Below are 92814 nucleotides of genomic sequence, written 5' to 3'. Positions count from 1 at the left end.
TAAGTAATAGCATCTTGGAATCCTTCGAGAACAGATTTAGAAACTCGTTTCGGTTGGATAATTTCCATCTCGGCAAGTAAAACTTTAGCAAATCCTGCATCATGCTTAAGTTTGTGGCAGTGCGTATCCATCCAAGCTTTTTGGCTCTCGACGCTACGGGGATGAATTGCTTTAGCGAATTTGTCTAAATATTGCGTTGCATGGTAAAAGTCCAATATCTGCGTTGCGGTTACGCTATTGAGAAATGTCCAGTTTTCTGGAGCACCATCCGCTAAACCTTGATAATGAGCATTTGGATATAATCGCTTGCTCTGCTCAACTTCTCGTCTTAGTCTTGCGAGAAATATTTCTCGTCCATATTCTGGGGACGCAGCTATATAAGTCGTATGCTGCCGTTCTCCTTCGCGATCATACAAGCTGATCGTCCCCACCATTGCTTGCCGAAATCCTTCACCACACATCAACATACAAGTACCATCTAATCCGATGCTCACTGTCGGAATTTCGACCTCTAGTCTTGGGGTTTGATAAGTCCAGTCTTCCTCTTTGATGCTCGCGATGTTACCAACTGCTTCGGCAAGTATTTGCACAAACGCGCGATTTACTTCCCGTCCATGATTTTCTCGTAAGTCTTCGAGTAATCTTACGCTACTCATTTCCGCATATTTGTGACTTATCTGCTTAGCAAATCTTGGGGTCGAGGTGATGATGATCCTTGAATCTACTTCTAATGGGCAGTATGTTTCTCCTCCTGTACTGGTTTGATAAATATGGCGATTAATTTCTATGCTGCCATAGGGCGTTTGATAGGTCTTGGGCTGTTGTCCTTTACTTGTCCATCTTTTGCCGCTTTTCTCAATGGCTAATCCTTCAGTATCGAACTGTTTCAGTGCTTCTCCACTTGCAATCGTTCCCGCTTCGTTTAACACTGATTGTATTCTCGTTTCCGTTTCTAAGAATGAATTACTTAGCGGTATTGTGATTTGTATTGTCACAAATTTCTCATTGCTTTCTATGATTGATGTATTTATTCATTAATCTTTCTGCTTTGTTTTGATTATATCCTGTAAACTTATCACTATTCTTTCGTTACATCAAATTCTAGTCACACTCCTCGAACATACTGATATAGCTCAATTCTATTCAAATTTGATCACTCGTTATGGACATAATCCACGCGCTTGTGATTATGGACGAGCGGAATCTCAACAAATTAAGTTTGAAACATTAGCTCAAGTTATGCCAATTCAAGGGAAACGAATCTTAGATATAGCAATCCGAAATGAGTTATAGCTTAATTGACTTATCTGAAAACGCCCAAGATAATCGTTATCCAGTTACAAATGATTTCGGATTGCTATATTGGATGCGGCTTTGCTGACTTTGTCGACTATTTATATAAATCTTATGGTGTGCTTAGTTATGAAGGGATCGGTATTACACCACAAATGATTGAAGAAGCCAGGCGTTTACGTCCGCATCTTTCCTTAAAAGTGATGGACATTCTAACGGAAAGTCCAGACGGCTCTTATGACCTAGTTACTGCTAATGGCATTTTTTATCTCCTTAATCAAGATGCTGAATTATACATGCAACGTTTAATTGCCAGAATGTATGAGTTAAGCTCTAAAGCAGTAGCTTTCAATTCATTGAGCCTCTGGGATAAAAATCAAGAAGATGGAGAATTTTATGCCGATCCACTCAAAACGGTGCAATTTTGTCGTACTCTCACCCCTTGGGGAGTTCTTCGCCATGACTACCTACTTCATGACTTTACTATTTACATGTATAAGGAGCCTCGCCCATGATTGTTTCTATAAATCAATCAGCTTACTTACCTTGGCTAGGTTATTTTCATCGCATTGCTGAGAGTGATTTACACATTGTGCTAGATCACGTCCAGTTTGAGAAAAAAGCTTTATTAATCGAAATAAAATCAAAACTTCTGATGGTTGGTGTTGGCTTACAGTCCCAGTAAAAACTAAAGGTGATTTCGGTAATTTAGCGATCAAATCACTAGAGATTGATAATAGTAGTAATTGGCAGATTAAGCATTGGAGAACAATTTGTAATTGCTATGGAAAAACTACTTATTTTGAGGATTATGGATCATTCTTTGAATCAATTTATCAAAATGACTGGCGATATCTTACTGATATTTGCCAAGAAATTACTAGTTACTTTTTGAAAGCTTTAAATATTAATACATCTTTATTATTTAGTTCAGAACTGCACCCCACAGGAGTCAAAGATCAACTAATGTTTAACCTATGCAAACAAGTAGGGGCAAATACGTATTTTTCTGGTGCTTTAGGGAGAAATTATCTTAATCACAAATTATTTGAGGAGTCCGATATTCAAGTTGTCTATCAGAATTATCATCACCCAGAATATTACCAACGACAAGGAAAAGTCTTTGAACCTTTAATATGTCCATCATTGATCTTCTTTTTAACTATGGATCTGAAAGCTTAAAAGTTTTAATAAGTAATCAGGATAAGATTCAATTATGAATATTCTGGTAGTTGCTGTTCATCCTGATGATGAAGTGCTTGGTGTTTGGAGATCGCGCCACCACATTGTGGTGGCGCGATCTCCAAACATTTCCAGCAAGGAGATTTAGTTCATATTCTGATATTGGCAGAAGGAGCTACTAGCCGAGAAATAGAACGTAATAGAGAAAAATTTCAAGACGAGTTATCTGCTCTGACAATCGCTGCTAATCAAGCAAGTAAAATGCTAGGAGTAAGCTCTTTACTCTTACATGACTTTCCTGACAATCGTATGGATAGCTGTGATCTTTTAGATATTGTTAAAGTTATCGAACAGCATCAACCACAGATTGTTTATACTCATCACAGTGGCGATGTAAACATCGATCATCGTCGTATTCATGAAGCTGTTATAACTGCATGTCGTCCCTTGCCCAATCATTCAGTCCATACGTTATTTTTTTTTGAAGTTCCATCCAGTACAGAATGGCAAACATCTGGCTCTGATTCGCCATTTATACCTAACTGGTTTTATAGATATTTCAGAGGCCCTAAGTTTAAAACTCAAAGCTTTAGAAGCTTATCAATCAGAGATGCGTCATTACCCTCATCCGCGATCACTGAAGCTATCGAATATTTAGCACGTTGGCGAGGTGCTACCATTGGAGTAAAAGCAGCAGAATCCTTTATGTTAGGCAGGAATATAGTAAAGTGAAGAGTGGAGCTATCTACATTATGAGTTGGGAAATACTGGCTTGAATATGGGCGAATCAGTAAAAAAGCTCCTCTATTTATTTAGTGATCGCGAAAAAATTCAAATAGGCATAATCTTTCTGCTTATGCTTGTAGGCGCGAGTTTAGAAACATTAGGAGTAGGATTAATTCCTCCATTTGTGGCTTTACTAGGAAATTCAGAAATTATTCAGAAACAGCAGATCTTACATTGGCTTTACAGTGTATTGAGAGCAAATTCTAGTCAAGCTTTTCTGTTATGGATCAGCGTTATCATTTTAGTCATTTATTTGTTAAAAAATGCTTACCTTGCTGGGCTAACTTATTTGCAATATTATTTTTTGTACAAAAAGCAGATTTCTCTTTCTAATCGCCTATTGCAGTCATATTTGTATAGTCCATACACATTTCATCTGCAACGTAATTCGGCAGAGCTAGTTCGCAATATTACTTCCGAAATACCACAGATTTTTGCGAATGTACTTGTGCCAGCGCTGACTCTAGCCGCCGAGATTATGGTGATGAGTTGCATTACGCTTTTGCTTGTAATGGTGGAGCCAGTTGCATCAGCGATCGCAGCAATATTTTTGGGGATATCTATATTTTGGTTGAATGGAACGATCCGCAAACAAATGAGTGGACAGGGATTGATTCGCCAAGAGCAAAGCGGACAAATGATTCAATGGGTTAATCAAAGTATAGGTGGCATTAAAGAGACCAAAGTATTAGGTAGAGAAACCTTTTTTATAAATGCATTTACAAAAAGTACGGAAGCCTTTGGTAAAGCAAATTTATTTGTGGGACTTGCCACTCAATTGCCCAATCTATTTATCGATACAGTTTTAATTGCCTCTGTTCTACTAATCGTGATTCTTAGCCTAATTCAAGGAAGAGCAATTCAGTCTATTTTGCCAATGCTGTCTTTATTTGCGATCGCTGCTTTACGCCTCATGCCCTCAGCTAAACGCATTGTCTCTACAATTACTAATATTCGTTATTTCAAATATTCTTTAGATCTTATCTGCCAAGATCTGGCTTCTTTAGAAATAAGATCAATTTCACAACAAGAATCAAATAATTTCTCAGCTCCAGAAATTCAGTTTAAAAAATTAATTGAGCTGCGAAATATTCACTATCTTTATCCCAATGCTGCTCAATCATCACTATCAGGTATATCCATAGAAATTTCTAGGGGACAATTGATCGCATTTATCGGCTCATCGGGAGCAGGAAAAACCACAATTGTTGATATTATTTTAGGATTGCTAACGCCAAGCCAAGGTGAAATCTTAGTTGACGGTAAAAACATTCTGACTAATCTTGCAAGTTGGCAACAACAAATTGGGTATATTCCTCAAAGCATCTATCTTTCAGACGATACAATTCGGAACAATATTGCCTTTGGCTTAGCCAGTCATGAAATTAACGAAGAACAAGTGTGGGCTGCAATCAAAGCATCACAGTTGGAAGAGCTAATTTATGCCTTGCCAGAGCAGCTAGATACTCTAGTTGGAGAGCGTGGTATTCGTCTATCGGGTGGGCAACGTCAGCGCATCGGTATTGCGAGAGCGCTATATCATAATCCAGAAGTAATCATCATGGACGAGGCGACTGCCGCCTTAGACAATACAACTGAACGAGAGTTTATGCAAGCCTTGGAAGCAATGAGTAGACATAAAACGATGATCATGATTGCTCATCGATTAAGTACTGTAAAAAACTGTGATCGTCTCTACTTTATGAAAAATGGTGCGGTGGAAGATGTAGGAACATATAATGAGCTACTCTCAAGAAATATAGAGTTTCAAACAATGGCTCAATGATGAACATTATAGCAATCCTAAATGATTCTTGAGAAACAAAATTCTATAACAAGGGTCTTAAGCCCCTTGTGTTTCTCACAAATGAAATAGGATTGCTATATATCTAATAATATTAGTTGCTTGAAATATAATATGCCTTTCTTTTCTGTTTTAATGCCTACTAGAAATCGCGCTCGATTACTTCAAGAATCTCTAAAAAGTGCTGTCTATCAGAGATTTCAAGATTATGAAATCATAGTTTCTGACAATAATTCACAAGATAATACCAAAGAAATTGTCATGGGCTTTGCTAACTCATGCGACAAAATAAAATATGTTAATCCTGGCATGGATTTGTCAATGCTAGATAACTGGGAATATATTCTTAATCATGCTAATGGAGATTACATTATTTATTTATGTGATGATGATGCTTTGACTGAAATTTCACTTGAATATATTCATTTAATACTAACAAAATTTTCTATTAATATCATGGTATGGCAGAGAGCTTACTATCATCATCCTGACATACCAGACAAAAACTTAAGAGGTGATTTATCTTGTAAATTTGGTAGTGGAAATTTATATGAACTAGAATCCAGAAAAATGTCTGAATTGTTTTGTGATTTTGATTCCCAATCTTATAATTTGTTGCCCAAGATATTAAACTGTGTTGTGTCGAAAAATTTAATTGATAAATGCCGTCAGAAAACGGGTTTGTTTTTTCTTCCGCCCTTTCCTGATTATTCTGCTGCATGTCATCTTTTAGGTATAAGTAGTACGTACCACTTTATAGATCTACCAATATATATATGTGGAATAAGTTATGTAAGTAATGCAGGTGCTCAATATAATCGAAAGCAGAAGGTTGAAAGTTATCTTTCATTATTTGATAGGGATATATTGGAGAATATTCCATATGCAATGAAATATCTGACAGCCACATATCTGCTTGCTACACAGTATAAGTTTCAATCTATTTATGATAATGAGTTGTTTAAAATTAATTTTGATGCTTACTTTAGAGCATTACTAGAAGAGATAAAGTTCTTTAATAATTATGAAGACATATCAGAAGAGCTTGAACTGATAGCTATATATATGCAAAATTACTATAGTTCTAGTGATATATTTGAGGAGATCACAAAAAAAGACGCTCAAAAAGATTCAAAGATAAACTTCAAGCAAAAGCTTATAGCTACAGCTAAACAAGTGTTAAATATTAATCCATTCTTATACAAGCAAACAAAAAAAATATTTATGATTTTGAAAGGCAAAAAAGATAATACAACTTATTTATATCAGAACACTAACTCTATGTTTGCAGCCTCTAAAATACTCGGTGACATTATCTTAACTAAAAAACAAAATATTGAGTCATTAAAACCAATTTATTTAAATTCTATATCTACTATCAAGCAGTTGTTTTTATAAAATATTCAAAGATATCAAGCATCAGAAAAAACAGAAACTTAACATGTATAACAATGTTCTCTAGATTAACTACTCCTGTAGTCTTTTTAATATTTAATCGTCCTGATACAACTTTTAGAGTTTTTGATGCAATTCGTAAAGCAAAGCCGCAAAAACTTTTAATTATTGCGGATGGTTCAAGATTTCCTGAAGAAGAAAATCAATGTAATAAAGCTAGAAGTATTGTTGAAAAAGTTGATTGGGATTGTGAAGTATCAACTAACTTTTCAGACGTAAATCTAGGCTGTAAACTTAGAGTGTCAAGCGGTTTAGATTGGGTATTCTCAGAAGTAGAAGAAGCGATTATATTAGAAGATGATTGCCTGCCTACACAATCTTTTTTTTGGTTTTGCCAAACTTTATTAGAATACTACAGATATGACTCAAGGGTAATGCATATTAGTGGAAATAATTTTCAATTTCGTAACTATGCAACTGATTATAGTTATTCTTTTTCTAAGTATGGAGGTATTTGGGGATGGGCATCTTGGCGGCGAGCATGGCAACATTATGATCGCGATATGAAAACTTGGTCTGATGCTAAACAAAACAATCTAATTGACTATATTTATGACAATTGGGCTGAAAAATTATATTGGACAAATATATTTGATAGAGTTGTAAATGGTATTCCAAATACTTGGGATTATCAGTGGCTTTATGCTCGTTGGATGCAAAAAGAATTGTCGATCGCACCTGCGGTAAATCTAGTATCAAATATTGGTTTTAACTCTAATGCAACTCATACAAATCATGATAATCAGCTTGCAAATATGCAAACAGAAGATATTTGGGAAATACACCACCCTCCATCTATGGCTAGAGATGATTTAGAAGATGCTTATGTATTTGATTATTGCTATGGAGGAAAAAGGATAAAACGTTATGGTCGATGGTTAGCAACAATGGTTCAAAAGCTTATTTCAATCAAAAGAATACTGATTTCATAACATACCTAATAAATACTTATTGTCAAGACTTATAAATATGCAAAAAGTAAAATATTATTTCAAAAAACTCAAATATACAATATTATTATTTCTAAATAGGAATACCCTAACCCTAAATATTCATCCTTCTTCAACTTTTAATATAAATAGGTTGCAGTTAAAAGAAAACTGTGCAATCAATATAGATGAACAAAGTCAAGTGGAAGGAAGCATCTGCTTTGATGGAGATAATGCGACGATAGCCATTGGCAAGCGAGTATTTATGAATGGTTATTTAATCGCTGCCCAAAGCATTGAGATTGGTGATGATGTTTTAATTTCTTGGGGAGTGACTATTGTCGATCATAATTCTCATGCCATATCTTTCTCTGAGCGATCGCAAGATGTAGTCAATTGGCGATTAGGTAAAAAAGACTGGACTAATGTCAAAATAGCGCCGATTAAAATATCTAACAAGGTATGGATTGGATTCAACTCTATTATCCTCAAAGGAGTTACTATCGGGGAAGGTGCAATTGTTGGAGCTGGATCGGTTGTGACTAAAGATGTACCAGCATGGACAATAGTTGCAGGTAATCCAGCGAGAGTAATTAGGGAGATTCTAGAAGATGAGCGATAAGCAATTGACTTGGGAAGAAGCAGTGCAATGGCTTAAATCTCAGAGCGATCGCCAAGATTTAGTAAGGGCTTGTTACTATGATGACTCTATGCTGGAAGCGGCTCAGCGATTTGTAAGTAGCGAGGAATGGCAGGCTGTTTTTGATATTGCCAAAGCTTGGATGAAAGGTGATGTTCTCGATTTAGGTGCAGGTAATGGCATATCTAGTTATGCTTTTGCGATCGCAGGTTGTAAAGTTACAGCTCTAGAGCCGAACCCTAGTGATATTGTTGGAGCGGGAGCGATCACGAAATTAGCCAAGGAATCTAATCTTGACATTAAAGTTATCCAAAGTTTTGGTGAGTCACTTCCATTTGATGACAATAGTTTTGATATTGTATATGGCCGTCAAGTTTTACATCACGCAGATAATCTACCTAAACTTTGTCAGGAAGCGGCAAGAGTATTGCGACCAAAAGGATTATTTATTGCTACTAGAGAACATGTTATTTCGCAAACTCAAGACTTAGAGATCTTTTTGCAAAGCCATCCATTACATCAACTATATGGTGGAGAAAATGCTTTTTTACTTAAACAGTATTATCATGCTATTTCACAGGCAGGATTAACTTTACACGCTAGCTATGGACATTACCAATCTGTAATTAACTATGCACCAATTACGAAATCGCAACATCAAACAAATATTGCCAATAAGTTAAAGAAATATGTAGGTTCGCAACTAGCTAATTGGTTAAGCTCTCAGCCCAATTTTATGAAGTTAGTTAGTAATGTTCATACTTGGCGCGATCGCACCGCTGGTCGTCTTTATTCCTTTGTCGCGACTAAATCATAGAAAGAAAGATCAGGATAGATAGTGAAAACAGTCTTAATTACAGGTGTTACAGGTTTTCTCGGGCGATATATTGCTCGCCAGTTTAGCCAAGCAGGATGGTTAGTAGCAGGTATCGGCACTCGTCCTCCCGAAAATGCACCTCGACAAGACTTATCGCACTATTACCAACTTGTGCTGCCTTTGCCAGATCTAGTAGCGATCGCCGTGCAATTACAGCCAGAGGTTTGTATTCATTGCGCAGGTAGGGCTTCGGTGGAGCTTTCAGTCAGCGATCCCGCTTCCGACTTTCAAGCCAGTGTAGCAGTAACTTTCCATCTTTTAGATACTCTGCGACTATATGCGCCTAACTGTCATCTCATTTATCTTTCTAGTGCGGCAGTTTATGGCAATCCCAGCATCATTCCCATTTCTGAATCTCAAGTCATTGCACCAATCTCTCCATATGGATTTCATAAATTGATGGGAGAACAACTTTGTCTAGAGTTTTTTCGAGTTTATCAATTACCCACGACGATCGCAAGGATCTTTTCAGCCTATGGTGCGGGTTTACGGCGACAAGTTGTTTGGGATATTTGCCAAAAAGTCTTGACCCAAAATAAGATTAAACTATATGGAACGGGACAGGAAAGTCGTGATTTTATCCATGGTATTGATGTGGCTACGGCGATGCTAGTTTTAGCAGAGCGTAGTAGTGGACAAGCAGATATTATCAATCTTTCGACTGGTGTAGAAACTAAGATCGAAGATTTAGTAAGATTAATTGTCGCAAAACTAAATCCTAAAATAGAGATTGAATTTGATGGGAATTTGCCTTCAGGCGTTCCTTGTAATTGGCAAGCAGATATTACCAAAATTAAACAGCTTGGTTTTCAGCCAAAAGTTGATTTAGAAAAGGGTTTAGATTCTTTTATGCAATGGTGTCGAGGAGAAATTATCGGATGGTAAATAAATCACTGAATAAATCGCAAGATAAATTACATATTTGTTTGAATATGGTGCATGACCCGACTTGGTTAGGTGGGGTTTTATATATTCAAAATTTGATTCGGGCGATCGCACAATTACCAACTCAAGAAACTGAACATATCCACTTAAGTTTGGCGTTGTTCAAAAGAAATGAGCAGTTAGCTGAACCCGTAAAAGATTTAATATCTCAAGTTTATGCAGGCGTAGTTGCAGAATATGTGTATTTAAAAGCCTGCAAACTCTTAGCAGAATATGCGTCCTTTGTCCCATTAAAGATACTAAATCCACGATCCTACGACTTTGTATATCCAGATTTATTAGGTGCTAGATCGGCTTATAAATGGGGAGCATGGGTCGCCGATCTTCAGCATTGTCACTTACCGCATTTATTTTCACAAAAGCAACTGGATGCTCGAAATGCCGAGCTAAAAAGGATGGCGGATAATGCTCCTGTAATTGTGGTTAGTAGTGAAATGGCTGGCAATGATTTTTGCGATCACTATCCTTCTGCCCGTGATCGCACAATGGTGATGCATTTTGCTAGTTTCGTTGATCCTCAATGGTATGAGCCAGACCCACAAATTACGCAAGCAAAATATCAACTGCCAGATCGCTTTTTTTTAGTCAGTAATCAGTTTTGGAAACATAAAGATCATGGTATTATTATCGATGCTTTAGCAATTCTTAAACAAAGACATATTGATGTCACCATCATATGTACTGGTACTTTATCTGATTATCGAAATCCTGATTATTTCAACCAATTATTAGCAAAAGTTGAAAGACTAGAACTTAAACAGCAATTTATTGTTTTAGGATCTATTCCTCGCAACGATCAAGTTCAATTGATGCGAAGATGTTTAGCTGTAATTCAACCTTCTTTGTTTGAAGGATGGAGTTCCGTAATCGAAGATGCTCGGAGCCTAGGGAAGCCAGTAATTGCCTCTGATTTTCCTGTGCATTTTGAGCAAAATCCTCCTAATTCTTATTTCTTTGAGCGGAGTAATCCTGAAGAACTTGCTGAATTAATCGCTCAAGCATTATCAAATTTAGAAGCAGGTGTAAATCCCCGATTAGAATCTTTGGCTCGACAAGACAACCAAGAACGAGTTAAAGCCTATGGAAGACGCTTTTTGGAAATAGTTCATCACGTAGTTTAATCATGCAACCCATCTATATTATTATTCCTGTTCATAATCGCAAGGTGCTTACTTTAGCTTGTCTAGAGAATTTAAAAGCTAATGGCGATTTGCAGAAATATCATGTGATTGTTGTTGATGATGGTTCTAGCGATCGCACTGCTGAAGAGGTCAAAGCCAACTATCCTGAAGTTACTGTCCTACAAGGCGATGGTAATTTATGGTGGACAGGTGCGATCGCATTAGGAATGGAATATGCTTATCAACAAGGAGCAACACATTTTATTTGGCTAAACGATGATAGTTTGACTGCTCCTAATACGCTTGACTTATTAGTAGATTTCCTAAAAAAACATCCAGATTCAATTGTTGGAGCTGCTTGCTATGAAGCAGAATCAGGGCAATTAGTGGAAACAGGGGTTAAGGGTAGGAAAAGAGTTAAAGCATTAGAACATGAAGTTGTCGAAGTAGATGGATTGAGTGGTTATTGTGTTGCGATATCAGTATCAGTATTTAATCAAATTGGCGCTCCTGACGCTAATAAATTTCGACAATATGCTGGTGATGGAATGTATACTTTAAAGGCGACTAGAGCAGGTTTTAAAGTATATATTTTAGGTAATGTAAAGGCAGTTTTAGTTGAAGAAAAAGACCCAATTCATAACTTTAATAATTATCTCCAGAAAGTGAAATATCGCAACTTCAAATCAATATTCTGGGATTATAAATCTCCCTATCATTTACCAACTCAGTTTTATTACCATACTTATAAATATGGTTTTTTGCTTGGACTTCCACTATTCATAGTTAAATTATTCTCTTGGTTAGTGCGCTTTTATGTCTAAACCACTTCATATTGTGATGTTTCATAACCGTTATCAATATGTGGGGGGCGAAGATGCTGCGGTGGAGTCGGATGTTGAACTACTGCGCGAATATGGTCATCGGGTTACCTTAATTGAAGTTCACAATGACATCATCAAGACTTATTCCAAATTCGATAAACTCAAACTTTTTGGAGAGACTGCGTGGAATTTTCGAGTGTATCGTCAGAGGCGATCGCAACTTCAAGAATTACGCCCCGATCTTGTGCATGTCCAGAATTTCTTTCCATTGTTTTCGCCTTCCATCCATGCTGCTGCGCGATCGCTAAATATACCGACTGTACAACACCTACATAACTTTCGGTTAGGTTGTCTAAATAGTTATTTATTTAGAGATGGAAAGGTTTGTGAAGCTTGTGTAGGAAGGAATCCTTGGCGCGGTATCGGCTATGGCTGCTATCGAAATTCTCCTATTGCTTCTATAGCAGTTTGGGCAATGATAACATTCAATCGATGGCGACGGACTTGGGAACAAGATGTAGATGCTTTTATTACCCCCAGTCATTTTGCCGCTCAAAAGCTCAAAGAGATTGGAATTCCTAGCGATCGGCTTTATGTGAATCCCAATGTAATTCAACTCCCAGACATTGAAGTTTCGCCATCGTTACAGTCCGAGAATCCTAACTTCTTATTTGTAGGGAGATTATCCGCAGAGAAAGGCATCATTACACTGCTGCAAGCATGGGCTGAATTGAACATGACAGATTGGCAATTAAAGATTATTGGTGATGGTTCTGAAAGATCAAATTTGCAGCGATTTATTGATCAGGTAGGGCTAAAAAATGTTCAGTTTCTAGGATATTTGACTTCATCTCAGGTAGCAAATGCCATGCATTCCGCCACAGCGATCGTGGTTCCTTCACAATGGTATGAAACCTTTGGGCGAGTGGTGGTCGAAGCTTTTGCTTGTGGTAAACCTGTCCTAGCTTCAGCCTTAGGCGCTCTATCTGAACTAATCACTTCAGAACATAATGGATTTTTAATTCCTTGCGATCGCATTAGCGCATGGACAGAAAAGTTATATTGGTGTGGCACAAATCCTGAAGCCATGCAAATTATGGGCAACAAAGCCTATAAAACTTACCAAGAAAGCTACACCCGTTCTGCTAACTATCATCAATTGATGAAAATCTATGATTCTGTCTTATCCATAACTCCCAAATAATAGGCGGCGCTTCACTCCGCCTATTATTTTACTTATTCATCAGCAATACCAAGCGATCGCATTTTCTCTTGTAACGCTTGCAACTTAGCTTCAGCTAACTCAGCTCGATTTAATTGTTGCTCAGCCTTAACCCGTTCTTGCTCAGCCTTAACCCGTTCTTGCTCAGCCTTAACCCGTTCTTGCTCAGCCTTAACCCGTTCTTGCTCAGCCTTAACCCGTTCTTGCTCAGCCTTAACCCGTTCTTGCTCAGCCTTAACCCGCTCTTGCTCAGCCTTAACCTGCTCTTGTTTAGCTTTTTGAATTTCCCTTTGTGCAGTTTCTTGAGGTGTAGGTAATAATGCTCCCTCTAGAGAAAAATAGCGCAGTTGCTTCTCATGAACTCCTAAAAATGCGCCGATTACCTCACTCCACAACCAGCCTTGAGCATTAGGAGTAATCGGTTTATATTGGTTTATATCTAACCTAAATCCAGCAAATTCTAAAGTTTCAGGTGAAAAATAAAAATATTCAGGCGTGTGAAATCTCTCAGCATATAAGTCACGCTTGATTGTGCGATCGACATTTGCCGTAGAGTCAGATAAAAGCTCAATAATTAAATCGGGGTATCGCCCATCTTCTTCCCATACCACCCATGAATTGCGCGGTTCTCTAGTCGTATTTTTGACTAGGAAAAAGTCTGGTCCCCGAAAGTCATGATTTTTTAGTTGTTGGCGGCTAAAATAAATTGTGAGATTAGCGCCAATAAAAAAGTCATTCTGCTCTTGCCAAGCCCATTCGAGACAGGTTACAAGTAATAGTAGCTGCATATAATGCAAAGAACTTTCCATCTCAGGTTCATCACTCAAGAGTTGACTAGCATCGGGCATTTGCATCTCTAGTTCACGGGCGGTAATTGCTGCCATGGGTCTTCCTCCTGATGCGCTTCTACATAATTATCACCCAAAATCGAAAGGGACAAACATGACTTTCACATTAGATCCATCAACCGATCCTGTTACACTTCCTGACCATACGCAACTTCCCGAATCTGATGGTACGTTTGTGAAAAATTTTCAAGAGCATCCGCAAAGTATCTTGCTCACAGATTCGATTGAGCCAATTTTACAAAAATACCATCCCGATGGACAATATGCGATCGGGCAAGATTCGGGAATCTATTGGCGCATGACAGAACCACCAGAGAAAGGTGCAGAAGCTCCTGATTGGTTCTATGTGCCAAATGTACCGCCCAATCTGAACGGTCAGCCACGCCGCTCCTATGTGCTTTGGCAAGAATTTATTGCACCGCTCATCATTTTAGAATTTGTGTCTGGTACTGGTAAAGATGAACGCGATCGCACTCCTTGGACGGGTAAATTTTTTATCTATGAGCAGGTTATTCGTCCTGCTTTTTATGGCATTTATGAGGTGCAGAAATCACGCATCGAGTTATATCGCCATGTCGCAAATCGTTTTGAACTAGTGGCTGCAAATGAAAGAGGGCATTTTCCAATCGAAGAGTTAGGCGTGGAGCTTGGCATTTGGCAAGGCGTTTATCAAAATTCAGAATTGCCTTGGCTGCGTTGGTGGGATGCTAGCGGTAATCTGCTGTTTACAGGCTGGGAAAACTCTGAACAAGAACGGTCAATAGCTCTCCAAGAGCGATTAATTGCCGAGCAGGAAAGACAAAGATCTGAAAAACTAATGGTACAATTACGCGCTGCGGGTATTGAGCCGCAGCTATAAATTAACAAGTGAGCTTTGCACCCTTGTTAATTTATAGCTGCGCTTCGATCGCACTCAGTAATTTCTCTTGAGTCCAATTTTGATATAAGTGCGCAGCGATCGCCGCCCCACCAGCGCCGACACCTTCTTTAACAAAACCTTGTTCATAGGCTCGTAATTGCGGAAATTTAGACTTGGCAAAACTTAGCTGTGTGGCGAGTAATGGCACATCGCGCACCGCTAAAGCTAAGTCAACAGTTTTACTTGTGGGATCTTCGGCAACCCATCGGGTTGTGCCAGCAATAATCGCATCAGGATTCCATGTAAGATTTTGATAGTCAGCGATCGCTCTGGCTAGTGCATACACCGCTAACATTTGGGTTCCACCCGCGAGTAATACCCCTGCATGACGACTGGCGGCGATCGCCATTCCTGCCACTGCAATTTGCATGGGATCACCCACGGCAGACACAATTTCAAAAGGTGTTGCTGGTTGCCCTAGGTGCTGCAATCCAGATTGGACAATTTCCCACTTTTGAGCATGGTTACAAGTGGAATGGGAGCTATTTACTTTGTCTTTTGCCTCAATTCCTAACGCTGTCAGCACAGCTAGGGCTGTAGTTGTGCCACCAACCACACATTCACTCAAGATTACATAGGCTCCTGATTGAGCTAACTTTTCTCCCCACACTAAGCCCTGTACAAATAATTGGAGCACAGTTTCAATCGGTAAAGCTTTGCCTGTGCTTAGACATTTCGCAGGCAACCCACCGAGGGCGATCGCCTTAATAGTTGGCGCGATCGCTAAACCAGCATCAAAAATAAACAGAGGCAATTCTTGGGCGGCGATAACGGCCCGAGAAATTAAGACTGGGGAAGCACCTGCGACTAGGGGCGGCAAAGGGAAAGTTGTATTAATTCCTGTTGCAAGAAATTCAGCATCTGCAATCGCTGTATATTTGCGGTCTTCAGGAGTAGCCCCTGCGGCGGAAATATTGGGGATTAATCCTGTTTCAGTGAATCCCAACACACAAGCAAATACTGGACGTTTACCACGATAGTTTTTGAGCCAAGCTTTGGCTTTTTTGCGTTGTGTGTAGATCTTAATCATTTGAAATTGTTTGCAAAAGTTATTGAAAGTAAATATTTCTACAGTACTTTCGTTAAGACAGTTAAAGATTATCGGAAGAAGTAGCCAAAAGGTCACAGTTAGGTTCTTACAATGAACCTAACACATATAGCAATCCTAAATAAATTGCCAGACAAGTAAGGGCAATTCATGAATTGCCCTTACTTATCTGGGTTACGCGATCGCAAATTTGGGTAGGTGAAGATCATTGAATAAGGTGCATGAATGAAGATAGGCGTAATCAAAGAAATAGAATTTGGAGAACGTAGAGTCGCTCTAATTCCTGAAGTGGTGAGTCGCTTGGTCAAAAGTGGTTTGGAAGTCTTAATCGAAAGTCATGCTGGCGAATCATCTTTTTTTGCGGACGCTGCTTATGAAGAAGTCGGAGCCAAGATTATTTTTGACAAGAATATTCTGATTAATGAATCAGATATTTTGCTAAAGGTGGGTGCGCCTCGCGAAGAAGAAGTGAGCATGTTCAAATCGGGGCAAATCATGATTGGTTTTCTCAATCCTTTAGGTAGACCTGAACTAATCCGCCGCCTCGCGCATCAGGGGGTAACAGCCATGAGCATGGAGATGATTCCCCGTAGCAGTCGGGCGCAAAGTATGGATGCTCTCTCCTCGCAAGCCTCGATCGCTGGTTATAAAGCTGTACTGATCGCGGCAGCAGCTTTGCCAAAATATCTGCCGATGTTGACCACGGCGGCAGGCACGATCCCGCCTGCGAAAGTGGTGGTATTGGGCGCGGGTGTGGCTGGGCTTCAGGCGATCGCAACCGCGCGTCGTCTCGGGGCACAGGTGGAAGCCTATGATATTCGTCCTGCGGTGCGGGAGGAAGTGCAGAGTCTTGGCGCAAAATTTATCGATGTAACCTTGGATGAGGATACGACCGCCGATGGTGGATATGCAAAAGAAATTTCTGAAGCAGCGAAACAACATGCTCAGGTCATTCTTGCCAAGCATATTAAAGAAGCGGATATTGTAATCACCACTGCCCAAGTCCCAGGTCGTAAAGCCCCCGTCATGGTGACTGATGCGATGATTGCCCACATGAAGCGTGGCTCGATCATTGTGGATATGGCTGGCGAACAGGGAGGCAACTGCGAAGGGACGATCGCTGGAAAGGATGTAATGTGTCATGGCGCAATGATTATTGCACCGATTAATTTGCCCTCATCAATGCCGATCCATGCTTCGCAAAAATACGCTAAGAATCTGCTCAACCTTCTCAATCACTTGATCAAGAAAGGCGAATTGGATCTTGATTTTGATGATGACATTATCAGCAGCACCTGTATCACTCACGCTGGCGAAATTCGCAATCAGCGCGTTAAAGATGCTCTCTCTCAATTAGCTGTCACCGCCTAGTCCAACATTCAATTGCATCGTCGGCACATCGTGCCGACGAAAATTAACTATGAACGAATCATTAATTAGCGCTCTATTTGTCTTTGTACTTGCTTCCTTTGCAGGATTTGAAGTAATTAACAAGGTTCCACCAACATTACATACTCCCTTAATGTCAGGTTCTAATGCCATTTCAGGAATATCTGTCATTGGGGCTTTGATTGTGGCGGGTAGTGATGTGAATCCTAATCTCTCCGTAATTCTGGGATTGATCTCGGTTGTCTGCGCCACGATCAATGTTGTCGGCGGATTTCTGGTTACCGATCGCATGTTGCAAATGTTCAAAAAGAAAGAGGCGTAAAGCACATGCTAGAAAATATTTTGGATTATGTCCCGACAGGGATTCAGCTTACCTATTTGGTGGCGGCTTCCTTATTTATGATCGGGCTTAAACAGATGGGATCACCTGCTACAGCACGTCAGGGGAATTTGCTTGGCGCGATCGCAATGTTATTGGCGGTTGTGGCGACGTTACTCGATAAGCAAGTATTGAGCTATGGCTTGATTTTGGTCGCGATCGCGATTGGCTCAGCGATCGGTTCTCTGATTGCTTACAAAGTGGCGATGACCGATATGCCTCAGATGGTTGGCTTGCTCAATGGTTTGGGCGGGTTGGCTTCATCTTTAGTGGCTGTGGGCGAATATTGGCGGGTAGTCAGTCATGGGTTGACATTGCCATTGGTCGATAATCTTTCGATTACCGCGAGTGTTCTCATCGGCAATATTACCTTTACGGGTAGCATGATTGCCTTTGCGAAATTGCAAGGGATCATGAAGGGCGCACCGATTCGTTTCGCCTATCAGCAAACCATCAATATTCTGCTGCTAGTCACTTTTGCCGTTGGTGCAGCCATGCTGATTGTCAATCCTGCTGATCTTGTCGCATTCATTTGCCTTAATGTCATTTCGCTGTTAGTCGGCATATTGTTTGTGATCCCCATCGGCGGCGGTGATATGCCCGTGGTCATCTCGCTGCTGAATTCTCTGTCAGGGGTTGCCGCTAGTGCCGCAGGCTTTGTGGTGATGAATAATGTGTTGATTATTTCAGGTGCATTGGTTGGCGCTTCAGGCTTAATCCTTACCCAAATTATGTGTAAGGCAATGAACCGTACTCTTCCTAATGTTTTGTTTAGTGGCTTTGGCACAACCTTAGTCACAGAGGGTGACGCAGGCAATAGTAGCAACAAAACCGTGAAAACTATTGACCCTGAAGAATGCGCGATGATGTTGGGTTATGCGCGATCGGTGGTAATCGTTCCTGGATATGGCATGGCAGTCGCTCAAGCGCAGCACGCTGTGCGTGAGTTATCGGATATGCTCGAACGCAAAGGTGTAGAAGTAAAGTTTGCCATTCATCCAGTTGCGGGGCGGATGCCAGGTCATATGAACGTGTTGCTAGCGGAGGCTAATGTACCTTACTCGCAACTCTATGACATGGACGATATCAATACTCAATTTGAGAATACCGATGTAGTATTGATTATTGGTGCGAATGATGTGGTCAATCCTGCGGCAAGGACTAATCAAGCTAGCCCGATTTATGGAATGCCGATTTTAGATGTGGATAAAGCTAAAAATGCGATCGTGATTAAGCGAGGCATGAGTGCTGGTTTTGCAGGTGTCGAAAATGACTTGTTCTATCAACAAAAAACAATGATGTTATTTGGTGGTGCTAAAGATATGGTGGGAAAACTTGCCAATGAGTTAAAGCAAATTTAAGCTAATTACCTCTGTGTAATAAGAAAATAAAAAGTGAATCGCCCGTTAAACGGGCGATTCACTTTTTGGAAGTTAGAGAGTCAACAGTGCAGAACGCTTTAACATCCGTAGTTATACCAATTCACGAAAGTGTGGCAACACTTTTGCGAATTAAAAACCAAACCCAGTAAGGAATGAAAATTAATTAACTTGTGCAATTAAAACCAAAATTTGTTGGGGCGGGCAAAGCCCGCCCCAACAAATTTTGGTTTTAATTAATTTTCATTCCTAAGGGTTTTAAAATCACAAAATGGCGTAGCCATTTTGTGATTTGGTATTACATTTGAATAGAAGCAAATTTATTAGCTATGAGCTTACGACGAATTTTTGCATTACTTCTTTTTGTCTTTGGCACATCCTTATTAATTTTTGGGGTGTGGCTGTATACCAACAGTCTTAATAATTCCTTTGCTGCCTTGATGTTTGCGGTTGGTGGATTGGCAATGATAGCGATCGCTGTTTTGGTTTATCGATCTACTAGCTTCCTAGAAGTAATTCGCGCTATTGCCTCTTGGATGCTGATCTTGGGAGGTGTACCAGCGATTGCCTTTCCTCTATTTGTAATGGTGGTAGGGGGAGATCTCCCCAATATGATTATGTTAGTTGGGCTTCCAGGATTAACGGCTGGTACTTTGGGCTGGACATTGCTCCAGCCAAAGTACCCCATTGTTATAGCGAAAAAGATTATCAGTGGAATGTGTATTACATCTGGTGCGGGGGCTGTTCTTTTTCCTATTGGGGTTTTGTCTATCTTCGGCACTACAATTGGCTTTGCTTCCATTGCGCCCATTTATGTCATATCTGGTGTAGGACTTGTCGCGATCGGTATCCGATTACGCAGACCACCCAAGACAGAGGAGAATTAGCTATCTCCAATTTGGAAAGAGAGTGGTGGTGCAAAGCACCACCACTCTCTTTTAAGCTTTATGTCTAAGCTAAAAGGGCAATAGCGATAAGAATTATGTAAAACCCCTATATTTCTTTAAAAATCTAGCATTTAATCGTTTCAGTTTCTAAAAAGTAAATTCATAATGGCAATTCCTAAACTGGGGAAAACACAATGGATATTCATTGGTGTATTTACAGCGATCGCTACTGGGGCGGGATGGTTTTGGGTGAAAAACAGCTATCCTTACTTATTAGAAAATCCGATCTGGCAGTTTAACAAACCATCAAATGAAACAATTATTCAATCCTTACCATCGGTGCGAAATATTGACTATCGCTCACTGCGATCGCTACTAGAAGCAAAACAATGGGAAAAAGCAGATCGAGAAACAGGACGATTATTAGCGAAAGCTAGTGATTTGGAGATATTTATACCAATGAGTAGGGAAGATATCCTTAATTTTCCTTGCACCGATCTCACAACAATTGATCGCCTATGGCAAAAAGCTAGCTTAGGACGCTTTGGCTTTAATGCACAAAGACTAATTGTGGAAAGAGAGGAAAATTTATCCAATTCTGGACAATCCAGGGAAATTTGTAGGCAGAAATGTAAATCTACAATACCAGGAAGATGTGCGGAGACTTGCCTCGCTGATGATATCTGGAACTTTACAACTGGAATCCCAGACAGAATGGGACGAGGGGATACCAAGTTTTTGAAACAAGGGCTTCAATTACCAGAGGGCTATTATCCTTCTTGGGGTATTTATTGGAAAACGGATTTTAACAATTTCCTGCCCTATACCTATCGTGAGTTTGCAAAGCGCTCGGCTATGTGTGGATTATGATAGATGTTGTGGCTCATCTGTACAGATAACGATATGACTCAAACTTCCCTTCCACCTTTAATCCAAGAACCACAAAGCCATCAATTCTCGCAACCAGAAAGTCCGCAGCCAAGCTTATGGTGGGCTGATTTTCGTCAAGAAGTGACAGCTTTAACTACGCGCCTATTTATCCAACTGCGTCGCCGCCCTACAACTTTGATCGCAGGTGTGTTGCAGCCATTGATGTGGTTATTGCTGTTTGGCGCATTATTTAGTGGGTTGCCCAAAGGTTTAGTCGGTGATGGTCAGACCTATGTGCAGTTTTTAGCGGCGGGGATCATTGTATTCACGGCTTTTAGTAGCGCACTTAATTCAGGATTGCCGATGCTATTCGATCGCGAATTTGGTTTCCTCAATCGCATCTTGGTCGCGCCCCTAGTATCGCGATTTTCGATCATTGCTGCCTCTGCGATTTTTATCATTGCCCTAAGTATGGTGCAAACTTTAGCGATCGTCTCGGTCAGTGGACTTATGGGTGCGGGGCTGCCGAGCCTAAGTGGTTTAGCTGTAATGGCTCTAATCCTGATGTTGCTAATCGTAGACTTTACGATGTTGAGTTTGGGACTTGCTTTTGCCATGCCTGGGCATCAAGAGATGCTTGCCTTTATTTTCTTGGTGAATTTGCCCTTAATGTTCTCTAGTACGGCTCTTGCACCACTTGCCTTTATGCCGACTTGGTTGCAATGGATTGCTAGTCTCAATCCTCTATCTTGGGCGATCGAGCCAATTCGCTATGTGTACAGCCATAGCACATGGGCTTGGGATAGCGTCGTGTTTACGGCTCCTTGGGGAAATATGACGATCTCCAATGCCGCGATCGCATTATTAGGTTTTGGCATATTCGTAAGCATATTCATTCGCGGTACTTTACGCCGAGGCATAGCATGATTGCAGAAACAGGTGAAGTCCCTGCTTTTCCTGAAGTTCAACCCTTTACCGATAACTGGTCATATCTGAAAGCGGAATTAGCTTGGCTCGATCGCGTATTGATGCGATCGCTAGCTAAGCAACGCCAAAACAATCAAGAAGTAGATCGCGTGGCAAAATCTGCCGCCGATCGCGCCACTAGCCATTGGTGGAAAGGATTTATTGCGATCGACCCATCTAAAGGCGGCAGTCTTGCGCCCAAAAATACACCACAGATTATCCATCCTCTTGGGCGCTATGGCGATCGCCTTGAAGTTAATCGCGCTCAAAATATCCACCTCGCAATTCCTACACTTTGCGATCGCTTAGAGTTAGGGGCTTTTGAGCGCGATCTGTTAATTCTTTGTCTCGCACCTGAGATTAGCCGCCGTTATGAAAGGATTTATACTTTTCTCAACAATGATGAAACTAATTGCCGACAACCAACAGTTGATTTAGCGCTGCGACTCTTTTGTCGATCCGATGCCGAATGGCGCAATGCGCGTAGTACACTCTCAGCAACATCGCCACTGATCAAGCGCAAAATCATTCAGCTTTATTTGCCCACGAGTGGTACAGCGCGATCGCTACTTTCCAAAGCGATGCTCCTCAGTGAAAAAGCTGCTACTTATATACTCAGCGAAGATATCCCAATTGAAACAGTTCTTCCTAAACCTAGGAAGAGAAAATCGTAAGGTGGGCAATGCCCACCCTACGATTAAACTAAATTAACCCGTTTCAAATGGTTTGAGCTTTTAGCCCGCACTTGATTGCAGGGCTACATCTGTGAGATTAAGCGCGATCGCATCTTTAATGCGCTGAATCACAAATGCTTTATCCAGATAAGAAAGTAAACTTCCCGCCTTGGGGCCACGCTCCTTATTTAAGAATGTGTAATACACTGCGGCAAAAGCATCTTTTTGCAAAATTTCTACCTGCTTCGAGGTGCTAAATAGCAAGGTTTGCAACTTTTCCCCATCCCAATGATCAGCGGCTTCGAGATTAGTCACTAGTGTTTCAAAATAAGTGATCTGTGCGGCAGTGAGGTTACTTGCTTTGTCAGGCATGGAGTCGAGATAGAGAACCAACTTCTCTTCTTCATCGGCATAGTCTTGCAACCATTTTTTGCCGACGCGGATGCGATCGCGGACTACTTCCCAGTCGCGATTGCTTAAGGGATTGGCACTTCTAGTAGCAATCTCTACTTCGAGATCGAGGTGAGGAATTTGTAAAAGCGAAATCAGCGTGCTGAAGTCAAAGGCTTGATAACCTTCCACTTTTTCTTCCAGATTCAGTTGTGAATAGATTAGAGGAACCAAGTCTTCTAGAGCCTTTTCATCTTTATCAGTATCATCCCGATATTTATCAATCAAGGTGTCATAGTCACGAAATAAACGAGTAATTGTCTCGTAGTTAGGAGAGAAATTGATGACGCTGCGAGGCTGTGTCCGCAACATCAAGAAACGCAATAATTCAGGTGGTAAAAGAGCCGCGATTTCCTTTGCACTGGAACCGACACCTTTAGAAGAACTCATTTTCGTTCCATTCACCAAAATAAATTCGTAGGGCGCATGGGTAGGTGGATTCTTTTTGAGAACCTTCCGACAAATGGAATTAGCGACATCGCGAGAGCCGCCTTTTTGGGAATGGTCTTTACCCGCCAATTCAATCGATACGCCAACAACTTCCCATTTAGCAACCCATTCTACTTTCCAAGGCAATTTACCATTGCCATCAAAGGGCGATACCCAGCCTGTATGACCGCAGCCTTTGACATATTCCATGGCGTTGGGCTGACAGGTGTAAAACACTTTGCCGTCTTGGTAGTCAGTCACAACTGTAGTGGCGATCTTGCCGCAGTTTTCGCAAATGGTTTGGAAGGGATACCAATTCTCGGGGCGATCGGCTTTGCTGACTTCTTTGTAGGCTTCACGCACAAGATGAGCATTGTTCAAGAACAAATCAATATATTGATTCATTTTGCCTGAACGGTAGAGATCTCGCAGGTAATAAATTTCGGGACGCACGCCTAGATGCTCGAACACTTCCAGAAATTCGCCCATGAAGTACTTGGCGTAGTCGGTTGCTGTGGCTTCGGGGGAAGGGACATTGCAGAGGGGCTGTCCCAAATAGGGTGCAAATTTGGCTTGATCTAAATAGTGGGGTACAGTGTCGAGCGCGTCGTAATCGTCAACGCCGTAGGTGAAGGTGACAGGTTTACCTGCGTGTTTGAGGGCGCGATAAATGGCATCGTGAATCACAACCCCGCGCAATGAGCCGACATGAACGCGCCCAGAGGGGGTTTTGGAATCGTTAACTATAATGCGATCGCCGCTTGCATCTGCTGCAATTTTATCCGCCCAAAACATAGTGGTAATTATCCGAAGGTCTTTCAAGAGTTAAGTTTGCGCGTGAACTTGCCTATTTAGACAATTTTGCGCCTTATGTAGTCTAACAGAATTGAAAATTGATAAACGTCCGCCGATCAAAACCAAGTTTGATTTGTGCAGCACCTACGGCGCTGCACAAATCAAACTTGATTTCATACTGCGCGATCGCAAAATACGTCTATTCCTATATGCATAAAAAAATACATTCGTTCTCTTTGTAACAAAAATTAAAAAATAATCGACTAACCTAAAGGTGTCGCGATATATTGCGGAGATCTCAATGGCTGCAAACAGAAAAGTCGAAATTCGCTATCTCACTTCGATCAAAAATGGGATGGCAGAGTTTTATACACCACAGGCAAGCGATGAAACCATGCTTGTTCAGGTCGCAGCAGGGGCAATCGATGATTTGTTTGTGCATCATTTCCAGACCGATCAACTGTTGGTGGTGCGCGGTAGCTTTGTTTTGGTGGTGCTATGCGATCGCCAATATCAATACATTCTCTTAAGTGAATATCGTCCTGCGGTGGTAACAATACCGCCCAATGTGCCACATGCGGCGATTAATCTCAGCGCTCAGCCTTGTGTGATGGTGAATGCTGTCTTGCGCCATGGTGCGCCCTATCCCAAAGATTACCAACCCCGTCGTCATCCTTTTCCCTATGATTTGGAGGCTGCACGTAATGCGATCGCCAATTTAGAACTTCCACTTATTGCCTAAATACCCCACTAAAGCAGTTTCCGATCAAAAGAAACACAATAAACTTTATAAATCTCTCTGAATTGAACTAAATTGATGGTCTTTGGCGTTTGCTTTCCCCCATTCACACATCAGTTCCATAATCGGTTTTAAGGTTTCGCCATGCGCTGTCAGTAAATATTCTACACGCGGCGGTGACTCAGCAAAAACTTGACGTTCGATCAGCCCATCGCATTCTAGTTCTCGCAATTGAGTCGTTAGTACTTTTTGACTAATTTGTGGCATTAACTGCATTAGTTCACCAAATCGCTTACGACCGCCTCTGAGCCACCAAAGGATTACAGATTTCCATTTCCCCCCGATGCGATCAAGAGTGAACTCTACAGGACAGCTATACTTTTTTTCAGCCATAATTCTATCAGTATCTATTTGGTAACTATTGGCAGGTAATGCTATTGATTATTAATCATTTTGTCTATTCCAACTACAAGTAAAAAATTACGAGTAAAAAATGAGTCAACCTATATGCGTAATCGCTGGCTTTGGTGCAGGTGTAAGTATGGGAGTAGCCAGATCCTTCGCCAAAGAAGGCTATAGCCTAGCATTGATCGCTCGTAACCTCGAAAAAATGGAAGCAAATGCCAAAGAATTGCGTCAGCTTGGCTATATAGTTCATACTTTTGCGGCAGATACTGGGAATAAAGATGCTTTGATTCAAGTATTTGCCGAGATTCGCAGCCAATTTGGCGACCCAGAGGTGCTGATTTACAATGCGGCTGTAATGACTATGACTAAGCCTAGTGACCTACCAACCGAGAAATTAATTTCAGATTTTAACGTCAATGTTGTCGGTGCATTAGTAGCCGCTCAACAAGTCATCCCAGCGATGAAGTCAAGTGGAAAAGGCACGATCCTATTTACAGGTGGTGGACTTGCGTTATATCCATCTTCGGATTTGGTGTCTTTAGCTATTAGTAAATCAGGTTTGAGAAGTTTAACATTTTGCTTGGCTGAAGAACTGAAAGAGTTTGGTATTCATGTTGGTACGGTAACGATTTGCGGCACAGTAGAAGTCGGTACTCATTTCGATCCTGATGCGATCGCGCAGTCCTACATGACTTTACATAAGCAGCCGCCTGAGAAATTTGAAGCTGAAATAATTTACCAATAATATTTAAGGAATAAAATCATGATAGAAGCTCAAACCGCCCTCGTTGCTGCCCAAACTATTGCTAAATTTCCTGTAAATACATTTTTAGAGAGTATTGCTGTGGCTGCGGATAATACTTTATTTATCACCAGTCATTACGAAGGCAAGGTCATTCGGATCGGAGCTGATGGAGTTCCCACAACCTATGCAACTATTGCAGGTAAAGCAACAGGTCTAGCAATGACGAGCGATGGAGATCTGCTACTATCAGGATGGGATGATCAAGAAACTTCTGTTGTATGGCGCATCGCTACTGATGGAACAATTGAGCTTCTAGCAAAATTGCCAGAGGCTATATTTCTAAATGGTCTAACCAGACTGATGGGCGATCGCTACTTAATCGCTGATTCCTATCGTGGGGCTATATGGGAATTGAATGTTTCTACTAAAACCGTTAGGATCTGGCTTGAACATTCCGATCTTGCGCGAAGTTCATCGGAAGAAGTCTTTCCTGCGGTTAATGGCTTGAAAATTTATGATAACTTTCTCTATGCTTCTAACACCCAAAAGCAGCAGATTGTCAGAATCCCAATTCTTCCTGAAGGTCTCGCTGGTGAGCCAGAGATTTTTCTAACTGGCATTAATCTCGATGATTTTGCATTTGACCAAATCGGGAATCTTTATGGTACGACCCATGTTTTTAACAGCGTCGTAAAAATCAGTCGCGATCGCACGGCAAACACCATTGCTCAACTAGAACAGGGCGTAGCAGGTAGTACAGCCTTGGCTTTTGGTATAACTGAAGAAAATCTCACAAGTATCTATGTCACAACTAATGGCGGTATGTCTTATCCTCCTGCAACAGGAATTGAGCCTGCTAAAGTGGTTCGGCTTGAAGTTGGTGTTGCTGGTCTACCGCTTATTTAGAGTAAATGAATCATATCAATCAAATGGAACCAGATGACACTCCCGTAACTGTTGATGTCGTTCTAAGCGTCAAGCCGTCCTGTGAGCATGAGTTTGAGGGCATTTTAACAGAGATGATTTCTGCTGCTGAAATGTTTGAAGGGCATTTAGGGGTGAATGTTTTTCGCCCTTCAGATGCATCGAATCTTCAGTATCGAGTTGTATTCAAGTTCGATCGCCTGAGCAATTTTCGACAGTGGGAAAGCTCAGAAATTCGCAAAGGCTATCTTGCCCAGATAAATCGATTGGTTACAGATAAAGGTCAGTTTCAGATCCTTACTGGTTTGGAATCTTGGTTCACTCTATCCACCAATAAAGCGATCATGCCTCCACCTCGTTACAAGATATTCATTTTGACTTGGATTACCATCTTTGTCTTAGTAAATTTCATGAATCGATTTGTTATGCCTTACCTCTCATTTCTATCGCCTTTGCTATCAACATTGATTATTTCAGGTTTAATGGTGCTAGCTATGACTTACGTAATCATGCCTCGAATCACTAAGCTCTTTGCCAAGTGGCTTTATCCCAAGCCTTAAAGAATCCTGACAATGATTTGTACACATAGCGATCGCTTAGTATTCACAACTCACAACTTACTGTAATTGAGATCGCAAATTTAGAGCTTCCACTTATTGCATTGTAAATTAAACTGACTTTAAAGAAACATTAAACTCACTCCCCTTGCCCAGTTCACTAGTTACTTGAATGTTGCCGCGATGTTTATGGGCGATCGCTTTAGCAATTGCTAGCCCCAATCCCGATCCGCCTGTGGTGCGAGAGCGATCGCGGTCAGCACGATAAAAGCGATCAAAAATATATGGTAAATCTTGCGCGGCGATGCCGATACCTGTATCGCGAATATGGATGATTGCTTCGCGATCTTGAAGAGTTAGGGAAATAGAAACAGTTCCATTTAGATTGGAATATTGAATAGCGTTGGCGATGAGATTAGAGAATAGCCGATATAGCTGGGACGTATTGCCCATAACGAATAGACTTGTTTCTGTTTTGAGATCTAGATTGAGGCTGATGTCTGAAGCTAGGGCGAGAGGAGCTAACTCTTCGACAAGATCACTGAGAATGTCATTCAGACAGCATGGCGAAAATTTGGGTAAATCAGTCTCAATATCTAATCGCGATAATAGCAATAAATCTCCAACCAATTGAGAAAGACGACCATTTTGGCGCTCAATCACGCTTAAGATGGAACGAGAATCTGTTTCTGGAAGAGAATCCATCGCTAAGGATGACTCAACGGTTGCCATGATCGATGCGAGTGGTGTGCGTAACTCATGGGCAACATCGGCAGTGAATTGTTGAATCTGTTGATAGGAAGTATAAACTGGTTGCATAGCGATTTTGGCTAAATACCAACTTGCGATCGCAATCACCACAAATCCAATGGGAAGCCCTAATAATAGAGCTAGTTTTGACTCGCTTAAGTGGCGATCGTAATCTGCCATCGATCGCCCGATTTGCATGTAGCCCCAAGGTAATCCTGCGGAATTTTTGAGCAATAGAGAGAATTGATAATAGTGTCTGCCTTGCGAATCTCGGAGCATTTGCCAGACTGCATCTCGATTTACTTCTAGATCTGGCAGGTTGCCGACTGTGGCGATGGTCTGATAATTGCGATCGCGAAAATGGATGTAATAGTCATTGGTTTGGGTGACACCGAGAATATGTCGATCACTCAGATTTTGTTGAGTATTCGCACATGGTTCAGTAACTACACAGAGATTGGGAAGTACATTCTGGACATAGGGATTCATCTGATCAGGCTGTTGCAGCATTGGCTCCAGTGTGTCGTGCAGAGTTCCTGCCACTGCTTCGATCTCGTCTTGTAATCCTTGCCAATGGGCATGAACCATCATCTGATAGGCTCCAGCTCCTGCTAGACAAAGAATGATTCCCATCACGCCTGAATACCAGATGGCAAGCCGCCAACGGGCGCGAAAGAATAAATTATTTTGGTTCATTTGCTTCATTTAGGCGATACCCCAATCCATAGATAGTTTCAATGGAAAGCAAACAATTACTATCCGCAAGTTTGCGCCTTAGTAAACGCATTTGGGCGGCGACCACATTGCTTTCTGGCTCCGATTGGATTTCCCATAGTTGATAGAGAATTTGATCGCGAGAAATAATTTGATTGGGATGCTGCATAAAGTATTCCAAAAGCTGAAACTCCTTTGCAGTGAGGGAAACTTGTGTGGATTTGCCATTAATATCTTCAGAAGAAACCGTGGCAGTATTGTAATCTAGGGTGAGATTTCCTACTTTTAATTGAATCGCTTGCAATTGAGGCGATCGCCTTTGTAATGCTCGTAACCGCGCCAATAACTCGACCATCCCGAAAGGTTTTACTAAATAGTCATCGGCTCCTGCATCCAGTCCAATAACACGATCTTCGATACTATCTTTGGCGGTGAGCATTAAAATTGGCAATGTACTTTTTTGCGATCGCAATTTTTTACATAATTCCAATCCTGATAAACTCGGTAACATCCAATCAAAAATCCCGACTGTGTATTGCGTCCATTGGTTCTCCAGATAATTCCAAGCTTCAGCGCCATCTTTCGCCCAATCGACGACATACTTTTCTTGGCGCAAACGATTTGCGATCGCTGCGCCAAGGTCAGGTTCATCTTCTACTAATAGAATTCGCATAGGTTATTTCTAGTAATCATCTAATGTGCGGCGCTTTGCGCCGCACATTACAAAGCACTTATCGCTTAAAAGCAAATCTACCATTGATCTTCTCACCTTTAATTTCGCTGAGGATTACGACCTTGTATTCCCCTGCAACTGTTTCGGACAACAATGCTCCATAATGTTTTCCATCTGTCTTATATGGCATATCCAGAGTTTTTTTTGAGCCATTGGGGAGTTGCACCTGTGCGCTTACTTTTGCATCAGGGATTGGTGAATGGTCACTGCCATTTTGCAAAAACAGATCGATATGGACACCCCCATCTTCGTTTATAGCTACCAATTCTAAATGGTATGCGCCAACTTCGACAACTTGTCCACCTTGATTAGCTTTACCATTATTCCCACTTGGCTTGTCATTGGCTTTGTCACTATTTTTTGTTGCAGTGGCTTTAGTTGGTTCGCTAGTATTAGCAGGAGTTGGGATAGGATTTGGCGCTGCTGTTTTTGTCTCTGGGGTAGGACTAGAACAAGCGGCGATCGCAATGATGCCGATTAGTCCTGACGAGATTGTGAGAGATTTTAAAGATTTTAGCGATCGCATAGTAATAAGCTCCATTTAGTTGTTTAGTGTTGTGCGGCAAAGCCGCACAACAATTGTTATAGGTTGATAGATGTTTTGAGTTTGGGTACGAGATATTTCCAGAAGCGAGAGTAGATCGCAGGAAGTACGAGCAAGGTAAGCGCAGTGGAAGTAAATAAACCGCCTAAAACCACGATGGATAGGGGTTGCAGTAATTCCTTGCCTGCACCACCTGCCACAACTAGAGGCGCTAATCCTAGAGCGGAAGTGAACGCAGTCATCAGGATAGCGTTGAGTCGTTCCATTGATCCTTGGATCAATAGATCTCTCAAGGGCATTCCTGATGCAAATTTGGTGTTGTAGTTGTCTACTAGCAGTAAACCATTGCGGGTTGCGACCCCAAATAAAGTCACAAATCCCACAAGTGAAGCGATCGACAAAACGCCGCCCGTCAGTGCCACAGCAATTACGCCGCCCACCATTGCTAGGGGCAGATTAATCATAATCATCACAGTGGAGGCAACTGATTTGACTGAGAGATACATGATCACCGTAATCACCACAAATGCGATCGCGCTAAACAGCACAATATTTTGCGAGGCTCTTCCTTCAGCTTCAAATTGTCCTGCATATTGGATGTAGTAACCCGCAGGAATCTGCACCTGTTGCTTAACCTTTGCCTGAATCTCGCTCACGACCGAGCGTAAATCGCGCCCCTGTGCATTTGCTGCCACGACAATCAATCGCGAAACATTTTCACGGTTAATCGTATTTGCGCCCTTGCCATCGATAATTTTTGCCACTTGCGCCAAGGGAATTTTATTGCCAGTAGGAGTATCCACCATCAGATTACCGATCTGATCTAAATTTTGGCGAGCTTCAGGCTTTAGCCATACGACAAGATCAAAGGTTTGCTGTTGTTCCAGAACTTGGGAAACTACTTTTCCATTTAAAGCCGTCTCAACTGTTTCTGAAAGCTTGCCAATGGTCAAACCATATCTTGCTGCTGCAATGCGATCAAATTTAATTTGAATTTGTTCTACAGGAATCTGTGGTTCGAGTTGCAAATCGACTACACCTTCAACCGATCGCATGACATCATTTACTTGCTGTCCTAAAGTGCGAAGTTGCTCTAGTTCCGCACCAAAAATCTTGACAGCGATCGCACTTCTGACCCCAGACAACACTTCATCCATGCGGTGCGAAATAAATCCGCCGACATTTGGAGCTGCGCCGATTACCTTCCCAAACTCTTGGCGCAATAAATCGATGCTTGCCTTGCGATCCTTCATACCCATCTCGCTCAACTCCACATCGACATGCGCCAAGTTCACCCCTGCGGCATCAGCATCACCTTCCGCCCGACCAGAACGCACTTGAATGTTCTGGAATTTAGGATTGTCTTTTAGCTTATGCTCTAGTACTGAGGCGGCGCTGTTGGTTGCTTCTAGGGAAGAACCTGGATAAAGCAGTAATGTATTAACCAGCGATTGCTCCTGAAACTCAGGGAGAAAGATGCGTCCAAAGGATGGAACCACGATCGCAGAAACCAGTAAGCTCGCTGCCGCAATACCAATAACGATCTGCGATCGCTGCATCGCAAATTTGATTAGTGGCAGATAAAATTTTTTAAAAAACCTCGCTACCCAAGGCTCCCGCTCAGGAAGATGTCCGTGAGGCAGCAAAATCGCACAGAGGGCAGGCGTGACTGTGAGCGCTACAAAGCTAGATGCTAATACTGCGGCTAAGTAACCCAAACCCATCGGAATAAAAATGCTTCCCTCCACACCAGTGAGCGCAAAGATTGGTGAGAAGACAACAATTGTAATAATCGTGGCTCCAAATACCGAATCGCGCACTTCCTGACATCCATCAAAAACCACCTCTAAAACTGGTCTAGGATGATCAGAATGTTTGTTTTCCCGCAGACATCGGTACACATTTTCAGCATCAACGATCGCATCATCCACCGCCGAACCGATCGCCACTGCCAAACCGCCTAGTGTCATCGTGTTCAAGCCCTGCCCTAACCAGTTAAGGGCAAGTACCCCGATCAATAGAGACAAAGGTAAAGCTGCCAAACATACCACTAAGTTCCGCCAGTTCATCAAGAATGGGATCAAAATTAGGGCAACGATAATACTTCCTTCGATTAAGGCTTCCTGCACATTCTCAATCGACGCATCGATATAAGCTTCTTGACGGAAAGTGGTGTTAATTTTAATGCCCTCAGGTAAGCCTGCCTTCACCTCATTCATGGCAGCTTCGACAGCACGAGTGACGGTGGGCGTATCCGCTTGCGGCTGTTTATTGATAATTGCCACGACCGCTTTTTCGGTATTCACACTGGCATCACCCCGCTTCACGGCTGCACCGATTTTAACATCAGCAACATCGCTAATCCTGACTGGTACACCATTACGAGACATAATCACGGATTGTTTGAGAGCCTCAATATCCTCAATCCGCCCAATACCTCGAATCAATTTTTCGCGATCGGGCGTAATCAAATAACCACCCGCAGCATTCACATTGGCTGCCGCCACAGCATCCGATACCTCTTGCAGCGATACATTAAAAGCCTGTAATTTTTCAGGAGCTACGAGAACTTGATATTGCCGTACATCGCCCCCAAATACAATCACTTGGGCAACTCCTGATACGGCAAGCAATCGATTTGTAACTTGCCAATCGACAAATCGCCGCACTTCCATCAAGTCATTGCTTTTTGACGTGAAAGCATAGGTAATAATTGTACCAATCGGCGAACTAATGGGCGCTATTTGTGGAGCTTCCACGGATGCAGGCAATTTACTTCGAGCCGCCTGTAAGCGCTCCGTCACCAATTGTCGAGCTTGATAAATATCGGTTCCCCATTTAAAAATAACGCGCACAACTGAGATGCTAGCAGCACTCGATGAACGCACCGCAGTTACTCCCGCAGTTCCATTAATGGCGCTCTCAATGGGCAATGTCACCAGTGATTCCACTTCTTCAGGAGCTAATCCTGCTGCTTCAGTTTGAATTTCGACTTGTGGTGGTGCAAAGGGTGGGAATACATCCAAAGGCATTTGGATGATGGTACGAAAAATCCAAATGGTAAGAATCATCGCCCCCAAAACAACCAACCAACGACGGGCGATCGCCCATTTAATGATGGAACTGAGCATGAAGTCAATTATCGAGAGTAAGTGGGTGTAGCATCTCACTCTCTCATACAACTATGAAATCAGGATGAAATTACGATCCCCAAAATTCTAAGATCCGATCGCCCCGTGACATATTCTTTTGCCAAAGCTAGGAGTTCATAGCGATCACAAATTATTAAACCAAGTGATGACCTATGGCAGATTGCAAAGAGATACTAATGAATGGTGGCATTTTTCGCGTGGCGATCAACTTTGGACATGGATTAGTAATAAGAAACTTGCGATTTATACATATATTTTTGGTTACTTCTTCTTAGACAACAATGAAACATTACCAAAACAAAAGACTTGAACTATTTGTATAAGAGCATACAAACAAACAATTAATTTCTTGTCAAAATTTTGATATGTTAAGTTTGGCACTGGTCAGATAATGTGGGATGGGTTCTGAAACGTCCATTTCATGCCGATAAAAAAGACGCAAATACGTCGATCACGATTTAGCTGACCAGTGCCCAATTTAGAGAAAAATAATTTTTTCAAAAGTGTTAAGTTAGACAATTCTGCCTAGACTCAGTTGTCGGAGTATAAAGCTTTAAAAGCAGATGTAGTTAAATAATCGTCTGATATGTTGATCGCTAATTTATATCACTACTTTCAACTTCTTCAAGAAAAGAGATCGCATCTTGAATGACCATAGCTATATTTGGCTGATCACAAGAAATTACACGATCGGGAAGATGCTTATGGTGAGGGAAACTCGACAAACTAGGAAAATGGGGCGTATTGTCATAGCGAAAAATTAGATTGTTCTGTCCATCTTGAAAATGATAGCGATAATCAATCGCCTTAATTTGATCGTCTACAACAACCAAAGCCTCACTGATAGAAAGTAAATATTTGAAATAAAAACGTAATCTCAGTTTGAGATTAGCCCGCTCACTAGATAGAATTGTAGCGTTGTAATTCTCTACATAGACATTAGGATAGACTTCTAAAAGCTGATCTATGCGATCGCAATAATCCCTAAAACTATTACGCGACATTTCTTAATTTACTCTCTAATTCTTGTCGTAAAGCTAGATAATGACGGTAATTACTCGCCCAATCAAAAGTATCTTCATCATCACCCGTTTTGCCTTGCTGATACTGCACAAAAAAGTCGGCTGAGTCAGTTTGATATTTAATCTCATAACTGTATAATTGCTTAGCTAAAGCTACTAAAGCATCTAGAGGCGATGTATATTCAGTAATCTGTTTACGCATGACAATACCCGAATTTATTCTTTATGTGTTTGAGAAGCTTCTACATACGAACTCGTTCTTTCAATCTCGCCATCACACTTTCACCATCCAGCCCTTCACCCCGATCTAGTTGAGCTTAGACCATCAGCCACCTTTTGGCGAGTATCTCGCAACCATTGCTCGTAATGCTTATCTCTTTCCTCAAGCAACCGAAACGCCTCAAAAATCACCTCATCAGCAGATCCATACTTACCACTATTGAGCTTCTTTTGAATAAACTGCTCTTGCTCAATTTTTAAGGCAATACTCATGATTTGCATCCTAAGTCATGTAATCATCAGTAATTATAGCAAAGGCTGTAAGAATAGAGACACTTAAACAATCGCATGATATAGCGATCGCGAATCTATACCACTACTTCCAATAAGCCTAATAAAGCGATCGCTTTATCTGGTCGCGACCTGAGTACGTGCCTGAGAACGCGATTTAGGCTTATCTTTCACTACAATTTCCACATCTTGACCTGCTGATTTTATAAGCAAGTTCTGCTTTAACCAGTAACTCATCAGAGTTCTCTAATCCTAAATCTGCAAAAACATTGCCACTACTACTTTGTACCTTAATTTCTTCAGGCATTTTATAACTCCATTTACTTCTTGTTGTAATGCTCAGAGTAGTGTTCTTTAGCTCGTTTTAGCCATACTTCAATCAAATCAATATCTTGCTAGCGATCAACTGGTATTGCGATCGCTAATCTATATCATTAACTTCAACTCCCTCAAAAAGAGCGATCGCATCTTGAATAACCATATCTATAAAATTTAAGCAAAGGACAATCAGATACGATCGCGATAAAATAGGGCTAAACCAAAAACAAGCCCAACAAAATGCTATCTCCGCATACAAACGCTAACCCTCATTTAGCCAACGCCCAATCATGGAAAATTAAGCTGCTCTATGATGGTGCATGTCCTCTATGTGTGCGTGAAGTCAACTTTTTAAAAAGCAAAGATGGCGATCTCGGTTTAATTAATTTTGTGGATATTGCCGCCGATGACTATGAACCCGCCGACAATGCTGGGATAGATTTTGAGACAGCAATGGGGCGGATTCACGCATTGCTACCCGATGGCGAGATCGTCCAAAATGTCGAAGTATTCCGCCAAACCTACGACATCCTTGGCATCGGCTGGATCTATGCGATCACCAAAATACCGCTTGTAGGGCACATCGCCGACGCACTCTATGGAATTTGGGCAGACTATCGCCTCCTCCTTACTGGTCGAGGAAATCTTAAAGCGATCGTGGCAAAACGTCGGCAACACAAAAAAGAACGCGAAAATAATCAAAATAATAACCAAGGTCGTTGCGCCGATGGTTGCGCGATCGAAGATCGAAAAAAATTATGATTATTGCTTGGCTAGCGATCGCTGCAATCTCATTTGTTCTGGGCTTTGCTCTTAACAAACTTGTTCCTGCTGACTACAAATGGTTTATGCAATTGCGCCGCCCCCGATGGTTGACTTTTGAAAAAGCTATCCCTTTTATCTGGATATTCATCTTTATTTGCGGAATCACCTCTGCTGCATTTCTCTGGCAAACTCAACCTGCCACATTGAACACATGGTTGCTCATGGCAGGCTACGGCATTGTCGAAATCGCGATTTTAGCTTATACCCCAGTCATGACCCGTTTACGAAATGTTAGGGCAGGGGCGATTACAGGAGCGATCGGTTTTATATTAGGGTTAGTTTTAACAACTCAAGTTTGGCAAGTTTCCAGCTTGGCTGGATGGCTATTAGTGCCATATATACTCTGGAGTCCTGTTGGTACATATGTAACATGGGTAATGGCAAGGCTCAATCCACCTGAAATTTAGATTAAACATCAATAATCGTAGGGGCAAGTCATGACTTGCCCCTACGATTATTGACATTCATCCAAAAAATATAATTTATCGTATATACATAAACAGGAAAAATTCGAGCATGACAGTCAAGCATTTAAAAATCCTCCATCAACACAATTCATCTATAAATCAAACTTTTGAGAAAGATGGTGATGATGTTATTCAAGGATTAACGAAATCTCAAAAGAGTTTGCCACCAAAATATTTTTATGATGATCGAGGCTCAGAACTATTTGAGAAAATTTGCGATCTTCCTGAATATTATCCTACCCGTACCGAAGCATGGATATTGAATGAATATGCTGATGAAATAGCGGCAATCACAGGCTCTTGTGAATTGGTAGAATTAGGTAGTGGCAGCTCTACAAAGACACATTATTTATTAAGTGCTTATCAAAAAGCTGCTAACTCATTAACTGAAGCCGTACCTGATGCTTTCAGTTATATTCCTATCGATGTGAGTGGTGGCATCCTCAAAACTACGGTCTTACATTTACAAGAAAAATATCCTGATCTCTGTCTTGAAGGCTTGTTAGGTACATACGAAGAAGCGTTACTTTATCTAGGCAAAAATCATGGGCGATCGCGCATGATTTTCTTTTTAGGCAGCTCGATTGGTAACTTCACAGAATCAGAATCTAATGATTTTTTAAGTAAGGTTTCCCATGCTTTAACCAAAGGTGATTATTTCCTGTTAGGGATTGATTTGCAGAAACCCAAAGAAGTCTTAGAAGCCGCTTATAACGATAGCCAAGAAGTAACGGCTGCCTTTAATTTGAATATGCTTGCCCATTTGAACTGGCGATTTCAAGGCAATTTCGATCTTGATTTATTTAGACATCAAGCAATTTACAACGAGATCGATCATCAAATTGAAATGTATTTACATGCGCGATCGCCTCATCAAGTTTCTCTAGATATTCTCGATCTCAAAATCCAGTTTCAAGCAGGCGAGAGCATCCTCACCGAAATTTCGCGCAAGTTTGGTCTAGAAGCAGTACAAGCCCAACTGCAATCGCAGGGTTTAGAAACAGTCAAAATCTGGACAGATCCTCAAAAAATGTTTGGATTAGTTTTGTGTCAAGTTTAAGAATTTCTGCCCAAAAGCTCAGGGACAATTCATAAATTGTCCCTATAGTTTTATAAACTCAACATCATAAACGCTCAATCTATGCAACCACCAAATCTGCACCGTTGCGATCGCTTAGAAATCCTTGCTTATTTTCAGCGAGCTTGGCAAATCGAAGATAGCTTGATGAAAAGTTTAGTTGTTCCTGAAACTTTTTATACAAATCCCGATCGCCTCCGAAATTTATTGATTTTTTATCTAGGTCATTCGGCAGTCTTTTATATCAATAAATTAGTCAGAGTCGGGTTAATTACGGCGCGAATCAATCCAGAGTTTGAGATTCTTTTTGAAATCGGAGTCGATCCCGAAAAGCCCGATGATATATCAGGTATTTTTGCTAGTCTTCGACAAGCGGAAGTTACCGCAGTTTGGGAATATCGCCAGCAAGTGTATGACAGGATTAGCGAATTTATTCACAATATGGCGATCTCGCTGCCGATCAATCAAGAGCATCCACTTTGGGGCTTAATGATGGCGATCGAGCATCAATATATCCACATCGAAACCTCATCGATGTTAATTCGCCAATTGCCAGTTGATAAACTCCAACGTCCCGACAGTTGGCAATATGCTCCTGCTAATGGCTATACATCCGCAAATGAGATGATTGAGATCAAGGGCGGTGAAGTACGACTAGGCAAACCTCAAGATTCAAATATCTATGGTTGGGATATTGAGTATGGCGATCGCCTTGTCACTGTAGAGACTTTTCAAGCGAGTAAATATCTGATTACAAATGCCGAATTTTTAGATTTTGTCAAAGATGACGGCTACGAAAATCAACAATATTGGCACGAACAGTCATGGGCTTGGAAAGTTGAGCATAAGATCAAGCACCCTAAATTCTGGATTCAGCAAGGTGACAGCTATAAATATCGCGCTATGTTTGATGAAATCGCGATGCCCTTTGATTTTCCTGTCGAGGTCAATCACTATGAAGCGATCGCCTATTGCCAATGGAAAGGAAATGATACTCGTCTGATGAGTGAGGCAGAATGGCATCTGGCAACTTACGGAGTATCAAATTTACGGCAGCCCATAGAGGAAACAAATGAGGAAATAAATTCAGGCTTCAATCTCAATTTAAAATTTGCTTCCCCTAGTCCTGTTGGTTCTTTAGAAGCCAAAAGTCCTTCAGGGCTATGTGACCTGCGCGGTAATGTTTGGGAATGGCTGAGCGATCATTTAACGCCGCTCACAGGATATCAACCCCATTATCTATATGAGAGCTATTCTGCTTCATATTTTGATACTAAACACAATATGATGGCAGGCGGCTCTTGGATTACAAGTGGAACCGAAGCTGAGAAGTATTATCGTAACTGGTTCCGTCCCAACTTCTATCAACATGCAGGTTTTAGAATAGCCCATTCGTAGGGGCAATTCATGAATTGCCCCTACGAATGATTAGAATATATTTAAGAGATAATTAATTTCCATGCATCCAAATCGATTTGAACCACAAGCAGGTCAAGAGTCTGTCTGGGACTATCCCCGTCCTGCAATCTTAGAGGATACAACTAAGCATATCCGCATCATTTGCAATGATATTGTTTTGGCAGAAACCGATCGCGCTAAACGGGTTTTAGAAACAAGTCATCCGCCTTGTTATTACATTCCTATAGAAGATATCAAAATGGAGTATTTGGTTGAAACTTCGCGGCGAACGATGTGTGAATGGAAGGGAATCAGCCAATATTATGATATTGCGATCGCAGATAAATATATCCAAAATGCGGGCTGGCGATATACTTTACCTACTCCTAATTTCGTGGATATCCAAAACTCGATTAGTTTCTATGGCAGTCTTATGGATGCTTGCTATGTCAATGATGAGCTAATCACGCCGCAAGATGGTGACTTTTACGGCGGCTGGATTACTTCTGATATTGTGGGGCCATTTAAAGGCGAAGTAGGTACTTGGGGCTGGTGATTATGATGATGTTGAGATTGTTGATTATCATTAGGAGCAAAAGCAATGGAAGATACTTTACTGCGTAATCCTCATGTGGGTGAAATCTTGCAATATGAGTTTTTAGAAGAATTAGATATTAATGCAAATAGTTTGGCTGATAATTTGCGTTTACCATGTTTGAGTATTCAGCAAATTATTCAAGGTAAGGCTCCGATGACTGCGGATGTGGATTTGCGGTTATGTCGATATTTTGGGTTGTCAGATGGTTATTTTTTGCGGTTGCATTATGCCTATGAGTTGATGGAAGCAAAAAGAAATTTAGGTGATGTATTACGTCAAATAGTCCCGATTGCAGCAGTACATTAGAAGATAATCATCTCAGTAATAAGATCGCAATCAAGTTTGGTTGAGTGTTAAGCCGAGTGTGTTGCAAAAATCATTGGTTAAGTTGAGATCGCCAGTTGCTAGTCAATCAAAGAGAATTTAAAAGCGATCTCATCTGTTATGTCTTTGATGATGACATGATTTGTTTAGCTTGTGATTCCAATCCATTTAATTTTTGAGTTAAATTATCTTTAGTTTCTGGATCGTTAGTCTTTTTGAGTAGTTTACGAACTTTATACATTTTTAAGTGTTGTCGATTAGGTATCTTCATTTCACCTTGTGGAGTTAGTATAACTCCAGTTACTTGACGAGATTGTTTGCCAGAGTAACGCTTCTCCTTAGATTTATTGACAGATAAGCCGTTACTATAAATCTTCTTTTTGACTTCCCAAATTAGTTTTCCTGAAATGTTCTGTCCTGAGATGGTCACATCATCTATGTAAAGACTTAACTTGCAATTTGCATTTTCAACAATTTCATTAATTTCATCCCACATATCTATATACGCAAAATATGCAATTAAAGGACTGGAAGGACTACCCGTAGGTAAATGATCTTTAAAAGTCAATAATTTCGTTAAAATACTAGCAACATCTGGAGAGCATTGCATTTTCTTATGGAAAAACCAATAAACTCGCCTTGATGGAGTAGAAGAAAAATATTTTTCTATATCAAGAGTTACAACTACATTCGCATTTATATGAACCTTTGCATTGCTAATATAGGAGCAATCTTTTTTAGGGCTATGTAAGTAATCAGGACATTTTATTCTCTTGAGGATATCCTCAATTTGTTTTTGAACCTTTTTTAAGTCATATCTTGGCTTTGCCAACAACCTACTTTTACCAGATTTTATAAATACATCTTCTGTATATAAGTTCTCTGAATCTATAAGAATCTCAAGCTTACGCTTACTAATCCATAAGACTTTGGCAAGTTTAGCTTGAGATGTTAAGCGAAAAAATGGGGACTGATCTAGATCGTATCTAGAATACTTATTCTTTGACTGTGGCATCATAAGCTGATCTTTCAGCAATAAAGTTAAGAATAGCAATAACTTTAGAAGATATAAAATTCTTAAACTTATCCGCCTTAACGTCAGATTCTAGATTCTCCGAGAAAAATAGAATTGATGATAAAGGAATATCAAAAATACTTGAGTATCGATTCAGCAAATCAAGCGTTGGCTGTTTTTTGCCAGATTCAATTTCTGATAAATAAGATTTAGATATACCTAGTTTTTCCGCAAGATCTTTTTGTGATAAATCATAAAATATTCTCATCAATCTTAGAGCTTTATGTAACATATCTAGCTTCCTTGGATTAGAGGTTTATAGAAGTTGTATAGAAGGGTAATAATCTTGTAAAAATTAAGAGAAGAATTCAATGAATTTTTCTAGTAGACCTTTCAATAGCTTGTAAGCGCTATAGATTTGACTACCAAGTTTAAATAGTAAACGCAGTGTCTCTGGTTTGCATAGCTTCTCCAGCCACTGGTATTTTCTAGTTTTTCTTGACTTAAGCTTTTTAGACTTATTCGGATGCTTGTCGGATTTGGAAGATTTCTTGTTGGAAATTTTCATGGGAAAGTTCTCCTTTATGAGGTTTATTTTTACTCAATCTCTTGAGCGTGCCTATAAACCTAGAGAACATCCGTTTTAACCCTTCCTATACACAGCGCATCCAGTGCCAGGATGCGCCAATGTGCTTTGTAATAACAAGTTGTAGGTGCATAAAATAACACTACTTTTACGTTAATCAAGGAACACAGCAGAAAATGAGATTACATTTTCCTCAGATTACCAAAGCAATCTAGTGAGTGGCACTTCTTTCTTTTAACCCGACTATTTTAATATAACACAGTTTTGCTAATTTAGTTCTCTGGCAGCGAACTTTATTTTCAGTGTTTCAAAACAACAAAGTTCGCTCCCTAGGTGTTTATATACTGATGTGGCGATCTCTGTTTTGATGTTGTTGGTTAAATTGGGGGCGATCTCTTGTGTGATGGAAGTATGAAGTTTTAGGCGATCTCTTTGTGATGAGGTTAGGGGCGATTTTTAATTATTTTTCTTCTCTCTTTTCTTCTGCACAAAAGCTCGAAAATCATCCATTGTCAACTGTTCTAATTCCTGATGACGCTCTTTCGTATAGTCGCCAGAACCAGACTCAAACCTTAACAAAAATCTTGCAGCGCCAGCATAGCCCAACTCTTGAATCAAAGCTTTGTAGCCACGTCTAGAAATTTCACTAACTTTCATCACTAATCCTCCTAAATTAACTCTTGATTTTCCATTAACCAAGTTACTGGATTAAAAACTTTAACCTTAATATCATCAGGATAGCTTATTGCTTTCCTGAGTAGACGATCGTCTGTCGTCAGAAAAACTGTTGCATCTGAAGCCTCGGCAAACGCTAAATGTAAAGCATCATAAAGTGTAAAACCTAGTTTACAAAAACTCTCTGCCCTAGCTTCAATATTGTCGGTTGTCTCAACAAAAATTTTTGCCGCACTCAAAAAAGCAAAAACTTGTTCACGTCCCTTAACATTAGGAACCCTCTGTAACTCGAATTCTAGTGCATCACTACTAATCAAAGACATCTCCCCGCGATCGCAACATTCTAGAATCGTTACAACTGCTTCAGTCTCTAATCGAACTCGATATTGCGAAGGATCATCCAAAAGCCGACAGAAACAGCAAGCATCCAGATAAACAGATGGCGATTTATTCATAACACCTCAACTCTCACATTCATACCCGCATGAGCCAACATCATCACCAACTTATCAATACTAAACCTATCAATATCACCATTCATTAAATCGCTAATCCGAGGTTGAGTTTCACCAAAAAATAAGGCAGCTTGCTTTTGAGTCCATCCTTGAGACTGAATAAACCGCTTAATATTCAACATCAAATCAGCCCGAATTTTGAGATTGAGAGCTTCTTCAGGTGCAAAGCCCAAATCTGCAAATACATTCGCGCCACCTTGAATAACTTCAGAAACTTGATTTTGGCTCATTTGTTTATTTTTCGACTTATTGAGTCACACCTAATATACCTTATTTGGCATATTTATGATAGTGCCGTTTAAATGATAAATGAGGCGATCGCTTGTGGGGTGGACGCATTGATGATTGAGGCGATCGCTTCAACAAAAAGTAGTACAATTAATCGTACGAGTTTGGGTCTCTCAATGAAAATTCTTAACGCGAGTGAAGCGCGAGCTAAATTTTTCAGCTTAGTCGAGCAAGTTAACAAAGATCATCTACCAAGATTTATTACTAGTCGGCAAGGTGACGCGGTACTGCTCTCTAAATCTGATTGGGAAAGCATACAGGAAACCCTCTATCTACAGTCTATTCCTAACCTAGTTGAGTCAATTAAAGCCGCCGAACAAGCGAATGATTGGGTTTCTGAAGATGAATTTTTAGGAGCCTTGAATGGACTGGAAGATTGAATTTAGTCGTAATGTGATTAAAGATGCCCAAAAGTTGAAGTCCGCCAATTTGGAATCTAATCTCAAATCTTTACTAGAAATTCTCAAGAAAAATCCTTATGAACCTCCCTATGAGAAATTGTCAGGCAACTTAAAAGGCTATTGTTCAAGACGAATCAATATCAAACACCGTTTGGTTTATTCAGTCGATGAGGAAACTAAAACGATTAGAGTTGTTTCTGTATGGTCACACTACGAATAACTAGAGATTAGGGACGATCGCTTGTGTAGTGAAAGTATGGATATTTTAGGCGCTCGCTTTGTGATTGAGATTAGGGGCGATCGCTTTAACGATTAGGCGAAAATACTAGAAAGAAGATCTTAATTTGGCTAAGTTGACCTACGGCAATTACAACCGAACGACCAATACAACAGCTGAACAAGTTTTGAGAGTTGACAAACAGCATAATGGATAGCAAAGCTATCGCCTGTTTTGATTTTAGATAGAGAAATAGCGAGCGCTAAGGTGATTTCGTGGTAGTATTAAGCATTTGCTTTACTGCCAAAATGCTATAACAGATCTGGACGACGTTGTTTAGTACGAAGGATTTGCTGCTCCTTTCTCCATTCCGCAATCAACTTATGATTGCCCGATCGCAAAACTTCGGGAACTTCCCAACCACGAAAAACGGATGGTCTTGTATATTGTGGATAATCTAATAATCCATCTTCAAAACTTTCAAACTTAAGCGAATCTTCTTTTCCCACTGTCCCAGGGCGTAACCGCACGACTCCATTAATCAACGCCAGAGCAGGAATTTCACCACAGGTAAGTACAAAATCACCGAGCGAAACCTCACGAGTCACTAAATGATCGCATACTCGCTCATCAACGCCCTCATAACTGCCACAAATGAGAACTAGCTGATCGTAAGTTACTAACTCCTTAAATAGATCTTGCTTCATCGGTTCACCCTGAGGAGTCAAGTAAATAATTTCCCGCTTGGGTAAAATTGGTAATGACTCGACCGCCGCAAAAATTGGATCGGGCTTCATCAACATGCCAACACCACCGCCATAGGGTTCATCATCAACGCGATGGTGTTTATCGGTGGTGAAATCTCTGGGATTGGTGAGATATACCTCAGCAATTTGATTGGCGATCGCCTTACCGAGCAAACTTGTCTGCAATGGCGAGGTGAAAAATTCAGGAAACAGGGTGACAATATCTATACGCATAAATAAATTCTATAGTAGAGGGCAGCGCGTAGCGCTGCCCTCTACCTTTTAAAATCGCTATGCTGTCTGTCGCTGAAACTGAAAAAATAATTTTAGATCTCGTCAAACCTTTTGATCCTCAAGTCGATAGTGAAATTTTGCCATTGTCGAAAGTGTTAAATCGAATTCTTGCCGAAGATATCACGAGCGAACTCGACTTTCCCCATTGGGACAATTCGGCGATGGATGGCTATGCTTTGCGCTATGCCGATGTAGAAAATTTACAGGAATTAAAACTAGCGATCGCCTCAGATGAAATTCCCGCAGGCGTAGCAATCGCCCAATCTTTAAATCAAGGCGAATGTGTCAGGATTTTTACAGGCGGCATGTTGCCTATCAGCGCAGATACGATCGTCATGCAAGAAGACACAGAACGCATCGATGATTTTTTGTATCTAAAAGTCAAACCTACTCAAGGCGAATATGTGCGCCGTAAAGGTGAATTTATTCAGGCTGGCGCAACTCTAATCAAGGCAGGCACAAAATTAGGTGCGACAGAAATTGGCGCTTTAGCTTCAGCAAGATGTCAAACAGTCAAAGTTTATCGTCAACCGAAAATAGCCATTATTTCTACAGGCAATGAATTAGTCAGCCTTGATAGTTCCCAGCCGATCCAGTTAGGACAGATTATTGATTCAAATCTATATGCATTATCAACATTGATAGAACAATCGGGCGCGATCGCCATTCCATTCGGCACAGTGCGCGATCATCAAGCCGAATTAGAATCTGTCATGCAACAGGCGATCACCTCAGCAGATATTGTCATTTCCACAGGTGGCGTTTCCGTCGGTGATTATGACTATGTTGAAGAAATACTCGAAAAAATGGGTGCTGATATTCATGTGCGATCAGTAGCGATTAAGCCAGGAAAACCTTTAACTGTCGCATCTCTTGCACCTTTCATTAATGTGAATAGAAGTGAGGATAACCTTCTTTACTTCGGAGTTCCTGGGAATCCTGTTTCAGCAATGATGAGCTTTTGGAGATTCATTCGTGGTGCGATCGCTAAATTAAATGGAGCCAATGAAACCTACTGGTATCCACAACTTATCAAAGCGATCGCAATCGAGGATTTACACTCACAGGGACGGCGCGAAACCTATCTCTGGGGAACCTTAACTTATCAAAAAGGAAGCCCCATTTTTCAACCTGTGAAGAATTATAGTTCTGGGAATCTAATTAGTGCGATCGGTACAAATGCTCTAGCGGTAATGCGTATAAATCAAACCTATGTACCTGCAGGAGATGAAGCGATTATTATGCTAATCTAATCATGATTTCCCCTCATGGCAGTAGATCCTTGTTACAGCAGTTTTCGATTAAACGAACCACAATAATTTTTTAAAAGTGTTGCGAAGCAACACTTTTAAAAAATTATTGATTCGGGTTTGAGCGTAAAGCGCTGTAACTGTATAATCTAAGGACATCGGCAAAAGACAACATAACGAATTTGTGTGTCATTGACAACTATCGAGACAAGCACATGTATGCAAAGTTCTCCTCTAATGTATTGGGCATATTTTCTGGCTGCTTGCATCATTGAGGATGTTCGTCTTATGCCATTAGATAAAAATAATTTAACTAATGAAAACATCGTTACACTTTTGAGGGGATATAGAATTGCACCCTCTGAGCCTTTGCAACGGCAGCTAATTGAAATTCATATGGGTTTGATCCGTGAAATAATCGCTTCTTTACCAACCTCATTAATCAACAAAAAAAGTATTGGCGAGCGCCGTTCCAGCGATCGCTCAGACAGAAATGAACGCCGAGTATCTAATCACAGAGTTGGGGAACGCAGATCGAGCGATCGCGAATTACTCGAAGTTGGTAAACAAGGATTAAAAAAAGCATTAATTCAATTTAATCCTGAGGAAAATCCAAATTTCTCTGAATTTGCTCGATCGCATATTCATCAGCATCTAGAGAATTTTTTGCAAAGACAGTATCTCGACAATCGGAATGAGCCTCAAGAAGCCGAAGAATCTGATCCGCAAACTACGATTACGCGCAAACAAGAAACTCTAGAAATTTTGCAAGCCTATCGGGCTAATCCATCAATCAAGCTGCGAAACAAACTTGCAAACTTGAATATTGGATTGGTTCGCCGCGAGGCTTATCATTGGAAAAATCAATGCCAAGAAAGCTTTGAAGACTTAATGCAGGTTGGATCGATTGGGCTAATTAATGCGATCGAGCGATTTGATGTTAGCAAAGGTAATGCCTTTAGCTCCTTTGCCGTGCCATATATCAAGGGCGAAATCCAACATTATCTCCGCGATAAAAGCCCGACGGTGAGAATGCCTCGCGCTTGGCTGACGACCTATAACCAAGGCTGTAAAATCATCCGCAATAAGCGTACTGAAACTGGACGGGAGCCATCAAGCCAAGAAGTGGCTAACGAGCTAGGTATTACTGTGAGTGAATGGTATGACATTAAACTTGCTTGTCAAAACCGATCGCCAATCAGTCTTGATACGCCGATCAATCAGAGCGAAGATAATTCGACATCCATCGGTGATCTGGTTACCGATCAGAAATATCAAAGTTTTCAACTTGCCCAAGAAGATAATCTTCGGCTCCAGCAAGCTCTCGATCTATTAGAAGATCGCACCCGTGAGGTTGTCGAGTTTGTATTCCTCAAAGAATTTACTCACCGTGAGGTTGCCGAAACTCTAGGAATTAGCGCTGTCACCGTTTCGCGACAACTCAAAAAAGGCTTAATCGCCCTCAAAAAGATTTTGGCTACACCCATCGAATAAAAAAAGCACTCACCTTTGGTGAGTGCTTTTTTTATAAGGTTTTCGCAAAGCGAAAACCTTATTTAGATAGGAGTAGTTGCTTGCACTCTAGCGCGAGCAAGACTTAGACTTTGCTCAGCTCGAATTTTGCCTTGCTTATCTTCAGCCTTAATACCAGCCAAAGCTTGCTCAGCATCTGCAAGTTTCTTCCGCGCTTCTTCAGCATTGATCGTGCTGCCTAATTCGCCACTACGAACCAAAACGGTTACTTCGTTTTCTTCAACTTCAGCAAAACCACCCGTAAGAGCAATCGCAGCCCAAGCCTTATCCTTACGAAAACGTAACACGCCAGTTTCCAGCGCCGAAATCAGAGGGGCGTGACCAGTCAAAATACCCAATTGCCCTGAAGAACTAGGTAAAATCACTTCCTCTGCGACAGTATCCAGAATCGTTTGATCTGGGGCAATTACTTTTACAGTTAGGGTCATGATCTACTTACCAGCTTTTAACTTTTCGGCTTTTTCGATTACTTCTTCGATGTTGCCAACGAGGTAGAACGCTTGCTCAGGAAGATCATCGAGTTCACCCTTAAGGATGCGATCGAAACCACTGATGCTTTCTTCGAGGGTGACATACTTACCAGGAGAACCTGTAAATACTTCAGCAACGAAGAATGGCTGAGACAAGAAACGCTCAATTCTACGGGCGCGGGCTACAGCCAATTTGTCATCTTCAGAAAGTTCATCTAGACCCAAGATCGCGATGATATCTTGAAGTTCTTTGTAACGCTGAAGAATTGCTTGTACACCACGAGCAACGCGGTAATGTTCGTCACTGACGACACCTGGTTGCAACATCGTCGAGGAAGAATCGAGAGGGTCAACCGCAGGATAAATACCCTTAGAAGCCAAACCACGAGACAACACAGTGGTTGCATCAAGGTGAGCAAATGTGGTTGCAGGAGCGGGGTCAGTCAAGTCATCTGCAGGTACATAAACAGCTTGAACGGAGGTAATCGAACCTTCGGTGGTTGATGTAATGCGCTCTTGTAAAGCACCCATATCTGTTGCGAGTGTTGGCTGATAGCCTACAGCCGATGGCATCCGACCAAGCAGTGCGGATACTTCCGAACCAGCTTGAGTAAAGCGGAAAATATTGTCAATGAACAACAATACGTCTTGCTTGGATACATCACGGAAATATTCCGCCATGGTCAAAGCTGTCAAGCCAACACGCATACGCGCTCCAGGTGGCTCGTTCATTTGACCGTAAACTAGAGCGAGGTACTGGAGTACGCCCGATTCTTTCATTTCATGGTAGAGGTCATTACCTTCGCGGGTACGTTCGCCCACACCACCAAACACCGACACACCAGAGTGCTTTTTAGCGATGTTATTGATTAATTCTTGAATTAATACGGTTTTGCCTACGCCAGCACCACCAAATAGTCCAATTTTGCCACCACGACGATAGGGTGCGAGAAGGTCAATTACCTTAATGCCCGTTTCAAAGGTGGTTGGTTTGGTTTCTAAAGAGGTAAATGCAGGCGATGGACGGTGAATTGGGAATTTTTCTTCGGTTACAACGGGACCTAATTCATCGATAGGTTCGCCCAATACGTTAAAGATGCGACCTAATGTATTAGGCCCAACAGGAACGGAAATCGGTGCGCCTGTATCGGTTACACTCATACCTCTAACGATGCCGTCAGTGGTACTCATTGCAACAGCACGAATTTGATTTCCACCTAGTAATTGCTGAACTTCACAGGTGACATTAATGTCTTGGCCTGCGGAGTTACGACCAGTTACGATAACGGCGTTATAAATTTCGGGGACTTTGCCACTGGGGAATTCGGCATCAACAACAGGACCAATGACCTTAGTGATGCTCCCTACTGATACTTTCTCTGCGGTTGTTACCATGCTTGCTGTTTACTCCAGCCTCTAACTCAGAATCTAAAAAATTTGCAATGAAATGACGTGCAAGAAGATATATGCAAGAAAATGCAATACATCATAAAGATCAAACTCTAATGAGTTTAACTTTTTTACACTCAGATATAAAGCTAACCGCTTCTCAAAATATCATTTAATGGGGCTCTAAAGATCGTTGGTTTCCTGAAAACAGCAATTCTCATTATAAAAATTGGGTTTGCTGCGCCGAAGGCGCAGCAAACCCAAAAATTGGCTTCATAATGTGAATTGCTGTGCTGAAAAGGCTTAGATTTTCTGCTATGGGTCAATTGATTTTATATATTGCGTCGAGTCTAGATGGCTATTTAGCGCGTACTTCTGGAGCGGTTGACTGGCTATTTACCGATCAAGACTATGGCTATACCGATTTTTTCGCGTCGATCGATCGCCTTTTGATAGGGCGCATTACCTACGAGCAGATTCTAACCTTTGGGGAATATCCTTATGCTGGCAAGCAAGGTTTTGTGTTTTCACGGACTATGCGACGCGATCACGATGAAAATGTGAATTTTGTTGCTGGCGATCTGGTTAGCTTTGTTAAAAATTTAAAATTACAAAATGGCAAAGATATTTGGCTAGTCGGGGGAGCCGCGATCGCTAAAACCTGTTTAGAAAATAATCTTGTCGATAAATTGATTCTGTCGATCCATCCCATAATTTTAGGCGAAGGTATCGTGTTGTTCCAGCCGCCTCTTCCAACTTTGTCTCTAAAGTTGGAGCATTGCCAGACTTTTGATACAGGGTTAGTACAGCTTACTTATTCCAATAGTTAGCTTCACTCGTTATTCAAAATGATATCTTTTGAAATAGTTCAGACAACGGCATTGTAAAGCCAGAAATCACATCTTCACCATCTTAGAGAGTCAGACTGCTTGAGTAAGCGATCGGGTTCTAGGGCTGAGCGATAGACTAGGACATAACGTAATTTTAGATTGATCACCCAAACTAATCTTGAGCCATTCTCGAAATATTCCACAATTTTTTGATCGATTTCAGCGATCGTGTTGTTAGGGGAGAGAACCTCGATCGCTAAGTCGGGTGAGCCATCTAAAAAGCCATCAGGTAATTCGGTCAAGCCTTTTAATTTGTCTCTAGAGGCAAAGGAAATATCAGGCGATCGCTTGTTACCATTTTTCATCGTGAAAGCTGTACTAGAGTCGAGAATAATTCCCAGTTCTCTAGGTAAGATGTAATTCATCAGAGCCATAACGAGAAGGCTACAAGTATATCCATGTAAAGCACCTAAATTCTCCTTGTCAGTTAATTCTCCATTAAAAATATCGCTCATGATTGTTCTCAGGTGACTTAGTCTAATTTTTCTCAGATATCGCTACAATAAATAGAAAATTGAGCTTATTGGTGTAAAGCAGCTATGCATATAGAAAAGTTGCGGATGCAAAACTTCAGAGGCTTCAAAGATGTCACCATAGATTTTCCATCAAATCTTGCTGTTTTTATAGGCGTGAACGGTTCTGGTAAATCTAGCATTATTGATTGTCTGGATAACTTGTTATTTGAATTAGTGCGTCAAGTTCTTATAGTTCAAAGAAATGGCAAAGGAGATTCTTTATATGACTCGAATCCCAGTTTTGCAGAAATTGATATTTCTAACGAGTGTCGGGAAACCATAAATGAGTTAACAGTCTCATCTTCAGATTTAAAGCAACAATTTTCTAGAAATCTTCAACTACTATACTTTTTTGGATATCCTTCAAGTAGCGAAGAACCTAGGCGTAATTTTGAACTTAGCAAATTTGATGATGCAGAAAATTTCAAAAAATTTATTCATGCTCAAGTAGATAGTAAATCAAACCGAAGCATTCCGATTGTAGTTTGTTATTCTACCAAAAGATCAGTTACACATTATAGTTTATCTGGAAGCGATCCTTGGTCTCCGAATAGAGCTAAGCCATCTCAACTTCATTGTTATACAGATGCTACCAATCAGTATAAAATTGATTTCCACACATTTTTTGCATGGTTTAAACACAATGAAGATTTAGAACAAGAGCTTAAATTAGATGGTGATTTGAATTATCAAGACTATCAATTAAACTTTGTGAGACAAGCAATTTTATCAATATTACCTGATTATACAGATCTCAAAGTTAAGCGATCGCGTATGCAGATTGTCCTTAAAAAACAAGATCATGAGTTAGTGCTTAATCAGCTTTCTGATGGTGAGAAAAACTTGCTGGTAATGGTTGCGGATATTGCGAGAAGATTGGCGATCGCTAATCCAGATCATACAAAAAATGCATTAGAAGGTGAAGGGATTGTTCTAATTGATGAAATAGAATTGCATTTGCATCCTCAATGGCAGCGTGATATTATTCCACGTCTTACAAGTACTTTTCCAAACTGTCAGTTTATTGTTACAACTCACTCACCTCAGGTTCTTAGCAACGTTAAAAAAGAAAACGTATTCATTGTTGAAGATTTCCAAGTGTATCCTGCCGATGCCTATACCTTTGGGCGTGATAGTAATTCTATTCTATCAGAATTAATGGGAGTCACTGAAAGACCTATAGAAATTCAAAACAAACTAACCGAATGCCTATATAAAATTGATGATGGGCAAATCGAAGAAGCCAAAATATTACTGCACGAACTATCTGATTTACTAGGTCACAATGACTCGGAGATTGTTAAGGCAAATACACTGATTAGTTTTCAGTCTAAGGTGAAATGAAAAAGATCATTAAACAATCAGAGCCTAGATCCCTTGTAGAACATCGATTACAGTCTAATGCTAACTATGACAACTATCCTGACAAAGATAAACTCAGAGAATCTTTACTAAAAGAGCAAGGATATATTTGTTGCTACTGTATGAGCCGTATCAATTTAGATGAGATGAAGATAGAACATTGGCAATCACAAACCCAATATAAATCTCGACAACTCGACTACAGAAATTTGCTGGGTGCTTGCATGGGGAATCAAGGGGCGCGTCCTCAAAACCAACATTGTGATACAAGAAAAGGAGATCGTGAAATTACGATCAATCCAATCGAAGGTGATAAAAATTGTGAAAACTTAGTCAAATATCGTCCTGACGGTAAGATTTATTCCGATGATGTATCAGTCAATCACGATTTGAATGAGACTTTAAACTTAAATCTGGATTTCCTAAAAAAGAATCGAAAAGTTGCACTTGATGTTGTGCTTGAGCAACTTCGGAAAAAATTTCCAGATAAAACTTGGACTAAAAATATCCGACAAAAAGTTATCAATGAGTTGAGTGATAAAGATGTAAATGTTTACTACAGTGAGTATTGCCAGATTGCCATTTGGTACTTGAAATCAAAGTTATAGCGATCGCCAAAGTATTACTACGGGCTATAATCAACCGCAAGTCTATAAATTTTTGTAAATATGTCGTCTCCAACCCCTGACGTACCAGCGAGCGAGTCTCGCGAAGCCCGTACCCGCCAAATGCTCGGAATGAAAGGTGCGGACGTACAAGGAGCTTCAATCTGGAAGATCCGCCTGCAACTGATGAAACCGATTACATGGATACCCCTGATGTGGGGCGTACTCTGCGGCGCGGCATCCTCTGGTGATTTTACATGGTCGATTGAAAATGTATTTCGATCGCTACTTTGTATGCTCATGTCAGGGCCCCTACTGACGGGCTATACCCAGACGATTAACGATTACTACGATCGCGAAATTGACGCAATTAACGAGCCATATCGTCCGATTCCATCGGGAGCAATTTCCCTCAAGCAAGTCATTGCGCAGATTTGGATTTTGTGGCTGTCGGGCATTGCTGTAGCGGCTATCCTCGATGTCACCGCTGGTCATGCAGACTTTATCATGACAAAATTAGCGCTTGGTGGTTCATTTGTTGCCTACATCTATTCTGCGCCACCTTTAAAGCTCAAGCAGAATGGATGGCTCGGTAACTATGCCCTCGGCGCAAGTTATATCGCTTTGCCTTGGTGGGCTGGTCATGCACTCTATGGAACCCTCAACTGGACAGTTGTAGCAGTCACCCTTTTCTATAGCCTTGCGGGTTTAGGTATCGCTGTCGTCAATGACTTCAAAAGCGTTGAAGGCGATCGCGAGTTAGGATTGAAATCTTTGCCAGTGATTTTTGGTGTGCAGAAGGCGGCGTTGATATCGGCAACTGCGATCGATGTTTTCCAAATTGGGATTGCCATTTATTTAGTTACTGTTGGCGAACAACTATTAGCCAGTTTGATTGTGCTGTTAGTAATTCCGCAGATTACTTTCCAAGACATGTACTTCCTGCGCGATCCGCTCAAGAATGATGTGAAATATCAAGCCAGCGCTCAACCATTCCTTGTAATTGGGATGCTAGTTGCAGGTATCGCCATGGGACATGCGGGTATCTAAAACATAAAGGTGGCGCTTTGCGCCACCTTTATGTTTGAAGGAAAATAGCTCCTACAGGGTGATTTAGTGATGATCAATGTTGTTTATCATCTAAGTAGCTAGGCACAATTAAATATAAAACCCCAAAATATGTACCGCCCGCGTAGCGGGGCGGTACATATTTCGGCTCTGGGTTTTTAATTATGCCTAGCTACTTAGATGCAAAGAGAACCGATACGTCAGCGAGAATTTGCCAATATTCATGATTAAACATAAAGTCCGAAGACAGCAATTGTCGAATAACCGATTAGATAAATCATTGAGCAAGGGCTTAGTTGCTGTAATCGTTACTTTGTTGGTTTCTTGCTCTGCAAATGCTCCTAAAGGTAGCGAATTTGGAGCTGTTCCTGTACCGATCGCTTCTGTAGAATCAGGCACAGTCACAGATAGTTCCGATTATGTCGCCAATTTGCAATCGCGCCAGTCAGTGACTCTGCAACCACGAGTTGATGGCTATGTTCAGGAGATCTATGTCAAGGCAGGCGATCGCGTAGAAGCAGGTGCGGCAATTTTACGAATAGATCCTACCAAACAACAAGCAGTCGTGCAGCGATCGGTGGCAGCCGTGGCAACTTCACAGGCAGATTTTGAAAGTGCTAGAGCTACGCTTATCCAGTTACGTGCTCGCAAAGAATCAACTTTATCTAGCGTTGATTTTAATGAAAAAGAGTACAAGCGCTATGCTGATTTAACATCACAGGGTGCAACCGCTAGGCAAAAACTCGATGAAGTTTCTAATAATTTGAGAAATGCCAGAGCCGAGCTAGGTCAAATTGATGCTCAGATTAATGCTCAGCAAGCAAGTATTAATAGCGCCGCTACTAGAATCGAAGAAAATCGAGCTGGTGCTGTGCAGGAAGAAGTGCAGCTAGATTTTTATACGGTAACAGCTCCTTTCGCGGGTATTGTTGGCGATATTCCCATTAAAGTTGGTGATAATGTTAATAGCACGACACAACTAACGACCGTAACTCAAAATCAAGTATTAGAAGTTCAGATTTCGGTCCCCATTGAGAACGCACCACGATTAAAGATTGGAATGCCTGTGGAGTTGTTAGATGCTCAGGATAAGCCCCTAGTCAAAGGTAATGTCGCTTTTATTTCCCCGAATATCAATCCTCAAAGCCAATCGGTTTTGGTAAAAGCTAATTTCAATAATGGAACTAATCAACTAAAAGCTAATCAGTTTGTGAGAGCGCGATTAATTTGGGCTTCCCGTGCTGGTGTACTAGTGCCAACTTCGGCAATTTCCCGTCTTGGAGGGCAAGATTTTATCTTCGTTGCAGAGCCTAGTCCAACCGATGGAAAATCTCTAATTGCTAATCAAAAACCAGTTAAGCTTGGGAAAATCTCTGGCAATAAACAAGAGGTATTAGAAGGTTTAAATCCCAAAGATCAGATTGTCGTTGCAGGTATTCTCCAATTACGGAATGGAGCGCCGATCGCGCCATTACCTGATGCTCCTAAGAAATAAAAAAAGCCTCGCATTGCGAGGCTTTTTTATTTCTTAGAGCAATTACCGCCCAAACCAAGAGATTTTTTGAAGGTGTTGCTTTGCAACACTTTCAAAAAATCTCTTGGTTTGGGTTTGAGCGCAAAGCGCTGTAAAAAGCTTAAAGCCCAAAAAGGCAAAGTGCCCGCTTAGCGGGCACTTTGCCTTTTTGGGCTTTAGTTTTAGAACTTAGATGAGGCATTGATATTATTAGTCTGTTCTAAAGCCGTAATCTGTTGCTGTACTGAAGGAGAATACAACCTCAGATAGTTCCAATAGTTACCAAAAACCTTGGACACATAATCTCTAGTTTCGTCATAGGGAATATTATTCACAAACTCATCGGGGTCGCCAAGTCCCTTTGCTTCTACCCATCGACCTATTGCTCCAGGGCCCGCATTATAGCTAGCAACAGCAAGCATGGAATTATCACTAAAACGGCTGTGGGTATAGTCCAGATACCAAGTTCCAAAATTGATATTATCTTCAGGTCTATCAAGATTATAGCTATTTACTCCCTTTTTGCTAGCAATCCATGAGCCTGTATCTGGCATAATTTGCATCAGCCCGATCGCACCTGAGCGTGAACGAATTTGAGCTTCAAATCTTGACTCTTGGCGCATCAAACCAATTACAAGAGCTGGAGAGAGTTTGCGATCCCGTGACCAGTTAGAAATGATATCCCAGTAATGAAAGGGATAGAGCGAATGTATATAAGCAGGATGTTGCTTGAGTTGGGCGATTTCGGCTTTTTGAGAATTGGGAACATCAATCCAATTCAAGCTTTCTAGAATTTTAATACCAATCAGGTTGTCTTGATTGGCGACACGGAGCACGCCATCAGTAAAAATTTCCCTTGGCTCCAGATTCCGCTTGCCACGCAATTCTGTAACCCATTGCGATCGCGCATCCCGATCTAGACCGAGAATATAAAGCTCTTGTAGTTTCGCCGAACCCGCAGGCAAAATGGCTCTTGCACTAGGCAATGCGATCGCAGGTGCTGTGTAACGCGCTGTGGTAAAAGTTCCCACATTCCAACCGAGAGAACTTGCCGATCTCCATGCGTAATAGGAATCGGGATGTTGACGGATTGTAAACTCAAAAAACTTCTTGGCTTTGGCTTTATCACCAATTTGGTTAGCCCATTTACCTGCCCAAAAGCTCGCTTCGGCTGCGGAGGCGCTGTCAGGACTATTGGCAATCAATGAGTCAACCGTGGCGATCGCATTCTTGATCTGTCCGCCACGCCCTTGACCTTTGGCAATGCGCCAACGCAATTCACCAGCATCATTACTAATGCCATAGCGACTTAGCAATAAATTACGAACGTCGCTTGCGGATTTGGGGCTATCCAGTTTATCTTGCAAGATGGCAGCCTTAATCCCTAGGGCTTCGCCTGCGGTATCGGGATAGCTAGTGACAATGCGATCAGTTACCGCGATCGCAGCTTCAGGGGAGTCAATCTGCGTAATCCGAATTAGAGCGCGAGGGGCTTGCGGGCTTTGCGGAAATTGTTGGACAACGCGGTTGTAAGCGGCGATCGCATTGTCGAATTGTTTGCCACGATGCAGGCTGCGGGCATAATTGTATGCGGTTATCGGATTGACGGTGGCGCGAGTATAGGCATTAGCGGCTCTACCAAATTCAAAATTATTGTAATAGCTCTCAGCGATCGCCCACCATTGGTCAGATGTGAGTGAAGGTGAAATGGCAACTAGACGATTTAAAATCCGGACAATCTCTTTGGAATCACTAAAATAAGTCGCCAGATGCGCCATCAAATCAACTCGATTTGGATCTTGGGCTAGTAGGCGCAATACAATTTCTTGCGATCGCGGATGAGCAGGAAATTTTTGTAAAAGCTGTTGATTTTGTCCTAAGGCAAACATTGCTTCGGCAGATGCAGGACTATCGGGGAACTTGGCTAAAAGTTGCTCCCAAGTTGCTTTTGCCGATTGGAGATCGCGCAGTTGGGTTTGAGCTTGTGCGCGTTTGAGCAAAACATAGTCGGCCAAAATTGGATATTCTGTCTCCAATTTATCAAGAGCAGCGATCGCTTCGCGGGGCTTACGGTTGTTGAGATGAATATCCGCAATTACCAAACGAGCGCGAACACGATCAGTATCGGTATTATTAGGACTTTGCTGTTTAGCCTGAGTTTCTAATTTGGCAAGCCTTTGATCGAGTGGAGAGTAAGTAAGTGGATCAAAAGACTTGCTGTCTCGGTTATTCCCTAAGCTTGCATTCAGCGTAATGTCTGAGTCAGAAGAAGCGGTAATTAGTGGGGCGCTAGCTCCTGCTAATGTAGCACTGAGCATAAGCACGATGGACCAACGCATTAATTTTCTCATCCCGATACATTCTTGATGTTCAGCATCCTAGCATTTTTCACTGGATGACTTATAGCACTTTTAGTGAAACACAACCGAGAATATTAAGAAGCGGCGCTTCTTAATATTTTTAGTACAAAGTTGCTAAGCGATCGCTCCACTCTAATAATTATTAACTAGCCAGACTTGAATATTGGTTTCTAAGTTCCCAATATCTTCAGGGCATAGTTTCCGAATGCGATCGTAACGATTAGCTGCTTCTTCTGCGAGAATTCCTCTACCTTGACATCTTGCTGTTAATAGCGATCTCTGTTCCGCAAATTGCACGAAATATCCTTTTTTAGATTTCCTCTCAGCACGAATATCTGACCAATTCCAATTTTTGGGAAGATCGCTACATCCTGCTAAAACCCATACTTCTAACTCTTGCCAAGCATTTTCGCCGATAAATTTTTTTGGACTTTGATAGTTCTCTGCTAAAAATTCTTGCGCTCGTTTTTCTAGTCCATCAAGTTTTGCTCGTCTATCATCATTACCATCGCGATCGACACATACCAAAAACAAGTCGGTCATACCGCCATATCTTTGCATAATTTCTTGAATCTTTTCCCATCTCAGGGCTTCAGCATGACCTCGGAGGCATGGATTTTTGCAGACGGTAACTTTTGCTTTTGGCTTACCGATCGCAGTCATCATCGCTCTGACAATCGGTAGCACCATACTCTCATCATTGACAAAATCTTCAAGAATAATCAGAACATTCATGCTTCTTGCACCTCGTCATCTTCGAGAAAATACATCGCATCTTCTAGCCAGCCTGAATCGAGTAAGCTCGATAATCCATCATTGGCGACAAGTTCCCTAGCGTTGGGAATGTCCATGATTTTGGTTATGCGTGACTCTGTGCGATCGCCTATTCGATACATCAAAGAGGCATATTCGAGACTGGCAGGGCTTAGAAAATTTAACAAAAGTGGCGAGTGTGTAGAAATCACGATTTGCATTGAGCCATTTGATACTTCCTGTTCCATTAGTTGCAGCAGCAAGCTTAACCGATTGGGATGAATGCCATTTTCAGGTTCTTCAAAAAAGTAAAAGCGCGATCGCTGATTACCCAAAAGCGCCGCCAATAGTCCTAAAAATCGTAATGTTCCATCGGATGCGCTATAAGCAGTTGTTTTCTGTCCGCTAGCCTCTTCGATTCTAAGTAGAACTTTGCCAGTAAAGTCTTCTGGAAAATCAAAATCTTTTGCATCCATTGGCGTTAATGATTGCAACCAATCCAATAAAATCGCCTTACGGGTATCATCGCGACAAATATCTAACATGACCGATGATAAATTTTCACCGCGATCGCCTAAAACATTTTGCCCCGCTAAAGTCGGAAGCCTCATCACATCTGGATTAAGCTCAAGAAATCTCATTTCACTTATGGCATTTAAAGCTAGTTCACAAAATTTTCTTGCAACTGGTATTTTGTAATTTTCTTTGTCAAGCTTCTGAATATGGGGTTTAACTCCACTCGCCGCTAAAAAAAGAATGGGAATATAGTTTTGGAAAAATTGATATGGATCAAGAGCACTCCCATTCACTTCATCAATTTCGTAATAATCATAAAAACGAACAGCAATAGTATTTTGTAAATGAACTCTAGCGTCTGTGTCGAAAATTGCGTGTTTTTTCTGTCTGCAATGGAGGTTTTCTGCAAGAACAATCGGTACTGGACTAAAAGCAGTAAGCCTTATCTCAATGTGGTAATCCATGTCATACTCTGTGTCGCCATCTTGGACGGAAAAGGAAATAGAGATCGCAAAAGAATCCGCACCACAATAAGTTATTTCTTTTGTCCCGCCGCGAATACCTCGCCATTGCAGTACGCCACCTTCACCATATTTTTCGCCAATGATTTCGGCAATACTATAACCTCGCGAAATGCCGTGCAAAAACCGAAAAGCATCGCGAATATTGCTTTTGCCTGAAGCATTTGTCCCAACTAAAACCGTCAAATCTCCAAGCGAAAGCTCGGCATTTTTAAAACTTTTAAAATTTTCTAAACGCAAACTCTTTAGCATTGAAATACTCAATAAGTAAGTTGTTGGAATTAAATGTAGGATGGGTTAGCGATAGCGTAACCCATAATTGAGGCACAATTGATGAGTTACGTTGCACTAACGCATCCTACAAATAATTAAGCCTTCCTACTTATAAGTCATTATCCCTTCGTTTTCTCTAACACAAAACTGCTGAGCGATCGCCTCACCGAAACAATCGGAATTTGGGCGATCGCCTCCGCTGCAAAGGCATAGGTCAGTAGATTCGCGGCACTCTCAGCATCGATCGCTCGACTTTGCAGATAGAAGATTTCCTCAGCATCGAGTTGACTGACGGTCGCACCGTGAGCGCATTTGACATTATCTGCAAAAATCTCTAGTTGGGGCTTCGTATCCACTCGCGCTTTGGGCGACAACAAGAGATTGCGGCTTAGTTGTGCAGAATCAGTCTGCTGAGCGAGTTTAGCAACTTGGATTTTGCCATTAAAGACAGCATGGGAGCGCCCTGACGCAACACATTTATGTAACTGCTTACTTGATCCATGAGGATAGTTGTGAGCGATCACCGAATGTGTGTCTGCAAGCTGGTCACCATCGACAAATGCTAATCCAGTCAGTGAGGTTTGGGTTTGCTCAGCCATTTGATGCACGATCAAATTCTGGCGAGATATCTTCGCGCCGATGCTAATGGATTGATTTTTATAGCTACTGTTTCGAGCCTGTGCGATCGCAGTCATATTGATATGCACCGCCTGATCGCCTTGCCACTGCACCTTGGTGTGATTGACTTCAGCACCCTCGGCAAGCCAAACTTCTGTTACCGTATTGGTGAAATAGGTTTGAGCATCGGCTCCCACAAAAGTTTGGACAAAGGTCAAATTACTATGACTTTCAGCAATCACCAAACAGCGCGGCTGAGTTATTAATGTTGCGCCTGCCTTTGGTGCAGATACAAACAAAAGCTGGATCGGTGTTTCAACGACTAGATTTTTAGGGACAAGCACAATCGCCACATCTTCCATACAAGCTGTATTCAGGCTTGTAAAATAATCATTCGTATCTGGATGCTGAGCGAGGTGCGATCGCAGTTTTGGCAGAATGCGATCGCCAAGGGTTGCCAATGTGCCAAGAACTAAACCTTGCGCTACGCCAGTGATATCTGAGAATTTCTCGCTATACTGCCCATTCACAAACACAATCAGATTACCTGATGCTTCAGGAGCCGAATGCTTAGCAATTAATGCTTCGACATCCTCTGAAGTAGACAATTGATTCGCGAAAGTTAGATTTCCCAAAGACGAAACATCGGTATATTTCCATTCTTCATCTTTGGTAGTTGGGAAAGAAAGACCAGATAGGCGATCGCTAGCCAATTGACAAATTTCGCTCACAAACTGATCGGTGTCTTGAGCGATCGCGATCGCAGAACCTAAACCGATCACTTGGGAAGTAAACTTTTTGCTGTCAACAGCCAATTTACTGCGAGTGCTTAATGCACCCTTCAGTTCTGCTTGATCTTCTACTTGTTCAGAAACTTGAATAGCCATTATACCAACGCCGCCTCTTCTTCTTTGAGCCAGTCATAGCCCTTTTCTTCTAGTTCTAGAGCCAAGTCTTTACCACCTGTGAGAATAATCTTGCCATTTTCCATCACATGAATGAAGTCAGGAATAATGTAGTTTAGTAAGCGCTGATAGTGAGTAATCACTAGTGAAGAATTGAGAGGGGTTGAGAGCTTATTCACGCCTCCAGCCACAATCCTCAAAGCATCAATATCTAGCCCCGAATCTGTTTCATCGAGAATTGCTAAGGTCGGATCGAGAATAGCCATTTGCAAAATCTCATTGCGTTTCTTTTCGCCGCCCGAAAATCCTTCATTAACACTACGGCTCAAGAAAGATGGATTCATTTCTACGATTTCCAACTTTTCTTGAATAAAGTCATCAAAATCAATGATATCGAACTCTTCTAGCCCTTTGTGCTTTCTTAAGTTGTTATAGGACAATCGTAAGAAATCAGAATTAGTCACCCCAGGAATTTCCAGTGGGTATTGAAAAGCTAAAAATATGCCTTCTCTAGATCTAATTTCTGGTGCTAAATCTAATAAGTTTTCACCCTTATAAATAATCTCACCGCCTGTGACCGTATAAGCAGGATGTCCCGCTAACACTTTCGAGAAAGTACTTTTTCCAGACCCATTTGGTCCCATAATCGCATGGACTTCACCCGCCTTAATCTCCAGATTAAGCCCTTTTAAAATCTCGACTCCGCCAACTTCCGCAGTCAAGTTTTTGACTGATAAAATCACTTCACTATTTTCGACAATCATTAATTTTCTCTTAACAGTTAACTTCAATTGTAATACTTTTTAGCTTACATACCTACATACTCATCTTCAAAAACTTCTTCCCAAGTTAAGAAGGAGATATCAGACTTACAATTCATTTCTACTTCAGCTTTACGCTTAGCTTTGATAAAAGCTTGATCCCAGAGTGATTCGACAAACCCTTGATTTAGGCTAGGCATCTCTTCTTGACTATCCTCGATCGCATCGCGAGCATCGAGAATAGTAACAATCCAGCTACGACTACGCTTATCTGGTTGAGCTTTCCACTTGATGATATGCATCATTAAGCGAGTTAACTGACTTTTAACAGCTTGACGTTCTGATCTCGACATAGCATCAACTAGAGCTTGTAGCGCGACTTTTGCTTCTTCTGTTTGTCCATGATGGAGCAAAGCTTGGGCGGCTTCGGCTGTTTGGTAATGAGAATTTACCGCCATCATGTCCCAGTTTGTTTTTGGATTTGCTAGCATCACAATATCTCCATATACTTAGAGAGAATTCGGTAGTACTAAAAAGGAACGGATTTATATGGTAAGGATTGGCGGCGCTTCGTGCCGCCAATCCTTACCTATTTAGCACTACTAAGAATTCCTTAACATTTGTATAGCTTGTTCAATTATTTCAGGTTGGCTGACCATTTTGCCGAGTGCGATCGCATCATAAGCACCACCAAAAGCTTCTAGTCGGGCATTATCTAGAGCGAGATCGTAAGACTCTTCGAGGATTTCTCTAAGTTCGCGATCGCTTAAATAGTTTCCGCCAGACTTACGCCGTTTGTTGGTACGCTGGATTGAGAATATCGAATTACGGATTGATACCTCCCAAGAACTGGTAGATCTCTGCTCGGCAACTTGCTTGATGAGATGAAGTAAAAGAACTACAGCATAACTATAGATTTTATTGATCTTATCGTCTTTGCTCATTTCTTCTAACTCATCAATCAGCATAAGAGCAGATTGAACATCTCCTCTCTGCACTAGCGATCGCAGTTCCATGAGTTCTTCCATTAGCCAACTCCTTTAGCCCACACTGTTTTCCAACTTCAAAGCTAATAGCTTGTCAGCTTCAACGGCAAACTCCATCGGCAATGCATTAAATACTTCTTTGCAGAAGCCGCTAATGATCATGGAGACAGCATCTTCCACTGCGATACCACGTTGTTGGAAGTAGAACAATTGCTCTTCGCCAATTTTGGAAGTAGATGCTTCATGCTCAACTCTGGCGGTATTGTTTTGAACTTGAATATAAGGGAAAGTATTCGCTTGAGAGCAATCACCAATCAGCATCGAGTCGCATTGAGAATAATTTCTTGCGCCTTCAGCATTAGGCGAGATCTTCACCAAGCCACGATAGCTATTTTGGGAACCACCTGCGGAAATGCCTTTAGAAACAATTTTACTGCGGGTATTTTTGCCGATATGCACCATTTTGGAGCCAGTATCAGCTTGCTGCTTGTTGTTGGTCAGAGCGACAGAGTAAAACTCACCAATGGAGTTTTCCCCAACTAATACACAACTGGGATACTTCCAAGTAATTGCAGACCCAGTTTCTACCTGAGTCCAAGAGATCTTTGAGTTTTTGCCTTGGCACAAACCACGCTTAGTCACAAAGTTATAGATGCCACCTTTACCGTTCTTATCGCCAGCGAACCAGTTTTGCACAGTGGAATATTTGATTTCAGCATCATCTAGAGCGACTAACTCGACTACGGCTGCATGAAGTTGATTGGTGTCAAACATTGGTGCGGTACAGCCTTCGAGATAACTAACATAAGCTCCCTCTTCGGCAATGATCAAGGTGCGCTCGAACTGTCCAGAGTCACCATTGTTAATGCGGAAATAGGTTGACAAGTCCATCGGGCATTTCACGCCTTTAGGGATGTACACAAAGGAGCCATCGGTAAATACGGCAGCATTTAGTGCCGAGTAATAGTTATCTGCGATCGGGACGACGCTACCTAGATATTTTTTGATGAGTTCAGGATATTCATGCATCGCTTCTGTGATCGAGCAGAAGATCACACCAACTTTTGCTAAATCTTTTTTAAAAGTTGTGGCGATCGAAACGCTATCAAAAATGACATCAACGGCAACATTGGTGAGACGCTTCTGTTCGTTAATAGAAATACCTAATTTCTCGAAGGTATCTAACAGCTCAGGATCGACTTCATCGAGGCTAGCTTTTTTCTTTGACTGCTTGGGGGCTGAATAATAAACGATATTTTGGTAATCGATCGCAGGATATTCGACATGCGCCCATGTTGGTTCTTGCATCTTTAACCATTGGCGATACGCTTTGAGACGAAACTCCAACATGTATTCTGGCTCATTTTTTTTAGCCGAAATCATGCGGACGACATCTTCGCTCAGACCGCGAGGAATCGTGTCCGACTCAATGGACGTAACAAATCCATATTTGTATGGTTGGTTGACAAGTGCTTGAACCGTTGCAGTCATGTCAGTAGAGGCTCCTGATAATTGATGTGCAAAGTTAGCGCTTTGTGCTACCTTTGCTGGACTAAAACAACTTACTTGTTTCTTTACTAATTGTAGGTTACATTAACAACATGTAAGTTGTCAAAGTCAATTTTTTGATAACTGTGTCACTTAATCGAGTCTTGACTCTATGCAAGAGTCAGTTGCCATCAGGAGCTTAATGTTTATGAAAACTCCCATCGGTGTCGCTGAAATGATTTCGCCAGACCTAAAGCTAGATCATAAGCATGATGCTAAACAAGATACTAAGCAGGATATTTTGCAACACTTGCTTAAGCGTGGTGAGGTGACAGCGCAAGACTTAGCCGAAAAGCTGGATATTAGTCCACAGGCAATTCGTAAGCATTTAAAGGATCTAGAAACTGAGGGACTTATCTATCACACTGCTGAGCAGGCTGGTATGGGTAGACCCCAGTTCATTTATGCGTTAACAACTGCTGGGCGCGATCGCTTTCCCGATAGTTATAACCAATTTGCCGTAAATTTCCTTGATACGCTGATCGATACGTTAGGCAAAGAGCAAGTATCTGAAGTATTACAAAAGCAGTGGCAACGCAAAGCACAGCATTATAAATTGCAACTTGGAGGAGGCTCACTCAAACAACGATTAGAAAAATTAGCCGAAATTCGCCGTAGTGAAGGTTATGTGACGGAGTGGTTTCCTGTGGAGGGCACTGAAGGTTTTATTTTTACGGAATATAACTGCGCGATCGCCCATGTGGCTGAGTCGTTTCCGAGTGTGTGTGGGCATGAGCTGGAAATGTTTGCGACTGTCCTAGAGCGTCCTGTAGAACGCACGCATTGGATGGTGAACGGTGAGCATCGTTGTGGTTACTTAATCCCAAACAAGTAAAATAAGGAACCAATTTTTTGTGGCGCGGCAAAGCCGCGCCACAAAAAATTGGTTCCTTATTAAATCCCACAACCATTAGCTCTCAATTATTCTGTTAGCATAGATATTAGTAGTTATGGTTGTGAGAGAGTGCGGCGCAAAGTGCCGCACTCTCTGAGCCTATAGTTTTGAGATAAATACAGGAAAAAATATGAGTTTAACTCTAACCAGAGATAATGTCGAAAATGTTTTAGATGAGTTGCGTCCTTATCTAATGTCTGATGGTGGCAATGTGGAACTTGTCGAAATCGAGGGACCAATTGTGAGATTGCGCTTGCAAGGTGCCTGTGGATCTTGTCCTAGCTCGGCGATGACGCTGAGAATGGGAATTGAGCGCAAGTTGAAGGAAGAGATTCCTGAAATCGATGAAATCGAACAGGTTTTTTAAACCCAAATAAATAAAGGCGGCACTTCGCGCCGCCTTTATTTTTATGGAAGAGAATTTTGGATTTGTGAAAATAGAGATTGTATTTTCTTAAACATCTTTTGTATATTCTCTTCTGTTTGATCTTTGCCAACTTGTTGTAAATCATTAGCGATCGCTGCTATTGAAATCATACCTAAGTTACTTGATGCACCTTTGATAGAGTGAGCAACTCGCGCAATCTCATGATAATTATTTTCAGCGATCGCCTGTTCAAGTTGCTCTAAACTTTCTGAAGTAGACTCAAAAAAAGTTTGCATAATTTCAGCTTTAAACTCTTCACTACCATCAGCAATACTATCTATGTAAGTCCAGTCAATTAATGGCAGAGATTCTGAGTTATTAGGATTTGGATCTAGGGAATTAGTATCAACATTTATATTATCTATTATTGCTGTAGTTGTGACCTCAGAAGCGTTCAACGCAGAAGATGCGATCGCATTCTGAGCAAAAATAATTTTCTCCCATTCTGCTAATTTACGAGCGACATCTTCTTTGCGTATGGGTTTGCTGAGATAGTCATCCATACCACAAGCAATACAGCGATCGCGATCTTCTTTCATGGCATTAGCTGTCATCGCCATAATCACAATTTTGCTTTTTTCTGAATCTAGCTGACGAATGGCTCTTGTTGTCTCATATCCATCCATTTCAGGCATTTGGCAATCCATGAGAATGATGTCATAGGGTATGCATTCAAGTAGATGAAGGACTTCTTTGCCGTTGCCTACTACATCTGCATCATAACCAAAACTACGTAGCTGATGTAGAAACACTTTTTGATTAATGGGATTATCTTCAGCAATCAAAATTTTCAGTTTGGAAGTTTTTAGGGGTACATCAGCCTCCTGCATCAATGGCGCAGGACGAAAAACTTCACTCTTAGTATTTATAGAAACTACTTCCACCAAGACTTCCAATAAGCGAGACTGTTTTACTGGCTTGACAAGATAAAACTCAAATCCTAGCTCTCTAACTCGACTGATACCACCTTGCTGATTTAGAGATGTCAGCATGATTAATTTGAGATCTTTCAGGATGGGGTCAGCCTTGATCTGTGCGCCCAGCATTTCGCCATCAAGATCGGGCATTTGCATATCCAGAATTGCTAAATGATAGCGATCGCCTTCTTCCACGGCTGCTTGTAAAATCGCGATCGCATTAGAAGCATTTTGTAATGCATCAACTCGCATTTGCCAAGCAGTTAGTTGATAAGTCAGGATTTTGCAATTGGTTGCATTATCATCAACTATCAAGACGCGAACATCCTTAAGATTAACTTCTTGACGTGGTTTAAGCTGTGCGATCGCAACTGGAGACTGCTTCGCAAATGGAATCCTAAACCAAAACTGTGAACCCTTGCCTTCTTCACTATCGATGCCAATTTCGCCACCCATGAGATCGATAATTTGTTTGCAAATAGCAAGTCCTAAACCTGTACCACCATATTTGCGTGTAGTCGAAGCATCAACTTGGGTGAATGGTTGAAACAGCTTTTTCTGAGCTATAGGGGATATCCCAATACCAGTATCAATAACTCTAAATTCGATCATTGCTGTCGATTCAGTTTCTGACTTGAGGGATACTTTGACAATGACTTCGCCTTCTGAAGTGAACTTAACGGCGTTACTAACCAGATTAGTTAATATCTGCCTGAGACGCGAAACATCGCCACATAGATAAATAGGCACATTTTGATGAACTAGTGACGCAAGCTCTAATCCTTTTACCTGAGCAAGCATGGCAAGTAAATCGGTTACTTCCTCAACACTGATGTTAAGGTCAAAATCAATCTCTTCTAATTCCATCTCATGAGCTTCAAGCTTCGAGAAATCAAGAATTTCATTGATTAATGTCAGCAGATTTTCGCCACTAATTCTCACTGTCTCCACAAAATCTCGCTGGAGAGCCGAAAGCTCAGTATCGGCAAGCAAGCCTGTCATTCCAAGTACTGCATTCATCGGCGTGCGAATTTCATGGCTCATAGTCGCGAGAAAAGAGCTTTTCGTCTTTGTTGCTATTTCCGCTTGATGACGAGCTTTTTCTAATTCAATATTCTGCTGAGAGAGTTGCTCACGGCGTAATGTTTCTTGTTCTAATAAAGTAGCTTGGTAAAGAGCAATACCTACTTGATTGCCAAGCTCCGCTAAAAAGTTAACTTCAAAACTGCTCCAGTGCCTTGGCTCGCTACATTGGTGCGCGATGAGTAGTCCCCATAGTCGATCGCTTTCAAGGATTGGCACGACTAAGTTAGCTTGCACCTGACACTGAGCCATCATTTTTTTATGGCAATCGGACATATCCGAATTAGGAATATCGTCATTTACGACTTTACGACCTTGTCGAAAATCTTCCCATAGTCCATGCCGAAAGCAGACATCTTTGATATCAGATGTTAATAAAGCCATCCAAGGTGGCTCCACGGACTCAACTGCAACTACACCGTCCCATTCACCATCAAATCGATATACAACTACACGATCTGCTTTGAGGTATTTTCTTACCTCTTCAACAGTTGTGTTTAAGATCTCATTAACATTCAACGATTGACGAATGCGTAGAGTGATTTGAGAGAAAACTATTGATCGCCAATTCTGCAAACGCACTTCTTCTTCGACTTGTTTGCGATCGGTAATATCTAGTCCTGAGCCAATGATAAAATCAATTTTATTATCTGAATTAATTACAGCCGTAGTTGACCAAGAAATTAACCGACGCTCCCCACTCTTAGTTATCCAATGATTTTCGTAGGAATTTGGTAGGTTTCTATTAGAAAATCGTGTAAAAGTCTTGCTAAATGACTCAGCATCTTCAGGTGGCAGAAAAATCTTGTAAAAGTTCTGATTTCTTACTTCTTCATAGTAATAACCAGTTACTCTTTCACATTCACGATTAAATCTAATTATCTTGCCTTCTAGATCTAATACAATTACGAGCGCACCAACTGTATCCAGCACCGTAACTGTAAAATCTCTTTCTTGCTTAAGGCTAGTTTCTAGTCGGCGACTTATAAGTGTTTCATTGTAGACAGAATAAAACAGCAGACCAAGTATGCCTAAAGTCGAAAGCAATGTAATTAAGGAAATATTAACAGCATTAGCAGTTGAAGCTTGCTTGTTTTGTAACCATAGCGATAAATCATCTTTAGAAATATTGATCAGTTCTTCTAGTTCAGTTTCGGTGAGATCTTCAGCATCCCAAATTTTTTTTTCTAATATTAGTTTCTGCGTAGATTTTAGTCCAGAAGATTTATAAGACTCTACAATGTCATTCGAGTCTTGCAATCCTTTGCGAAGATGTTTTAATAAGAGTGTGATCGTTTCCTGATAGTCAACCCTACTCTTCTGACCATCCAGATTAGATAATTGCTCTCTATTATTCTTCTGACTCAAGTACTGAAGTTTTAGAATATCAACTTCCAATTCTGCAACCAAAAGTTTATATGCTTCTAGACTTTCTTGATTACCTAAAAGAAGATATGCTCCTACTGAATTTTTTAAATCGCGGATTTGATTGAGGGGTTTCTGGATTTTCTCTAACTCATCTTGTCTCTGTAAAAATTCAATGTTTGATTCTTTTAAATTGCTGAGATTCATATAAGAAATCGCACCCATCCCAATCACGATTGAGGCAATGATCCCAGTCCAAAATGCAATCTTCTTAAGAAAATTTTTCTCCGCAGGTTTAGCTGTTTTGGGTATGGATAAGCGGCTAATTTCATTTAAGCTACGGCGAGTTTCAATCAAATATGCAGTCTGATGACCCAGCGATTTGAGTGCTGATATCTGTCCTGCACTCAGATTTCTTGGTTGTCGATCAATTACACAAAGTGTTCCTAGAGGATAGCCTTCTACAGTTTTAATGGGGATTCCCGCATAAAAGCGCATGTTGGGCGGTCCAGTTACCAGTGGATTGTTAGCAAATCTCTCGTCTTTAAGAGTGTCAGGAATTATAAAAATTCCATCTTTTAGAATTGCATGAGCACAAAAAGCTACTTTCTTCGGAGTTTCTGTTTCACTGATACCAACTTTTGACTTAAACCATTGCCGATCTTTGTCGAGTAAGCTGACCAAAGCGATCGGTGTTTGACAAATATAGGCAGCCAATTTCGTGATATCGTCAAAGCCTTGCTCTGGCTCGGTATCTAAGATGTTGCACTGATGGAGAGCGGCAACTCTTTCTAGTTCATTCGGTGGTTCTTGTGCAGAGATCATGTAAGTTTTGGTTGAGGAGTTTGGGATCAAGCTTCCCAAATCAAGTTTTTTTAATTAGATGTTTTTCGTTAATTCCAATTCAACTTTACTTACGCCAAGACTATAAAGTGTACAAGTAGGTAAACTTAATTAAATGTAGGATGCGTTAGTGAAACGTAACGCATCAATTAGTTGTCAATGATGGGTTACGCTATCGCTAACCCATCCTACGTTTAATTCCAACAACTTACTTATCTTAATATATAGCAATCCTAAATCGTTTGTGGAAGAGCGGCATTTGAAATGATTACTATTCCAGAAACTTCAAAAACTACAGACTAATACTTAGTATCAATTTAAAGGTATTTCCTAACCAAATCAGGGCGACTATGCCACCAAATATTGCTAAAGGCACAATCGCTAAAGTTTTCCAGATTTTAATTCCTAGCGCCACCGAAGCACTCCATATTTGCCAGACAATAAACCAGATCATCACCGCGATCGCCGCGAGAATCCGAAATTGGGGCGACAGGCTTAGCGCAGGAGCCATAAATAGCCAAGGTAAACTAGCAAAGCCCGTTAGGGTCAACAATTGGCGCATCTCGACATTCTTTTGAAAAACATTAGCTAATTGCTTGAGCAAAAACGTAAAAAAGACCCAACCAATAAACCCGCTAATCACTGACCAAATGATTCGATAAATTGCAAATTGATCGAGACGTAAGGTTTCTAGAATATTTACTAAAGCAATTACGATCGCTGCTTGCACAAAGTTTGGATTTGCCTTGAGCTGCTCAAAGGTAACTTGTGGCAAAAAGAGCGTCCCATAGAGGCGATCGAGAAAAGTTCCCAGATTTTGTGGCAGTTGGGGATTGATGTCACTGTTGGGGATGCTATCTGTAGCGATCGCATTTAAATCAGCAGAATTTGGCTCAGTGGGATTCATGTTGATATAAGTCTAAATTTGCCGTGATTTTGTCTTAATCTAATACTAACTGCTAACTGACTCTAACATGATTGACCTCGACACGACTCAAACTCATCACCTTCTCAACATTGATGCAACCCAATTGCCACAAGGTTTACGAGGGAGAATTACGATCCCTGGAGACAAGTCAATTTCGCATCGGGCGTTAATGCTTGGCTCACTAGCAGAGGGCGAGACCACAATTCGAGGGTTATTGCTAGGTGAAGATCCTCGTAGTACTGCGGCTTGCTTCTCGTCAATGGGTGCAGCAATATCTGAACTTAACTCGGAATTAGTCACGATTAAGGGCATTGGGCTGGGCAATCTAAAGGAGCCGCTAGATGTTTTGAATGCTGGTAATTCGGGAACAACTCTACGCTTGATGTTAGGGATTTTGGCAAGTCATCCCGATCGCTTCTTTACCGTCACAGGCGATAGCTCTTTGCGATCGCGCCCCATGTCTCGCGTGGTTAATCCTTTGCGACAAATGGGAGCAAATATCTGGGGTCGGGAAAGTGGAGCAAGAGCGCCTCTTGCCATTTTGGGGCAAAATCTAAAAGCAATTCACTATCAATCACCTGTAGCTTCGGCACAGGTCAAGTCCTGCATCATGCTAGCGGGATTAATGACCGATGGCGAAACGATTATCACCGAGCCAGAGCGATCGCGTGATCATAGTGAAAGGATGCTAGCTGCCTTCGGTGCAAAAATCACAGTTGATATTGATACAAATACTGTTGCCGTTAAAGGCGGTGCAAAACTAGTTGGACAGGCGGTGATCGTACCTGGCGACATTAGTTCGGCAGCATTTTGGCTAGTAGCGGCTTCCATTGTTCCCAATTCTGATTTAGTAGTTGAGAATGTCGGGGTTAATCCTACTCGTACAGGCATTCTCGAAATTCTTACTGAGATGGGCGCAGATATTACCTATGAGAATCAACGCGAAGTTACAGGTGAACCCGTTGCCGATTTGCGAGTACGCTCTTCAAGTCTCAAGGCTTGTAGGATTGGTGGTGCGGTAATTCCGAGATTAATTGATGAGATCCCGATTTTAGCGATCGCGGCTAGCTGTGCTGAGGGAACCACTATTATTGAGGATGCTGCCGAGTTACGGGTCAAGGAAAGCGATCGCATTGTGGCGATGGTTAAGGAAATGACGAAAATGGGAGCGAATGTGACGGAACTTCCAGATGGCATGGCGATCGTTGGTGGTAGAGTTCTTACTGGTGCTGAAGTAGAGAGCTATGACGATCATCGCGTTGCCATGAGTCTGGCGATCGCTGCCCTAGTTGCCAAGGGCAAAACTTCCATCAATCGCGCCGAGTCCGCCGCCATTTCTTATCCATCGTTTATTCCAACCTTGCAGGGTTTGTACGCAAAATAATTTTTTTGAAAGTATTGCTTTGCAACACTTTCAAAAAAATTATTGGTTCGGGTTTGAACGCTTTGCGATGTATAGCAATGCAAGTTTTGCTTAGGACATAAAACCCAAAAGATGAGTGGCGGCGCGAAGCGCCGCCACTCATCTTTTGGGTTTTGATTTGTCCTAGCTATCTCTTGCATTGCTATAGAATAAAGTCGGTACGAGTTGATTTTGGTTTTGAGAGATGGGCGCTATGCGCCCACTCTCTCAAGGCTAGTTTTAATCACAAAATAAAATGTTGCACCTTGGGTAACTAGATTAGACTGCCAGTTTAATGGAGGATTACCGCCAACTTCCCCAAAACTCTCAACCCATATCGTTCCATCCATTAGCTCAATTAACCGCCTACTAATCGCCAAACCTAAGCCAGTACCCCCATATTTTCGGCTAATCGATGTGTCGGCTTGTGTAAAGGCTTGAAATAGATTGGATATGCGATCACCTTGAATACCGATACCAGTATCAGTAACCGCAAATTTAAGCTCATATTGCTCACAATCAGATAATGGGCTGCCACTAACCCCGACCAACACCTTTCCCTGAGGCGTGAACTTGATGGCATTACCAACTAGATTGATCAGGATCTGACGCAAACGCGAACTGTCACCGATCACCTTTAAAGGAACATCAGGATCGATTGAGAATTGCAGTTCAATTTTTTTGTCCTTAGCTTGACCATTCATTAAATTGCAGACTGAACTTAAGACCTCAGCTAAGACAAATTCTCTTTGCTCTATTTGCAGCATCCCTGATTCAATTTTAGAAAAATCAAGAATATCGTTAATGACCGCTAAAAGGACATCACCACTTTCTAAAATAGTTTTCACAAAGTCTTCCTGATCTTCCGTAAGTTCGGTAGTGGCAAGTAACTGCGCCATCACCAAAACCCCATTCATCGGCGTGCGGATTTCATGACTCATGTTAGCCAGAAACTCACTCTTCGCTCTAGTGGCTGCTTCTGCATCTTCCTTCGCTTTTGCCAAAGCCATCTCTGAAAGCTTCCGTTCTGTGATATCCCTTGAAATTTGGATAACGGTATCCGCAGACAAGGGTGAAATATTGGAAGAAAACCATATTTCTCTACCATCAATTTCTAAAACATAGTCACAACTTGCCATTTGCTTGGTCGTCAATGCTTTGTGAATGGTTTGCAAAATAAGATTCGCCACCTCTATCGGCAATTCTTCTTGAATAGGCTTGCTTAAAACTTCCTCTTGAGTTCCCTTTAGATTCAAGCCTTTGGTCGGAGCTACTTTGAGGCAATGCCCCTCTGCATTGCGAACTAAGATCACATCAGTCAGAGCATTAAACAGAGTATTCTGTTCGATATATGCAGTCTTGAGATCGGCTTGACTTTCTCGCAAATCACTTTCAGTCTGTTTGCGATCGCTAACATCCATAGAGATTCCAGCCATTGCATAAATATTACCTTGCAGGTCACGAAGCGGAAATTTAGTTGCAAAGAAAGTGTGAATTCCATCAGGAAATTCTACAGTTTCTTCAACTTGAATCGTGGACTGTTGTGAGATTGCTTGGCGATCGTTAGCCCGAAGACTATCGGCAACTTCTATAGGTAGAAAATCATAATCAGTTCTGCCACTCATCTCTTCTTGACTAATTTTCAATACCCTTTCAAATTCTTTGTTGACATTTAAATACTTACCTTCTAGATCTTTGATATAGCAAATGGCAGGCATATTATTTAGAAATGCCTCTAATCTTGACTCATTCTCAATGAGTTTAATTTTTAGTTGGTTGCGATCGCTTATATCTTTCATGATTCCGATTTCGCAATCTTGTCCATCAAGATAAACCAGACTTGCGGATATCAAAACCGTCTTAACATCACCAATTGCGGTACGAATTTCCACTTCAAAATTTTGAATGTTGCCTTCACTAATTAGTCTCCGCTGATAATCCTCTATATCTTCAACATCAGTCCATAAATTGAGTTCGATGAAAGTGTTGCCAATAATATCGCTTTGAGGGATTCCTAAAAAATGACAAAGACTTTGATTGACATATAAATATTTGCCCTCTGACAATGTAGAAATCCAGACTGGATCGGGGCTTACCTGAAAAATTGTCGCAAATTTGTCTTCAGATTCTTGCAGTGAATTTTCGACTTGCACAAAAGCTTGATGCAGTTGTGCAGACATCCAGTTAAATGATGTTGCTAAAGTTTTGAGTTCCGCGATCGCTAAGTCTTCTGGAAAACTTTGCCAATCACCTTTAGCTATAGATTCACTTGCCTTACTCAACCTCAATATTGGACGAGAAATCCATCGGGTTGTGAGTAGCCCCATTCCAATTGCAACAAACAAAATCAGTCCACAGAAAAGAATTGTCCAATTAGTATTTGCTTGAATCTCGGACATAAAGTCAGATTCTGGGATCACTAGTACTGAGAGCCAATCTAAATCTTGAGAGCTGACTTCATTTTTTAGCGGTACAATCCGCACAAAATATCGTATTCCATCTTTCTCAAATCGAAACTTTTGCCGTTCAGAAATACTTTCTAGGCGACCAAAACGTTCCTTTAAATGATTTGCCGTTACTTTGGTTGTGGTATTTTGACTATCGAAAACACTTAATCTCCGATGATCGGGATTGACATTTTTTGCGAGAGTCTCTTTGTCTTGCGTTAAGGGTGTCAGTATACCTTGGCGAAAAGGAATCTCCCCTGTTGACATACCAATCATTTTGCCATTGCGATCGATGATAAAGGCTTGTCCTGTTTTCCCAATCTTGAGCTTCTGGAGAAAATCTCCTAATTGGGTCAGCGATACCGAAGCTCCCAACACACCCTGAAAATTATTGTCGCGATCGAAGAATGGTAAGAAGTTGACCGCAATCAGTGAAGGCATATTCGGGGTTGCCAGAGAAACATTAATCTGCCAAAGCGATCGCCCAGCATTTTTAGTTTGTCCATACCAAGGATTATTCGGCGGATCGTTGTGAGGATCATATGTAGTTGAACGTCTGAGCAGCTTGATGCGATTACCGTCACTATCAGCTAAATAGTTATCCCAAACATTATTAGTTGATTTGTGTCTTAGTCGAATTACACGAGAACCATCATCTAATTTTTCCACAATGAGAATTTCTTTTTGCTCATTAGCGATCGCCACTGCGGATATTTCTGGAAAGATCTGTGATTGTTGCCAAAAATATTTCTCTACGGTCGCCAAATCTCGCCAGTCTAGAATCCCCAGCTTGATACTAGCAGCATTATTGCGGTTGATTTCAGTTGGCTTGTGGAGATGATTAATAAGGTTCTGATCGATGCGATCGCCTAATTCATTCATTACCTGATTTGCCATTTTATCAACTGCCGCCTCGCTACTGCGATAGGATAAATAGCCCACCAGACCTACTATTCCGATAATTTGGATCACAAACTGTACAAGCAACACCCAATAAAGCGATATGTTACTCAGCAAAAATCGTTTGCGTAGATCTTGAAAAGACATCTATAAATTTATGTCCATTAGGTTTATAGCTCTAAATTGTATAGCGATTGTCAGTTATGAAACCAATTTGCGAGTTATCAGTGCCGTAGGTGCAAGATAACTCAAAAGAAAGTTAGGCGGGGCGGACAAACCATAAACTCCGTTTGCCATCGTGAGAAATACAATCCAGAATTAGGTCTTTAACCTTAATCGGTAAGCGCCCACTCCGACGCGATCGCCGTAAACTGCTGGGAGAACATTCCAAAATTTTGGCAATCTCGGCAGTTGTCCAAAGCCGAGTAAAAAGATCGTCTGGAAAGGAAGACATACTCTGGGCTAGTTCTTTCCATGCCTGAACATAAATTTCAGTTGCATCAGTATGCTGGATTATTGTTTCATTGTCATTGCTATTGCCTACCTCCACTAGAGCAGGAGGTCTTGGATCTAATTCACCAAAAATTTCAGTATCAATATAAACTTGGACATTAAAGATATCGTCCCAACTTTTAAGAAACTCCTCCTCATTTTCTGTTTCCAAACTATTTTGATCGCTTCGCAAAGACAGATCTGTTAAGAAAGGTTTATCTGCACCTCTTTTTACTGTAGAGATCAGATTTTCTAAGGATTCGATTATATTTTGTTGGTTATGGTTTTTGTAGAGACTAATGATCTCTTGGATGGATAGGGCAAGCTCTTTTGGTACGGCTTGCATCTCTACATCTGATTGCGGCGTTGGCGGTAAGGGATCGACCACAGGAAAGACCCAAGTAAAATTACTGTGGAACTAAGTACCTTGGCATAATTAAAAAAAACAAGTCCAAAAACAATACTGCCCGCTGCGCGGGCGAGACATTTTTTTGGTTTTATATTTAATTGTGCTCAGCTACTTATAAAAGATTTCAAACAAATCCACGATTTTAAAAGTATAACGTTAGTCTCTATGTAGACAACAACTATTCACTGATTTGGCGATCAGCAAAAGCACGTATGTTTGCAAACACCTATTCAATTTCTTCAAAATCTACCAATAAATTCCCAATAATTTATTCAGACAGTTTTCTGAGTCATGATACTGGGCTTTATCACCCAGAAAAAGCTGGTCGGCTTACAGCCATAGTTGAGGCTCTAAAAAATTCAGCGATCGCAACGCAATTAACTTGGCAAGAACCAACCTATCGACCAAGCATCTTAAAAGAAGTGCTTCGCTTTCATACTCAAGAATATCTTGAAACTTTGCAAGCAATTACCGAGCGTGGCGGAGGTTATATCGATGGAGATACGATCGCTTCGGCTCAAACCTACGATGTTGCCCTACTTGCCCTGAGTGCATGGCTTGATGGTGTTGATATAGTTCTAGAGTCAGGTCGCCCCGCCTTTGTGCTAGCACGTCCGCCTGGGCATCATGCCCGCGCTCACTCAGGTATGGGGTTTTGTATTTTTGGTAATGCCGCGATCGCGGCAATGTCTGCAATTGATCGATTAAATCTTCAGCGTGTTGCCATCCTCGACTGGGATGTCCATCACGGCAATGGCACACAGGAAGCTGTCTGGGATCGTCCTGATATTGCCTATATCTCAACGCATCAAGCACCATTTTATCCAATGACAGGTCGTAAAGATGAGACAGGAAATCATGACAATATTTTGAATGTCCCAATGCGATCTGGTTCAGCGATCGCAGAATATTTGCCAGTGTTTGAAAATCAGATCATGTCATTTTTACGAAATTTCAATCCTGACTTATTAATCGTTAGCGCAGGATTTGATGCTAATGCTGACGATCCTTTGGCAAGTATTTTGCTGAAGCCAGAAGATTTTGGTATATTTACGAAGATGTGTTTAGATCTAACCCCCAAAATCTTATTCGGCTTAGAAGGCGGGTATGACTTTGATAGTCTTTCGCGATCGGTCATTTCTGTAATCGAGCAATGTCTATAAAAAATAAGTAGTGGTAATTCATGAATTACCACTACTTATTTTTTATAGACATAAAGAATAAAGGACGCATCGCGTCCTTTATTCTTTAACCTTCTTTGTTGATGAAAGGCAGTAACGCAACTACACGAGCTTGTTTAATCGCTGTCGTCAATGCACGCTGTTGCTTTGCAGTTAAACCTGTAATGCGGCGAGGCAAAATTTTGCCGCGCTCAGTGATGTATTTACGCAGTAATTCGACATCTTTGTAGTCGATTTTGGCAGCAGGCGCGATCGGAGAGAGGCGCTTGCGATAAAAAGAGGAGTTCATTGCCATGATTGGGATTACGCGGTTTTAGTTATTAGATTAATGGACTATTTGATTTCGATTACTTGATTTCTTTATGAACGGTGTGAGAGTTGCAATGAGGGCAGAACTTTTTGAGTTCTAATCTTGCGGTTGTATTACGACGATTTTTCATGGTCGTATAACGAGACACACCAGGCGATCGCTTGTTAGCATTAGTGCGACATTCGGTACACTCTAATGTAACTACGAGACGGACACCTTTGTTTTTAGCCATTTTTTTAGTTGTGAGATTACTTAAAAGTGCGATCTACGATTGTTACACAAAAACATGCCAATCTTCAATATAAATTTGAGATATTCAGCAATTCTCATTATGAAACCAATTTTTATAATGAGAATTACTGGAATAGCGGCGCAAAGCGCCGCTATTCACTTCTTTGGTTTATGACCTATATTAAGACTCTAGAAACTTTTTAAACGGGTTGCTTTGCAACCCGTTTAAAAAGTTTCTAGAGTCTTCTTTGAAGACGAAGTTGAGCAATGGGATTCGTGCAAAGTTATACAGAATAGATTTTTATATCGTTGTAGCGTCAGGCTTGTAAATTTATGCACAAGAGTGATGTTTATGGTAGCGACCCAAGAAGTATATTTGCCACGTAATTGCACCTTCAACCCAACTGATTGGCAAGCGCTTGCGCCCTTCTGGTATCCTGTTGCCTTCTCCCATGAAATCACAACCGAAAAGCCCTATGGTACGCACCTATTAGATGAACGACTAGTCATTTATCGAGTTTCCGATGGCTCGATTATCGTCGCCCAAGATCTATGCCTACATCGTGGTGCACCTTTGAGTTTAGGCTGCATTGAAAACGATCGCCTCGTTTGTCCTTACCACGGCGTGCAATACGATCGCGATGCAAAATGTGTTTACATTCCTGCACAGCCCGAAGCAAAAATTCCATCACGGCTTAGGCTCAAGACATATTCTGTCATAGAGCGCTACGGTCTAGTCTGGACGAGATTAATTGACAATGGGCCATTACCACTTCCTGATATGAGTGAATGGGAAGATCCAGATTATATTCAGGTATTACCCAATTCTGTGGATTTGGATGCGGCCGCAGGTCGGCAAGTGGAAGGATTCTTGGATGTCAGTCACTTTGCCTTTATTCATGCGAAGTCTTTTGGAGAGCAGGATAATCCTGAAGTTCCAGACTATGCGATCGAGCAAACTGAGAATGGTTTTCGTGCAGATTACATAAGTACTGTTAGCAACTATGCCCATGGCATGAAGCATTTAGCTCCGCCTGATTTCTTGTGGCGAAGACTATTTGAACTGTTTGTTCCTTTCACCGCAAAGTTAACCGTCTTCTTCCCCCACGGTAACCTGCATGTTCTCAATGCGGCTTCGCCAATCTCCGCCCGTAAAACGCGATTGTTTGTGCCGATTTGTCGTAACTTCGATAAAGACGCTCCACTTCAAGATACTCTCGATTTTAATGATCAGGTATTTTATGAGGACAAGGCGATCGTTGAGGAGCAATGGCCTGAAGATTTGCCTATCTGTCTCGCTGACGAAGTACATATTGCTGGCGATAAGAGTTCCATCACTTTCCGCAAACGTCTCGCTGCGATCGGCTTAGGCAAGTCTTTTACTTCGTAATCAAAGAAATGGCGGCGCTTTGCGCCGCCATTTCTTTATTCGCTCCTTAAGCTTTGAGGATTAATTCCAGATTTAATCGCTGTTAAAACCCCGATCGCTTCCCAATAATTTTCAACTTGAATACCTTTTAAACCCAACATTTCAGGCGTAACATTCAGCACTGTTTGATTTTCTCTAACAAAAACAGTCTGAACATGGGAAAGGGGATTAAGCGCTAATAAACCTGCCCCGCCACAGGCACTATAGGGAGTAACGATCGCATCAATCCGATCATCTGTAAAATCACCTGCATTAAATAAATCGGGCGATGTAATGATTTTTGGAGCGCGGCTCAAGCCAACCAATACACAAGGCAAAAACGTATAACCTAATTCTTCGGCAGCAGCGCGAGGCGAAACGCTCGGATCTAGTGGCAATGGTTGCAAAGCGGGAGCATGAGCACAGGGGATGGCAAACTCTCGCACGATCGCATGACTAATTACTGATTCGGCTCCCGCGAGAGCATCGACACCTTTACCTTGGCGATAGTTTTGCAAGGCGGCGCTATCTGAGTCATCAGGAAATCTTGCCACCACTGCGATCGCTTCGACTTTGGAGACTTTAATTAATTTTTTGGCGGCTCTTAGTAAACTATCGAGATTGGCGATCGTTCCCCATGTCGCGCCCGATTCCCCCGATCGCAGTTCGACACCAAGAGGCTGATCGGTAACGAGAATATCCGTAATATTTAAACCTAATGTGGCTTGGGCAGCAGCGATCGCTTGGCGATGCCGCAATTCTAAATCTGGCTCCATACCGCGATCGAGGATTACGCCAATTCGATTGGCTCGCACAGGACGCAATCCCCAATCGCCTTTTGCCATGCGATCGATCGCATAACCTTCCACATATAAAACATTCGGCATCGACCAATATAAACTCGCGCCGTTTAAGACATTGGGATGGGTGATCACGTTATCAGCAATAGTTGCGATCGCTCTCGCCACAGGCAGTGCATCCCCCGCATAACCACCAATAGCAGCATTAATTCCCGTTGGGACTAGTAGTAAGACATTAAAAGATTGAGAAAGAGATTTTAAATTCATGAATGCTAGAATTAGCTTCTTAAGGATAATTTTGAGAAAGTGAAGCTATGACACTTAAAGAGAAATTAATTACAGAGTTAAACGATGTATCCGACCCGCTAATTATAAAAATCATTGATTTTTTACACGAACTAAAAGATCAACAGCTTGAAGACGATGAAGATATAGCAGATGCCCATGCTGCCTTGGCGACAGTTAAGAATGAGGGGACTATTTCTTGGGAAGTTCTAAAAGCAGAAATCAGCTTATGATTTATCGCATTGAATTTGCTAAACAAGCCGCTAAGCAGTTGAAGGCTTTATCATCGCAAGAACAGCAACGAATTAAATCAAAAATTGATGCTTTAGTAAGTATTCCGCGTCCTGACGGCGTAGTCAAATTATCAGGAGAAGAAGACCTTTACCGCATTCGAGTTGGTGACTATCGCATCATTTATAGTATTCATGACTATCAACTACTGATTTTAGTCTTGAAAATCGGTCATCGTAGAGATGTTTATCAGTAAAAGTCACGATCCTAAATAAGCCTCTAAAACTTTAGGATCGGTTTGAATTTCGGCTGGTGAGCCATCGGCGAGATTGTGCCCTTCGGCTAAGACCCAGACGCGATCGCACAACGACATAATCACATCCATATTGTGTTCGATGATCAAAAAGCTCATTCCCTCTCGATTCCACTTGTGGATATAGCTACAAATCTCCTCAATCAAAGCAGGATTTACCCCCGCCGCAGGTTCATCTAGCAAAATCAATTTAGGGTCAGTCATCAAAGCACGCGCAATTTCTAATAATTTGCGCTGTCCACCCGACAAACAACCTGCAAAATCATCTTCCATCCTGATTAAGCCCACAGACTCAAGAATATGTCTGGCTTTTTCGCGATTTTCTCGCTCCTGAGTCGCGATTTTATGTCCTAGAAACCAAGTATTCCAAAACTTTTCGCCAACTTGATCTTGAGCAGCTAGCAACATATTTTCTAGCACTGACAAACGAGACAACACACGCGGTACTTGAAAAGTCCGAATCATACCAAGTTTAGCGATCGCATGGGGCTGCTTTCCTTGAATCGGCATTCCATTAAACTGCACCGTACCGCGATCGGGCTTAAGGAAATTGGAAAGCAATCCAAAAAATGTAGTTTTTCCTGCACCGTTTGGACCAATTAATCCTGTGATACTTCCCGCAGGTACTTCGATCTGAGCATTACTGACTGCATGAATGCCGCCAAAGGATTTAGAAATATTTTCGGCTTTGAGAATTGGCGCTAGGGACATAGAAAATTAGAGCTTGGGTTAACTTTGTGATTAGAGATTAGCCTTTGGCTTGTGTCCCTTTTTTGTGGATATTTTTTGTAGCTTTTGGATTTGTTTTAGGGTTAGCCCAGTTAACTGAGCTACCAAATCTGGAGCCATATTAGAACGCAGCATGTTTAGGGCTATTTGATTAGCAGCTTCAACCTTGCCTTTAGCTAAACCCTCAGCTTTTCCTTTAGCTAAACCTTCAGCTTTTCCTTTAGTTAAGCCTTCGCGCAAAATTTCTTGATAAACTACTGACTCTTCCATGATTTCACTCCTAAGTAATCGTTGAATTACTTCATGATCTAATGCTAGCCCAGAAATAATTGCTGTGGCAGCAGTGACATTACTTTTAACTTTTCGATCTTCAATATTGTCGATTAATTTGGCAACTTCTCGTAAGGTTTCGCTGGGATTACCTGTTTTTGTTAAAACTGCCAGAGGCAAAAGTCCTTGATACTGTTGAAAAGTCTCTGTAGGTTGCTCCCACAGTCGGATCACATTAAATTCATGATTTAGATTGTTGGTTGTAAAGTTGGTTTGATAGGCAAGTGCTGATTTTGTTGGTCTTAGATAGATTACGGTTTGATGAATTTCTTTGGCGGCATATTTACCGTAAAGTCGCAAGTAGTAGTTTGCCATCCGACAAGGCATTGTGTCATCGGTTTTAGTTTGAAATTCTAGATGCACAATGACTTCTGCGGATTCTAAAAGAATAACTGAATCAGCCCGAATCGGATCGACTGAGAGTTCTGATGGTTCGAGTTTGGTTAGGGCGATCGGTTTCCCCAACAGCCAAGTAGCAAAGTCAGTGGGGAAATTTTCAACTAAGAATTTACAGGTATTATCGTACATCTATTGGGTTAGTGGCGTAAATCTACCTACTTTTAATTCTTGAATTGAGTTCAGAAGACGTTTTGCATTGACTGGATTTGACAATAAATACAGGGTTTCTTGCCATGATGAAAATTCGTCTAGCGACATTAAAATAGCTTTGTTGCCTTTGTCATTACAAATAATAGTTGGTTGTACATTATCAATCACGCGATTGATCAAGCCATCTAAATCATGTCTTGCTTGCTGAGTTGTCATTGCATCCATTTTATGATCCGTATATTTACTTCTTAATTATCCAATATATTTTTAACTTCATGCCAACCATCTGATAATGAGTAAAAAATTTCTTCTGGTGTACGAGCAGGCAATGTTTCATAGAGATGAGAATCTTTTGATTTAGAGATCCTTTTCATGATTGCAAACAAAATTTCTGTCCCTAATTTTTGTGCTTTTTCTTCTGCTTGGAATATAGCTATATCATCTGAAGTAAAACTGCCATGCAAAAGCTCATTTCTAACTTCTAAAAACTCAGGTTTGCCAAGTTTTTTCATGTATTTATTCCAATCAATACTTAAATCATCTGCAACATGCCGAATAACTGTTGAAAGGGGAGGAGTTCTATCGTTAGGTTTAAAATCTTTAAGCTTTTTAAATTGTATTGGATCTTTATTTATTAACTTTGAGATTCCATTCATTTTAAGAAGCCAAAAAGAGTAAAAGTACTCTATTGCAGAACATGATGCCATTAATTTCAGTTCAGTCGAAGATTCGTACACTGTTAGTCTTAAATGCTGTATTCCTCTGCTAAGTTGCTTACTAATAGGACAACATTCAAGAAAAGCTGTGACATTACTCATAAAGTTAATTTCTCGCGTAATCCAATACTTATTAACTTTTAAAATTTTTCTCCTTGACCAAATAGGAATCACGCGCCCACTTATATGTTTATTCTGGTTATAAATTGAGTAATCATAGTATATTGGCAAAATTTCGCGATCACAGACAATACTAAGAAATGCACAAACATCATTAAAAATACATTCTAAATGTTTAGCTAAGAAAATTTCGATATTCTTAGGTTCATCAACAATTAAATTACTTATATTTTCATTTATGGATGATACTATAACGTCTATAAAACTAAATTTATATAGAGGCTCTATGTTTTTTGTAAAGTGAATAGTTTGCTGATCTTTATGAGTAATATATTTCTTGCCACATCTAACTTCGTAACCAGAATTTAATGCACAGTAAAGACTGTCTTTTTGATCGTTAAATTTTTTACTATACATTTGAGACATATTTTCAAACTCCCTAGCAAAAATTCCATCATCTAATGAAACACTATCATTCAAGTAAGCTTTTAATTGAATGATAGATTCGGTGTCTTCTTCAATAGATGAAGCTGTTGGAAATTGTGAATATGTTATAAGTTTTACTACATTAAATTCCGTTGTTCTATTAACGTCAAATGGTGGAATAGAGAATCCTAATAACAGTATACTTTTTTGAATAACAAGTTGTTGCATTTTCTCATTATCCATTTTTAAAGCAATCTGCACCTGTTCATCTCTAGAGAAACTATCCCAAATTAGTTCTACATCTATTTCAGATTGTTCTCTAAAAGTGAAACGTAAGCTAACTGGCACTAATTGAACTGTATCTTTAAGTAAAAGTTCTGCATTACCTTGATATGACCAGTCACCTGGAAAACCTCCTAAGCTACCTATGTGGGGCATACAATTAACTCAACACTAACATAGCTTTACAATTTCCTGAGCGTCTTCTATGCAATACGCAATTTCATCATCTTCACTAAAAAATTGTGCTAATGAAAACTCTTGCCATTGACCACTTTCCCAATCACTATATTCCAACATTTCTTGCTTAGCCGTTAATATTTGCGTGAATTTAGCAATTTGATCGATGAGGTGATCGGGCAAACTATCAATTTGTTGATGGAGTTGTTCGCGAGTGTTTAATGGCATAGGATACCTACATCATTAATTTTTTGGGAAGTAATAGGGTTAACAATAAGCCACCCCACTAATACTTTTATCTTAAACCGACATCACTTCGACGGGAGCAGCGATCGCGCATTTCATGAAAGCAATATCATAAGCCAAGCTATAATTTTTATATAATTAGTAACCTAGCTAAGCATATGACCACTTTAGAAATTCGTCATCAAATTGAAGAGTATATTGATTGCTTATCTTCTGAAGGACTAAAAGTAGCCGTAGATTTTTTGGCGTGTCTTGCAGAAAGGGAAAGCCAAGAAGCAACAGATGAACTACTCAGTATTCCCGATTTTTTGGACTCTTGGGAAGAAGGCAAACAAGATATTGCTAAAGGTAATTTGACCGATTGGCGTAGTATTCGCGATGACGTATGAAATTGCTTTAACAGATAAAGCTAGAGATTTTTACAAATTCGCTAGCCCAGCGATCGCAAAAAAATTAGCTAGGTGCTTTAGTACTCTAGAGCAAACTCCATATCAGCATCCCAATATAAAAGCCCTAAAAGGAAATCTTTCAGGCTTTTATCGGTTTAGAGCTGGTGACTATCGGGTTGTTTATGAAGTAAATGAACAAACTAAACAAGTGCGTGTAACAAACATTGCTCATCGCAGTGACGTATACGATGCCTAGTCAAATTTTTAAACCGACATTGCTTGCACAGTCGCCGCGATCGCATTAACCACAGGTAACTCACAACGATCTTGATAGACACTTAGATCAAACCAGAATGTACTACCAACACCAACTTCACTCTTGATATGAATCTCACTGTGATGTTTCTCAATGATATTACGCACAATCGATAGACCTAGTCCCGTCCCTTCGAGCGTATGGACTTTATCCTCTACGCGATAAAAACGATCAAAAATGCGATAGCAATCTTCGGCAGGAATGCCATAGCCCGTATCCTCAACCTCGACCCGCACATAATTAACGACACGATGGGGTTGAGTGGTAGTTTGATCTTGCCAAGGATAGATCCGAATCGTGACTTTGCCCCCTGTTTCAGTGAACTTTAAAGCATTGCCAACTAAGTTGTATAAAACCTGCAATATCAAATCATAATTTCCCCAAATCCTTTCGAGATTTGGCGAAATTTCATGCAATAGCTCAACACCCTTAGAAGAGGCATTGAGCTTGTAAGTCCGCACCGTTTGCTCAATCGTCTCGGATAAGTCGATCGCCGTGAAATGATATTGACGACCTGACTCTAAGCGAGATAGATCCAACACATCATTCACAAGGCGTGTCAAGCGATCGGTTTCATTATTGGCAGTGCCGAGAAATTCTTTTTTCTGATCATCACTAAGTTCATCCCCATATTCGTGCAAAGTCTCAATAAAGGACTTGATATTAAACAAAGGCGTGCGTAATTCATGGCTGACATTGCTAATAAATCGACTCTGAGCGGCATTTAGCTCCACTTCACGGGTAATGTCCTGAATCGTGATCGCAATCCCCTTAATTGCATTGCTGGAACTTAGAACGCTCGTAATCCAAATTCTAAAAGCATGGGCAAGCACTGAATCCTTATCCCCCGAAGCCATAATCCGAAATTCGCCGCCCTCGCGATCGCCTGTAGCAATTTGCATCAGCGATCGCCCTAAATCAGCACTGAGGCGATCGGGCAAAATATTCAAAATACTTTTGCCTTGCCATGTATTTTTCTCTAAATCCTGATCCCACCCCATAATTTTGATCGCCGCAGGATTAGCAAGCACGATCCGCATATCCGAGTCGAGTAATAACGCACCATCTGCAATCGTCGATACTAGAGTTTCCAGCTTTGCCTTTTCAGCAGTCAACTCCTCGATATTCTGCTCTTCATATTTTTTCAGGCGTTGCGCCATCTCATTGAAGCTACGGATTAATTCGCCAAGTTCACCACCAAAAGGCAAATCGATCCGTTGCTTAAAATTGCCGCTCGCAATATTTTGTACCCCTGCCACCAATTCTCTGAGTGGTCGCGTAATCGTCACCGAGTTTGAGGCCGCTCCCAAAATCACCATCGCCCAGATCGATACAAATACTGCTGTTGTCACATCTAGAGTCAGGCTCGACGAAGCAACCGCCGTCGGATTAGGGTTGATGCCGATCGCAATAATTCCTAGAGCTTTGCCATCATGTTGCAAATTCACAAATATATCAGTAACTTCACCCTGCGGCGTAACGTGTTGTCTTACCAAAGGGCGATCGGGACGCATCATCGGATCTTCAGGTAACTGAATGCGTCGCCTGATACTTAAAGAATTTTTTACCTCATTAGAGTTAAATGGAATCCCGTAAAAAATCTCACCATCAGGATCAGCGTAGAGAATATAGCGAATGCTAGAGCTACTTTCGTAAAATTCTTTAGATAGACGAGTTACTTCTTGAAGATCATTTTTGGCTACCAAGGGGGCAACATTAGCTGCAAGTAACAAACCTAAATCCTTACCAAAGCGCGTATCATTGAGTCGAGCATCAGTCTGAATATCATTGACTGCCCAAAAGGTGACAGCACTCATCAACAAAGAAACTAATAGCGTAATCAAAGCCATTAGCTTAGTTTGTAAAGAAAACTCTGTCCACCAACGTCTGGGTGTATTGTAAATTTGAGGCAAAAAGTTCATCTTTTTGTAGTCATTTTGTTGGATATTGTTGGATATTTGTATGGCTTTTCGTTTAATATGTGCGATCGAAACGCAAGGATGAGGATCTCAAGATGGATGAGGCTAGCATTGTCAATGCGATCGAGGCAGACCTTCAAAACTATAAGGTAAAAACCCAAATCCGCCGCAAAGAATCTCAGTTGCATGTTCTGATTACCAGAGCAGATGGCGATGATGTTGACTATGCCTCCCTCTATGATATTGTGAAACGCCGTATTGATAAGCTACCAATCGAGGGGGCGGATAGCTTAGTTGTGTATGGTCGATTGTCTGGTGCAAAACATCCCGAATGGCATAAAACGGCGGATATCAAGCCACCTTTGCCATTAATTGAGCTTGATCTTGAAGAATTAGAGGAATTCGGCGATATCAGTACTATCAAAAATCTGTCATTTCATCCTGACAACGACGATGAGACAGAGCTTCAGTCGGCGAATCTTGAATCTGAGCTTCCTGACGAATTAAAAATCTTTAAAAGTAGCATCGATAATGATCTAAAAGCAGCCGCCAATAAAGCTAAAGCTGTCGGTGAAACTAATAAGGATGAAATTAGTAATATTAAGACTGAGGATTTTGATTTAGACAATCTGGAATTGCAATCATTTAACTTAGAACCTCTCCAGCAAAATACCTTAGAGCTAGAGTCTTTTGATACAGATCCTTTTGAAGTAAGTAGTCAAGAATCCAAGTCGCGATCGCCTCTAGAGAAGAAGAACTCTTGGACGGATAAAGATGAAGACTTTAACTTTGAGTCTCCGACTGTAGCAGCGATGCCGATGCCATTACCACCGCCACCGCCCACAGTTAGACGCACTGCTAAAAAGCCTGTCGCTAATGTCGAGACCGAAAAAGAACCGATCAAAACTGCTTACCCTAAGGATAAGTCTCGACTTCTTTCTGTGACTTTTGCCGTGGCTGCGATCGCGATCGTCGGAATTTGTGGATGGCTAGTATGGGATCGTTCTAATCAGCAACAATATCTAGCTAATGCAAGGAACTTTAGTAATCAAGATATTAATCCCAAGAAAATCACGAAACTAGAAACGCTCACAGGTACACGTAATCGTTTACAAACGATCATTTCACAGCTAGAAGAAATCTCTGATCGACCTGCGTCTCTATATGCGGAGGCTCAGTCGGAGCTAGCAACTCTGCGTCCAAAACTAGCCGAGTTCGATCGCAAAATCAATGTTGAGCAAGCCGCTAATAAAAATCTAGAGTCATCGAAGAATGTCACGATTGAGGCGGCGAAATCAACTCAAAATCCACCACACAAGTCAACTATTTGGAAGTCTGCTCAAGAAAAGCGACAACAGGCTTTAAAGCTTTTAGAGGATGTGACTACTGACTCTGTGCTATATGGAGATTCGCAGCAACGCATTAAGGCTTATCGCGCAGAATTAGTTCAAATCACAAAATGGGTGGAAATCCAACAAAGGGCTGAGACAGTAGTAAGTACTGTCAATCCTGCTACTGTCAATCAACTTAAACAGTTGAAATCTAAAGCAGCAGAGAAGCAACAGTTTTTACCTCAATGCCAATCTATTTTGCAGCCCCAAATTTCTAATGCCGAATCGCAGAGAACAGGATTTCCAGTCCCCACTTTGACTAGCTATCTATGTGCTTATTTCTGGGATTAATAGAAAGTATTTATGGCTCCGCGCGATCGCATTCGCTGAAAGTCCGCCGAAGACGGACTTTCAACAAAACCAATTTTGGGGTTTGCTGCGCCGAAGGCGCAGCAAACCCCAAAATTGGTTTCATAATAAGAATTGCTGGTGCATTACAGAGTTAAAAGAGGGCGATCGCTAGTTGTTCTATAATGAAATAAAGCAGAAAATCTAAGCCATGTTCTAGGCTAATGCGGGTTCTTAAAATGGGAAATAATGAAGCTACAGCCCGAATTAAGATTAATAGTCTGCTTGAGGATGCTGGCTGGGGATTTTTTGCGGAGGGAGGACAGCCTGCGAATATATCACTTGAGGCGGGAACTCAGATTACGTCTTCGGAGCTTAATGAGCTTGGGGAAAATTTTGAGAAGACAAGAAAGGGCTTTATAGATTTTTTGTTATTGAATGACAAGGGGTTTCCGTTTATTGTTTTGGAAGCGAAGGCGGAGAATCTCAATCCTCTAGTGGGTAAGGAGCAAGCGCGGGATTATGCGAAGTCTCAAAAATGTCGTTTTGTAATTCTTTCTAATGGAAATGTGCATTATTTTTGGGACTTGGAACGGGGTAATCCAGAAGTCATTACCGCTTTTCCTACCCCTAACTCGGTGATGGGTTATCAGAAAGATCTTCTTAAACCCGATCGCCAGAAACTTGTAGATGAAATAATCGATGATGATTATGTTGCGTTGACGCAGGTTCCTGATTATCGTAATAATGTGGGTTGGCTTAATCAAACGGAGCGCGAAGCGTTTATTTGGAAGAATAAGTTACGTTTTTTGAGGGGCTATCAAAAACAGGCGATCGCTGCTTTGCAAGGTGCAGTAAAAGATGGAAAAGAGCGATTTTTGTTTCAGATGGCGACAGGGACGGGGAAGACGCTGACTTCGGCGGCGGTGATTAAGTTGCTCTTAAAGACAGGGAACGTAAGGCGGGTGTTGTTTTTGGTCGATCGCATTGAGTTGGAGGAACAAGCCAAGAAAGCTTTCGATCTGCTACTTAAAAATGACTATAAGACGGTGATTTATAAGGAAAATCGTGATAATTGGAGATTTGCGGATATTGTGGTGACTACAGTACAGTCATTGTTGACGGGGAATAAATATCGCGATCGCTTTTCGCCTACAGATTTTGATTTGGTGATTTCCGATGAGGCGCATCGCTCAATTGGGGGGAATGCACGGGCGGTATTTGAGTATTTTATTGGCTACAAATTGGGGCTGACAGCGACACCAAAGGATTATCTGAAGCAGTTTGATCGAGCCAAGCCCACAACTAAAGATCCGCGAGAATCCGAGCGGCGGATGATGCTCGATACCTATCGCACTTTTGGTTGTGATGATGGGATTCCGACTTTTGCCTATGGGTTGAATGAAGGGGCTGTGGATGGTTATTTGATTCAGCCAACTGTGGTGGATGCGCGGACTGAGGTGACGACTGAGCTTTTGTCTAAGGATGGTTTTGTGGTGGAGTTTACTGATGAGGAAGGCGAAAAAACTGAAGAGAATTTTAAAATTCGGCAATTTGAGAAGCGCTTTTTTTCACCAGCGACCAATCAACTTTTTTGTAAGACTTTTTTAGAGACGGCTTTTCGCGATCCGATTAGTGGCGAGATTGGTAAGTCAATTATTTTTGCGGTGAGTCAGCATCATGCGCTGAAGTTGACTGAAATTTTGAATGAGATGGCGAATCGGATCTTTCCCAATAAATATCAATCGGATTTTGCGGTACAGGTGACTTCGCAAATTACGGATGCTCAACAGTTTACGAGTAATTTCACGAATAACAATTTACGTGGCACGGCGAACTTTTTAGAAACCTATCGGACTAGTAAGGCGCGGGTATGTGTGACGGTGGGAATGATGACGACGGGTTATGATTGCCCTGATTTGTTGAATTTGGGGTTGTTTCGTCCGATTTTTTCGCCAACGGATTTTATTCAAATTAAGGGACGGGGAACTCGTAGGCATAATTTTTTGGAGCAATTGCATGATGCTGATCTTAAGGGCAGCATCAGAGAGCCAGAAAAGACTGCTTATAAATTGTTTGATTTCTTTGCAAACTGTGAATATTTTGAGAAAGATTTTAAATATGATGAGGTGTTGGCTTTGCCGAAGCCCAAAGCCAATCCTCAAAGTGGGACTGGGGGCGATCGCGATGATGATGGTGAGACTGTGAAAGGAATTGGCAGTTATGAGCATCTTGGGAGTGATATTTTGTTGAGTCTCAAGGAAGAGGCGATCGCCTATGGTGGTATGAAGATCGATCGCTTGTATTTTGAGCGTTTTGAGGAGGTAATTCGCAACGATCGCGAGTTGGCGGCAGCGATTGAGGTTGGACATTGGGAAAAGGCGATCGCCTATGTAAATAGCAAATTTTTTGATGATTCTGAGCAGCCTTATACGTTAGAAAAGTTGCGTAAGGCGGCAGCGGTGGATCGGCGGTTGGAGGTGCGGGAGATTTTGGAAAAGATTTTTGGGTTGATTCCCAGATTTAAGTTGAAGGATGAGTTATTGGAGGAGGAGTTTGAGAAGTTTGTGGCAAATTATCAGCCTGACGAGTCAATTCCTGCGATTAGAAATTACTTTAAGGCTTATGTGACTAATGACCAGATTCGGAAAATAATTGAGGGTAAGAACTACACGGAATTAGCGACAAATGCGTTCTTTTCAATGAATGATTTTACGGCTGTGCCGAAGTCGTACCGTAATTTAATTCCTGAGTATGTGAGGGAGTTTGTTTCTTTGGAGAGGTTTGTTTCTTGAATTACGAATTAATTATTGACGTACTGGATAGCGTACGGTTATAGTTGAGGTTATTTGCTAAATAATTCAAAATGTCTACTTTTACAGCTAGTGAGGCTAGGGCTAATTTCTATCGTCTTATTGATGAGGCTAATCAGTCCCATGAGCCGATTTTGATTACGGCGAAGCGTGGTAATGCGATTTTGCTGTCGGAAGAGGATTGGAAGGGGATTCAGGAGACGCTCTATTTGTTGTCAATACCGAATATGCGGGAATCGATTCAAGCAGGATTGGCTACACCGATCGCTGATTGTGATGAGGATTTGGACTGGTGAATTGGAGAATTGTATATACAAAACAAGCTCAGAAGGATGCACAAAAACTGTTGTCGGCAGGGCTGAAAGCTAAGGCTGATAAGTTACTAGATATTCTCAAAGAGAATCCTTACCAAACGCCGCCAAGTTATGAGAAGTTAGTCGGTGATTTGGCTGGTGCTTATTCTCGCAGGATCAATATTCAGCATCGCTTGGTTTATCAAGTTTTAGATAGCGATCGCGTTATCAAGGTGATTCGGATGTGGACGCATTATGAATAATTACGAATTAATAAATTACGAATTACGAATTGGAAATTACGAATTTATGATTTTCGTGTCAAGGTAAATCAAGGTTTATTTCATGCTCCCAAGAGATGTTTACAAGATCTTCAGGATCGCCAATGTATACTTCTGGGCGGGGTACAAGATTGTCAAGTCTGCTTTTTTGGCGTTGCACAAATGAAAGATGAATCAAGAAAATGAAGGAAT

Annotated in this window: 93 protein-coding genes and 3 pseudogenes; 53 read left to right on the top strand and 43 right to left on the bottom strand. The window is 41.2% G+C overall.

What is annotated here, in order from left to right; translation table 11 throughout:
• The coding region (locus tag APA_RS01100) for an ISKra4 family transposase (protein WP_201320476.1) at window positions 1-995 on the bottom strand (995 nt) is incomplete at its 3' end.
• A gap of 348 nt (window positions 996-1343) precedes the next feature.
• On the opposite strand from APA_RS01100, the gene APA_RS01095 reads away from it, so the two are divergent.
• The 12 genes and pseudogenes from APA_RS01095 (at window position 1344) to APA_RS01035 (ending at window position 13060) form a co-directional block, all read left to right on the top strand.
• Window positions 1344-1808 carry a trans-aconitate 2-methyltransferase gene (locus APA_RS01095; RefSeq protein ID WP_201320475.1) on the top strand — a complete coding sequence of 155 codons (465 nt, stop codon included), beginning with the start codon at window positions 1344-1346 and terminating at the stop codon, window positions 1806-1808.
• Window positions 1805-2475 (top strand): annotated as a pseudogene (locus APA_RS01085) (WbqC family protein). Before APA_RS01095 ends, APA_RS01085 begins: the two are co-directional and overlap by 4 nt.
• A gap of 34 nt (window positions 2476-2509) precedes the next feature.
• A pseudogene (locus tag APA_RS01080) lies at window positions 2510-3207 on the top strand (PIG-L deacetylase family protein).
• Window positions 3208-3253: 46 nt separating this feature from the next.
• Window positions 3254-5047, top strand: a complete 1794-nt coding sequence (locus APA_RS01075) for an ABC transporter ATP-binding protein (RefSeq protein ID WP_201320473.1) — start codon at window positions 3254-3256, stop codon at window positions 5045-5047.
• 132 nt (window positions 5048-5179) lie between these two features.
• On the top strand, window positions 5180-6463 hold the full coding sequence (locus tag APA_RS01070; protein WP_201320472.1) for a glycosyltransferase family A protein: 1284 nt from the start codon (window positions 5180-5182) through the stop codon (window positions 6461-6463).
• A 53-nt stretch (window positions 6464-6516) separates the two neighbouring features.
• Window positions 6517-7452 carry a glycosyltransferase family 2 protein gene (locus APA_RS01065; protein ID WP_201320471.1) on the top strand — a complete coding sequence of 312 codons (936 nt, stop codon included), beginning with the start codon at window positions 6517-6519 and terminating at the stop codon, window positions 7450-7452.
• Window positions 7453-7603: 151 nt separating this feature from the next.
• A complete protein-coding gene (locus APA_RS25545) occupies window positions 7604-8071 on the top strand; it encodes a DapH/DapD/GlmU-related protein (protein ID WP_305076294.1) in 468 nt (155 codons plus the stop codon).
• A complete protein-coding gene (locus APA_RS01055) occupies window positions 8061-8906 on the top strand; it encodes a class I SAM-dependent methyltransferase (protein ID WP_201320470.1) in 846 nt (281 codons plus the stop codon). The genes APA_RS25545 and APA_RS01055 overlap by 11 nt, the downstream gene beginning before the upstream one ends.
• Before the next feature lie 21 nt (window positions 8907-8927).
• On the top strand, window positions 8928-9851 hold the full coding sequence (locus APA_RS01050) for an NAD(P)-dependent oxidoreductase (protein ID WP_201320469.1): 924 nt from the start codon (window positions 8928-8930) through the stop codon (window positions 9849-9851).
• Window positions 9845-11032 carry a glycosyltransferase family 1 protein gene (locus APA_RS01045; RefSeq protein WP_201320468.1) on the top strand — a complete coding sequence of 396 codons (1188 nt, stop codon included), beginning with the start codon at window positions 9845-9847 and terminating at the stop codon, window positions 11030-11032. The genes APA_RS01050 and APA_RS01045 overlap by 7 nt, the downstream gene beginning before the upstream one ends.
• Before the next feature lie 2 nt (window positions 11033-11034).
• Window positions 11035-11856, top strand: a complete 822-nt coding sequence (locus tag APA_RS01040) for a glycosyltransferase family 2 protein (RefSeq protein WP_201320467.1) — start codon at window positions 11035-11037, stop codon at window positions 11854-11856.
• Complete coding sequence (locus APA_RS01035) at window positions 11849-13060, top strand: glycosyltransferase family 4 protein (RefSeq protein ID WP_201320466.1); 1212 nt, start codon at window positions 11849-11851, stop codon at window positions 13058-13060. Before APA_RS01040 ends, APA_RS01035 begins: the two co-directional genes overlap by 8 nt.
• 32 nt (window positions 13061-13092) lie before the next feature.
• On the opposite strand, the gene APA_RS01030 is transcribed toward APA_RS01035, so the two are convergent.
• Window positions 13093-13962, bottom strand: coding sequence for a Uma2 family endonuclease (locus tag APA_RS01030; protein ID WP_201320465.1), 870 nt, complete (start codon window positions 13960-13962; stop codon window positions 13093-13095).
• 58 nt (window positions 13963-14020) lie between these two features.
• On the opposite strand from APA_RS01030, the gene APA_RS01025 reads away from it, so the two are divergent.
• Window positions 14021-14785: a Uma2 family endonuclease gene (locus APA_RS01025; protein WP_201320464.1), complete on the top strand. Its 765-nt coding sequence runs from the start codon at window positions 14021-14023 to the stop codon at window positions 14783-14785.
• A gap of 31 nt (window positions 14786-14816) precedes the next feature.
• Here the strand turns inward: APA_RS01025 and cobT are convergent, their stop codons facing one another.
• Window positions 14817-15875 carry a nicotinate mononucleotide-dependent phosphoribosyltransferase CobT gene (gene cobT / locus APA_RS01020; RefSeq protein WP_201320463.1) on the bottom strand — a complete coding sequence of 353 codons (1059 nt, stop codon included), beginning with the start codon at window positions 15873-15875 and terminating at the stop codon, window positions 14817-14819.
• 243 nt (window positions 15876-16118) lie between these two features.
• On the opposite strand from cobT, the gene APA_RS01015 reads away from it, so the two are divergent.
• The 7 genes from APA_RS01015 to APA_RS00985 all read left to right on the top strand — a co-directional run bounded on the left by APA_RS01015 (window position 16119) and on the right by APA_RS00985 (window position 22437).
• Window positions 16119-17264 (top strand): Re/Si-specific NAD(P)(+) transhydrogenase subunit alpha, encoded by a 1146-nt coding sequence (locus APA_RS01015; RefSeq protein ID WP_201320462.1) that lies wholly within the window; start codon window positions 16119-16121, stop codon window positions 17262-17264.
• A 49-nt stretch (window positions 17265-17313) separates the two neighbouring features.
• The gene (locus tag APA_RS01010; protein ID WP_094533598.1) at window positions 17314-17604 is read left to right on the top strand and encodes an NAD(P) transhydrogenase subunit alpha; all 291 of its coding nucleotides are present in this window, start codon (window positions 17314-17316) and stop codon (window positions 17602-17604) included.
• Between the two features lie 17 nt (window positions 17605-17621).
• Window positions 17622-19022, top strand: a complete 1401-nt coding sequence (locus APA_RS01005) for an NAD(P)(+) transhydrogenase (Re/Si-specific) subunit beta (RefSeq protein WP_374101334.1) — start codon at window positions 17622-17624, stop codon at window positions 19020-19022.
• Between the two features lie 347 nt (window positions 19023-19369).
• Window positions 19370-19927 carry a hypothetical protein gene (locus tag APA_RS01000; RefSeq protein ID WP_201320460.1) on the top strand — a complete coding sequence of 186 codons (558 nt, stop codon included), beginning with the start codon at window positions 19370-19372 and terminating at the stop codon, window positions 19925-19927.
• A 165-nt stretch (window positions 19928-20092) separates the two neighbouring features.
• Complete coding sequence (locus tag APA_RS00995; RefSeq protein ID WP_201320459.1) at window positions 20093-20797, top strand: GUN4 domain-containing protein; 705 nt, start codon at window positions 20093-20095, stop codon at window positions 20795-20797.
• 33 nt (window positions 20798-20830) lie between these two features.
• Entirely contained in the window at window positions 20831-21724 is an 894-nt protein-coding gene (locus APA_RS00990) for an ABC transporter permease (RefSeq protein ID WP_201320458.1), read from the top strand.
• The gene (locus APA_RS00985; protein WP_201320457.1) at window positions 21721-22437 is read left to right on the top strand and encodes a hypothetical protein; all 717 of its coding nucleotides are present in this window, start codon (window positions 21721-21723) and stop codon (window positions 22435-22437) included. The genes APA_RS00990 and APA_RS00985 overlap by 4 nt, the downstream gene beginning before the upstream one ends.
• Window positions 22438-22497: 60 nt before the next feature.
• Here the strand turns inward: APA_RS00985 and lysS are convergent, their stop codons facing one another.
• Window positions 22498-24111: a lysine--tRNA ligase gene (gene lysS / locus APA_RS00980; protein WP_201320456.1), complete on the bottom strand. Its 1614-nt coding sequence runs from the start codon at window positions 24109-24111 to the stop codon at window positions 22498-22500.
• Window positions 24112-24412: 301 nt separating this feature from the next.
• On the opposite strand from lysS, the gene APA_RS00975 reads away from it, so the two are divergent.
• Window positions 24413-24853 (top strand): cupin domain-containing protein, encoded by a 441-nt coding sequence (locus APA_RS00975; RefSeq protein ID WP_201320455.1) that lies wholly within the window; start codon window positions 24413-24415, stop codon window positions 24851-24853.
• 45 nt (window positions 24854-24898) lie between these two features.
• Here APA_RS00975 and APA_RS00970 read toward each other — a convergent pair whose 3' ends face one another.
• Window positions 24899-25243, bottom strand: coding sequence for a helix-turn-helix domain-containing protein (locus APA_RS00970; protein WP_201320454.1), 345 nt, complete (start codon window positions 25241-25243; stop codon window positions 24899-24901).
• 100 nt (window positions 25244-25343) lie between these two features.
• Here APA_RS00970 and APA_RS00965 point away from each other — a divergent pair, with 100 nt between their 5' ends.
• From APA_RS00965 to APA_RS00955, 3 genes are read left to right on the top strand one after another with little or no spacing between them, the layout of a single operon-like run.
• Entirely contained in the window at window positions 25344-26003 is a 660-nt protein-coding gene (locus APA_RS00965; protein WP_201320453.1) for an SDR family NAD(P)-dependent oxidoreductase, read from the top strand.
• Window positions 26004-26021: 18 nt separating this feature from the next.
• Window positions 26022-26909: an SMP-30/gluconolactonase/LRE family protein gene (locus APA_RS00960; RefSeq protein WP_201320452.1), complete on the top strand. Its 888-nt coding sequence runs from the start codon at window positions 26022-26024 to the stop codon at window positions 26907-26909.
• 5 nt (window positions 26910-26914) lie between these two features.
• Window positions 26915-27487, top strand: coding sequence for an antibiotic biosynthesis monooxygenase (locus tag APA_RS00955; protein ID WP_201320451.1), 573 nt, complete (start codon window positions 26915-26917; stop codon window positions 27485-27487).
• A 108-nt stretch (window positions 27488-27595) separates the two neighbouring features.
• Here APA_RS00955 and rppB read toward each other — a convergent pair whose 3' ends face one another.
• Genes rppB through APA_RS00935 form a run of 4 tightly spaced genes read right to left on the bottom strand, consistent with a single transcriptional unit; the run spans window position 27596 to window position 33356 of the window.
• Complete coding sequence (gene rppB / locus APA_RS00950) at window positions 27596-28930, bottom strand: two-component system sensor histidine kinase RppB (RefSeq protein WP_201320450.1); 1335 nt, start codon at window positions 28928-28930, stop codon at window positions 27596-27598.
• Window positions 28917-29621 (bottom strand): two-component system response regulator RppA, encoded by a 705-nt coding sequence (gene rppA / locus APA_RS00945; RefSeq protein ID WP_201320449.1) that lies wholly within the window; start codon window positions 29619-29621, stop codon window positions 28917-28919. Before rppA ends, rppB begins: the two co-directional genes overlap by 14 nt.
• 58 nt (window positions 29622-29679) lie before the next feature.
• Window positions 29680-30222 carry a hypothetical protein gene (locus APA_RS00940; protein WP_236579351.1) on the bottom strand — a complete coding sequence of 181 codons (543 nt, stop codon included), beginning with the start codon at window positions 30220-30222 and terminating at the stop codon, window positions 29680-29682.
• Window positions 30223-30263: 41 nt separating this feature from the next.
• Window positions 30264-33356 (bottom strand): efflux RND transporter permease subunit, encoded by a 3093-nt coding sequence (locus tag APA_RS00935; RefSeq protein WP_201320448.1) that lies wholly within the window; start codon window positions 33354-33356, stop codon window positions 30264-30266.
• 118 nt (window positions 33357-33474) lie between these two features.
• Between APA_RS00935 and APA_RS00930 the strand changes: the two genes are divergently transcribed.
• The gene (locus tag APA_RS00930; RefSeq protein ID WP_236579350.1) at window positions 33475-33687 is read left to right on the top strand and encodes a M15 family metallopeptidase; all 213 of its coding nucleotides are present in this window, start codon (window positions 33475-33477) and stop codon (window positions 33685-33687) included.
• A gap of 286 nt (window positions 33688-33973) precedes the next feature.
• On the opposite strand, the gene tumE is transcribed toward APA_RS00930, so the two are convergent.
• The 4 genes and pseudogenes from tumE to APA_RS00910 form a co-directional block, all read right to left on the bottom strand.
• Window positions 33974-34381, bottom strand: coding sequence for a toxin TumE (gene tumE, locus APA_RS00925; RefSeq protein ID WP_201320447.1), 408 nt, complete (start codon window positions 34379-34381; stop codon window positions 33974-33976).
• Entirely contained in the window at window positions 34371-34601 is a 231-nt protein-coding gene (gene tumA, locus APA_RS00920) for an antitoxin TumA (protein ID WP_201320446.1), read from the bottom strand. Before tumA ends, tumE begins: the two co-directional genes overlap by 11 nt.
• A gap of 95 nt (window positions 34602-34696) precedes the next feature.
• Entirely contained in the window at window positions 34697-34891 is a 195-nt protein-coding gene (locus APA_RS00915) for a type II toxin-antitoxin system ParD family antitoxin (protein WP_236579349.1), read from the bottom strand.
• Between the two features lie 214 nt (window positions 34892-35105).
• Window positions 35106-35216 (bottom strand): annotated as a pseudogene (locus tag APA_RS00910) (XRE family transcriptional regulator); the annotation flags it as partial.
• 251 nt (window positions 35217-35467) lie between these two features.
• On the opposite strand from APA_RS00910, the gene APA_RS00905 reads away from it, so the two are divergent.
• From APA_RS00905 to APA_RS00880, 6 genes are all read left to right on the top strand, one after another.
• Window positions 35468-35989: a thiol-disulfide oxidoreductase DCC family protein gene (locus tag APA_RS00905; RefSeq protein WP_201320445.1), complete on the top strand. Its 522-nt coding sequence runs from the start codon at window positions 35468-35470 to the stop codon at window positions 35987-35989.
• Entirely contained in the window at window positions 35986-36459 is a 474-nt protein-coding gene (locus APA_RS00900) for a TspO/MBR family protein (RefSeq protein ID WP_201320444.1), read from the top strand. The genes APA_RS00905 and APA_RS00900 overlap by 4 nt, the downstream gene beginning before the upstream one ends.
• A 109-nt stretch (window positions 36460-36568) precedes the next feature.
• Window positions 36569-37579, top strand: a complete 1011-nt coding sequence (egtD, locus tag APA_RS00895) for an L-histidine N(alpha)-methyltransferase (RefSeq protein ID WP_201320443.1) — start codon at window positions 36569-36571, stop codon at window positions 37577-37579.
• A gap of 81 nt (window positions 37580-37660) precedes the next feature.
• Window positions 37661-38995: a 5-histidylcysteine sulfoxide synthase gene (ovoA, locus tag APA_RS00890; RefSeq protein ID WP_201320442.1), complete on the top strand. Its 1335-nt coding sequence runs from the start codon at window positions 37661-37663 to the stop codon at window positions 38993-38995.
• Window positions 38996-39056: 61 nt separating this feature from the next.
• Entirely contained in the window at window positions 39057-39551 is a 495-nt protein-coding gene (locus APA_RS00885; RefSeq protein WP_201320441.1) for a DUF427 domain-containing protein, read from the top strand.
• Between the two features lie 45 nt (window positions 39552-39596).
• Window positions 39597-39899 (top strand): HigA family addiction module antitoxin, encoded by a 303-nt coding sequence (locus APA_RS00880; RefSeq protein WP_201320440.1) that lies wholly within the window; start codon window positions 39597-39599, stop codon window positions 39897-39899.
• A gap of 136 nt (window positions 39900-40035) precedes the next feature.
• Here the strand turns inward: APA_RS00880 and APA_RS00875 are convergent, their stop codons facing one another.
• The 5 genes from APA_RS00875 to APA_RS00855 form a co-directional block, all read right to left on the bottom strand.
• Window positions 40036-40935: a reverse transcriptase family protein gene (locus APA_RS00875; protein WP_201320439.1), complete on the bottom strand. Its 900-nt coding sequence runs from the start codon at window positions 40933-40935 to the stop codon at window positions 40036-40038.
• Entirely contained in the window at window positions 40913-41224 is a 312-nt protein-coding gene (locus APA_RS00870; RefSeq protein WP_201320438.1) for a helix-turn-helix transcriptional regulator, read from the bottom strand. The genes APA_RS00875 and APA_RS00870 overlap by 23 nt, the downstream gene beginning before the upstream one ends.
• Before the next feature lie 750 nt (window positions 41225-41974).
• Window positions 41975-42175: a hypothetical protein gene (locus APA_RS00865; protein ID WP_201320437.1), complete on the bottom strand. Its 201-nt coding sequence runs from the start codon at window positions 42173-42175 to the stop codon at window positions 41975-41977.
• Between the two features lie 11 nt (window positions 42176-42186).
• A complete protein-coding gene (locus tag APA_RS00860) occupies window positions 42187-42648 on the bottom strand; it encodes a PIN domain-containing protein (RefSeq protein WP_201320436.1) in 462 nt (153 codons plus the stop codon).
• Complete coding sequence (locus APA_RS00855) at window positions 42645-42938, bottom strand: helix-turn-helix domain-containing protein (protein ID WP_201320435.1); 294 nt, start codon at window positions 42936-42938, stop codon at window positions 42645-42647. The genes APA_RS00860 and APA_RS00855 overlap by 4 nt, the downstream gene beginning before the upstream one ends.
• Window positions 42939-43112: 174 nt before the next feature.
• Here APA_RS00855 and APA_RS25390 point away from each other — a divergent pair, with 174 nt between their 5' ends.
• Both APA_RS25390 and APA_RS00845 read left to right on the top strand, forming a co-directional pair.
• The gene (locus APA_RS25390) at window positions 43113-43376 is read left to right on the top strand and encodes a type II toxin-antitoxin system Phd/YefM family antitoxin (protein WP_201320434.1); all 264 of its coding nucleotides are present in this window, start codon (window positions 43113-43115) and stop codon (window positions 43374-43376) included.
• Entirely contained in the window at window positions 43360-43617 is a 258-nt protein-coding gene (locus tag APA_RS00845; protein WP_201320433.1) for a Txe/YoeB family addiction module toxin, read from the top strand. The genes APA_RS25390 and APA_RS00845 overlap by 17 nt, the downstream gene beginning before the upstream one ends.
• 308 nt (window positions 43618-43925) lie before the next feature.
• Here APA_RS00845 and trmD read toward each other — a convergent pair whose 3' ends face one another.
• Entirely contained in the window at window positions 43926-44594 is a 669-nt protein-coding gene (gene trmD / locus APA_RS00840; protein ID WP_201320432.1) for a tRNA (guanosine(37)-N1)-methyltransferase TrmD, read from the bottom strand.
• A gap of 59 nt (window positions 44595-44653) precedes the next feature.
• Between trmD and glp the strand changes: the two genes are divergently transcribed.
• Both glp and APA_RS25630 read left to right on the top strand, forming a co-directional pair.
• A complete protein-coding gene (gene glp, locus APA_RS00835; RefSeq protein ID WP_201320431.1) occupies window positions 44654-45907 on the top strand; it encodes a gephyrin-like molybdotransferase Glp in 1254 nt (417 codons plus the stop codon).
• A 759-nt stretch (window positions 45908-46666) separates the two neighbouring features.
• Window positions 46667-47398, top strand: a complete 732-nt coding sequence (locus tag APA_RS25630; protein WP_374101333.1) for an RNA polymerase sigma factor SigF — start codon at window positions 46667-46669, stop codon at window positions 47396-47398.
• 62 nt (window positions 47399-47460) lie between these two features.
• Here APA_RS25630 and atpC read toward each other — a convergent pair whose 3' ends face one another.
• Together atpC and atpD are read right to left on the bottom strand one after the other, a co-directional pair.
• Complete coding sequence (gene atpC, locus APA_RS00825) at window positions 47461-47865, bottom strand: ATP synthase F1 subunit epsilon (protein ID WP_201320430.1); 405 nt, start codon at window positions 47863-47865, stop codon at window positions 47461-47463.
• A gap of 3 nt (window positions 47866-47868) precedes the next feature.
• Window positions 47869-49302, bottom strand: a complete 1434-nt coding sequence (atpD, locus tag APA_RS00820) for a F0F1 ATP synthase subunit beta (RefSeq protein WP_201320429.1) — start codon at window positions 49300-49302, stop codon at window positions 47869-47871.
• A gap of 311 nt (window positions 49303-49613) precedes the next feature.
• Here atpD and APA_RS00815 point away from each other — a divergent pair, with 311 nt between their 5' ends.
• Entirely contained in the window at window positions 49614-50126 is a 513-nt protein-coding gene (locus tag APA_RS00815; RefSeq protein WP_201320428.1) for a dihydrofolate reductase family protein, read from the top strand.
• Window positions 50127-50200: 74 nt separating this feature from the next.
• On the opposite strand, the gene APA_RS00810 is transcribed toward APA_RS00815, so the two are convergent.
• Window positions 50201-50641 (bottom strand): Uma2 family endonuclease, encoded by a 441-nt coding sequence (locus APA_RS00810; RefSeq protein ID WP_236579347.1) that lies wholly within the window; start codon window positions 50639-50641, stop codon window positions 50201-50203.
• Between the two features lie 84 nt (window positions 50642-50725).
• On the opposite strand from APA_RS00810, the gene APA_RS00805 reads away from it, so the two are divergent.
• The 4 genes from APA_RS00805 to APA_RS00790 all read left to right on the top strand — a co-directional run bounded on the left by APA_RS00805 (window position 50726) and on the right by APA_RS00790 (window position 55231).
• Complete coding sequence (locus APA_RS00805) at window positions 50726-52045, top strand: AAA family ATPase (protein WP_201320427.1); 1320 nt, start codon at window positions 50726-50728, stop codon at window positions 52043-52045.
• On the top strand, window positions 52042-52671 hold the full coding sequence (locus APA_RS00800; RefSeq protein WP_201320426.1) for a retron system putative HNH endonuclease: 630 nt from the start codon (window positions 52042-52044) through the stop codon (window positions 52669-52671). Before APA_RS00805 ends, APA_RS00800 begins: the two co-directional genes overlap by 4 nt.
• Before the next feature lie 60 nt (window positions 52672-52731).
• Window positions 52732-53718 (top strand): chlorophyll synthase ChlG, encoded by a 987-nt coding sequence (gene chlG, locus APA_RS00795; RefSeq protein ID WP_201320425.1) that lies wholly within the window; start codon window positions 52732-52734, stop codon window positions 53716-53718.
• Between the two features lie 241 nt (window positions 53719-53959).
• On the top strand, window positions 53960-55231 hold the full coding sequence (locus APA_RS00790) for an efflux RND transporter periplasmic adaptor subunit (RefSeq protein WP_236579346.1): 1272 nt from the start codon (window positions 53960-53962) through the stop codon (window positions 55229-55231).
• Window positions 55232-55431: 200 nt separating this feature from the next.
• On the opposite strand, the gene APA_RS00785 is transcribed toward APA_RS00790, so the two are convergent.
• The 8 genes from APA_RS00785 to sufB form a co-directional block, all read right to left on the bottom strand.
• Complete coding sequence (locus APA_RS00785) at window positions 55432-57588, bottom strand: transglycosylase SLT domain-containing protein (RefSeq protein ID WP_201320424.1); 2157 nt, start codon at window positions 57586-57588, stop codon at window positions 55432-55434.
• Between the two features lie 153 nt (window positions 57589-57741).
• Window positions 57742-58344, bottom strand: coding sequence for a hypothetical protein (locus APA_RS00780; RefSeq protein WP_201320423.1), 603 nt, complete (start codon window positions 58342-58344; stop codon window positions 57742-57744).
• Complete coding sequence (locus APA_RS00775; protein ID WP_201320422.1) at window positions 58341-59651, bottom strand: AAA family ATPase; 1311 nt, start codon at window positions 59649-59651, stop codon at window positions 58341-58343. The genes APA_RS00780 and APA_RS00775 overlap by 4 nt, the downstream gene beginning before the upstream one ends.
• Window positions 59652-59791: 140 nt before the next feature.
• On the bottom strand, window positions 59792-61177 hold the full coding sequence (sufD, locus tag APA_RS00770) for a Fe-S cluster assembly protein SufD (RefSeq protein ID WP_201320421.1): 1386 nt from the start codon (window positions 61175-61177) through the stop codon (window positions 59792-59794).
• A complete protein-coding gene (gene sufC, locus APA_RS00765; RefSeq protein WP_201320420.1) occupies window positions 61177-61959 on the bottom strand; it encodes a Fe-S cluster assembly ATPase SufC in 783 nt (260 codons plus the stop codon). Before sufC ends, sufD begins: the two co-directional genes overlap by 1 nt.
• A 44-nt stretch (window positions 61960-62003) precedes the next feature.
• On the bottom strand, window positions 62004-62447 hold the full coding sequence (locus APA_RS00760; protein WP_201320419.1) for a DUF29 domain-containing protein: 444 nt from the start codon (window positions 62445-62447) through the stop codon (window positions 62004-62006).
• A gap of 111 nt (window positions 62448-62558) precedes the next feature.
• Complete coding sequence (locus tag APA_RS00755) at window positions 62559-62984, bottom strand: DUF29 family protein (protein WP_201320418.1); 426 nt, start codon at window positions 62982-62984, stop codon at window positions 62559-62561.
• A gap of 12 nt (window positions 62985-62996) precedes the next feature.
• Complete coding sequence (gene sufB / locus APA_RS00750) at window positions 62997-64433, bottom strand: Fe-S cluster assembly protein SufB (protein ID WP_201320417.1); 1437 nt, start codon at window positions 64431-64433, stop codon at window positions 62997-62999.
• Between the two features lie 232 nt (window positions 64434-64665).
• Here sufB and sufR point away from each other — a divergent pair, with 232 nt between their 5' ends.
• Window positions 64666-65325, top strand: a complete 660-nt coding sequence (gene sufR, locus APA_RS00745) for an iron-sulfur cluster biosynthesis transcriptional regulator SufR (RefSeq protein ID WP_374101332.1) — start codon at window positions 64666-64668, stop codon at window positions 65323-65325.
• A gap of 190 nt (window positions 65326-65515) precedes the next feature.
• On the top strand, window positions 65516-65752 hold the full coding sequence (locus APA_RS00740; RefSeq protein WP_094536202.1) for a NifU family protein: 237 nt from the start codon (window positions 65516-65518) through the stop codon (window positions 65750-65752).
• Between the two features lie 41 nt (window positions 65753-65793).
• Here APA_RS00740 and APA_RS00735 read toward each other — a convergent pair whose 3' ends face one another.
• Window positions 65794-70002 carry a response regulator gene (locus APA_RS00735; RefSeq protein WP_201320415.1) on the bottom strand — a complete coding sequence of 1403 codons (4209 nt, stop codon included), beginning with the start codon at window positions 70000-70002 and terminating at the stop codon, window positions 65794-65796.
• Between the two features lie 310 nt (window positions 70003-70312).
• Window positions 70313-70927, bottom strand: coding sequence for a YIP1 family protein (locus APA_RS00730; RefSeq protein WP_201320414.1), 615 nt, complete (start codon window positions 70925-70927; stop codon window positions 70313-70315).
• A gap of 67 nt (window positions 70928-70994) precedes the next feature.
• Here APA_RS00730 and aroA point away from each other — a divergent pair, with 67 nt between their 5' ends.
• Window positions 70995-72332, top strand: a complete 1338-nt coding sequence (aroA, locus tag APA_RS00725) for a 3-phosphoshikimate 1-carboxyvinyltransferase (protein WP_201320413.1) — start codon at window positions 70995-70997, stop codon at window positions 72330-72332.
• A 230-nt stretch (window positions 72333-72562) separates the two neighbouring features.
• Here aroA and APA_RS00720 read toward each other — a convergent pair whose 3' ends face one another.
• On the bottom strand, window positions 72563-75844 hold the full coding sequence (locus APA_RS00720) for a PAS domain-containing protein (RefSeq protein WP_201320412.1): 3282 nt from the start codon (window positions 75842-75844) through the stop codon (window positions 72563-72565).
• A 112-nt stretch (window positions 75845-75956) separates the two neighbouring features.
• Entirely contained in the window at window positions 75957-76577 is a 621-nt protein-coding gene (locus APA_RS00715) for a hypothetical protein (protein WP_201320411.1), read from the bottom strand.
• Window positions 76578-76810: 233 nt separating this feature from the next.
• Here APA_RS00715 and APA_RS00710 point away from each other — a divergent pair, with 233 nt between their 5' ends.
• Window positions 76811-77761 (top strand): histone deacetylase, encoded by a 951-nt coding sequence (locus APA_RS00710; protein ID WP_201320410.1) that lies wholly within the window; start codon window positions 76811-76813, stop codon window positions 77759-77761.
• Between the two features lie 85 nt (window positions 77762-77846).
• On the opposite strand, the gene rpsR is transcribed toward APA_RS00710, so the two are convergent.
• Together rpsR and rpmG are read right to left on the bottom strand one after the other, a co-directional pair.
• Window positions 77847-78068: a 30S ribosomal protein S18 gene (gene rpsR, locus APA_RS00705; protein WP_055074037.1), complete on the bottom strand. Its 222-nt coding sequence runs from the start codon at window positions 78066-78068 to the stop codon at window positions 77847-77849.
• Between the two features lie 58 nt (window positions 78069-78126).
• Entirely contained in the window at window positions 78127-78321 is a 195-nt protein-coding gene (rpmG, locus tag APA_RS00700; protein ID WP_094535841.1) for a 50S ribosomal protein L33, read from the bottom strand.
• 351 nt (window positions 78322-78672) lie between these two features.
• Between rpmG and APA_RS00695 the strand changes: the two genes are divergently transcribed.
• Window positions 78673-79710 carry an aromatic ring-hydroxylating dioxygenase subunit alpha gene (locus tag APA_RS00695; protein ID WP_236579345.1) on the top strand — a complete coding sequence of 346 codons (1038 nt, stop codon included), beginning with the start codon at window positions 78673-78675 and terminating at the stop codon, window positions 79708-79710.
• A 35-nt stretch (window positions 79711-79745) separates the two neighbouring features.
• Here APA_RS00695 and APA_RS00690 read toward each other — a convergent pair whose 3' ends face one another.
• Entirely contained in the window at window positions 79746-80795 is a 1050-nt protein-coding gene (locus tag APA_RS00690) for a DUF3326 domain-containing protein (protein ID WP_201320408.1), read from the bottom strand.
• A 47-nt stretch (window positions 80796-80842) separates the two neighbouring features.
• Between APA_RS00690 and APA_RS00685 the strand changes: the two genes are divergently transcribed.
• Together APA_RS00685 and APA_RS00680 are read left to right on the top strand one after the other, a co-directional pair.
• A complete protein-coding gene (locus APA_RS00685; protein ID WP_201320407.1) occupies window positions 80843-81046 on the top strand; it encodes a hypothetical protein in 204 nt (67 codons plus the stop codon).
• Window positions 81043-81300, top strand: a complete 258-nt coding sequence (locus APA_RS00680) for a type II toxin-antitoxin system RelE/ParE family toxin (protein WP_201320406.1) — start codon at window positions 81043-81045, stop codon at window positions 81298-81300. Before APA_RS00685 ends, APA_RS00680 begins: the two co-directional genes overlap by 4 nt.
• A gap of 3 nt (window positions 81301-81303) precedes the next feature.
• Here the strand turns inward: APA_RS00680 and APA_RS00675 are convergent, their stop codons facing one another.
• Genes APA_RS00675 through APA_RS00655 form a run of 5 tightly spaced genes read right to left on the bottom strand, consistent with a single transcriptional unit; the run spans window position 81304 to window position 84914 of the window.
• Entirely contained in the window at window positions 81304-82068 is a 765-nt protein-coding gene (locus tag APA_RS00675) for an ABC transporter ATP-binding protein (protein ID WP_201320405.1), read from the bottom strand.
• Window positions 82069-82098: 30 nt separating this feature from the next.
• Window positions 82099-82944, bottom strand: a complete 846-nt coding sequence (locus tag APA_RS00670) for an Rpn family recombination-promoting nuclease/putative transposase (RefSeq protein ID WP_201320404.1) — start codon at window positions 82942-82944, stop codon at window positions 82099-82101.
• Window positions 82945-83190 (bottom strand): type II toxin-antitoxin system Phd/YefM family antitoxin, encoded by a 246-nt coding sequence (locus APA_RS00665; RefSeq protein ID WP_201320403.1) that lies wholly within the window; start codon window positions 83188-83190, stop codon window positions 82945-82947.
• A 23-nt stretch (window positions 83191-83213) separates the two neighbouring features.
• Window positions 83214-84665: a hypothetical protein gene (locus APA_RS00660; RefSeq protein ID WP_201320402.1), complete on the bottom strand. Its 1452-nt coding sequence runs from the start codon at window positions 84663-84665 to the stop codon at window positions 83214-83216.
• Between the two features lie 15 nt (window positions 84666-84680).
• On the bottom strand, window positions 84681-84914 hold the full coding sequence (locus tag APA_RS00655) for a hypothetical protein (protein WP_201320401.1): 234 nt from the start codon (window positions 84912-84914) through the stop codon (window positions 84681-84683).
• A 176-nt stretch (window positions 84915-85090) separates the two neighbouring features.
• Here APA_RS00655 and APA_RS00650 point away from each other — a divergent pair, with 176 nt between their 5' ends.
• Together APA_RS00650 and APA_RS00645 are read left to right on the top strand one after the other, a co-directional pair.
• Entirely contained in the window at window positions 85091-85321 is a 231-nt protein-coding gene (locus APA_RS00650; protein WP_201320400.1) for a hypothetical protein, read from the top strand.
• Window positions 85311-85577 carry a type II toxin-antitoxin system RelE/ParE family toxin gene (locus APA_RS00645; protein ID WP_201320399.1) on the top strand — a complete coding sequence of 89 codons (267 nt, stop codon included), beginning with the start codon at window positions 85311-85313 and terminating at the stop codon, window positions 85575-85577. Before APA_RS00650 ends, APA_RS00645 begins: the two co-directional genes overlap by 11 nt.
• Before the next feature lie 8 nt (window positions 85578-85585).
• Here the strand turns inward: APA_RS00645 and nblS are convergent, their stop codons facing one another.
• Window positions 85586-87559, bottom strand: coding sequence for a two-component system sensor histidine kinase NblS (gene nblS, locus APA_RS00640; protein WP_201320398.1), 1974 nt, complete (start codon window positions 87557-87559; stop codon window positions 85586-85588).
• A 92-nt stretch (window positions 87560-87651) separates the two neighbouring features.
• Between nblS and APA_RS00635 the strand changes: the two genes are divergently transcribed.
• The 4 genes from APA_RS00635 to APA_RS00620 all read left to right on the top strand — a co-directional run bounded on the left by APA_RS00635 (window position 87652) and on the right by APA_RS00620 (window position 92604).
• Window positions 87652-89238 (top strand): hypothetical protein, encoded by a 1587-nt coding sequence (locus APA_RS00635; RefSeq protein WP_201320397.1) that lies wholly within the window; start codon window positions 87652-87654, stop codon window positions 89236-89238.
• Window positions 89239-89474: 236 nt separating this feature from the next.
• Window positions 89475-92030, top strand: a complete 2556-nt coding sequence (locus tag APA_RS00630; protein ID WP_201320396.1) for a DEAD/DEAH box helicase family protein — start codon at window positions 89475-89477, stop codon at window positions 92028-92030.
• A 71-nt stretch (window positions 92031-92101) separates the two neighbouring features.
• The gene (locus APA_RS00625) at window positions 92102-92344 is read left to right on the top strand and encodes a type II toxin-antitoxin system Phd/YefM family antitoxin (protein ID WP_201320395.1); all 243 of its coding nucleotides are present in this window, start codon (window positions 92102-92104) and stop codon (window positions 92342-92344) included.
• A complete protein-coding gene (locus tag APA_RS00620) occupies window positions 92341-92604 on the top strand; it encodes a Txe/YoeB family addiction module toxin (RefSeq protein ID WP_201320394.1) in 264 nt (87 codons plus the stop codon). Before APA_RS00625 ends, APA_RS00620 begins: the two co-directional genes overlap by 4 nt.
• Window positions 92605-92814 lie beyond the last annotated feature (210 nt).

It is taken from the genome of Pseudanabaena sp. lw0831, assembly GCF_016584665.1.
Lineage (GTDB): Bacteria > Cyanobacteriota > Cyanobacteriia > Pseudanabaenales > Pseudanabaenaceae > Pseudanabaena.
Note: the sequence above shows the minus strand (reverse complement) of the source record. Positions and strands in the feature narration are given on the sequence as shown.

Bases quoted from the DNA above. Each gene is read 5' to 3' on its own strand.
- ovoA (WP_201320442.1), top strand. From the start codon at position 37,661: ATGCAACCACCAAATCTGCACCGTTGCGATCGCTTAGAAATCCTTGCT.
- aroA (WP_201320413.1), top strand. From the start codon at position 70,995: ATGATTGACCTCGACACGACTCAAACTCATCACCTTCTCAACATTGAT.
- sufB (WP_201320417.1), bottom strand. From the start codon at position 64,433: ATGACTGCAACGGTTCAAGCACTTGTCAACCAACCATACAAATATGGA.
- APA_RS00875 (WP_201320439.1), bottom strand. From the start codon at position 40,935: ATGATGCCACAGTCAAAGAATAAGTATTCTAGATACGATCTAGATCAG.
- nblS (WP_201320398.1), bottom strand. From the start codon at position 87,559: ATGAACTTTTTGCCTCAAATTTACAATACACCCAGACGTTGGTGGACA.
- APA_RS00730 (WP_201320414.1), bottom strand. From the start codon at position 70,927: ATGAATCCCACTGAGCCAAATTCTGCTGATTTAAATGCGATCGCTACA.
- APA_RS00800 (WP_201320426.1), top strand. From the start codon at position 52,042: ATGAAAAAGATCATTAAACAATCAGAGCCTAGATCCCTTGTAGAACAT.
- APA_RS00865 (WP_201320437.1), bottom strand. From the start codon at position 42,175: ATGAAAGTTAGTGAAATTTCTAGACGTGGCTACAAAGCTTTGATTCAA.
- APA_RS00790 (WP_236579346.1), top strand. From the start codon at position 53,960: ATGATTAAACATAAAGTCCGAAGACAGCAATTGTCGAATAACCGATTA.
- APA_RS01010 (WP_094533598.1), top strand. From the start codon at position 17,314: ATGAACGAATCATTAATTAGCGCTCTATTTGTCTTTGTACTTGCTTCC.
- APA_RS00785 (WP_201320424.1), bottom strand. From the start codon at position 57,588: ATGCGTTGGTCCATCGTGCTTATGCTCAGTGCTACATTAGCAGGAGCT.
- APA_RS00905 (WP_201320445.1), top strand. From the start codon at position 35,468: ATGCTATCTCCGCATACAAACGCTAACCCTCATTTAGCCAACGCCCAA.
- APA_RS00675 (WP_201320405.1), bottom strand. From the start codon at position 82,068: ATGTCCCTAGCGCCAATTCTCAAAGCCGAAAATATTTCTAAATCCTTT.
- APA_RS00690 (WP_201320408.1), bottom strand. From the start codon at position 80,795: ATGAATTTAAAATCTCTTTCTCAATCTTTTAATGTCTTACTACTAGTC.
- APA_RS00660 (WP_201320402.1), bottom strand. From the start codon at position 84,665: ATGCCCCACATAGGTAGCTTAGGAGGTTTTCCAGGTGACTGGTCATAT.
- APA_RS00720 (WP_201320412.1), bottom strand. From the start codon at position 75,844: ATGTCTTTTCAAGATCTACGCAAACGATTTTTGCTGAGTAACATATCG.
- rpsR (WP_055074037.1), bottom strand. From the start codon at position 78,068: ATGAACTCCTCTTTTTATCGCAAGCGCCTCTCTCCGATCGCGCCTGCT.
- APA_RS01030 (WP_201320465.1), bottom strand. From the start codon at position 13,962: ATGGCAGCAATTACCGCCCGTGAACTAGAGATGCAAATGCCCGATGCT.
- APA_RS01015 (WP_201320462.1), top strand. From the start codon at position 16,119: ATGAAGATAGGCGTAATCAAAGAAATAGAATTTGGAGAACGTAGAGTC.
- APA_RS00970 (WP_201320454.1), bottom strand. From the start codon at position 25,243: ATGGCTGAAAAAAAGTATAGCTGTCCTGTAGAGTTCACTCTTGATCGC.
- APA_RS00860 (WP_201320436.1), bottom strand. From the start codon at position 42,648: ATGAATAAATCGCCATCTGTTTATCTGGATGCTTGCTGTTTCTGTCGG.
- APA_RS01000 (WP_201320460.1), top strand. From the start codon at position 19,370: ATGAGCTTACGACGAATTTTTGCATTACTTCTTTTTGTCTTTGGCACA.
- APA_RS00855 (WP_201320435.1), bottom strand. From the start codon at position 42,938: ATGAGCCAAAATCAAGTTTCTGAAGTTATTCAAGGTGGCGCGAATGTA.
- chlG (WP_201320425.1), top strand. From the start codon at position 52,732: ATGTCGTCTCCAACCCCTGACGTACCAGCGAGCGAGTCTCGCGAAGCC.
- sufC (WP_201320420.1), bottom strand. From the start codon at position 61,959: ATGATTGTCGAAAATAGTGAAGTGATTTTATCAGTCAAAAACTTGACT.
- APA_RS00740 (WP_094536202.1), top strand. From the start codon at position 65,516: ATGAGTTTAACTCTAACCAGAGATAATGTCGAAAATGTTTTAGATGAG.
- APA_RS00955 (WP_201320451.1), top strand. From the start codon at position 26,915: ATGAATCATATCAATCAAATGGAACCAGATGACACTCCCGTAACTGTT.
- APA_RS00990 (WP_201320458.1), top strand. From the start codon at position 20,831: ATGACTCAAACTTCCCTTCCACCTTTAATCCAAGAACCACAAAGCCAT.
- APA_RS00755 (WP_201320418.1), bottom strand. From the start codon at position 62,984: ATGGAAGAACTCATGGAACTGCGATCGCTAGTGCAGAGAGGAGATGTT.
- APA_RS00915 (WP_236579349.1), bottom strand. From the start codon at position 34,891: ATGAGTATTGCCTTAAAAATTGAGCAAGAGCAGTTTATTCAAAAGAAG.
- APA_RS00655 (WP_201320401.1), bottom strand. From the start codon at position 84,914: ATGCCATTAAACACTCGCGAACAACTCCATCAACAAATTGATAGTTTG.
- APA_RS01095 (WP_201320475.1), top strand. From the start codon at position 1,344: ATGATTTCGGATTGCTATATTGGATGCGGCTTTGCTGACTTTGTCGAC.
- APA_RS01045 (WP_201320468.1), top strand. From the start codon at position 9,845: ATGGTAAATAAATCACTGAATAAATCGCAAGATAAATTACATATTTGT.
- APA_RS00665 (WP_201320403.1), bottom strand. From the start codon at position 83,190: ATGGATGCAATGACAACTCAGCAAGCAAGACATGATTTAGATGGCTTG.
- APA_RS00880 (WP_201320440.1), top strand. From the start codon at position 39,597: ATGGAAGATACTTTACTGCGTAATCCTCATGTGGGTGAAATCTTGCAA.
- APA_RS01065 (WP_201320471.1), top strand. From the start codon at position 6,517: ATGTTCTCTAGATTAACTACTCCTGTAGTCTTTTTAATATTTAATCGT.
- APA_RS00760 (WP_201320419.1), bottom strand. From the start codon at position 62,447: ATGCTAGCAAATCCAAAAACAAACTGGGACATGATGGCGGTAAATTCT.
- APA_RS00870 (WP_201320438.1), bottom strand. From the start codon at position 41,224: ATGTTACATAAAGCTCTAAGATTGATGAGAATATTTTATGATTTATCA.
- APA_RS00680 (WP_201320406.1), top strand. From the start codon at position 81,043: ATGATTTATCGCATTGAATTTGCTAAACAAGCCGCTAAGCAGTTGAAG.
- APA_RS01070 (WP_201320472.1), top strand. From the start codon at position 5,180: ATGCCTTTCTTTTCTGTTTTAATGCCTACTAGAAATCGCGCTCGATTA.
- APA_RS00975 (WP_201320455.1), top strand. From the start codon at position 24,413: ATGGCTGCAAACAGAAAAGTCGAAATTCGCTATCTCACTTCGATCAAA.
- APA_RS00625 (WP_201320395.1), top strand. From the start codon at position 92,102: ATGTCTACTTTTACAGCTAGTGAGGCTAGGGCTAATTTCTATCGTCTT.
- atpD (WP_201320429.1), bottom strand. From the start codon at position 49,302: ATGGTAACAACCGCAGAGAAAGTATCAGTAGGGAGCATCACTAAGGTC.
- atpC (WP_201320430.1), bottom strand. From the start codon at position 47,865: ATGACCCTAACTGTAAAAGTAATTGCCCCAGATCAAACGATTCTGGAT.
- APA_RS01025 (WP_201320464.1), top strand. From the start codon at position 14,021: ATGACTTTCACATTAGATCCATCAACCGATCCTGTTACACTTCCTGAC.
- APA_RS00995 (WP_201320459.1), top strand. From the start codon at position 20,093: ATGGCAATTCCTAAACTGGGGAAAACACAATGGATATTCATTGGTGTA.
- glp (WP_201320431.1), top strand. From the start codon at position 44,654: ATGCTGTCTGTCGCTGAAACTGAAAAAATAATTTTAGATCTCGTCAAA.
- rppB (WP_201320450.1), bottom strand. From the start codon at position 28,930: ATGAACCAAAATAATTTATTCTTTCGCGCCCGTTGGCGGCTTGCCATC.
- rpmG (WP_094535841.1), bottom strand. From the start codon at position 78,321: ATGGCTAAAAACAAAGGTGTCCGTCTCGTAGTTACATTAGAGTGTACC.
- APA_RS00885 (WP_201320441.1), top strand. From the start codon at position 39,057: ATGCATCCAAATCGATTTGAACCACAAGCAGGTCAAGAGTCTGTCTGG.
- APA_RS00645 (WP_201320399.1), top strand. From the start codon at position 85,311: ATGACGTATGAAATTGCTTTAACAGATAAAGCTAGAGATTTTTACAAA.
- APA_RS00815 (WP_201320428.1), top strand. From the start codon at position 49,614: ATGGGTCAATTGATTTTATATATTGCGTCGAGTCTAGATGGCTATTTA.
- sufD (WP_201320421.1), bottom strand. From the start codon at position 61,177: ATGGCTATTCAAGTTTCTGAACAAGTAGAAGATCAAGCAGAACTGAAG.
- APA_RS01075 (WP_201320473.1), top strand. From the start codon at position 3,254: ATGGGCGAATCAGTAAAAAAGCTCCTCTATTTATTTAGTGATCGCGAA.
- APA_RS00960 (WP_201320452.1), top strand. From the start codon at position 26,022: ATGATAGAAGCTCAAACCGCCCTCGTTGCTGCCCAAACTATTGCTAAA.
- APA_RS00630 (WP_201320396.1), top strand. From the start codon at position 89,475: ATGGGAAATAATGAAGCTACAGCCCGAATTAAGATTAATAGTCTGCTT.
- APA_RS00845 (WP_201320433.1), top strand. From the start codon at position 43,360: ATGGACTGGAAGATTGAATTTAGTCGTAATGTGATTAAAGATGCCCAA.
- APA_RS00805 (WP_201320427.1), top strand. From the start codon at position 50,726: ATGCATATAGAAAAGTTGCGGATGCAAAACTTCAGAGGCTTCAAAGAT.
- APA_RS01055 (WP_201320470.1), top strand. From the start codon at position 8,061: ATGAGCGATAAGCAATTGACTTGGGAAGAAGCAGTGCAATGGCTTAAA.
- APA_RS00780 (WP_201320423.1), bottom strand. From the start codon at position 58,344: ATGAATGTTCTGATTATTCTTGAAGATTTTGTCAATGATGAGAGTATG.
- APA_RS00985 (WP_201320457.1), top strand. From the start codon at position 21,721: ATGATTGCAGAAACAGGTGAAGTCCCTGCTTTTCCTGAAGTTCAACCC.
- APA_RS00940 (WP_236579351.1), bottom strand. From the start codon at position 30,222: ATGGAGCTTATTACTATGCGATCGCTAAAATCTTTAAAATCTCTCACA.
- egtD (WP_201320443.1), top strand. From the start codon at position 36,569: ATGACAGTCAAGCATTTAAAAATCCTCCATCAACACAATTCATCTATA.
- APA_RS00935 (WP_201320448.1), bottom strand. From the start codon at position 33,356: ATGCTCAGTTCCATCATTAAATGGGCGATCGCCCGTCGTTGGTTGGTT.
- APA_RS00695 (WP_236579345.1), top strand. From the start codon at position 78,673: ATGGTAGCGACCCAAGAAGTATATTTGCCACGTAATTGCACCTTCAAC.
- sufR (WP_374101332.1), top strand. From the start codon at position 64,666: ATGATTTCGCCAGACCTAAAGCTAGATCATAAGCATGATGCTAAACAA.
- APA_RS25390 (WP_201320434.1), top strand. From the start codon at position 43,113: ATGAAAATTCTTAACGCGAGTGAAGCGCGAGCTAAATTTTTCAGCTTA.
- tumE (WP_201320447.1), bottom strand. From the start codon at position 34,381: ATGTCGCGTAATAGTTTTAGGGATTATTGCGATCGCATAGATCAGCTT.
- trmD (WP_201320432.1), bottom strand. From the start codon at position 44,594: ATGCGTATAGATATTGTCACCCTGTTTCCTGAATTTTTCACCTCGCCA.
- APA_RS01035 (WP_201320466.1), top strand. From the start codon at position 11,849: ATGTCTAAACCACTTCATATTGTGATGTTTCATAACCGTTATCAATAT.
- lysS (WP_201320456.1), bottom strand. From the start codon at position 24,111: ATGTTTTGGGCGGATAAAATTGCAGCAGATGCAAGCGGCGATCGCATT.
- APA_RS01040 (WP_201320467.1), top strand. From the start codon at position 11,035: ATGCAACCCATCTATATTATTATTCCTGTTCATAATCGCAAGGTGCTT.
- cobT (WP_201320463.1), bottom strand. From the start codon at position 15,875: ATGATTAAGATCTACACACAACGCAAAAAAGCCAAAGCTTGGCTCAAA.
- APA_RS00635 (WP_201320397.1), top strand. From the start codon at position 87,652: ATGGATGAGGCTAGCATTGTCAATGCGATCGAGGCAGACCTTCAAAAC.
- tumA (WP_201320446.1), bottom strand. From the start codon at position 34,601: ATGCGTAAACAGATTACTGAATATACATCGCCTCTAGATGCTTTAGTA.
- rppA (WP_201320449.1), bottom strand. From the start codon at position 29,621: ATGCGAATTCTATTAGTAGAAGATGAACCTGACCTTGGCGCAGCGATC.
- APA_RS00670 (WP_201320404.1), bottom strand. From the start codon at position 82,944: ATGTACGATAATACCTGTAAATTCTTAGTTGAAAATTTCCCCACTGAC.
- APA_RS00710 (WP_201320410.1), top strand. From the start codon at position 76,811: ATGTTTGCAAACACCTATTCAATTTCTTCAAAATCTACCAATAAATTC.
- APA_RS00810 (WP_236579347.1), bottom strand. From the start codon at position 50,641: ATGAGCGATATTTTTAATGGAGAATTAACTGACAAGGAGAATTTAGGT.
- APA_RS00775 (WP_201320422.1), bottom strand. From the start codon at position 59,651: ATGCTAAAGAGTTTGCGTTTAGAAAATTTTAAAAGTTTTAAAAATGCC.
- APA_RS00650 (WP_201320400.1), top strand. From the start codon at position 85,091: ATGACCACTTTAGAAATTCGTCATCAAATTGAAGAGTATATTGATTGC.
- APA_RS00900 (WP_201320444.1), top strand. From the start codon at position 35,986: ATGATTATTGCTTGGCTAGCGATCGCTGCAATCTCATTTGTTCTGGGC.
- APA_RS00685 (WP_201320407.1), top strand. From the start codon at position 80,843: ATGACACTTAAAGAGAAATTAATTACAGAGTTAAACGATGTATCCGAC.
- APA_RS00735 (WP_201320415.1), bottom strand. From the start codon at position 70,002: ATGATCTCTGCACAAGAACCACCGAATGAACTAGAAAGAGTTGCCGCT.
- APA_RS00965 (WP_201320453.1), top strand. From the start codon at position 25,344: ATGAGTCAACCTATATGCGTAATCGCTGGCTTTGGTGCAGGTGTAAGT.